This is a genomic window from Ruegeria sp. C2 (assembly GCF_056537765.1).
Genome location: NZ_JBQFRZ010000002.1, coordinates 56,050 through 169,502, shown reverse-complemented (window position 1 = coordinate 169,502; position 113,453 = coordinate 56,050). Strand labels below are relative to the sequence as shown.

114 protein-coding genes (2 of these 114 only partly in view) are annotated in these 113,453 nt (G+C 56.9%); 49 read left to right on the top strand and 65 right to left on the bottom strand.

The window, feature by feature from the left end; translation table 11 throughout:
* The 4 genes from ACR0IV_RS10540 to ACR0IV_RS10525 all read right to left on the bottom strand — a co-directional run.
* Positions 1–1,983: the 5' portion of an autotransporter family protein gene (locus ACR0IV_RS10540; RefSeq protein ID WP_480659014.1), read on the bottom strand. Its footprint begins 294 nt before the window's first position; only the first 1,983 of its 2,277 coding nucleotides appear in the window; it begins with the start codon at positions 1,981–1,983; the stop codon falls past the left edge of the window.
* A gap of 1,157 nt (positions 1,984–3,140) precedes the next feature.
* Entirely contained in the window at positions 3,141–3,677 is a 537-nt protein-coding gene (locus ACR0IV_RS10535) for a hypothetical protein (protein WP_480659012.1), read from the bottom strand.
* Positions 3,661–4,431, bottom strand: a complete 771-nt coding sequence (locus ACR0IV_RS10530; protein ID WP_480617518.1) for a hypothetical protein — start codon at positions 4,429–4,431, stop codon at positions 3,661–3,663. The genes ACR0IV_RS10535 and ACR0IV_RS10530 overlap by 17 nt, the downstream gene beginning before the upstream one ends.
* A gap of 73 nt (positions 4,432–4,504) precedes the next feature.
* Positions 4,505–5,020, bottom strand: a complete 516-nt coding sequence (locus ACR0IV_RS10525) for a DUF805 domain-containing protein (RefSeq protein WP_480617519.1) — start codon at positions 5,018–5,020, stop codon at positions 4,505–4,507.
* Positions 5,021–5,588: 568 nt separating this feature from the next.
* Here ACR0IV_RS10525 and ACR0IV_RS10520 point away from each other — a divergent pair.
* From ACR0IV_RS10520 to ACR0IV_RS10495, 6 genes are all read left to right on the top strand, one after another.
* The gene (locus ACR0IV_RS10520; RefSeq protein WP_170790054.1) at positions 5,589–5,888 is read left to right on the top strand and encodes a hypothetical protein; all 300 of its coding nucleotides are present in this window, start codon (positions 5,589–5,591) and stop codon (positions 5,886–5,888) included.
* Positions 5,889–6,188: 300 nt separating this feature from the next.
* On the top strand, positions 6,189–6,551 hold the full coding sequence (locus tag ACR0IV_RS10515) for a hypothetical protein (RefSeq protein WP_170790053.1): 363 nt from the start codon (positions 6,189–6,191) through the stop codon (positions 6,549–6,551).
* 55 nt (positions 6,552–6,606) lie between these two features.
* Positions 6,607–7,221, top strand: a complete 615-nt coding sequence (locus tag ACR0IV_RS10510) for a hypothetical protein (protein ID WP_171728198.1) — start codon at positions 6,607–6,609, stop codon at positions 7,219–7,221.
* A gap of 402 nt (positions 7,222–7,623) precedes the next feature.
* Positions 7,624–7,797, top strand: a complete 174-nt coding sequence (locus ACR0IV_RS10505) for a hypothetical protein (protein WP_170493938.1) — start codon at positions 7,624–7,626, stop codon at positions 7,795–7,797.
* Positions 7,798–8,581: 784 nt separating this feature from the next.
* Complete coding sequence (locus tag ACR0IV_RS10500) at positions 8,582–10,015, top strand: hypothetical protein (protein ID WP_171728199.1); 1,434 nt, start codon at positions 8,582–8,584, stop codon at positions 10,013–10,015.
* A gap of 61 nt (positions 10,016–10,076) precedes the next feature.
* Complete coding sequence (locus ACR0IV_RS10495) at positions 10,077–10,946, top strand: metallophosphoesterase family protein (RefSeq protein ID WP_170790474.1); 870 nt, start codon at positions 10,077–10,079, stop codon at positions 10,944–10,946.
* Here ACR0IV_RS10495 and ACR0IV_RS10490 read toward each other — a convergent pair whose 3' ends face one another.
* Positions 10,947–11,705 carry a DUF4956 domain-containing protein gene (locus ACR0IV_RS10490; protein ID WP_170493949.1) on the bottom strand — a complete coding sequence of 253 codons (759 nt, stop codon included), beginning with the start codon at positions 11,703–11,705 and terminating at the stop codon, positions 10,947–10,949.
* Between the two features lie 182 nt (positions 11,706–11,887).
* On the opposite strand from ACR0IV_RS10490, the gene ACR0IV_RS10485 reads away from it, so the two are divergent.
* A complete protein-coding gene (locus ACR0IV_RS10485) occupies positions 11,888–12,820 on the top strand; it encodes an SdiA-regulated domain-containing protein (RefSeq protein ID WP_170790473.1) in 933 nt (310 codons plus the stop codon).
* Positions 12,821–13,039: 219 nt separating this feature from the next.
* The gene (locus ACR0IV_RS10480) at positions 13,040–14,584 is read left to right on the top strand and encodes a ShlB/FhaC/HecB family hemolysin secretion/activation protein (RefSeq protein WP_480659010.1); all 1,545 of its coding nucleotides are present in this window, start codon (positions 13,040–13,042) and stop codon (positions 14,582–14,584) included.
* Between the two features lie 1,625 nt (positions 14,585–16,209).
* On the opposite strand, the gene ACR0IV_RS10475 is transcribed toward ACR0IV_RS10480, so the two are convergent.
* Complete coding sequence (locus tag ACR0IV_RS10475; RefSeq protein ID WP_480661152.1) at positions 16,210–17,268, bottom strand: IS110 family RNA-guided transposase; 1,059 nt, start codon at positions 17,266–17,268, stop codon at positions 16,210–16,212.
* A gap of 166 nt (positions 17,269–17,434) precedes the next feature.
* Between ACR0IV_RS10475 and ACR0IV_RS10470 the strand changes: the two genes are divergently transcribed.
* The 4 genes from ACR0IV_RS10470 to ACR0IV_RS10455 all read left to right on the top strand — a co-directional run bounded on the left by ACR0IV_RS10470 (position 17,435) and on the right by ACR0IV_RS10455 (position 26,692).
* Complete coding sequence (locus tag ACR0IV_RS10470) at positions 17,435–18,067, top strand: tyrosine-type recombinase/integrase (RefSeq protein ID WP_480660098.1); 633 nt, start codon at positions 17,435–17,437, stop codon at positions 18,065–18,067.
* A 386-nt stretch (positions 18,068–18,453) separates the two neighbouring features.
* Positions 18,454–25,329, top strand: coding sequence for a GAF domain-containing protein (locus tag ACR0IV_RS10465; protein ID WP_480660097.1), 6,876 nt, complete (start codon positions 18,454–18,456; stop codon positions 25,327–25,329).
* Between the two features lie 3 nt (positions 25,330–25,332).
* A complete protein-coding gene (locus ACR0IV_RS10460; protein ID WP_480660096.1) occupies positions 25,333–25,674 on the top strand; it encodes an Hpt domain-containing protein in 342 nt (113 codons plus the stop codon).
* On the top strand, positions 25,667–26,692 hold the full coding sequence (locus ACR0IV_RS10455) for an adenylate/guanylate cyclase domain-containing protein (protein ID WP_480660095.1): 1,026 nt from the start codon (positions 25,667–25,669) through the stop codon (positions 26,690–26,692). Before ACR0IV_RS10460 ends, ACR0IV_RS10455 begins: the two co-directional genes overlap by 8 nt.
* A gap of 342 nt (positions 26,693–27,034) precedes the next feature.
* On the opposite strand, the gene gyrB is transcribed toward ACR0IV_RS10455, so the two are convergent.
* Together gyrB and ACR0IV_RS10445 are read right to left on the bottom strand one after the other, a co-directional pair.
* On the bottom strand, positions 27,035–29,452 hold the full coding sequence (gyrB, locus tag ACR0IV_RS10450) for a DNA topoisomerase (ATP-hydrolyzing) subunit B (RefSeq protein WP_480660094.1): 2,418 nt from the start codon (positions 29,450–29,452) through the stop codon (positions 27,035–27,037).
* Between the two features lie 102 nt (positions 29,453–29,554).
* Positions 29,555–30,127, bottom strand: a complete 573-nt coding sequence (locus ACR0IV_RS10445) for a TetR/AcrR family transcriptional regulator (RefSeq protein WP_480660093.1) — start codon at positions 30,125–30,127, stop codon at positions 29,555–29,557.
* A 100-nt stretch (positions 30,128–30,227) separates the two neighbouring features.
* On the opposite strand from ACR0IV_RS10445, the gene ACR0IV_RS10440 reads away from it, so the two are divergent.
* A complete protein-coding gene (locus ACR0IV_RS10440; RefSeq protein ID WP_480660092.1) occupies positions 30,228–30,794 on the top strand; it encodes a carboxymuconolactone decarboxylase family protein in 567 nt (188 codons plus the stop codon).
* Here ACR0IV_RS10440 and recF read toward each other — a convergent pair.
* From recF to mutM, 6 genes are all read right to left on the bottom strand, one after another.
* Positions 30,791–31,888, bottom strand: a complete 1,098-nt coding sequence (gene recF / locus ACR0IV_RS10435) for a DNA replication/repair protein RecF (RefSeq protein WP_480660091.1) — start codon at positions 31,886–31,888, stop codon at positions 30,791–30,793. The genes ACR0IV_RS10440 and recF overlap by 4 nt on opposite strands.
* Before the next feature lie 39 nt (positions 31,889–31,927).
* A complete protein-coding gene (dnaN, locus tag ACR0IV_RS10430) occupies positions 31,928–33,049 on the bottom strand; it encodes a DNA polymerase III subunit beta (RefSeq protein WP_480531676.1) in 1,122 nt (373 codons plus the stop codon).
* A gap of 224 nt (positions 33,050–33,273) precedes the next feature.
* Entirely contained in the window at positions 33,274–34,650 is a 1,377-nt protein-coding gene (gene dnaA / locus ACR0IV_RS10425) for a chromosomal replication initiator protein DnaA (RefSeq protein ID WP_480660090.1), read from the bottom strand.
* A 537-nt stretch (positions 34,651–35,187) separates the two neighbouring features.
* A complete protein-coding gene (gene rpsT / locus ACR0IV_RS10420; RefSeq protein ID WP_142638226.1) occupies positions 35,188–35,451 on the bottom strand; it encodes a 30S ribosomal protein S20 in 264 nt (87 codons plus the stop codon).
* A 231-nt stretch (positions 35,452–35,682) separates the two neighbouring features.
* Positions 35,683–36,459 carry an enoyl-CoA hydratase gene (locus tag ACR0IV_RS10415; RefSeq protein WP_480471086.1) on the bottom strand — a complete coding sequence of 259 codons (777 nt, stop codon included), beginning with the start codon at positions 36,457–36,459 and terminating at the stop codon, positions 35,683–35,685.
* Between the two features lie 66 nt (positions 36,460–36,525).
* Positions 36,526–37,377 (bottom strand): bifunctional DNA-formamidopyrimidine glycosylase/DNA-(apurinic or apyrimidinic site) lyase, encoded by an 852-nt coding sequence (gene mutM / locus ACR0IV_RS10410; protein ID WP_480660089.1) that lies wholly within the window; start codon positions 37,375–37,377, stop codon positions 36,526–36,528.
* A gap of 85 nt (positions 37,378–37,462) precedes the next feature.
* On the opposite strand from mutM, the gene ubiE reads away from it, so the two are divergent.
* Entirely contained in the window at positions 37,463–38,215 is a 753-nt protein-coding gene (gene ubiE / locus ACR0IV_RS10405; protein WP_480471088.1) for a bifunctional demethylmenaquinone methyltransferase/2-methoxy-6-polyprenyl-1,4-benzoquinol methylase UbiE, read from the top strand.
* A complete protein-coding gene (gene ubiB / locus ACR0IV_RS10400) occupies positions 38,216–39,745 on the top strand; it encodes a 2-polyprenylphenol 6-hydroxylase (protein ID WP_480660088.1) in 1,530 nt (509 codons plus the stop codon). It begins immediately after the preceding gene.
* A gap of 98 nt (positions 39,746–39,843) precedes the next feature.
* On the opposite strand, the gene ACR0IV_RS10395 is transcribed toward ubiB, so the two are convergent.
* Positions 39,844–41,019, bottom strand: coding sequence for an acetyl-CoA C-acyltransferase family protein (locus ACR0IV_RS10395; protein ID WP_480660087.1), 1,176 nt, complete (start codon positions 41,017–41,019; stop codon positions 39,844–39,846).
* Between the two features lie 112 nt (positions 41,020–41,131).
* On the opposite strand from ACR0IV_RS10395, the gene ACR0IV_RS10390 reads away from it, so the two are divergent.
* The 6 genes from ACR0IV_RS10390 (at position 41,132) to ACR0IV_RS10365 (ending at position 46,760) form a co-directional block, all read left to right on the top strand.
* Complete coding sequence (locus ACR0IV_RS10390) at positions 41,132–41,695, top strand: helix-turn-helix domain-containing protein (protein ID WP_480660086.1); 564 nt, start codon at positions 41,132–41,134, stop codon at positions 41,693–41,695.
* Between the two features lie 109 nt (positions 41,696–41,804).
* Positions 41,805–42,992 (top strand): glycine C-acetyltransferase, encoded by a 1,188-nt coding sequence (locus ACR0IV_RS10385; RefSeq protein WP_480660085.1) that lies wholly within the window; start codon positions 41,805–41,807, stop codon positions 42,990–42,992.
* Complete coding sequence (locus tag ACR0IV_RS10380; RefSeq protein WP_480660084.1) at positions 42,989–43,939, top strand: PLP-dependent cysteine synthase family protein; 951 nt, start codon at positions 42,989–42,991, stop codon at positions 43,937–43,939. Before ACR0IV_RS10385 ends, ACR0IV_RS10380 begins: the two co-directional genes overlap by 4 nt.
* A gap of 19 nt (positions 43,940–43,958) precedes the next feature.
* On the top strand, positions 43,959–44,987 hold the full coding sequence (gene tdh / locus ACR0IV_RS10375; RefSeq protein WP_480660102.1) for an L-threonine 3-dehydrogenase: 1,029 nt from the start codon (positions 43,959–43,961) through the stop codon (positions 44,985–44,987).
* 63 nt (positions 44,988–45,050) lie between these two features.
* Positions 45,051–45,926 (top strand): tryptophan 2,3-dioxygenase, encoded by an 876-nt coding sequence (locus ACR0IV_RS10370; RefSeq protein ID WP_480471094.1) that lies wholly within the window; start codon positions 45,051–45,053, stop codon positions 45,924–45,926.
* A 3-nt stretch (positions 45,927–45,929) separates the two neighbouring features.
* Complete coding sequence (locus tag ACR0IV_RS10365) at positions 45,930–46,760, top strand: alpha/beta hydrolase (protein ID WP_480660083.1); 831 nt, start codon at positions 45,930–45,932, stop codon at positions 46,758–46,760.
* A gap of 61 nt (positions 46,761–46,821) precedes the next feature.
* Here ACR0IV_RS10365 and infB read toward each other — a convergent pair whose 3' ends face one another.
* The 6 genes from infB to pip all read right to left on the bottom strand — a co-directional run bounded on the left by infB (position 46,822) and on the right by pip (position 54,110).
* Positions 46,822–49,296 (bottom strand): translation initiation factor IF-2, encoded by a 2,475-nt coding sequence (infB, locus tag ACR0IV_RS10360; protein WP_480660082.1) that lies wholly within the window; start codon positions 49,294–49,296, stop codon positions 46,822–46,824.
* Between the two features lie 8 nt (positions 49,297–49,304).
* The gene (locus ACR0IV_RS10355; protein ID WP_480660101.1) at positions 49,305–49,928 is read right to left on the bottom strand and encodes an RNA-binding protein; all 624 of its coding nucleotides are present in this window, start codon (positions 49,926–49,928) and stop codon (positions 49,305–49,307) included.
* A gap of 22 nt (positions 49,929–49,950) precedes the next feature.
* Positions 49,951–51,564 carry a transcription termination factor NusA gene (gene nusA / locus ACR0IV_RS10350; RefSeq protein ID WP_480660081.1) on the bottom strand — a complete coding sequence of 538 codons (1,614 nt, stop codon included), beginning with the start codon at positions 51,562–51,564 and terminating at the stop codon, positions 49,951–49,953.
* A complete protein-coding gene (gene rimP, locus ACR0IV_RS10345) occupies positions 51,564–52,154 on the bottom strand; it encodes a ribosome maturation factor RimP (protein ID WP_010442531.1) in 591 nt (196 codons plus the stop codon). Before rimP ends, nusA begins: the two co-directional genes overlap by 1 nt.
* 160 nt (positions 52,155–52,314) lie before the next feature.
* The gene (locus ACR0IV_RS10340; protein WP_480660080.1) at positions 52,315–53,136 is read right to left on the bottom strand and encodes an ABC transporter substrate-binding protein; all 822 of its coding nucleotides are present in this window, start codon (positions 53,134–53,136) and stop codon (positions 52,315–52,317) included.
* Positions 53,133–54,110 (bottom strand): prolyl aminopeptidase, encoded by a 978-nt coding sequence (gene pip, locus ACR0IV_RS10335; protein WP_480660079.1) that lies wholly within the window; start codon positions 54,108–54,110, stop codon positions 53,133–53,135. Before pip ends, ACR0IV_RS10340 begins: the two co-directional genes overlap by 4 nt.
* A gap of 48 nt (positions 54,111–54,158) precedes the next feature.
* Here pip and ubiG point away from each other — a divergent pair, with 48 nt between their 5' ends.
* Complete coding sequence (ubiG, locus tag ACR0IV_RS10330) at positions 54,159–54,908, top strand: bifunctional 2-polyprenyl-6-hydroxyphenol methylase/3-demethylubiquinol 3-O-methyltransferase UbiG (protein WP_480660078.1); 750 nt, start codon at positions 54,159–54,161, stop codon at positions 54,906–54,908.
* A 44-nt stretch (positions 54,909–54,952) separates the two neighbouring features.
* Here ubiG and ACR0IV_RS10325 read toward each other — a convergent pair whose 3' ends face one another.
* The 5 genes from ACR0IV_RS10325 to ACR0IV_RS10305 form a co-directional block, all read right to left on the bottom strand.
* On the bottom strand, positions 54,953–55,549 hold the full coding sequence (locus ACR0IV_RS10325; RefSeq protein WP_480660077.1) for an imm11 family protein: 597 nt from the start codon (positions 55,547–55,549) through the stop codon (positions 54,953–54,955).
* Positions 55,550–55,658: 109 nt separating this feature from the next.
* Positions 55,659–56,099 carry a MarR family winged helix-turn-helix transcriptional regulator gene (locus tag ACR0IV_RS10320; RefSeq protein ID WP_170327795.1) on the bottom strand — a complete coding sequence of 147 codons (441 nt, stop codon included), beginning with the start codon at positions 56,097–56,099 and terminating at the stop codon, positions 55,659–55,661.
* A gap of 14 nt (positions 56,100–56,113) precedes the next feature.
* Complete coding sequence (locus ACR0IV_RS10315; protein WP_480660076.1) at positions 56,114–56,944, bottom strand: carbon-nitrogen hydrolase family protein; 831 nt, start codon at positions 56,942–56,944, stop codon at positions 56,114–56,116.
* Positions 56,944–57,201, bottom strand: coding sequence for a glutaredoxin 3 (gene grxC, locus ACR0IV_RS10310; protein ID WP_480471104.1), 258 nt, complete (start codon positions 57,199–57,201; stop codon positions 56,944–56,946). The genes ACR0IV_RS10315 and grxC overlap by 1 nt, the downstream gene beginning before the upstream one ends.
* A gap of 37 nt (positions 57,202–57,238) precedes the next feature.
* Positions 57,239–58,003, bottom strand: coding sequence for a double zinc ribbon domain-containing protein (locus tag ACR0IV_RS10305; protein WP_480660075.1), 765 nt, complete (start codon positions 58,001–58,003; stop codon positions 57,239–57,241).
* On the opposite strand from ACR0IV_RS10305, the gene ACR0IV_RS10300 reads away from it, so the two are divergent.
* The gene (locus tag ACR0IV_RS10300) at positions 57,984–58,814 is read left to right on the top strand and encodes a methyltransferase domain-containing protein (protein ID WP_480660074.1); all 831 of its coding nucleotides are present in this window, start codon (positions 57,984–57,986) and stop codon (positions 58,812–58,814) included. The genes ACR0IV_RS10305 and ACR0IV_RS10300 overlap by 20 nt on opposite strands.
* 56 nt (positions 58,815–58,870) lie before the next feature.
* Complete coding sequence (gene hemH, locus ACR0IV_RS10295) at positions 58,871–59,920, top strand: ferrochelatase (RefSeq protein ID WP_480471107.1); 1,050 nt, start codon at positions 58,871–58,873, stop codon at positions 59,918–59,920.
* An 82-nt stretch (positions 59,921–60,002) separates the two neighbouring features.
* Here hemH and ACR0IV_RS10290 read toward each other — a convergent pair whose 3' ends face one another.
* Positions 60,003–60,185, bottom strand: a complete 183-nt coding sequence (locus ACR0IV_RS10290) for a hypothetical protein (protein ID WP_005979327.1) — start codon at positions 60,183–60,185, stop codon at positions 60,003–60,005.
* A gap of 139 nt (positions 60,186–60,324) precedes the next feature.
* A complete protein-coding gene (locus tag ACR0IV_RS10285) occupies positions 60,325–60,924 on the bottom strand; it encodes a L,D-transpeptidase (protein WP_480471108.1) in 600 nt (199 codons plus the stop codon).
* Between the two features lie 168 nt (positions 60,925–61,092).
* Here ACR0IV_RS10285 and dalA point away from each other — a divergent pair, with 168 nt between their 5' ends.
* Positions 61,093–61,608 (top strand): divisome-associated lipoprotein DalA, encoded by a 516-nt coding sequence (gene dalA / locus ACR0IV_RS10280; RefSeq protein ID WP_480471109.1) that lies wholly within the window; start codon positions 61,093–61,095, stop codon positions 61,606–61,608.
* 66 nt (positions 61,609–61,674) lie between these two features.
* Here dalA and ACR0IV_RS10275 read toward each other — a convergent pair whose 3' ends face one another.
* The 7 genes from ACR0IV_RS10275 to ACR0IV_RS10245 all read right to left on the bottom strand — a co-directional run bounded on the left by ACR0IV_RS10275 (position 61,675) and on the right by ACR0IV_RS10245 (position 66,453).
* Positions 61,675–62,139: a PTS sugar transporter subunit IIA gene (locus ACR0IV_RS10275; RefSeq protein ID WP_480471110.1), complete on the bottom strand. Its 465-nt coding sequence runs from the start codon at positions 62,137–62,139 to the stop codon at positions 61,675–61,677.
* Between the two features lie 58 nt (positions 62,140–62,197).
* Positions 62,198–62,761 (bottom strand): ribosome hibernation-promoting factor, HPF/YfiA family, encoded by a 564-nt coding sequence (hpf, locus tag ACR0IV_RS10270; RefSeq protein WP_170428456.1) that lies wholly within the window; start codon positions 62,759–62,761, stop codon positions 62,198–62,200.
* Between the two features lie 252 nt (positions 62,762–63,013).
* Positions 63,014–63,772, bottom strand: a complete 759-nt coding sequence (lptB, locus tag ACR0IV_RS10265) for an LPS export ABC transporter ATP-binding protein (protein ID WP_480471111.1) — start codon at positions 63,770–63,772, stop codon at positions 63,014–63,016.
* The gene (locus tag ACR0IV_RS10260) at positions 63,772–64,263 is read right to left on the bottom strand and encodes an LptA/OstA family protein (protein ID WP_480471112.1); all 492 of its coding nucleotides are present in this window, start codon (positions 64,261–64,263) and stop codon (positions 63,772–63,774) included. The genes lptB and ACR0IV_RS10260 overlap by 1 nt, the downstream gene beginning before the upstream one ends.
* Positions 64,264–64,266: 3 nt before the next feature.
* Positions 64,267–64,866: an LPS export ABC transporter periplasmic protein LptC gene (lptC, locus tag ACR0IV_RS10255; RefSeq protein WP_480471113.1), complete on the bottom strand. Its 600-nt coding sequence runs from the start codon at positions 64,864–64,866 to the stop codon at positions 64,267–64,269.
* Positions 64,867–64,879: 13 nt separating this feature from the next.
* On the bottom strand, positions 64,880–65,842 hold the full coding sequence (locus tag ACR0IV_RS10250) for a KpsF/GutQ family sugar-phosphate isomerase (RefSeq protein ID WP_480660073.1): 963 nt from the start codon (positions 65,840–65,842) through the stop codon (positions 64,880–64,882).
* A complete protein-coding gene (locus ACR0IV_RS10245) occupies positions 65,839–66,453 on the bottom strand; it encodes a ribonuclease D (protein ID WP_480660072.1) in 615 nt (204 codons plus the stop codon). The genes ACR0IV_RS10250 and ACR0IV_RS10245 overlap by 4 nt, the downstream gene beginning before the upstream one ends.
* A 132-nt stretch (positions 66,454–66,585) precedes the next feature.
* Here ACR0IV_RS10245 and ACR0IV_RS10240 point away from each other — a divergent pair, with 132 nt between their 5' ends.
* From ACR0IV_RS10240 to ACR0IV_RS10205, 8 genes are all read left to right on the top strand, one after another.
* Positions 66,586–66,843, top strand: coding sequence for a metal-sensing transcriptional repressor (locus ACR0IV_RS10240; protein WP_480471116.1), 258 nt, complete (start codon positions 66,586–66,588; stop codon positions 66,841–66,843).
* A 3-nt stretch (positions 66,844–66,846) separates the two neighbouring features.
* Positions 66,847–68,160 carry an MFS transporter gene (locus ACR0IV_RS10235; protein ID WP_480660071.1) on the top strand — a complete coding sequence of 438 codons (1,314 nt, stop codon included), beginning with the start codon at positions 66,847–66,849 and terminating at the stop codon, positions 68,158–68,160.
* A 63-nt stretch (positions 68,161–68,223) separates the two neighbouring features.
* A complete protein-coding gene (locus tag ACR0IV_RS10230; protein ID WP_480471118.1) occupies positions 68,224–68,652 on the top strand; it encodes an Lrp/AsnC family transcriptional regulator in 429 nt (142 codons plus the stop codon).
* A gap of 72 nt (positions 68,653–68,724) precedes the next feature.
* Positions 68,725–69,405, top strand: coding sequence for a transglycosylase SLT domain-containing protein (locus tag ACR0IV_RS10225; RefSeq protein WP_480660070.1), 681 nt, complete (start codon positions 68,725–68,727; stop codon positions 69,403–69,405).
* Positions 69,406–69,474: 69 nt separating this feature from the next.
* Positions 69,475–71,502: a flagellar biosynthesis protein FlhA gene (flhA, locus tag ACR0IV_RS10220; protein ID WP_480660100.1), complete on the top strand. Its 2,028-nt coding sequence runs from the start codon at positions 69,475–69,477 to the stop codon at positions 71,500–71,502.
* On the top strand, positions 71,499–72,272 hold the full coding sequence (locus ACR0IV_RS10215; RefSeq protein WP_480660069.1) for a flagellar biosynthetic protein FliR: 774 nt from the start codon (positions 71,499–71,501) through the stop codon (positions 72,270–72,272). Before flhA ends, ACR0IV_RS10215 begins: the two co-directional genes overlap by 4 nt.
* Positions 72,269–73,357: a flagellar type III secretion system protein FlhB gene (gene flhB, locus ACR0IV_RS10210; protein ID WP_480660068.1), complete on the top strand. Its 1,089-nt coding sequence runs from the start codon at positions 72,269–72,271 to the stop codon at positions 73,355–73,357. The genes ACR0IV_RS10215 and flhB overlap by 4 nt, the downstream gene beginning before the upstream one ends.
* Positions 73,354–73,716 (top strand): hypothetical protein, encoded by a 363-nt coding sequence (locus ACR0IV_RS10205; RefSeq protein ID WP_480660067.1) that lies wholly within the window; start codon positions 73,354–73,356, stop codon positions 73,714–73,716. Before flhB ends, ACR0IV_RS10205 begins: the two co-directional genes overlap by 4 nt.
* Before the next feature lie 16 nt (positions 73,717–73,732).
* Here the strand turns inward: ACR0IV_RS10205 and ACR0IV_RS10200 are convergent, their stop codons facing one another.
* Genes ACR0IV_RS10200 through ACR0IV_RS10160 form a run of 9 tightly spaced genes read right to left on the bottom strand, consistent with a single transcriptional unit; the run spans position 73,733 to position 78,269 of the window.
* A complete protein-coding gene (locus tag ACR0IV_RS10200; RefSeq protein WP_480660066.1) occupies positions 73,733–74,230 on the bottom strand; it encodes a flagellar basal body-associated FliL family protein in 498 nt (165 codons plus the stop codon).
* Positions 74,231–74,242: 12 nt separating this feature from the next.
* On the bottom strand, positions 74,243–74,974 hold the full coding sequence (flgH, locus tag ACR0IV_RS10195; protein WP_480660065.1) for a flagellar basal body L-ring protein FlgH: 732 nt from the start codon (positions 74,972–74,974) through the stop codon (positions 74,243–74,245).
* Positions 74,974–75,387: a flagellar basal body P-ring formation chaperone FlgA gene (flgA, locus tag ACR0IV_RS10190; protein ID WP_480660064.1), complete on the bottom strand. Its 414-nt coding sequence runs from the start codon at positions 75,385–75,387 to the stop codon at positions 74,974–74,976. Before flgA ends, flgH begins: the two co-directional genes overlap by 1 nt.
* Complete coding sequence (gene flgG, locus ACR0IV_RS10185; protein WP_480471126.1) at positions 75,387–76,172, bottom strand: flagellar basal-body rod protein FlgG; 786 nt, start codon at positions 76,170–76,172, stop codon at positions 75,387–75,389. Before flgG ends, flgA begins: the two co-directional genes overlap by 1 nt.
* 21 nt (positions 76,173–76,193) lie before the next feature.
* Positions 76,194–76,904 (bottom strand): flagellar hook-basal body complex protein, encoded by a 711-nt coding sequence (locus ACR0IV_RS10180; RefSeq protein ID WP_480660063.1) that lies wholly within the window; start codon positions 76,902–76,904, stop codon positions 76,194–76,196.
* Positions 76,904–77,176: a flagellar biosynthetic protein FliQ gene (locus ACR0IV_RS10175; protein WP_170675403.1), complete on the bottom strand. Its 273-nt coding sequence runs from the start codon at positions 77,174–77,176 to the stop codon at positions 76,904–76,906. Before ACR0IV_RS10175 ends, ACR0IV_RS10180 begins: the two co-directional genes overlap by 1 nt.
* Before the next feature lie 4 nt (positions 77,177–77,180).
* A complete protein-coding gene (gene fliE, locus ACR0IV_RS10170) occupies positions 77,181–77,471 on the bottom strand; it encodes a flagellar hook-basal body complex protein FliE (protein WP_480471129.1) in 291 nt (96 codons plus the stop codon).
* Positions 77,472–77,483: 12 nt separating this feature from the next.
* Positions 77,484–77,870, bottom strand: coding sequence for a flagellar basal body rod protein FlgC (gene flgC / locus ACR0IV_RS10165; protein ID WP_480660062.1), 387 nt, complete (start codon positions 77,868–77,870; stop codon positions 77,484–77,486).
* Between the two features lie 12 nt (positions 77,871–77,882).
* Positions 77,883–78,269, bottom strand: a complete 387-nt coding sequence (locus ACR0IV_RS10160) for a FlgB family protein (RefSeq protein ID WP_480471131.1) — start codon at positions 78,267–78,269, stop codon at positions 77,883–77,885.
* A gap of 89 nt (positions 78,270–78,358) precedes the next feature.
* Here ACR0IV_RS10160 and ACR0IV_RS10155 point away from each other — a divergent pair, with 89 nt between their 5' ends.
* The 6 genes from ACR0IV_RS10155 (at position 78,359) to ACR0IV_RS10130 (ending at position 85,598) form a co-directional block, all read left to right on the top strand.
* Positions 78,359–79,696 carry a FliI/YscN family ATPase gene (locus ACR0IV_RS10155; RefSeq protein WP_480660061.1) on the top strand — a complete coding sequence of 446 codons (1,338 nt, stop codon included), beginning with the start codon at positions 78,359–78,361 and terminating at the stop codon, positions 79,694–79,696.
* Between the two features lie 85 nt (positions 79,697–79,781).
* A complete protein-coding gene (locus ACR0IV_RS10150) occupies positions 79,782–80,627 on the top strand; it encodes a flagellar motor protein MotB (RefSeq protein WP_480660060.1) in 846 nt (281 codons plus the stop codon).
* A gap of 92 nt (positions 80,628–80,719) precedes the next feature.
* Positions 80,720–82,015 (top strand): flagellar hook protein FlgE, encoded by a 1,296-nt coding sequence (locus tag ACR0IV_RS10145; protein ID WP_480660059.1) that lies wholly within the window; start codon positions 80,720–80,722, stop codon positions 82,013–82,015.
* Between the two features lie 33 nt (positions 82,016–82,048).
* Positions 82,049–83,497, top strand: coding sequence for a flagellar hook-associated protein FlgK (gene flgK, locus ACR0IV_RS10140; RefSeq protein WP_480660058.1), 1,449 nt, complete (start codon positions 82,049–82,051; stop codon positions 83,495–83,497).
* Between the two features lie 2 nt (positions 83,498–83,499).
* On the top strand, positions 83,500–84,507 hold the full coding sequence (locus tag ACR0IV_RS10135) for a flagellin (RefSeq protein ID WP_480660057.1): 1,008 nt from the start codon (positions 83,500–83,502) through the stop codon (positions 84,505–84,507).
* On the top strand, positions 84,504–85,598 hold the full coding sequence (locus ACR0IV_RS10130; RefSeq protein ID WP_480660056.1) for a flagellar basal body P-ring protein FlgI: 1,095 nt from the start codon (positions 84,504–84,506) through the stop codon (positions 85,596–85,598). The genes ACR0IV_RS10135 and ACR0IV_RS10130 overlap by 4 nt, the downstream gene beginning before the upstream one ends.
* A gap of 31 nt (positions 85,599–85,629) precedes the next feature.
* On the opposite strand, the gene ACR0IV_RS10125 is transcribed toward ACR0IV_RS10130, so the two are convergent.
* From ACR0IV_RS10125 to ACR0IV_RS10060, 14 genes are all read right to left on the bottom strand, one after another.
* The gene (locus ACR0IV_RS10125; RefSeq protein WP_480660055.1) at positions 85,630–86,274 is read right to left on the bottom strand and encodes a DUF1523 family protein; all 645 of its coding nucleotides are present in this window, start codon (positions 86,272–86,274) and stop codon (positions 85,630–85,632) included.
* A gap of 10 nt (positions 86,275–86,284) precedes the next feature.
* Positions 86,285–86,551: a hypothetical protein gene (locus ACR0IV_RS10120; RefSeq protein ID WP_480660054.1), complete on the bottom strand. Its 267-nt coding sequence runs from the start codon at positions 86,549–86,551 to the stop codon at positions 86,285–86,287.
* Position 86,552: 1 nt separating this feature from the next.
* Entirely contained in the window at positions 86,553–87,890 is a 1,338-nt protein-coding gene (locus ACR0IV_RS10115) for a DUF6638 family protein (RefSeq protein ID WP_480660053.1), read from the bottom strand.
* A complete protein-coding gene (locus tag ACR0IV_RS10110; RefSeq protein ID WP_480660052.1) occupies positions 87,887–88,684 on the bottom strand; it encodes a hypothetical protein in 798 nt (265 codons plus the stop codon). Before ACR0IV_RS10110 ends, ACR0IV_RS10115 begins: the two co-directional genes overlap by 4 nt.
* Positions 88,677–90,614, bottom strand: coding sequence for an AAA family ATPase (locus ACR0IV_RS10105; RefSeq protein ID WP_480660051.1), 1,938 nt, complete (start codon positions 90,612–90,614; stop codon positions 88,677–88,679). Before ACR0IV_RS10105 ends, ACR0IV_RS10110 begins: the two co-directional genes overlap by 8 nt.
* A 22-nt stretch (positions 90,615–90,636) precedes the next feature.
* Positions 90,637–91,755, bottom strand: coding sequence for a hypothetical protein (locus tag ACR0IV_RS10100; RefSeq protein WP_480471143.1), 1,119 nt, complete (start codon positions 91,753–91,755; stop codon positions 90,637–90,639).
* A gap of 277 nt (positions 91,756–92,032) precedes the next feature.
* Positions 92,033–93,112 carry a coiled-coil domain-containing protein gene (locus ACR0IV_RS10095; RefSeq protein WP_170423295.1) on the bottom strand — a complete coding sequence of 360 codons (1,080 nt, stop codon included), beginning with the start codon at positions 93,110–93,112 and terminating at the stop codon, positions 92,033–92,035.
* 209 nt (positions 93,113–93,321) lie between these two features.
* Positions 93,322–93,753, bottom strand: coding sequence for a hypothetical protein (locus ACR0IV_RS10090; protein ID WP_480692810.1), 432 nt, complete (start codon positions 93,751–93,753; stop codon positions 93,322–93,324).
* 225 nt (positions 93,754–93,978) lie between these two features.
* A complete protein-coding gene (locus ACR0IV_RS10085; RefSeq protein WP_480660049.1) occupies positions 93,979–94,446 on the bottom strand; it encodes an Hsp20 family protein in 468 nt (155 codons plus the stop codon).
* Between the two features lie 122 nt (positions 94,447–94,568).
* Positions 94,569–95,387 carry a trypsin-like serine peptidase gene (locus tag ACR0IV_RS10080; protein ID WP_480660048.1) on the bottom strand — a complete coding sequence of 273 codons (819 nt, stop codon included), beginning with the start codon at positions 95,385–95,387 and terminating at the stop codon, positions 94,569–94,571.
* Entirely contained in the window at positions 95,384–96,169 is a 786-nt protein-coding gene (locus tag ACR0IV_RS10075) for a trypsin-like serine peptidase (RefSeq protein ID WP_480471148.1), read from the bottom strand. Before ACR0IV_RS10075 ends, ACR0IV_RS10080 begins: the two co-directional genes overlap by 4 nt.
* A 115-nt stretch (positions 96,170–96,284) precedes the next feature.
* The gene (glcF, locus tag ACR0IV_RS10070; protein ID WP_480660047.1) at positions 96,285–97,598 is read right to left on the bottom strand and encodes a glycolate oxidase subunit GlcF; all 1,314 of its coding nucleotides are present in this window, start codon (positions 97,596–97,598) and stop codon (positions 96,285–96,287) included.
* Positions 97,599–97,601: 3 nt separating this feature from the next.
* Positions 97,602–98,702, bottom strand: coding sequence for an FAD-binding protein (locus ACR0IV_RS10065; protein ID WP_480660046.1), 1,101 nt, complete (start codon positions 98,700–98,702; stop codon positions 97,602–97,604).
* A gap of 65 nt (positions 98,703–98,767) precedes the next feature.
* Positions 98,768–100,207, bottom strand: coding sequence for an FAD-linked oxidase C-terminal domain-containing protein (locus ACR0IV_RS10060; protein WP_480660045.1), 1,440 nt, complete (start codon positions 100,205–100,207; stop codon positions 98,768–98,770).
* 79 nt (positions 100,208–100,286) lie between these two features.
* Here ACR0IV_RS10060 and ACR0IV_RS10055 point away from each other — a divergent pair, with 79 nt between their 5' ends.
* The gene (locus ACR0IV_RS10055; RefSeq protein WP_480471152.1) at positions 100,287–100,997 is read left to right on the top strand and encodes a DUF599 domain-containing protein; all 711 of its coding nucleotides are present in this window, start codon (positions 100,287–100,289) and stop codon (positions 100,995–100,997) included.
* 35 nt (positions 100,998–101,032) lie between these two features.
* Entirely contained in the window at positions 101,033–101,380 is a 348-nt protein-coding gene (locus ACR0IV_RS10050; RefSeq protein WP_480660044.1) for a hypothetical protein, read from the top strand.
* On the opposite strand, the gene ACR0IV_RS10045 is transcribed toward ACR0IV_RS10050, so the two are convergent.
* The 4 genes from ACR0IV_RS10045 to ACR0IV_RS10030 form a co-directional block, all read right to left on the bottom strand.
* A complete protein-coding gene (locus ACR0IV_RS10045) occupies positions 101,377–101,862 on the bottom strand; it encodes a flavodoxin family protein (RefSeq protein ID WP_480660043.1) in 486 nt (161 codons plus the stop codon). The two genes, ACR0IV_RS10050 and ACR0IV_RS10045, sit on opposite strands and share 4 nt — an antisense overlap.
* A gap of 1 nt (position 101,863) precedes the next feature.
* On the bottom strand, positions 101,864–102,334 hold the full coding sequence (gene rlmH / locus ACR0IV_RS10040) for a 23S rRNA (pseudouridine(1915)-N(3))-methyltransferase RlmH (protein WP_480660042.1): 471 nt from the start codon (positions 102,332–102,334) through the stop codon (positions 101,864–101,866).
* Positions 102,335–102,378: 44 nt separating this feature from the next.
* Positions 102,379–102,738 (bottom strand): ribosome silencing factor, encoded by a 360-nt coding sequence (rsfS, locus tag ACR0IV_RS10035; RefSeq protein ID WP_058276550.1) that lies wholly within the window; start codon positions 102,736–102,738, stop codon positions 102,379–102,381.
* Between the two features lie 165 nt (positions 102,739–102,903).
* Positions 102,904–104,256: a mechanosensitive ion channel family protein gene (locus tag ACR0IV_RS10030; protein WP_480692806.1), complete on the bottom strand. Its 1,353-nt coding sequence runs from the start codon at positions 104,254–104,256 to the stop codon at positions 102,904–102,906.
* A 91-nt stretch (positions 104,257–104,347) separates the two neighbouring features.
* Between ACR0IV_RS10030 and ACR0IV_RS10025 the strand changes: the two genes are divergently transcribed.
* The 6 genes from ACR0IV_RS10025 (at position 104,348) to ACR0IV_RS10000 (ending at position 109,326) form a co-directional block, all read left to right on the top strand.
* Entirely contained in the window at positions 104,348–104,455 is a 108-nt protein-coding gene (locus ACR0IV_RS10025) for an isopropylmalate isomerase (protein ID WP_480656603.1), read from the top strand.
* 43 nt (positions 104,456–104,498) lie between these two features.
* On the top strand, positions 104,499–105,902 hold the full coding sequence (leuC, locus tag ACR0IV_RS10020) for a 3-isopropylmalate dehydratase large subunit (protein WP_480660040.1): 1,404 nt from the start codon (positions 104,499–104,501) through the stop codon (positions 105,900–105,902).
* Positions 105,903–105,939: 37 nt separating this feature from the next.
* Complete coding sequence (locus ACR0IV_RS10015; protein ID WP_480660039.1) at positions 105,940–106,494, top strand: HdeD family acid-resistance protein; 555 nt, start codon at positions 105,940–105,942, stop codon at positions 106,492–106,494.
* A 43-nt stretch (positions 106,495–106,537) separates the two neighbouring features.
* On the top strand, positions 106,538–107,143 hold the full coding sequence (gene leuD, locus ACR0IV_RS10010) for a 3-isopropylmalate dehydratase small subunit (RefSeq protein ID WP_480485038.1): 606 nt from the start codon (positions 106,538–106,540) through the stop codon (positions 107,141–107,143).
* A 333-nt stretch (positions 107,144–107,476) separates the two neighbouring features.
* Complete coding sequence (locus ACR0IV_RS10005) at positions 107,477–108,307, top strand: hypothetical protein (RefSeq protein ID WP_480471162.1); 831 nt, start codon at positions 107,477–107,479, stop codon at positions 108,305–108,307.
* Positions 108,304–109,326, top strand: coding sequence for an endonuclease/exonuclease/phosphatase family protein (locus tag ACR0IV_RS10000; protein ID WP_480660038.1), 1,023 nt, complete (start codon positions 108,304–108,306; stop codon positions 109,324–109,326). Before ACR0IV_RS10005 ends, ACR0IV_RS10000 begins: the two co-directional genes overlap by 4 nt.
* A 71-nt stretch (positions 109,327–109,397) precedes the next feature.
* On the opposite strand, the gene ACR0IV_RS09995 is transcribed toward ACR0IV_RS10000, so the two are convergent.
* The gene (locus ACR0IV_RS09995) at positions 109,398–110,303 is read right to left on the bottom strand and encodes a Rossmann-fold NAD(P)-binding domain-containing protein (protein ID WP_480660037.1); all 906 of its coding nucleotides are present in this window, start codon (positions 110,301–110,303) and stop codon (positions 109,398–109,400) included.
* An 83-nt stretch (positions 110,304–110,386) separates the two neighbouring features.
* Between ACR0IV_RS09995 and ACR0IV_RS09990 the strand changes: the two genes are divergently transcribed.
* Complete coding sequence (locus tag ACR0IV_RS09990) at positions 110,387–111,280, top strand: LysR family transcriptional regulator (RefSeq protein ID WP_480660036.1); 894 nt, start codon at positions 110,387–110,389, stop codon at positions 111,278–111,280.
* 6 nt (positions 111,281–111,286) lie between these two features.
* Here the strand turns inward: ACR0IV_RS09990 and ACR0IV_RS09985 are convergent, their stop codons facing one another.
* A complete protein-coding gene (locus tag ACR0IV_RS09985) occupies positions 111,287–111,814 on the bottom strand; it encodes a redoxin domain-containing protein (RefSeq protein ID WP_480471166.1) in 528 nt (175 codons plus the stop codon).
* A gap of 91 nt (positions 111,815–111,905) precedes the next feature.
* On the opposite strand from ACR0IV_RS09985, the gene leuB reads away from it, so the two are divergent.
* Entirely contained in the window at positions 111,906–113,009 is a 1,104-nt protein-coding gene (gene leuB / locus ACR0IV_RS09980) for a 3-isopropylmalate dehydrogenase (protein ID WP_480471167.1), read from the top strand.
* Between the two features lie 46 nt (positions 113,010–113,055).
* Here the strand turns inward: leuB and ACR0IV_RS09975 are convergent, their stop codons facing one another.
* On the bottom strand, positions 113,056–113,453 hold the final stretch of the coding sequence (locus tag ACR0IV_RS09975) for a transglycosylase domain-containing protein (protein WP_480660035.1). 1,786 nt of this gene lie beyond the right edge of the window; the window shows 398 of its 2,184 coding nt (coding positions 1,787–2,184); its start codon lies beyond the right edge, outside the window — the gene reads right to left on this strand; it ends in the stop codon at positions 113,056–113,058.

Here is a 113,453-nt window from a genome sequence, read left to right as displayed (position 1 = left end):
TAGCTGCGCACGCGTGTTGAACAATGAGACGTTGCGATCCTCGACGGTCAGAGGAAGGTCAACGCCGGTTTCGGTGTATTCATCCAATTGCAGCAATACATAGTTCGCCCGCGCGCTGAAATAAGCCGGCTTATCCCAGTTATTGATTGGCACGGCAACTGCGATCGAGGGAGCATAAAACGTGCCATCGAAATCACCTTCGGCATTCTGGTCGCCGACATTTCGCGTCGCCTCATTATCGGTTGCGCCAACAACAAATGCCGCGTTCAGGCTGAACCCGCTGAAATCGCGTTTCCAGTAAGCTCCTCCGAAGTAGGAAGTGATGTCAGTTTCGCCCGCGTTTTCGTCCAACGAAACGCGGCTGTCGCTATAGCCCGCAAGAAAACCCACACTGCCATTGTCGATGATCTCACTGCTCTCAACGCCAGAAATCAGGCCATAAAAGCGGTGATCGTAGCCGACATTCGACCCGTCGGCGACAACTTCCCGATACCCACCAAGGGCCGATATCCAGGCCTGAGAGCCGTTTTCCACGCCAAAGCGGTCGAGTGCTCCGTAGCCCTGGCTGACCTGATTTTGTGGCGCGACCGGAACGGGATCAGCAGTGTCGATCGTGTTGAAGATTGCGTCTGTCAGATCGCTGATAAAAGTCCCTTGCGCCGCAAAACCTGTGGTATCCACCGCAACGGCCGTCAACCCGTTATTGATCACAACGCCGGCCCCGCCAAAGTTGATGATCTCGGGGGCCGAGGCCAAATCGTTGTCGCCCCCAGTGGCATCCGCAAAGTTCACCGCTCCGTTCAGACCACGCTCAAAGTTAAGCGTATCGATATCGTTTGGGTCATCGCTGCCGAAATCCACTGAGCCATTCACAGCTGAACCCGGCAACAAGTTTACAACATCATTGCCAACACCCTGGAGGTCGATGGCGAAACCGTTTCCACCAGTGAGTGTGCCGCTATTGGTAATCGTTGCAGGCGCGACGCCGGCACGATCGATTACCGCGATTGCAGCACGATCGCCGGAAGTGACATCTGCACTATTGACGACGTAAATTGAGCCATCGCCATTCACTTCGGCCACAATGCCGAAGTCATCACCAAAAATCGTTCCATCGGTCGTGATCGAGATTGTCCCGTTGCCCTCAATGTCCGCCTGAATGCCATCGTTGTCACGACCGGTTACATCCCCGCTGGATCGAATTGTAATGTTGCCGTCACCTTCCACCTGGGATTCGATACCGCTGTTGTCGGCATTGATGTTTCCGACAGAAATGATCGTGATGTCACCGTCGCCATTGACGTCCCCCTCGAGGCCATCATCGGTTTCTGCGAAAACGTTACCTCGGGATTCAATTCTGATGTCGCCATCGCCATCAATCTCAAGCTCAATGCCGTCGTTGTCAGAATTGATGTTCCCCGTCGACCTAACGGTGATGTTACCATCGCCGTTGACATCGGCTTCAATCCCTTCACTGCCGTCAGGTAATGTTGTGATGTCACCAACTGAGACGATGTTGATATCGCCATCGTTCACGACATTAACATCGATCGCATGCCCTTCGAGCGACGTGATATTGCCGGTTGATGTCAGGTTAATGTCGCCGTTGGTCGTTTCGAGATCAATCGCGTCCGTTTGTTGAGAGGTTACGTTTCCGGAACTGTTGACGACTACATCTCCATCACCATTCAGATCGGCGAAGATTGCAAACTGATCGGCTGAGATGTCGCTGGTCGAGTTGATGGTCAGACTTTCGGTCGTGGTCGTGAAATTAATTCCGTCGACGCCAGGCCCTGTATCTATTCCAGGGGTGTCAACACTGTTGATGATAAGTGTGTCGATCGTGGCCCCAGTAACCTCGACACCTGATGATACATCACCGGTACACGTTACGGTGGTGCCCTCGACAATACATGGTCCATTCGATGGTGGTACAACGGTTTGAGCAATTGCGCCCTGTGGCAGGCTTAGTAAGGCTGTCACCCCGAATGCGCTGGCTGACAAAAGGCTGTGGTCAGATGTTCGTAGTGCACTGTGTGTCTTGGTTTTACCTTTCCGCGTCAGAGAAGTTGAATTCCGTCGCGCTTTGCGATTCATCGAGTTGAATTTCGACATATGTGTCTACTCGTTACCCTTGGCTTGTTATTCTGTATAGGTAAGGCTTGGCGCCTACCGGCAAGTAAGACATGACAGTTTCCAAGGAAGATCAAATTAACCTTCTGTTAACGTTTGAAGCTGTTCACTTCTGATGCAAAAATATCATATATTTCATATCATTATGACACTGGTCGATTGCCGGATAACGTCGCTAATCATTCAGTTTGAGAGTTTTTGTGTCTCGGAAATCAGGCAAGTGCTTGACCGGACCGGAATGCGTAAACGGACAAAGGGTTTCGATGGAACTCCATCCGGGTTTTATCGAAACTGACCAGAATGTTCTTCGTATTAGATAATGGTCTTACATCATCTTGTGGTTGTCCCGTCCAATCCCGAATTGGGCTTAACCTCCGGATGCTGCATGCGCCCCCGGCACTAAGATTCTAAGTGAAGGTCCAGAAAGGGCTCCAGAGCTGCCAAATGCACATGCAGCATCCGATTCTCGTGGCAACGGCGGCTATGGGCTTGCTGCCGCCATTCTCTGTGGAGTGCTCCAAATGGAATCAAGAGCCCTAACCAGCCTTTCCCGATCCATGAGACCGCTGCATTCGCATTCGTCAGGTTAGGTTGCATTGCGGACTTTCATGGCATGCTTGGCGAACTCGCAGGACGCGGGACAATACTGTCACTCGCCTGTTGAGGGTGGATGACCACAGGCAGCCCAAAACGGACCTTCTAAAACAGGCTTTGCAGCTCCGGTTTGCGGGACTTTGCAGCCATCCGCATTTTTACTCCAAAGGACCGTAGTCAGCCCAAACCGGACATTCGTAACAAGACTTTGCAATTTCCGAGATCAGCCCAAAGCGGACCTTCGTAACAAGACGTTGCAATTTCCGAGACCGGATGTGGGTACGCTCATAACGCTGCGTTTCTGACATTGATTTCATAAAAGAAAAGCTTGGAAGTTTGCCAACAGGTTTGCATGCCACTGAGGAACCCGAACATACAGGCTCTCAGGCTTATCTGCGGTGCCCAATTACAGTTTACTCCCAATCACCAGCAGACGAGCGCCACGTCTTTGCTTCCGCATCCCAAACACTGGCTGTTGCGCAAGGCGTCGGGTTTATTCCGTCACAATTAGTTCCGTGGACATCTGCAAGGACAATGCGTTGACGCCCGAATTCGACGACCGTCCAGCCTCGATTGAGCAAGGAGTGAACTTCCTCTTCAATCAAGAAGTGCGACATGCATCCACCAGTTCCGCAATAAAGAGATGCAGCACTCGAACACGCGAATCCAGATTCATTCAGAACCCAGTCGGGTTGTAGATCTCCGTCGAGATCGACCCTCTCAACTGCACCCCAATCTAAGTCAAACTGACCGTCGTTGAACTCTGCGCAGGCTTGTTCTGCCAGATCAACCTTAGCCCGCAAACCAGTTGGAAGTTGCGAAACATCAGCCGCGACAGTTGGTGAGGTCCATACTGGGCTCGAAACCAGCACAATCCCGGAAACCAACCCTTTCAACAGGCCCACTAATTGGGAAGCCGGTTGGAGGGTGGCATCAATTGCACTGATCATACCTGTAGTCCCCGTATTCCAGCCAGTTTGCCGAACCTTCGCTAAAAATTAGAAACTCGGACCTGTCTTCCCCAAGCAGGGCGACAACAAATCCGGTCGGCGGCTCAGAGTTTCCGAAAAAGCTGTAGGCTGTCATGGCTCTGATCGACTCGCCGTTGACCGTTACTCGCGCGTCCCACTCTCCTTCCGGATTGTCCAAAATTACAGGTTCGATGACTCGCTCCACCGCTCCGCCACCACAATAGACGATGCCTTCGGGGGGTTCGTAGGAGGCCCCCTGGCTAGCACCTGAATCGCAGGCGGAACGAAGGGACTGAATTGCCGCGCTGGAACCTTTCAAGTCAAAGATTCCGTAGCTAACATCTTGATCAATCATGGACAGATTAACGGATGCATTGGCTGCAAGCTGGTCCTGTACAAAACCATAGTCCTCTTGACTATTGAAACTGACCTCGACGGGATAGTTGTCGACGATCTGCACGGCAGCGTTTTCTGCGCCAACCTGAAATGCCCCAACTTCGGTGGTGCCGTTCTTCAAAAAACGAATGGAAAGCCCTTGTTTGTCCACAATGTCCTGGCTGTCCTCGTATCCAGCCGGAGCAAAGCGGATACGGTCACACTGAAGTTCCAATGTCATGTTTCCAGTCTGAATAAATGCATTGGGATTAGGCCCGGAACTGAACGACCATTCTGCTGATGCTGTGGTCGCCATAGCCATCAGTAGCGTTCCAATGGGAATCAGCTTGAAACTCATTTTCTCTCTCCCTGGTATTAAGAATCGAACTGTCATTCAGCAGAGATTCTGACCCGCTGCCTGCGCAACCAGGTCAGGAAACAGGTGCGCCGTATTCGTTTGCGCCTTCTTGAGAAGGTCGCGTCAGCCACCAGATCATCAGGATGGACAGAACCAATTGAAGAATTGAGACAACAACAATACCGGTCACGCCCAAAACTGCCGCGGGTCCTCGCAATGCATCGGGGTTTTCGGCCCCTTGCTCCAATGCCGAGAAGAACGCCACGCCACCCAGCATAACAAAAAGCGTTGTAATGCTGAGCGCCATCGGCAGCAGCAAGTACCAGCCAGGTCGCCCTGTATCATGCAACCTCCGCCAACCGGCGGCCAGCATAGGGATGATAACGGCCAGTTGGAAAACAGAGGACAGAACTCGAGATCCTTGCCCTGTTTCTGGGTTGGTCCCGAATATGATCGCATCCACCACAGCTAAAGCAGAACTCACGAGAACCACAAACAAGAAGAACCACCAGTATTCTGAGCGCATAGCCCGACCGGAGAACTGGAAGTATTTCGAGAAACACGTTTTGACGGCTTCAACAAAACCCATTTTCAATCCTTTCTTGGTTTCTGCGCGACCTCAGAACGCCTCGCCGACCCAAAAGAACACATTCGCCCTCATGGGTGCTCCCACCTACCTTTTTGTTTGTGGGCAGACGCCTATCGTACGAGAGCGTAATGAAGTTTACGCGCGGAAAAAATGTTGATTTATTAAAAATTAGATTCAAACATGTGAATTTGACACAACTTTCATTTTACCTCCGTTGTGATCGCTGTCGCCCGACTTGTCGGGCCCTACCGGCCGCTGGAGTGAGTGCTGGCGGTCGGAAGGCACTTCACAATGATTGAGCGTTGGGAGGACGCGATGCTTATACTTAGTGTACTCGGCCTACCTCCAGAATTCGCTCGAGCTTCTGCCATTGTCGTCATTCAGCCTTCACACGTTGTCGGCGGTCTCGGTTGTCAAAGTAATATAGCTCCGCCCGCCACCCCCCGCGACAAGTTGTTGGGAAGGGAAGTTACAGGGCCGAAGTATGTTTCATAGCCTGCTCCGACGCGAGAACTTCAAACAAGCCATCCAATTTCACCAATTTCAACGGAACCAGAGGGAGAAGAAAATGTCTAAAAAGATGGTGATGATTGCGGGCGCAACTTGTTTCGCACTGCTTGCGGCCTGCGACGATACGAGTACATCCAGTGCGTCCGCCGAACTCACACCCGCTCAGCAGGCGTGTTTGCGAGATGTAGCCAGCACAACGAACAATTCGCAAGTCGTGGTGCTCTCATCCGCGTTTAGCGAGGCGGGGACACAGGTCACTGTAGGCGTTGGCGAGGATCGTGCTCCTTGGAATTGCATTGCTTACAGTGATGGCACGACAGCTGGTATCGAGTTCCTGGGCGACGAAGGCGCATTGTGACCAGTCTGCTGCGTAGCCGAAAACGGCTGCGTAGCACTGGCTTGATTTGCTGAGGCTCGACTTGGTTTGTAGAACCACTATCATTGTATTCGCGATCCTTTACCTGTTGGCGTTGATTGCATTCTTGACGGGCACATTTGGCTGGTTGGGACAGGAAAGAGACCCTTTGTCCGGGGTGTTCCTTCTGCCGTTGGGACTACCTTGGATACTTGTAGCGGACTCGATCTCAGAGTCGGCCAAACCGTGGTTCGCGGCGCTCGCACCGGTGCTCAACCTGTTAGCGCTGGTCTTGATTTGCAGATGGGCACATGGTTTGCGCCGGTAGTGAAAGCCGCGCTTATTCTCACCAAAAGGGAGGAAAACATGGGAAAAGTGATCTTGGGTATTGTGATCGGGCTCGTCCTCGGCGTGGTTGGGGCGATGACCTTAGGTGGCGGGGCCGCAGTGGGTGTCGGCGTTGCGACAGGCTTGTCCGCCGGTGTCTGCACCACATTGAAAGGAGCACAAGCAGAGAACCTGATCACCCCCGAGCAAGCGGATCAGATCCTCAATCGCGTAAATTCCGAGATGGCATCACTGCAAGGAATTGAAACGACAGACGAGGTCGTCGGCAGCGCACAGGCATGCGATGAGTTTCTATCAAAGTTGAGGGATGCAAAGTGAGGTTCCGCTTAGTACGGAACAAAACTGTAAGGACAAGCCAACAGGGAACCATCTGATGAAACTCGTTTTACTCAAACTCCTCACTCCCATGTTCGCAATCGCGGGCACTGCTGCTTTTGCAATGTCAGAAGCCGATGACGCGTGTATCGACCAATTACGGCAGGTTGGAGGACCAGACGGTCAATCAGGTACGATAGAAAGCTCAGAGTTCTCGGAAGCAGGTACGCTCGTCATGCTACGAGATGCAGGTGGAACACTTTGGCGCTGCATCGCGTACAAGGATGGAAGCATTGGAGAGATGTCGGTTGTCGAGGCGATGGATGATGGCGGTGGAGCCATTGCAGGCGTCGCCGGTTCTACCGGTAGCCAGCGTGTCAAATTCGATGTCGGTTCCACTGGCGCCGAACTTGTCGGCCAACTCGCGCCCGGAGCGTCGCAGCAATACCTTCTCGGTGCAAAGAACGAACAGTTCCTTTACGTCCGCGTTGCTCCGCGAAATGGCTCCTTGGACTACGTCATTCGTAACCCCGATGGTTCTGAACTGTTGGGATTGATGTCGGCGGACAAGGAGTATCGAGGACAGCTTTGGCAATCCGGTGATCATGTTGTGGAAGTTATCAATCGCAGCAACTCTTCCGTCGACTACAACGTAATTTTCGGAATTGAATAGGTGATCAATCAGAAACCCTGGAACGCAAGTCCAAAAAAGCGAGGGAAACACAGATGAATCCCAAGGTCCTATTGGTGATCGGCACGACGTGTATTACTGCGCTTGCAGCATGCGACGAGAGTGGCGGATCAGTGGATGCAAGTGCACCAACTGTGGGCAGCTCTAGCGATCTTTCGTCATTTGAAGGGGCAAGAGCGGGACAGGCTGAAATGGGCATCCAGAGTCTCGGATTTGAACTCATCCGAAGCGAAGGGCTCACCTCGTACTGGTTTAACACGGATACTGGTGCATGTGCTCGGATCACGACATCTGAGGGAAGGTACTCAGATGTAGCTATGCTGCCATCAGGTGACTGCTGACACATTTTTCATAAATCAAACATCTGCAAAAGGGAGCTTAAGTTTGCATTTTGATCTGGCACATGCGGCGGTCATCGTTGTCGCTCTGATTGTCACAAACCTGGCATTGAAGTCGTCCGGCGTGATCAACGAAGAAAGCAAACACCAATGGAACTGGAAAGTTTTTCTGGCCTACTTCGTGGTCGTCTTTATCATCAATCTGGTGTGGCCGATTTAAAGCTTCAGGTCGGAAAGTCTATCCCGCACTTGATACGGCTGTTGAGAATGAGCCGCTCCAATAGATTACCAAGTAGGAAGAGTTTGAGCATAACAGGCTGAAAAATAGAAAGGAGCTGGCATGCGGTTTTTGACGTCCCTCATATTCATTGGTGCTCTGGCAACCGCGGCGAATTCTGACGTAACCAGTCGAAACGGTGGCCCAAGCAACAGTCAAATGCTTTCAAAGGGTGGCGACGGAGGTGTTGATGGCGTCGCTTTCTTTCGCCCAGTCTTAAGCGGAGTATTGTATCGCTCTGGTTTCAAAGGCGGCGACAAGGATCGAACGGGTCTGAGTAAAGTTCAACGCGAGACCCTTTGCGATGAAGGGTTTTCAACCGGGTTTTACGCAGACTTCGGCAAGAACACCGAATACGGCCGCACAAGTTGCGGAAACGGATCTTTCGACTATCAAAGCGCCAGATCCTCCCGACCCAGTGCTGTCATGGCGCCCATACACGAAGTGATTCAAAACCCTGGAAAGGGCCCTGTTCTGGTGCACTGCATGTGGGGCGTTCATTCCTCAGGTGCATTGTCGGCGATGGCGCTCGTTCAGTTTTGCGGTTGGACAGAAGAAAGGGCCAAGGAATATTGGAATGAGGCCCGAAACGGGGCCCCATGTTCAGGCGGGTGTGACCAGTGGATTGACTCAAAGTTCTCCAACTTCAGTGTCGACCCCAATTTGAAGATCTCTACCGAACAACAGGCAGCGATTTGCCCCAAATGATATTGGGAGAACTATCCAAATGAAGTTCATTCTTCTGGGGTCACTTGCTTTCATTGCACCCACCGTCTTGTGGGCGAACGACGATGTCCTCGGTGAAGCCACGACATTTGATAGTCCCAACGGCGTTACTGAACGCTGTATTCGGATCGAAAAAGTTTCAACGGGCGAGTATAAGAAAAGCGATCTTGAGGAAGAAACGGCCTATTGCGAGATCGATTTCTATGCCTCCGAAATTGCTATTTGCCCAAAAACCTGGAGTACCAGCCCAGGAATGGCCGTGTACGATATTTCGGAAGGACCCTACACAGGGAACCGTACTGAGTTCGAGAGAAACGCTTGCAAAGAGGGGAAGGCGGCGAAAGATCTGGCCAAGGACAGGGTGGCCAAATTCAAATCCACCATGAACCAAAAGGGCACCAGTGGAACCTTTTCCACCTCGTCGCTGCTTTACTATCATTTCTCCAGATATTTCGACACGACTGTAAAAGTTCCAGTCGCCGTTTGGCGTAGCATGGACGCCCAGGCGCACTTTTCCGAGGTCGCAGAGCCCGGCCTTGCGATTTCTGGCGGCTCTCATGGTGGGCGCATGAACCACGAAGGCTGGCGGGTCTTCGCGGCTGCGGATGCCGACCCGAACTCGTACCAGCCAACCGACGATCTGTTCACCGCAGATCGAACGCAAATATACGGTGCGCTGCTTGATAGCCCTGGGCATCGATACGGCTCGGAAATCAACGGCACCCGTAAATCTGGTTGGGGGAAAGGTCAGAACCGCGATTTTCAGGAAACTCCTGCTTTCTTGGCTTTGCGTTCTTCAAAACCCTTGCCAGAGGCCATTGTAGAGGGCGTTGGAGAAGGTCGAAGAGACCGGATGATCAACAAGGATCTCGGTCCCGATGTCAGCGACCAACAGATGGCATTTTGGATGCAAGAACTTACCGAGATTGTACTCCTCGATTTCATCTTTAGCCAGCAGGACCGCGTAGGAAACATAGACTTCACACCCTATTGGTATTGGGTCGAAGACGGAAAGCTGAAGCATAAGAAAGCCAAGCACCATGAGCCAAACGATGGAGACGTTCCCGACGACGCATTATTGATCCGTCGCAGCAATCTAAACGACAACGATGCTGGTGGGCGTGTCGAATACGCCAACTTCGCGAAATCTACTCAAATGCTGGAGAAAATTCGCCACTTCTCTCCAAGCACGTATCGGCGCTTGGTTGCATTGAATAGTGACCTTCAATCCCAAGGCCCAGTCTATGACTGGCTATCGCAAAGCTTTGGTTTGTCAGACAGTCAGATTGCACAAGTTGTCAAAAATACTGCGCTGGCAACGTCCATTCTCCAGAGCAATTGCTCAAATGGCGATTTGATGTTCGACTTGGATCCTGTCGCATTCTTTTTGAGAAACGGCACCGAGGTAGAGGCTGTGGACTGTTATGTACCGTAGGTGTTCTGCTCTTATTGCGGTGTGTATTTGGACCGCTCTGCTCGCCTGCAAAGCGGCGGCATTGGATGTCATCGTCATATCGGATCTGAATGGAAGCTATGGTTCGGTAAGATACGATGCCCGCGTCGACAAGGCGATTGAGCGCATAATCGAGTTTGATCCAGATCTGGTTATTTCGACCGGAGATATGGTTGCGGGACAGCGCATTCCCAACTTGTCCGACAAACAGGTCAGGGATATGTGGAATGCGTTTCACGAGGTCGTATCAGATCCATTAGAGGCTGCCGGCATTCCATTTGCGGTCACACCTGGAAACCATGATGCCTCCGCCTACCGAGGGTTCGAGCGTGAAAGGAAAATATACGCAGAGGAATGGACGCCGAGAAAACCAGGCGTCGACTTCTTGGTTTCAGATGACTACCCGTTCTTCTACGCATTTGAGATGCAGGGCATTACGTTTGCGTCTTTGGATGCAACGACCCTAGGACCCCTATCCGGTGACCAGCAGGACCGGTTACAGGAATTGGGTGCAGACGGAGACCCGATTGTCACTTTCAGTCACCTCCCACTTTGGCCGTTCGCGATCCAGCGCGAACGCGAAATCATCGGTGACCCAACACTTGAAAAAATCTATCTGGAAAGCGGTGTTGTTCTGCATCTTTCAGGCCACCATCATGCCTTCTACCCCGGTTGGAAAGACGGTGTGGCTTATGTCTCTCAAGCTTGTTTGGGAGGTGGTCCGCGGCGGCTTATTGGCGATAGCGCCAGATCACCTCACAGCTTCACTCATGTTACGTTCCAGCCGAACGGAGAGTTTGAGATAGCCGTATATCGAGGCCCTGACTTCGAAAGGTCGGTAAACTTCAAGTCGCTCCCGAAAGAGATCAGATCCCCGAATGCGGTGTTGAAACGCTTAGACCTTGTGAAATGACTAGAGGTTGAGTTTCAGTTCGACTTTTTCAGGGACCAGATCATTTATCATCTCTTCGATCCGGGCTTCCGTCAGTCCACCCGAGGTGATGAAAAGCAATGAAACCCGAGATTTTCCGGGGACGTGGTGTTTTCTGACCAGCTTCCAGCCAGCCTCTGTGGCCATGGCTTCAATGGCTCCGGTGACTTTCAATGAGTGCTCTTCGTCCGAAGCTTTGAGCGAAATTTCCACACCCTTGTTTCGCCCTCCGAGCCAAATGAAACACCAACAAACAACCGCCACTAGTGTGGCCATCAGCGGCAAGCCCAAACCGACCGCAAGACCAAGAACAGTCACGATTATCATTTCGACAGTGTCCACCGGATCATCGAGATTGGAGCGGAACCTGAGCAACGCTCCGATACCAAAGATAACGAAACCGATCATTGACCCGTGCTGAACCACCAGGAAACCAACCGCCATGCCGATAAGCGCATACAGGAAGAAAAGCCTTGGCATAACTATGTCGCGGACGCTTCTACGGGCTTTACGTCTCACCGGATGATATACGATCAAGCCAGCCAGAATGATCGTGACGATCACATCGAGAGTAAAGAAATACAGTTCCTGTTTGCCACGAAACTGCGTCCACCGGCGTTCGATAACGATTTCCGACCCCGAAGCCCCGGCCAGCATCGTCGCAGGGTCGACTTGTGACACCGCAGCACCTGGCAACAGCAGCATCAACAACACGGTCACAAATGTGAGGGTCGTATTCAACTTGTCTTCCTCCCTGCTCACGCCAAAGGCTTACGCTTAACCAAAGGCACATCGTGCCCTATTCAATTCAATCGCAACAGGCGGGATCAGGTAAAGAGATTACAGTGCATTCTTCGGACATCGTATCCGGACTGTGATACGAACGCTGATACAGGGATGTGGTCCAAGCGCGAGAGAATCCAATGACAGAAAACAGAGTGTTTTCGTCAAAAGCTGAAATTTCACGGTGTTTCTGCAAACTTAGACGACTCGCTTTTACGGCCAGCTCGGTTGCGGCAGCCTTCTTGCCTTGGACCAATTTTGCCTACGCCGAAAGTGCTGGTTTGGTTCTGGTCGATAAATTCAAGGTGGCAGACAAATCAGAGGGATTTTCAGAGCCTTCCGGTTTGGCAATGTCTAACGCTGAAGGCTTCTTGTGGTCTGTAAGTGATGCCGAACCTAAACTGCACCTACTCAGAGTCGACGGGGTATTAGGAAACTCTTTCAAGTTGCCAGCATTGGCAGGATCAGATTTGGAGGGTGTTGCACCTCGAAAGGATGGGTCTGTTTTGGTGCTTCAGGAAACTGACCGATCAATTCTAGTCGTTCACCCAACCGAACCCATTCAATTGACAACAATACCTCTCACATCTCTTAAAGGTTACTCGGCCGCCGCTGAATTACTCGTTGGCAACCCATTAAACAAGGGACCCGAAGGTATCGCTGTTGACCCGGAATCGGGGCGGGTCTTCATTGGCATTGAAGGACAACCAAGGTTGTTAATGGTCGTATCACCAGCGCTAGACGAAATTGTTGAGATCATTCCTTTAGCCCGCGATGCAGGTTTTATCTCCGAGCGTGTAGATGATGATGAACTGGATTTGAGCGGCCTAGCATGGTCCCCGTCCTCACGTTCTCTTTGGATTGTAAGTGACAAAGGCCGTCAAATCTTCGTCTACAATCCAGAGTCCAAGTCCGTAAAGTCTATCAGTTTGACGTTCACAGAAGATGGCAAACAAAAGGAAGTTAAACATCCCGAAGGAATCGCTCTCGATGAGACCAAAGGGCTTCTCTATGTCCTAACAGACGATGCCAAGAAATCGCGGCTTTATGTTTTTGAGCAACCGGAATTGTGAGGACTGTCCTACTAGTTCTCTACTCTAACTTGTTGAAAAGCCGGTTTGTGTAATTCAGCGCCGTCGTATGTGCGGCGTAATAAGTAAATCTGCGTTCTGTTCACTGTGTTTCTTAATAACATCACCCATCAATACATTCGAGTAGCGTCAGGTTCACACATGCGAACCACATAATAACATTGGACTTCAACATGCTCAGTCACTTTAAGGTTGTCAAAAATGCGCGTATTCAGATCAGTTGTTTTTGCGATCATTTGCACTCTTGTGGCCACTGCATCAGTTCCAAGAAGTAGCATTGCCCAAACCTGGGACATCGCATCCCAGCACTCGGTCAGCGGCGTAACGGTGTATGATGCGGATGAGCTGTTAACTTTTGCCGGTCAGTTGGCCTTTGATCGATCAGGGCGCATTACAGCGGTGGAGGTCGCATCAACGATCACTCAGATCTACCGAGAAGACGGCTACTTCTTGGCTGAGGCCTGGCCTGGTCCCGATGGGCAGAGCATAGTTGTTGATGAAGGGCGCATTCAAACCATCGAAATTGAAGGCGTAGATACTCGCACGTTCAAAACACTAGAGAAGATTTTTCAGCCCCTCACCACCGCATATCCAATAACTCTCAAACGATTTGAGCGGGCGGTTATGCTAGCCGAGGACATACCCGATTTGGACGTGTCGACCGAACTTGATTACCCGGATCAGGCTGGTGCTCGGCTGAGGGTATTGGGAGAACCTCTGCGCAAACAAGCCGGTAGTGCGACACTCGACAACCCTCCGCGTGAGCTTGGAGAAGCGCTCAGCTTCTATGTCGTACAAGAGTTTTATTCAACGCTGACCGTCGGGGATTTGCTGCGATTTGAGGGATCAGGCAATTACAATTGGGACAAAGACGATGAACACTCTTTATGGGGCGCTCTTACCTATCGCACGCCGCTGAACAGCAATGGTCTGTACGGTGAGATCTTCTACGGGAACATAAACGCAAAACGTGACCTCTCGGGGGACTTTGCGAGAACAGATATTGACGGCGAAAACTTCACCGTCGCGATGGGTTACCCCGTAATCCGAGATGTAGCCCGATATGGATACTTTCTGCTGGATTATCGCCTTTCAAAAGCGGACTCAGTCAGTGGCGGCGTTCCATTATCCAGTGACGCGAGTGTCGTTGGCCTTACTTATCTTTACGGGCAAAACTATCCAAAGGGACAAGCTCTGGAAGCGGGGCTAACCTTATCTTTTGGCGATAATGACAATGAAACGACAGACGCGAATTTTGACGACGGGGACTCTTCGTTCTGGCATCTACGAGGCGGCATCGGATACGAAAGCCCACTAACGGGCTTGTCGCCCAACACAGCTTGGCGCACCGAGATCTGGGGGCAGTACACAACAGACCGGCTGCCCTCTGTCGAAGAGTACTTCCTTGGTGATCGCTACGCTTTGCGCGGATATCGTTTTGACGAAGTGGATGGTGATTCCGGGATTTCCGCGATTTTCGAAGTGTCTCATTCCTACTTCCCCAGTTCCCAGAGCATCCATCGCTTGACACCCTTTGCCTTTTTCGACGTGGGTTACATCTCGAACAATGACCCTGCGAGTTTTGAAGTTGACAATGCTACACTGGCCTCGACTGGTCTGGGTTTGGACATTGAGTTTAAGCGAAACTTATTCCTGTCCGGATATGTCGGTGTCCCTTTGAGAGACGGTCCGTTGACTGACTCTGGCGATCCTGGCGCGTATCTTGCTCTGACAACAAGTTGGTGAGGATGTTATGAAACTGAACCGCATTGCTGTACTTACCGCAACTTGTCTGATTGCAGAACTGGCCGCTACGCAAGTCGTTGCCGGCGGAAATCATTTCGGGTGGTGCCGTGGCGTGGGGAATCCGCACCAGTCGAGCCAAGGATGCGGGCAGGCCGGTGGGCAAGGGGTAGGCAATCAAACTACCGGCCCAACGCAGCCGGTGGCAAATCAGTTGCCGCCTAAAGGAACGCCGCAAACACCCACGTCCGTTGCTGTGCCCGTCCTTGCGCCGGGCGCGGTCCCGAACGCAATCCCCGGTCGCGTTCCTATCGCAACGCCCGTTCAGGTTCCAATTGCCACACCACCGCAAATTGCTGTGCCAAATCCGGTGCAACAGCAGGTACCGCAACCCATAGCGGGTCAGACCCCAGTCGTCACTCCTCAGCAAACTCCTGTGCCTTCGACGCTACCGCAACAGGTGCCTACGCCTTCCACGGGACAAACGCCTGTTGCCACTACTCCGCAAATTGCTGTGCCAAATCCAGTTCAACAGCAGGTACCGCAACCTAATGCGGGCCAGACCCCGGTGGTCACTCCTCCCCAAACTCCTACGCCATACCAAGTTCCCACAGCTGTTCCCATTGCGGTTCCTGGCCAGGTTCCACAGTTGACACCAAAACCGACGGCAACTCATGTGGCCGTCCCAGGACATCCGAAACCTCAAGGCGTCGTGACAATCATGCGCCCCAAGCCGAGGCCGACAACCGGTACTGTCCAGCAACCTGGCACAACACAAGTGACCCACCATCTAAATCACCAAAGCAATTCAAAGAAACACGATCACGTCGCAGCAATACCTGGACGGCATGACCCGCACGACCTACCGAGATTCCGCAACGCGGCGGCCAAGGAAAACTGGGAATGTGTTGCCAGCGGTTTCGGACAGCGCCGGTATGATGCTGGGCGAGGCGTTTTGCTGAACAACGGAGCGTTGCGGCACCTCGGAAACGTGGACGCTATGGCACGAGATGTACCGGCACGACATCCAAAACACTCTGGCTGCATTATTTCGGTCAAACGGAAGCAGCGCTGAAGCTCGCATGGTAGGTTTTGCTCGGACAATGAGATTAGTCGACCAATAGTTCGTCAATTGTCATCTGGATAATTGGATTTCGTATTGCCCATATTCCCTGGCGTTTACGTTGGCTGACGTAGCCCAAAAATGCTCTGTACCTAAATTTGCCTCAATTAGGACAACAATCTAAAGTGCCGCACTTCCAAGAAGAGCCTCCGACCATCTGGGACGGTCAGGTCGGGCAAGCGAAACGTTGAACGGCAACTTTGCAAAGTCAGCTTTCTGCGCATAGCCGCCGTCGGTTGATCGCGCAGCATCGGTCACTATGGGCTCATATGTATGTACCGGCTGCTGTTCGCAAATGATTTCTTCGCATGTTCCTCGGAAGTCGCTCATATGTATCCGGCCTGTTGATCGACACGCGGGTCGTGGCCTTGTTGGGGTTACGCACGCGCCGTGATCTCATTAGCGGACAGGTCGGTCATGACCTAGTGAGCCCTCAGATTCTGGGTGCGTAGTTTTTCCGTTCCATGCTTTCTATCTGTCGCGAACTCCTTTGGGTTGCTTCGGCTCAGACGCCGATGGCAACCTCGTCTCTTGGCGCATCGAACGCCGTTTTATGTCTCAGAATGCTCCACGCCATGCGGGCGAGCTTATTGGCAAGGGCGACAGCAGCTTTGTTGCGATGCATGCGCTCAGAAGCACGCGCCAGCCAATCGCCAAAGCTGAAATCGGGCCAACGATGCGGTCGCATCATGATAATCTTTGCCGCCTGAACGAACAGCATCCTCAGGTACCTGCTTCCCCGTTTGGAGATGCGTCCCAACACGGTTCGACCGCCGGTGCTGTATTGTCGAGGCACCAAACCGACCCAGGCCGCAAAGTCACGACCGCGATCGAACGCCTCACCTTCACCGATCGCCGCAACCATCGCGGTCGAGATCATCGGGCCGATACCAGGAACAGTCATCACGTTGACGCAGTTCTCTTCGGTTCGGCTGATCTCCTCGATCTCGGCAGACACCTTGTCGATCCTGTCGTCCATCCACATCCAGTCACCGTAAAGGCCGATCAGAATTGACCGCATCCGCGGCGATATCTCGTCTTTGCGTTCTTCAAGGATCACTTCGAACGAGTTCTTCAGGGCACGCAGGCCTTTCCGGACCGTGATGCCTTGCTCAATCAGGAATGCGCGGATCTGATTGATGGTCGCCGTCCGGCGAGACACCAAACGCGATCTGACCCGGTGCAGCGCTTGAAGATCGAGCTGATCCTGGCTCTTCTCGGAGACAGTTTGCAGGTTCGGCCGAAGCGCGGCCTCTGCAATTGCTTCAGCATCGTTGTAGTCGTTCTTCTGGCCTTTATTGAATGGCTTCACGTAGATTGCCGGGATGATCCGGGGCTCAAAGCCCATCTCGCGCAGTGTCCGGCTGACAAAGTGCGCGCTCAAGCACGCTTCCATGCCTACAATACAGCGCGGCAACTTCTCGAATGTTGCGACTAATGCGAGGCGCTTGATCTGCTTACGCAGAACCCGCTGTCCCGTCGGATCGAAACCCACAATGTGGAAAGTGTCTTTGCCAATATCGATGCCTATCGACATTAACTCATCAAAGTCTTTCTTCGCCATGCTACTTCTCCAGTTCGCAGAAATAGGCAAAGCCTAACCTGCTGGGTGAAGCAGCCGGTACATCCCATTAGCGGACCTCGGAGGCAGCGCAGCAAGCTATGATAAAATGTTCCGGTCAACGTCGGGTTGTCGCTTTGGGAGGGCATGGCGGATCGGAGGATCAGTCATGGAAACACCAAATCTACCTGCCATTCGTGCTCTTCGCCCCGCTTGGAACAAGGGGCGGATCGTCGGCCAGAAGCGACCATTAAAACCAAAGCGCGTCTGGGCAATCCGAGTGCGACTTGAATTGGCTCAGAACCATCGAGACCTAGCGCTGTTCAACATGGCGATCGACAGTAAGTTGCGCGGCTGCGACCTGGTGAAGATGAAGGTCGTTGATGTCATGGCATCCGGTCAAATCAAGGAACGGGCTTCGGTCCTTCAGAGCAAGACTCAAAAACCTGTGCGCTTTGAGATATCCGAAGGCACACGAGCCTTTGTTGAGAAGTGGATGGAAGACGAACTGATGGTCGGTTCCGAGTACCTGTGGCCGGGCCGATTTCATGAACGCTTACACATCTCGACACGCCAATACGCACGGATTGTCCGCGATTGGGTCACGTCGATCGGTCTAGAGGCAAGCGCCTACGGCACCCATTCAATGAGGAGAACCAAGGTTACTCAGATCTACAAGAAGACCGGAAACCTTCGAGCTGTTCAGCTTCTCCTTGGCCACACCAAGATGGACAGCACCGTCCGATATCTAGGTGTGGAACTTGAGGATGCCCTAGCGATCGCCGAAGCTATTGAAATCTAGGTTGGTGGGCCGTCCGAGAGGGGCGGCCCAGAGCTGCCGTCCATCAACGCCGTAAGTTGCTGCGTTTGCATCGCGCAAAGCAGACATCCGCCCCGATTTGGCGAACGAACTCTAAGCAGGCCAAGCAGCCATTGGAAGTCTTAGATACCCTACCGGCATCGCCCGAACCGCATAGAACACGACCCACAAAGAAACTCTGTGACTTCTATCGTATGCCCACTAAACTCCGGTCTTGTGTGTTTCATTAGTTTGCGTGGGGGGCACGAACGCAGGTGGGTGGAAAAAAGGCATCAAGAGAGACTGCTGATTCAGCGTCGTCATCCTCGCGAAGCAGGGGGCTCAGCGCGGATGATCAGCAGGCTCGGTTTGAAGCCACCGCGCGGGTTATGCAGGCGATCTCCGAGACCAAGGAAGACATCCAGCCAGTATGCGACCTGATTGTAACGCTGGCAAAAGATCTCTGTGATGCCTTTTTTGCCGGTCTGGTACTCGGGCAAGAAGGTGATGCTCGTCAGCAACTGGTTGCCAGCGTTAATCTACACCCGGATATTCAACAACTCTGGCTCGACGGCAAATACACGATGGAGCCAGGCAACTCCATTGTGACCGACACAATTCTAAGTGGCGAGACAAAACGTGTTGTCGATATGGGGGACACCGATTTTCATAAATCGGGAGATGAGCGCTTTAAGCTCATCGTCGACACTCATGGGTGCAGGAGCAATCTCTTTGTTCCATTGAAAGTGGGTGGTAGCGCAATCGGATGCCTGATGTTGGCACGGGATGAGGTACGACCTTATTCCGACGATCAGGTGCAGCTGGTTGAAACATTCGCCGCGCAAGCGGTCATTGCAATTGAAAATGTTCGACAGTTTAGCGAGTTGCAGGTGCGTCTGGCTCGTGAAGGTGCCACGCGTGATGTTCTGGAGACGATCAGTCGGTCTCGGGAAGATGAAGCACCGGTATTTCAGACGATCTTGGAAAACACCGCACGGCTTTGCGGAACAGATGTAGCCACGTTGAGCCTGCTAAATGAGGCAGGAACTCATCTTGAGTATGCGGCCCATTTTGGCGAGCGATTGGCGACTTACGAGGTCGGCGTGGATCGCTGGTCTCTGGACTCAAATTTACAGATCGCCGAATCCGTGCGGGAAGCACGGGTCATTCACAATGTCGATTTGCGCCAGACGGATCACTATATCAACGGGGATCCTTGGCGTCGGCAATTGGTTGACGAGGAAGGCGTCCGTTCGTTTCTGACGGTTCCTTTGATGTCGTCGAATGGTGATCCGGTAGGCGTCATTGGGATTTACCGGCGTGAGGTGCGACCCTTTACCGACGACGAGATTTCCTTGGTCGAGGGCTTTGCGGCGCAGGCTGTGATCGCAATCGACAATACCCGTCAAATGAAAGAGCTGCACACCCAGTTGGAACGCCAAGCGGCGACGCAGGAGGTTCTGAGTGTCATCAGCAAAAGCCGGGACAACGATGCACGCGTCATTGAAGCGGTGCTACAGCAGGCCACGGAAATCTGTGACGCGGATCAGTCTGCACTTCTTTTGGTCAACATTGCTGGAACCCATATTCGACTGGCAGGAGCATGGGGTCACAATAGAACCGACGTCCAAATAGGAGAGGAGTGGCCGCTTGATGGTTCCATCACGGCTGCCGCAGCGATACGAAATTGTAAGGTCGTACGCGTTGCTGATATTGTTGACACCGATTTCTACCGTTCGGGTGATCCTACCGCCGTTAAAATGGTCGAGGTCGAGGGCATCAGGTCACGGGTTGTAGTCCCGTTGATGCAGGGGGAACAGGCGATTGGTGCGATTGCAGTCAGCCGCCGCGAAGTCCGCCCGTTTTCTGATCCCGACGTACAATTCATTGAAGAGTTCGCCAAACACGCCGTCATTGCCATCGAGAACACACGCCAGTTTCGCGAGGTTCAGGAACGACTTGAGCGGGAAAAAGCCTCCCGAGAAATCCTCGAAGTCATCAGCCGCAGCCGCGACGACGAAGGGCCGGTCTTCCAAAGCATTCTCGAAAACTCCAGCCGTTTGTGCAAAGCGCCGCTTGCCTTCTTATGTGTGGCTGATCACGAACGCGGAATCGCAACGATCCCGGCCAATATTGGTGCGAGAACCGATTTTGACGAAGCGCTCAAAAATTTTGAGGAGCCGCTTACTCGCACTGAATTAATTGCGATCAAACCAATGATCGATGGCGAGGTCATTCGCCAGGACGATATCGCGAACGATCCCCTTTACCTCAGGGATCGCGACCCAAAAAGGGTTCAGATGGTTGAGATTGAAGGGGCCCGCTCGGTTCTGGCGGTTCCGTTGATGAAGGATGACCTGGGTCTCGGTGTAATTGTCCTCTATCGCCGTGAAGTTGCGCCATTCTCAGACGACGACGTGGCACTGGTCCAAACCTTCGCGGCTCAAGCCGTTATCGCAATGGAAAACGTCCGACAGTTTCGCGAAGTTCAGGATCGCACAGCGGAAGTTACGCAGGCTTTGGAATACCAGACCTCTACATCCGAAGTGCTGCGGGTTATTTCGGCGTCACCAAATGAACTGGCGCCTGTTCTTGATGCTATCCTCAGAGAAGCGTCGCGCATCTGCGAATTGCAGGATGCCTATGTTGCAATGTTGAACCCCGACGATCAGCTTTTTTATGTTCTTGCGATACTTACGCAGGACACGACCTTTGCGGAATATGTCAAAGCGCATCCTATTTCGCCTGATGAAAGCGGTGTAAGCGGGCGTGCCATACTGTCGAAACGCACCATCTATATCGAAGATGTCGAAACCGAGACGTCTTATACTTGGATGGAGGACAGCGGCGTCGGGGAATATCGGTCCCTGCTCGGGGTCCCGTTGGTCAAAAATGGCGAGGTTGTGGGTGTAATTTCGGTCGGATCAACCGAGGTTTCGGGATTTTCCACCAAGCAGATTCAGTTGTTAGAAACCTTCGCCGACCAAGCGATAATCGCCATTACAAATGCCAACCTGTTCCGGGAAGTGGAGGAACGCACTGCCGAGGTCGTGCAGTCACTAGAATACCAGACTGCCACGTCAGAGGTTTTAGACGTCATCTCTCGTTCGCCTAACGATCTTCCACGGGTGCTAGATGCAATCCTGGAAGTTTCCTCACGCATTTGCGATCCAGAATATGCATTCTTCGCAATGCGGGATGCTGACGATGGGTTGTACCGTGTGGCCATGTCCCACAACGTGAGTGATGCGTTTCTCAACTATTTGTCAGACAACCCTATTGCCCCAGAGGAAGGCTCGTGCATCGGCCGCACGGCCCTTCATGGCAAGACTGTTTACATAAAAGATACGAGTAAAGATCCAACTTACACATGGAAGGTGGCGGCGGAGATCGGTGATTACCTTACCACCCTCGGCGTCCCCTTAGTCAGCGAAGGCGTGACCGTTGGTGTTATCGTCATGGCGCACCGGAAGCCCGGGGCGTTTAGCGAAAAACAGGTCAACCTGTTAGAGACATTCGCATCCCAGGCTGTGATCGCGATCAACAACACCCGTTTGTTTAAAGAAGTGCAGGCACGCACCGCAGAAGTTGAAGAAGCGCTCGACTATCAAACAGCCACATCTGAAGTGCTGGGAGTGATCTCGCGCTCGCCAAATGAACTCGATCCAGTTCTCAAAGCTATTTTGCAGGTGGCGGTTCGCATCTGCAAACCCGAAGCGTCTTACGTCGCACTTCTGAATGAAGACACTGGAATTTATGACATTGCTGCGACCCACAATTCCGCCGCAGCTCATTTCGACGTCATAACCCGTCAGGTGCTTGTTCCAGACAAGGGTACGACCACGGGACGCGCCGCGCTGACAGGCAAAACGGTGTACATTGAAGATTTTGAGCACGACCCGGATTATGCTTGGAAAGAAGAAGCACTGGGTGCCGGATTTCGTTCAGCTTTAGGGGTCCCACTGGTAAAGGATGGGGTCACGCTCGGCGTGATTTCACTTGCTCATTCGAATATTGGGGCGTTCTCGGACAAGCAGATAGCTTTGGTTGAAACGTTCGCCTCGCAAGCGGTAATTGCGCTTGGAAATGCGCACCTTTTTGACGAGGTGACAGCCCGAACCAAGGAAGTTGAGGAATCGTTAGCGTACCAGAAAGCCACAAGCGAGGTGCTCGAAGTTATTTCCCGATCTCCTGATGCATTGGAGCCTGTGCTGGAGGCGTTGCTGGCCGTTTCGTCTCGCATTTGTCGCCTGCAGGATGCCTTCGTGGCGCTTAAGGCACCCGAAGATGGGAAGTACCATTATTTTGCCGGGCACAATTTGTCGGGCAAATTCGCGGATTTTTTAAAGGCGCATCCTTTTGAGCCCGGGGAAACATCGGCCACGGCACGTGCGCTTCTGCATGGACGGGCCGACTATGTTGAAGATACGCAAGCTGACCCCAATTACGATCCGCTGCTCAAATCCAATCTCGAGGGCTATCGATCCGTCCTTTCCGTGCCACTGATCCGCGATGGTGACACAATCGGCGTTATCAGCATGGGGAGCCGAACCACCGCAGCTTTTGACGAAAAGCAAATCAAGCAGATGGAGACTTTTGCGTCACAGGCGATCATCGCCATTCAGAACTCGCAGCTTTTCAATGACACGCAGACCGCCCTCGCGCGCCAAACCGCAAGCGCGGATGTTCTAAGAGTTATTTCTGAATCCCCAACGGATACCAAGCCGGTTTTCGAGAAGATTGTCGCGCTGGCGACGACCCTCATAGATTGCGACCTGTCGATTGCTATTCAGGCGAACAAGACTGAACTTTGGCAAATCGCCGCTGCGACACCCGGTGGCGTCGAAGAAATCACATGGACCGAGCGCCTGCCAATTGATCCCAAAGACAATTTGCCGTCCAAGGCAATCAAGAACGGCAAGACCTTGCATTTGCCCGAATGGCGGTACGATGAGCTACCCCCACGCGATCAAGAGATCATCCGCAGGAAAGGGTTCAAGTCTTCGCTGACAGTGCCTCTGATGCGCGGGACGGAATGTTTCGGTGCCTTGGTGTTCATCCGAAAAACTGCCAAAGTTTTCAGCGAAGATGAAGTCGCCATTGCCGAGTCCTTCGCCGATCAGGCCATCATCGCACTGGAAAATGTTCGCCTGTTCAATGAAACTCAGGCTTCCCTGGCACGTCAGACTGCGAGCGCTGATGTATTGCGGGTGATCAGCCAATCGCCCACGGATACAACGCCTGTTTTTGAGGTGATCGTAGATTCCGCGACACGGCTTGTTTCGTGCGACATGGCTGGTGCGGCGTTGTCGGATGAGAGTTTTTGGTGGCAAGTGGCTTTGGCCTCGCCCAAAGGACTGATACGTGATTTCGGAAGAACCCGGCACCCGCTGGATCCGCACGACAATTTTCTGTCGTCTGTATTACTTTCTGGAAAAACCATGCATGTGCATGATTTGTCGTCGGGTGACCTGCCGCGGTTGGCAAAGAAACTTCACGAAGAAAGCGGGTTTGAAGCTTTCCTTGGCGTGCCATTGATGCGCGGAGGCAAATGTCTGGGCGGCCTCTATTTCATCAGGAAATCCAAAACACCATTTTCGGATGACGATATTGCAATGGCCGAGTCCTTTGCCGATCAATCTGTTATTGCCATCGAGAACGTGCGCCTTTTCCGCGAAGCTGAAGAAGCGCGCGAGGCTGCTGAAACTGCCAACGAAGCAAAAAGCGCATTCCTGGCCACGATGTCCCACGAAATTCGAACCCCCATGAATGCCGTAATCGGGATGAGCGGCCTGTTGATGGACACAGAGTTGGATGCAGAGCAAAGCGACTATGCAAACACCATCCGCGATAGTGGTGACGCGTTGTTGGGTATCATCAACGAGATCCTCGACTTCTCGAAAATTGAAGCCGGGCAGATGGATATCGAAAACCATCCGTTCGACCTGCGCGAATGCATAGAAAGCGCTCTCGACTTAGTCAGCGGCAGAGCCGCCGAGAAACAGCTGGATTTAGCCTATGAGTTCGATGACGCGCTACCGCTGGCGATTAGCGCAGATCTGACCAGATTGCGGCAAATTCTGCTGAACCTGCTTTCTAACGCAGTGAAGTTCACCGAAAGCGGCGAAGTGGTTCTGTCTGTTGAACAATCCGCCAAGGTACAGGGATCGCTCGAACTAACGTTCAAAGTCCGAGACACTGGAATCGGCCTATCCCAAAAGGGCATGAGCCGATTATTTCAGTCTTTCAGTCAGGCGGATAGTTCAACGACCAGAAAATATGGCGGCACTGGTCTGGGTCTTGCGATCTCGAAACGCCTAGCAGAACTTATGGGCGGGACTATGTGGGCTGAAAGTGATGGCGAGGGGAGCGGGTCCACCTTTGTTTTCAAGATCCAGGTCAAACCTGCAAAGCCAGCTAAGTCGACTTCTCGCAATCTTGTTGGTGTACAGCCTGAACTTGAGGGCAAGCGAATTTTGATGGTGGACGACAATGCCACCAATCGTAAGATCCTTTCGCTTCAAACCGAAAAATGGGGCACACAGACCACGACGTGTGAATCTCCTTCAGAGGCGCTGAGCATACTTGAAGAAGGCACCGAGTTCGATTTGGCCATTCTCGACATGCATATGCCCGACATGGATGGAGAAGAGCTTGCCAAAAGGGTTCGCGCCAAGAAACCGGGCTTGCCACTTATCCTTTTCAGTTCACTAGGCCCGCGCGACATAGACCTTGAGGATGGGCTCTTCGCCGCCAACCTTGCCAAACCTTTGCGCCAATCACACCTGTTCGATACCCTGGTCACATTGTTCGCGACTGAAAAACTGCGCGTAGAGCCGTCCAAACCTCAGAGCAAACCGCAAACAGATCCGAATATGGCAACGCGACATCCGCTGCGGATTTTGCTGGCCGAGGATAATTTGGTGAACCAGAAACTTGCACTTCGTCTGCTGGAACAGATGGGCTACCGCGCTGATTTGGCCAGCAATGGTGTTGAAGCGGTCGAAAGCGTCAACCGGCAAACATACGATGTCGTTTTCATGGATGTGCAAATGCCCGAGATGGACGGGCTTGAAGCATCTCGTCGTATCAACAAAGCGCATCCGGATGGTAGCCGCCCTCGCATAGTTGCGATGACCGCGAACGCAATGCAGGGTGACCGTGAGATGTGCCTGAAAGCGGGGATGGACGACTACATCACCAAACCGATCCGCGTACCGGTCCTAATTGAATCCCTGTTAAATTCCCCCAGAATAAGAAGGTGATCCATGACAGACAGCCCAATTGATCATGAAATCTTAGCAGAGCTTAAAGACACCACAGGCGAAGAATTTGCAGCCGAGCTTGTGAACACCTTTCTCGACGAAGCGCCTGGCATGATTGACGAATTGAAAGCGGCTGCGGGCGCGGCTGATGCCGACCGATACCGCCGTGCTGCGCACTCCATCAAGTCGAATGCCAATACCTTTGGGGCGATCTCTCTCGCTGAACGGGCCAGGATAATCGAGCTCGGAGAACTGCCTGAAGCCGGAGACCTTACAGATGCAACAGCGCTGGAAACCGATCTCACCATTGCTGCAGCTGCTTTAAGGAGCCTGATTGATGTCTGACGCCCCCGGCCATTTGCTCATCGTCGATGACAACAAGGTGAACCGCTTACTTTTGTCGCGCAGCGTAGAGCTTTTGGGTCACCAAGCATCGGTTGCGGAAAACGGCCGGGTGGCAATGGAGATGTTGTCTAGCCAGCCATTTGACTTGCTTCTGCTGGATATCGAAATGCCCGAAATGGACGGCTTTCAGGTTCTAGAGGCTGTCAAATCAGACACCGACCTGCGTGATCTGCCGGTAATCGTGACGTCATCTGTTGAGGGGCTCGACAATGTCGTACGCTGTATCGAATTGGGTGCCGAAGACTACCTGCCAAAACCGGTCAATAAGACACTTCTCGGTGCGCGCGTCTCCAGCGGCCTAGAAAAGAAAAGACTCAGGGACGAACAGAAGCGTCTGCTAGAGCGCTTTGCAACAACGGAGGTTGCACAAGACCTGCAAGAGTCAGGCTTTGCGATAGGCGGCAAGCGTGCCAATGCTTCGGTCCTCTTCTGTGACATTCGCGGCTTCACGACCTTATCGGAGAATCTCGCCCCTGAAGAAACAATTGACCTGCTCAACACGTTCTACACGTTGATGTTCGAGGCAGTTACCAGCAATGGCGGAATTGTCAGCCTGATGCTGGGTGACGGTTTGATGGCTCTTTTTGGAGTTCCGCAACCACTGCCCAATTCTGCGCAAAGTGCAGTGGCGGCCGGGCATGAAATGCACAACATGATCGGGATGTTAAATCTCGAACGGCGCACCGAAGGGAAAAGCGACCTTAAAATCGGCATCGGAATAGCGACGGGTGAAGTCGTCGCTGGCTATGCCGGTACGGACAATCGAGCGACGTATACTTGCATAGGATCGACCGTAAACCTTGCTGCTCGACTTGAGGCAGAAACACAGAAAACCGGAAGCCGGATATTGATCGATCAAGAAACTTTCGACCTGCTGGAAGAGGCCAACGTGTTGGAAACATTTGATGGAACCATGATCAAAGGTTTCTCCGATCCGTTCGACATCCATGCGCTATGACCATTCATGCAACCTGGCAAGCGAAACTACATCGGGTGTAGTTGCGCTTGTGGCTTTGCTTCTGGCCCGATGATTTTCATATGTGGCTCAGTGATTGGAGACTAGATGTTGTCGGACTTTGCAAAGTCCGCTTTCTGCGCATCGCAGACCTTCGCGAGAATCCAAGGTTCCTTAGGGAGGCCCTTTGCGGGATTGAGCAATGCAAAGGGCCATAACCGCGACGACTAAGCCATAAACTGATTGAATTCGTCGCTAATGCAGACAAACGCGCAGCGCAAAACTATGGGCGAACTACGTAAACTTATGGGGTGCGCGAAGTGTTATGCGCAAACCTACACAGCCTCAGAAATCGAGGTTCTCAACGCTCAGTGCGTTTTGCTGAATGAATTCGCGCCGTGGTTCGACCACATCTCCCATCAACTTGGTAAACAGATCGTCTGCCTCAACCATATCGTCTACCCGCACCTGCAACAAAGTTCGGGCGTCCGGGTCCAGTGTGGTTTCCCACAGCTGATCCGGGTTCATCTCGCCCAAACCTTTGTAGCGCTGCAGAGACAGGCCCTTTTCACCCTCTTCCAGAATGGCGCGCAACAGATCCAGCGGGCCGTGAATCATCTGTGAACGGTCACGGCGGATCAGGGTGGCTGGCGTGCTGTAGACCTCTTGCAGGCTTTGCGTGAAGCTGCCGGTCTTGCGGGCCTCACCAGAACGCAGCATGGGGCCATCCAGCGTGCGGATCTCTTCGACACCGCGCAAGATACGGGCCAAACGGATACCGTGATCCTGCGTGATCCGACCCTGCCATCCGCGTTCATATTCCAGCGCGATCAGGTCGAGACGGGCCGCCACCTTGTCGGCCACGCCTTGCAGGTCGGCGTCGACCGCCCCTGGCACAAAGGCCCCTGCCACGGCAGCTTGTTCCAGAATGTGGCGCGGATAGTGGGTTGGGAAGGCATCTAACACGCGTTTCAACTGACGGGCTTCGTCGACCACGCGCGTCAGATCCTGACCTATGATCTCCTCGCCTGAGCCGAGTTTCAGCACCGCCCCTTCGACGCCCTGATTGATCAGGTAATCGTCCAGCGCGGCCTGATCTTTCAGGTAAACCTCTGATTTACCCCGAGAAACCTTGTATAGCGGCGGTTGCGCGATGTAGAGATAACCGCCCTCGATCAACTCTGGCATTTGCCGGTAGAAGAAGGTCAGCAGCAGCGTTCGGATATGCGCGCCGTCCACGTCGGCATCGGTCATGATGACGATCTTGTGGTAACGCAGTTTTTCGATGTTGAACTCATCGCGGCCAATGCCAGTGCCCAGCGCCATCACGAGGTTGCCGATTTCCTGAGACGACAACATCCGATCAAACCGCGCGCGTTCCACGTTCAGGATTTTCCCGCGTAGCGGCAGAACGGCTTGCGTCAGCCGGTCCCGGCCCGTTTGCGCCGAACCACCAGCCGAGTCACCCTCGACCAGGAAGACTTCGGTCTTGGATGGATCTTTCTCGGAGCAATCCTTCAGCTTACCGGCCAGATAGTTCACGTCCATCGCCGTCTTGCGGCGGGTTAGCTCTCGGGCTTTACGAGCGGCTTCGCGGGCCAAGGCGGCCTCGATGATCTTACCGACAATCCCCTTGGCCTCGTTCGGGTTTTCCTCGAACCATTCGGCCAGTTTCTCGTTCATCAGGCCTTCGACCGCTGGGCGTACCTCGGACGAAACTAGCTTGTCTTTGGTCTGCGACGAGAATTTCGGATCAGGCACTTTCACAGACAACACGCAGGTCAAACCTTCGCGCGCATCGTCACCGGTGAAGCCGACCTTTTCCTTTTTCGCAATGCCGCTGGACTGTGCATAGTTGTTGATCGTCCGGGTCAGCGCGCCCCGGAATCCAGCCACATGAGTGCCGCCATCGCGCTGCGGGATGTTGTTGGTGAAGGGCAGCACGGTCTCGTGGTAGCTGTCATTCCACCACATGGCGATCTCAACACCGATATCGTCGCGCTCACCCTTGATATAGATCGGCTCTGACATGGCCGGGGTCTTGGAGCGGTCAAGGTATTTTACGAATTCCTTGACGCCGCCTTCATAGAACAACTCGGTTTCCAGCCGTTCCGCCGGGCGTTCATCGATCAAAATGATCCGCACACCCGAATTCAGGAAGGCCAGTTCGCGCAGACGCTTTTCCAGCGTCTCAAACGAATATTCGAGGTTCGAGAATGTGTTAGTCGATGCCAGAAACCGAACTTCAGTTCCCGTGCGATCGCCGCACTCTTCCACGACTTTCAAATGTTCCGCTGTCTCACCACCCTCAAAGCGTGCGACATGCTCTTTTCCGGCACGCCAGATGCGCAGTTCCAGCCAATCGGACAGAGCGTTTACCACCGAAACGCCCACACCATGCAGGCCACCCGACACCTTGTAGGAATTGCTGTCGAACTTACCGCCAGCATGCAATTGGGTCATGATGACCTCAGCTGCCGACACACCCTCCTCCGGGTGAATATCCACCGGAATCCCGCGCCCGTTATCGCTGACCGAAACGCTGGAATCGGCGTGAATTTTGACGGTTACATGGTCGGCGTGACCTGCAAGAGCTTCGTCAATTCCGTTGTCGACAACCTCATACACCATGTGGTGCAGACCCGAACCATCATCCGTGTCGCCGATATACATGCCCGGGCGCTTGCGAACAGCCTCTAAGCCTTTGAGAACTTTAATGGAATCTGCGCCGTATTCCTGGGGTGCCTGTGCGTCTTCGGACATGCCGTTAGTACCTATATTATTTTGGTATGTTATACGTTTTCTGGTGGGGAATGTCACGCCATCCCCCAACATTTTGTGCCGCCGGGCGCTGTTTTTAGCTGATCACAGTCGATCCAGATCCGACGCGATATCGTCAGCGATTTCCGTTGCATTCACATCGCTACGCTCTGCCGATAAACGCAGGCCCAGAATGTCGGATTGATAGCGCGCGGCAAGGCGGTCAGGATCGTGCTCAGCACCGATTTCCCTCGCTGCCTGTGCTCTTCGAAAGAGGGTGGCGAAGCAGTCTTTCATCTCGGTCATATGGTAACTGGCCTTGTCCGCCAGCTCATGCCCCTTGGCCTGCAGTTCCGCATAGGTCTTCGCCAACATACAGGCCCGAGAAGGCATCTCGCTTTCGTCAACCACCACATGCGGCTGCGCTTTCAACGCGCCTAGCGGCCCCATCTCTTGCGCCATCGCCATCAAACGTGCCACGCCATCTTGCGCGTAACGCTCCAGCGTCAATGCGTACAGCGCATCCTTGGAGCCAAAGGCAGCGTAGAAACTGCCCGGCTTCAGATTCAACTCGCGCTCCAGATCCTTCAGTGATGTTCCGGCCCAGCCCTGGCGCCAGAACAAATCTCTGGCCTGCGCAATCAGCGCATCGCGGTCATACGAAGGTTTGCGGGGCATTGTCGTCACCAATTCTTGAACGTTCGCTCAAATATATACTTGAGTGATCACTCAATAAAGTCTAAATGTGAGTCGTCCCGCCAGAAACAGGAGTTTTGACATGGCAAACTTCCCTTCCCACGACCTTGAATCCGCCCCTGAAGCCTCCAAACCGCTGCTGGAGAAGTCTCAGGCCGCCTTCGGGCGTCTGCCCGGTCTGCATAAGGTGATGGCGGAAAGCCCCCAGCATCTTGAGGGCTATCAGGTTCTGCACGGTCTGTTCCTGCAAACCGATTTCGATAATGACGAGAAAACCGTTGTCTGGCAGACCATCAACGTGGAAAACGAATGCCACTACTGCGTGCCCGCCCATACTGGCATCGCCAAGATGATGAAGGTCTCGGACGAGATCACCGAAGCGCTGCGCAACGAAACGCCGCTGCCATCGGCCAAGCTTGAAGCGCTACGCACTTTCACCCTGCAAGTGATGGAGACCCGCGGCAACCCGACCGAGGAACAGCTGCAGGCGTTCTTCGACGCTGGTTACTCACATCGTGCAGTTCTGGACGTAGTTCTGGGTCTGGCGCAGAAAACCATGTCAAACTACGTCAACCACATGGCCAAAACTCCGGTCGATCAGGTCATGCGCGGCTTCCTGTGGGAACGCAAAGTCAGCGAGCCCGCCTAAGAGCCCACGACCGAGCCCTCATCGCCTTCGGTAACAACCAGCGTTTGGGCCCGATCCCCCAGTTCCGCAAATAGCTCAGGCCCGGTGCCCGTCATCCAGGCCTGAGCGCCCAACGCGCAGATCTCATCATAGAGCGCCGCGCGTCGCCCAGCATCCAGATGTGCAGCCACCTCGTCCAGCAAAACGATCGGAGGTGCACCCACCATCCCGGCCAACGCCCGTGCGTTCGATAAGATCAATGACACCAGCAGCGCCTTTTGCTCGCCGGTAGAACAGTCTTTGGCCGGAACGCCTTTGGCGGCGAACATCCCATAAAGATCTGATCGATGCGGGCCTACCAATGTCCGGCCAGCAGCTAAATCGCGGAACCGGCTTTCGTTCAGCGCCTCGCGCAAGTCTGTCGCCGTCTCAGGCATCGCCCCTTCGGTTTGCACCAGTTCCAGATCGGCAGAAGGAAAGGCCGTTTCCGCCTGATCTTGTGCCTCGCGCAAATGCTCCAGCGCCGTCAACCGCGTGGTGTGAATCCGATGCCCCGTCTCGGCCATCTGACTTTCCAAAGCCGTGTACCAATGGGCATCGCGCACCTGTTCTTTCAACAGCCGGTTTCGCTCTCGCATCGCCTTTTCATAGGTCAGGGAAGCTTCGGCGTGTGAGGGATCGAAACTCAGCGCAATTCTGTCGAGAAACCGGCGCCGACCTTCAGCCCCCTCGATCCACAGCCGGTCCATCGAAGGGATCAGCCAGACTACTCGCGCCAGCTTGCCCAGATCAATCTGGCTGGCGGCCTTGCCATCAATTCGAACCTGCCGCGCTGCGCCGCCTTCGGACCAGGTCTCGATCTCGTATTGCTGCCCTTGCGCCCGCAATAACCCGGATAATTTCCATCCCAGCGCCTCGGGCCGCCGCGTCATCTCAGCCGCACTCGCCCGCCGCATCCCGCGCCCGGGTGAAAATATAGACACCGCTTCCAGAATGTTGGTCTTCCCGGCCCCGTTCGGACCGTGGATCGCCACCGGCCGTCCATCCAGAGACAACCGCACCAGCTTGTGCGACCGAAAATGCGAGACCGTAAGCTCGGTCAGGGCCAATCCCATGACCCCTCCCTATCGTTCGAGATCACCCGGAAGAGGCAATCAGACACGCATCGGCATGACAACGTAAACCGCGCTTTGGTCATTGCCCTCACGCATCAGGGTCGGATCGCCGGCCGAGTTGAACATAAACACCGCATTCTCACGATCGACCTGAGACGCGATCTCCAGCAGGTACTTGGCGTTGAACCCGATCTCCAATCGTTCATCGCCATAGGCCACGGCCAGTTCTTCCTCAGCCGCGCCGCTGTCCGGCGCGTTCACCGACAGGACCAGCTTGTCACCGTCCAATTGCAGTTTTACCGCACGCGAGCGTTCCGAGGAAACCGTCGCCACCCGATCCACGGCCTGCGCAAATTCGGCGGCGTCCACTTCTAGCTTACGGGTGTTGCCCTGCGGAATAACGCGTGTGTAGTCGGGGAAAGTGCCGTCAATCACTTTCGAGGTCAGGGTGATATCCGGCGTCGCAAACCGTACCTTGGTTTCGCTGACCGAGACGGCGATGTCCATCTCGTCATCTTCCAGCAACTTGCGAAGCTCACCAACTGTTTTGCGCGGCACGATCACGCCGGGCATATCCGCCGCGCCATCCGGTAAATCCGCGTCGATCCGCGCCAGACGGTGGCCATCGGTGGCCACACAGCGCAACACCTTGCCACCCTCGGAACCATCGGCGACATGCATATAAACGCCATTCAGATAGTAACGCGTCTCTTCCGTCGAGATGGCGAATTTCGACTTGTCGAACAACCGCCGAAGCAGCGCCGCCGAAGCGGTAAAGTTCGACGCATATTCCGAGGATGCCATGACCGGAAAATCTTCTTTCGGCAGGGTCGCCAGAGAGAAATTCGACCGGCCAGCCTCAACCGTCAGGCGCCCTGCCGCGCTGTCGGCGGTCAGGGTGACCAACGCACCATCAGGCAGCTTGCGGACAATTTCGTGCAGCGTTGTCGCGGCCACGGTCGTCGCGCCCGCTTTCTCGACCTGCGCCGGGGCCTTATCGACCACTTCGATATCCAGATCAGTAGCGCGGAACTGAACCTGATCACCTTCCGCCTCAATCAGCACATTGGCCAGGATCGGGATCGTATTGCGACGTTCCACTACGGATTGGGCCTGTGAAACGGCCTTGAGAAGGGTGCCGCGTTCGATGCTGATCTTCATACCCTCAGTTCCTCTGACTTGCGTGCCACCATGGGCGGGACTGGCACGTTAGCGTCTCAGCCCTGAGGCACAAGGATTTTTTATGGATTTCTGGGTCGTAATGCCCAAAGCGTCAAGGGGCGCGTGCCCGCAAGGCGTCAGTTCAGGGCCGACCGTGGATTATGGCGCACAAGAAAACGCCCCGGGCGGAGGATCCGGGGCGTTTTGTTGACTAATGGGTGGGCTTAGGCCTCAAGCGCCCGGCGCAGCATTTCGACATCTTCGGCAATCTGCCCATCGGTTATCTTAAGCTCTTCGATGCGCTTGACGCCATGCATGACCGTGGTGTGATCGCGCCCGCCAAAACGGCGGCCAATCTCAGGCAAGGACCGGCTGGTCAGCTGCTTACACAGATACATCGCGACCTGACGCGGGCGGGCGTAGGACCGCAGGCGCTTGGGGCCGATAATATCGCTGAGGCGGATGTTGTAGTATTCCGAAACCTTACGCTGGATCTCTTCAACGGTGATCTTACGCTCGGAGGCACGCAGTACATCGGCCAGACAGTCCTGCGTCAGCTCCATATCGATCTCGCGACCGACCAGCGAAGCAAAGGCAAACAGACGAGTCAGCGCGCCTTCCAGCACGCGAACATTGGTCGAGATACGATGCGCGAGGAATTCCAGCACGCCATCGGCAATCGTCAGATCAGGATAGGTGCTGCTGTATTGCTGAACCTTGTTCTGCAGGATGCCCAGGCGCAGTTCGTAATCTGTGGGATGCAGATCGACGACCAAACCGCATTGCAGGCGCGATTTCACGCGCTCCTCAAGGTCCTTAATCTCACCCGGTGCGCGATCCGCCGAAATGATGATCTGCTTGTTCTGATCCACCAGCGCGTTGAACGTGTGAAAGAACTCTTCCTGCGTGGAATCTTTGCCCGCGATGAACTGCACATCGTCGACCATCAGAACATCGACCGAGCGGAAAAGGTGTTTGAAATCCATCATCCGGCGTTCGCGCAAGGCCTGCACAAAGCGGTACATGAACTGTTCCGCCGACAGGTAAAGCACGTTCAGTTCGGGATGTTTGGTCTTCAGCTCCCACGCAATCGCATGCATCAGGTGTGTCTTACCCAGACCGACACCACCATAGAGCACCAGAGGATTGAAGGTGACCGGACCGCCTTCGGACACGCGGCGTGCGGCGGCATGGGCCAGTTCGTTGGGCTTGCCCACTACGAAGCTGTCAAAAGTGAAACGCGCATCCAGCGGGGCCGCCTGCAGCGCTTCAAGCGCATCGTTGGTCGTGTCAACCATCACCGGTTGTGGTGCGCTCACGGGTTGAGCGGTCTCGGTCTGTGCCGGGCGCGCCGAAGAATTTGCGGCAGTGCGAAAGGCCAAACGCTGCACGGTCTCGCCCGCGATGTTCAGTTCGTACAAAATGAGGTCGGCGAAATTCTGGCTGACATAGTTACCCATGAAATTGGTCGGCGCTGAAAAAACCGCTACACCGTCCTGCAGCTCTTCAAATTTCAGAGGTTCGATCCAGGTGGTGAAGTTGTTCTTACCAACAGCCTTCATCAACTTGTTTCGCAGTTGTCCCCATTTCTCTTGTGTCATTCGGCGCCTCACGCATCCCATATTTATTGACCTTCCGGCCTTATTAATGTGTCCCGCTTCCCGGGCCTTATGGCGCTCACACACAAGGATACCTGCACCAAACCGGATGGTTTGGCGGGTAAAGTCGAATATCAGCACACCCCAATGCGAACTGCCCCAGAAACGGGGGCACACCCGGTACCCGGGATGCGCATGACATTCCAATTTTCGACAGGGCTAGGATAATCGGAAACCCGACACCCAGAGCAGATCGTCCACCCGGCCGAAGCCGGTTTTCGAACATTCGTTCCGAAATCCTTCCGATGCCCGTCGGTCAGATCATTGGAACAGCCTGTCCCCCCAAGCGAGTGAATCGCTGATACAGTGGTAGCAAGAGGCCACGGGCGCGAGCAATGAAACTCTGATATTGACTCGGGTCTGAGACAGAAAGAATCTCTCGACTTCGTGAAGGCGCGGCTTTCCGGCAACAATGAAAAAGGCGCCGCGATATGCGGCGCCTTTTTTACAGATCAACGCTTGACGCGTTTTCTCAAAGAATCAGCCCAGCGCTTTGACGCGCGCCGACAGGCGCGACATTTTGCGGGACGCGGTGTTCTTGTGGAAGACGCCTTTGGTGACGCCACGCATCAGCTCGGGCTGAGCGGCACGCAGGGCTGCGGTGGCCGCGTCTTTGTCGCCCGATGCGATGGCTTCTTCAACTTTGCGCAGATAGGTGCGGATGCGCGAACGACGTGCTTTGTTAACAGCGAAACGCTTTTCGTTCTGACGTGCGCGCTTCTTAGCCTGGGGCGAGTTTGCCATGTGTCTCTGACCTTTTGTTCGGTACGGTTATCTAGGGTTGCGCGCCACGGAATTATCCGCACCGGATCAGAAATCACGAGTGTGAGTCGGGCCAAGCGGGCCGCACGCGCATGTATGACGGCGGTCTCTATCCAAGTTTGCAGGGTTTGCCAAGCCAATTCTCGCGCCGAGCATATCGGGTATGAAAAAAGGCGGGCCATGCCCGCCTGGCTCGTCGTGTCTTGCTGCTTGCTATTTATCGCGGAACTGCGCCGCGCGTTTTTCCAGAAATGCAGCCATGCCCTCTTTTTGATCTTCCGTCGCAAACATCGAGTGAAACACCCGGCGCTCAAACAACAGCCCTTCGCTGAGCGGTAGTTCATAACTGCGGTTCACAGCCTCTTTGGCTGCCGCTGCCGTCAGCAAGGATTTCTCGGCAATCTTCTGCGCGGCACCCATAGCCTCTTCAATAAGCTTCTTCGCGGGGACGACGCGGCTGACAAGACCTGCGCGTTCTGCCTCTTCGGCGTCCATGAAGCGGCCGGTCAGGTTCATGTCCATCGCTTTCGATTTGCCAACAAAGCGCGTCAGTCGCTGCGTGCCACCAATACCGGCGATCACACCCAGATTGATCTCTGGCTGGCCGAACTTGGCCGTATCCGCTGCGATGATGAAATCGCACATCATGGCCACTTCACAGCCACCGCCCAGCGCATATCCCGCCACAGCCGCAATGATCGGCTTACGGATTGCCGAGATACGGTCATTGGCAGATGCAAAGAGATCTGCGTTGAACACGTCGACAAAGCTCATCTCGGACATTTCCTTGATGTCCGCGCCTGCGGCAAAGGCCTTTTCCGATCCAGTGAGTACGATGCACCGCACCTTGTCATTGCGATCGGCATCTTCAAGAGCCTCGCAAAGTTCACCCACCAGTTGGGTGTTCAACGCATTCATCGCGTCGGGTCGGTCGAGTTTGATAAGGGCGACGTGGTCTTCGATTTCGACGATGATCGTCTCAAAAGCCATGAGGTTAAAGCTTCCGGTTGTTCCGTTCAGGTACGATTCCTTACCACGCGATTTCGCTGGATCAAGTTATCTTTGGCATTGCGCACAATAGAAGGATGAGCGACCGGACTGAGTGATTCTCTTGATCGACGCGCCACATCCTTCGGTGCGGCAGGGCTCACCTTCGCGACCGTAGACGTCAAAGCTGTGCTGAAAATATCCAAGCTCTCCATCGGCTTGCCGGAAATCGCGCAAGGACGAGCCGCCCGCTTCGATGGCCTCCTGCAGCACCTGCCGAATGATCGGAACCAGCGCGGCAACGCGCGGCACAGAAATCTGACCTGCTTTGCAACGTGGCGACACACCGCCGCGATAAAGCGCCTCGCAGACGTAGATATTGCCCAGTCCGGCAACGATTCCCTGATCCAGAAGCGCCGATTTGGTCGGCGTGTTCTTGCCTCGAAAGGCGTCGATCAGGTGTTGTTCGTGAAAATCATTGCCCAAAGGTTCGGGCCCCAGAACCGACAGCAGCTTGTGCTGTTCTGCCGTTGCCGTAGGCAGCAGATCCATCGCCCCGAACCGGCGCGGATCGTTGAAGGTTATGCGCGCACCATTGGCCATGTGAATCACCACATGATCATGTTTCTGCGTCATCGGATGTTCATGTGCATACTGTCCCAGCGGGTCACCCGACACCGTCATCCGCCCAGACATGCCCAGATGGATCAGCAACGTCTCACCGCTGCTGAGATCGGCAAGAATGTATTTCGACCGCCGCCACAGCCGCTCCACCCGCTGGCCCGTCAGACGCTCGGCCATCCGATCCGGGAAGGGCCAGCGCAGATCGGGGCGATTCACATCCGCCCTATCGATCACCACGCCCTCCATCGCGGGGCTCAGGCCGCGTCTTACTGTCTCGACCTCGGGCAATTCGGGCATTTGGTGCTCCTAAATCAAAGGGCCGCATTGTGCCCCGGTTCCAGAGCCCTATAACAGAGGCGAAATTCGACAAACGGCAAGGCAAATGTCCGACAACAGCGACAAGACCACTCATTTCGGGTTTGAAACCGTCCGCGAGGCTGAAAAGGCCGGGCGTGTGCAGGGCGTGTTCAACTCGGTCGCCTCGAAATACGACGTGATGAACGATGTCATGTCGATGGGCATCCACCGGGTTTGGAAAGACGCGATGATGGACTGGCTAGCCCCCCGCCCCGGACAGCGCCTGCTGGACGTCGCGGGCGGCACCGGCGACATATCCTTCCGCTTCCTCAAACGCGCGGGTCACGGCCACGCCACCGTTCTGGATCTGACTGAGCCGATGCTGGTCGAAGGCCGTCAGCGCGCCGAAGCCGATCAGATGGCCGACAGCCTGAACTGGGTGGTGGGCGACGCGATGGCGCTGCCCTTCGAGGATAACACATTCGACGTCTACACAATCTCCTTCGGCATCCGGAACGTTACCCGCCCGCAAGAGGCGCTGAACGAAGCCTATCGCGTGTTGAAACCCGGTGGTCGCCTGATGGTGCTGGAATTCAGTCAGTTGCCCAATGACGGGCTGCAAAAGCTCTATGACCTCTACAGCTTCAACGTCATCCCACGTATGGGCAAGCTGATCGCCAATGACTACGACAGCTATCAGTACCTTGTGGAATCAATCCGCAAGTTCCCCGATCAGGAGACATTTCTGAACATGGTCCGCACTGCCGGGTTCGAAAACGCCAAGTACCGCAACCTGAGCATGGGCATCGCCGCGCTGCATTCCGGCTGGAAGATCTAGATGCGCGGGCCCCATAACATCATCCGCCTGATCCGCACAGGCGCCACGCTGGAACGCACGGGCGCCATGAACGTGGTGCTGGACGCGTTCGAAGCGCCCCGAGCTCTGCGCATCCTCGCGCACACGCTGGGCAAACCCTTCCAGTGGCTGGGCTACAAAGGCGATCCCGACATGCCGCCCGCCACCCGCGCCCTTACTGCGCTGGGGCCGGCCTATATCAAGTTCGGCCAGGTCCTTTCGACCCGCCCCGACGTAGTTGGTGACGAGTTGGCCGAGCAACTGCGCGTACTGCAGGACAAACTGCCCCCTTTCTCGAAGGCAGAAGCAATGGCCGAGGTCGAGAAGGAACTGGGGCAGCCTGTGGCTGAAATCTTCGATGAGTTCAGCGAACCCATCGCCGCCGCATCGATCGCACAAGTGCACAAAGCAAAACTGGCCAGCACCGGAGAAGACGTCGCCGTCAAGGTTCTGCGTCCCGGCATCGAACGCGCCTTCCGCAAAGATGTCGACGCGTTCTATTTCGCTGCACGTATTGTCCAACTCTTTGCCCCCGGCGCACGCCGCCTGCGCCCGATGGAAGTGATCGAACATTTCGACGGTGTCGTCCGTGGCGAGCTGGACCTGCGCTTGGAAAGCGCCGCAGCCTCGGAATATGCCGCCAACACCAAGGATGATGCAGGTTTCTGGCTGCCTCCTGTCGTTTGGCCGCTCTCCGCACGCCGAGTGATGACACTCAGCTGGGCGGACGGCATCCCGTTGGGCGACAACGACGGGCTCGATGCAGCAGGTCACGATCGCCGTGATCTGGCCGAACGTGTCCTGCGCATGTTCCTGCTGCATGCCCTGCGCGACGGCTACTTCCACGCCGACATGCACCAAGGCAACCTGAAGGTCGCCGCAAACGGAGACATCATTGCCTATGACTACGGCATCATGGGTCATATCGATGAATACACCCGCCGGGTCTATGCCGAGATCCTCTTCGGTTTCATCCGCCGCGACTATAAACGCGTGGCCGAAGTGCATTTTGAGGCCGGTTACGTCCCCGCCAACCAGGATGTCGACGAATTCGCCCGCGCCCTGCGTGCCGTCGGAGAACCCATTTTCGGCATGGACGCCACCCATATCTCGATGGGTCGCCTGTTGAACTACCTGTTTGAGGTTACCGAGCGTTTTGGCATGGAAACCCGAACCGAGCTCATCCTGTTGCAACGTACGATGGTGGTGGTCGAAGGCGTCGCGCGCTCGCTGGATCCGCACATCAACATCTGGGAAGTCGCCCGCCCCGTAGTCGAGGATTACATCAAGAAGTCCATCGGCCCCCGCGCCGCCCTTAGGGATTTCGGCAAAACGGCGCTGGTACTGGCCCGCTTTGGCCCCCGCCTACCCACGCTGGTCGAAAACGCCTTGATCGCCCAGACTCAGAAAGACGATTCAAAGGCGAACGGTTTCACCGCAAGCCTCTTGCCAGCGGCAATTGGCGCAGCCGCAGGAATCGCCGTAACGCTGTTGATCTCGGCTCTCGGCTGACACCGATCCGCCTGCTTCATCTGGCTATAAATATCTTCCGGGGGGAATCGCGCCCAAGCGCGATGGGGGGCAGACTGCCCCCCCTTCCCGACCCAACGTCAGAGCCGCTCTATGGCAATAGCAATCCCCTGACCGCCACCGATACACATGGTGATCAGGCCTTTTGAACCACCCGTACGCTCCAACTCATACAGAGCTTTCAGCGTAATGATCGCACCGGTTGCGCCCACCGGATGGCCCAATGCAATCGCACCGCCATTAGGATTGACCTTCGCGGCATCCAGCCCCAGCTCTTTGTTCACCGCCAGCGCTTGGGCTGCAAAGGCCTCGTTGCTTTCGATCACGTCAAAGTCGCTCACCGACAAACCGGTTTTGGCCATCAGGTTCTGCACCGCCGGGACCGGACCGATCCCCATAACCTCCGGTCGAACACCCGCATGGGCATAACCCAGAATCCGCGCCTTCGGTTTCAGACCGGCTTTCTCAGCCGCATCTGCTGTGGCCAGAACCATCGCCGCTGCACCGTCATTGATGCCCGAAGCGTTCCCCGCCGTCACGCGGCCCTCTTTCTTAAAGACCGGGCGCAGGCCAGCCAGTACTTCGGCCGTGGTCGCCTTGGGATGCTCGTCCGCCTTGAAGTCGATCATATCGCGCCTGACCTTGACCTGAACCGGGGCGATTTGGGTTTCGAAATACCCGGCCTCTATCGCCGCCGCAGCGCGACTCTGGCTGACAACCGCAAACTCATCCATCTGTTCGCGCGTGATCTGATGTTCATCCGCGACGTTTTCCGCCGTCACGCCCATATGCCCGGTGCCGAAGGGACAGTTCAACGCGCCCAGCATCATGTCCAGCGAGGTGATGTCGCCCATCTTCGCACCCCAACGCGCCTGAGGTACGATATAAGGGCTCCGCGACATGCTCTCGGCCCCGCCTGCTACAGCGAAATCTGCATCACCCAGCATCAGCGATTGCACAGCCGAGACTATCGCCTGTGCTCCGGAACCACACAGACGGTTCACATTCATCGCTGGCGTGCCATTTGGAATTCCGGCCTGCATGGCAGCAACCCGAGACAGATACATGTCACGCGGTTCGGTATTGATCACGTGACCAAAAACAACATGACCAACCTGCGCGCCTTCGACACCCGAACGCTCCAGTGCCGCTTCTGTTGCGACAGTTGCCAGATCGATCGGCGCTGTTGATGCCAAAGCGCCACCAAATGTGCCTATGGCCGTACGCGCACCATCCAGAATCACTACGTCAGTCATGTTCTCTCCTCCAAAACCCTGCACATTATGCACTTGCAGCATGATCTTCATATTAGACTCTCTGTCACGCCCGGAATTGACATTACGTTGCGCAACACGCATGGATTCCGTCATGACGGAAAATACAGACGATATCCTGAACCGCCTGCCCGCCCGCCTGAAAGAGGCGCGCCGGGCCAAGGGTTTGTCTTTGGAGGCAGTTGCCAATCTAAGCGGCGTCTCCCGCTCCATGGTCAGCCAGATCGAGCGTGGCGAAAGCAGCCCAACCATCTCGACCCTTTGGAATCTGACCCGCGCACTGCAGGTTGATTTCGCGGGATTGCTTGAAGAAACCAAGACAACCGATCAGATCGAGACCCTCAGGAAATCGGAAGTGCCCAGCATCGACAACATGGGCGAGAAATGCCGGATTCGCATCCTCTCTCCGCCGGAAGAGGCAGGCGGGCACGAGGTCTACGATATACAACTTCAGGCAGGTGGAAGCCTGAACAGCCAACCCCATGCACGGGGCGCGCGCGAACAGCTTACCGTGTTGGAAGGCGCGGTCCGCGTCACCTCGGGCACCGCTGTCAGCGATCTGCAACAAGGGGACACCGCTCGGTATGCTGCCGATATCGCGCATTCCATCGCCGCCGATGGTCCGGCCCGGGTTTTCCTGATTGTAAAGAACGCCTGATTTGGCGCAATTCCGCCTTCACGGAAATTTTTCCTTGATACTGTAATTCCCCTATTTGGGAAATTCGTCCGCTATGTTAGACGTGCGACTCAGTTAAACGGAGGTCGCCATGGCTGATGCATTCCTGTCCCATATCTCGGATACACTCGCACAGATTGAGGCTGAGGGTCTCTACAAGCGCGAACGAATGATCACCTCGCCTCAGGGCGGTGAGATTACGGTAGGCGACAAACGGGTCATCAACCTGTGCGCCAACAACTATCTGGGTCTCGCCGATCATCCCGCGCTGATCGACGCCGCCAAAGCGACGATGGAGCCGAAAGGGTTCGGCATGGCCTCGGTCCGGTTCATCTGCGGCACACAGGATATTCACCGTGAGTTGGAACAGAAGCTGGCCAGGTTCCTGAACAAGGACGACGCGATCCTGTTCGCCGCCTGTTTCGATGCCAACGGAGGATTGTTTGAGCCCTTGTTAGGGCCTGAAGACGCCATCATCTCGGACAGCCTGAACCATGCCTCGATCATTGACGGGGTGCGTCTGTGCAAGGCGAAACGCTATCGCTACCTGAACAACGACATGAACGACCTCGAAGCCTGGCTGAAACAGGCGCGCGAAGACGGGGCGCGGCATATCATGATCGCCACTGACGGTGTGTTCTCAATGGACGGTTATCTGGCAAATCTGCCGAAGATCCGCGAGCTGGCCGACAAATACGACGCCATCGTCATGGTCGATGATTGCCACGCCACGGGCTTTATGGGGCCAAACGGGGCCGGCACACCGGATCACTTTGGCGTAGAGGTGGATATTCTGACGGGAACTTTGGGCAAGGCACTTGGGGGGGCAATCGGCGGTTATATCGCCGGGCCGCAGCCAGTGATCGACCTGCTGCGGCAGCGGGCGCGGCCCTATCTGTTCTCAAACTCGCTGCCGCCGTCCATCGTTGCTGCCGGGCTCGAAGCGATCCGTCTGGTTGAAGAGGGAGACATGCTGCGCGCCCAACTGTTCGGCAATGCCAAATACTGGCGTGCCGGTTTGGAGAAACTGGGCTTCGACTTGTTGCCCGGCGAACACCCGATCATCCCGGTGATGCTGGGCGAAGCAACTCTGGCGCAAGAAATGGCGTCGCGGTTGTTTGATGAAGGGGTCTATGTCTCGGGCTTCTTCTTCCCGGTCGTCCCACGCGGTCAGGCCCGGATCAGAACGCAGATGAACGCCGCCCTGACCCGGGATGAGTTGGATCGCGCGCTTGCCGCCTTTGGCAAAGTTGGTAAAGAGTTAGGAGTGATTTCGTGATCCTGCCCTCTGTCATCGACGCAATCGGGAACACGCCTCTGGTCGACCTGGAACGCGTGTGCCAGAAACTGGATCTGGACGGGCGCATTCTGGCCAAGCTGGACTATCTGCTGCCTGGATTCTCCAAGAAGGATCGCGCCGCAAAGTCGATCATTGAATTGGCCCGCACAGACGGAACTCTGACACCTGGGCAAACGGTTGTCGAGCTGACTTCGGGCAATATGGGCACCGGTCTGGCCATTGTCTGCAGCATTCTTGGCCATCCGTTCATCGCTGTGATGAGTGCTGGAAACTCGGTCGAACGCGCCCGCATGATGCGGGCACTGGGGGCCGAAGTTGTTATCGTTCCGCAAGCCGAAGGCAGCAGGCCCGGCGAAGTCTCGGGTGCCGATCTGGCACTGGTAGACGAGGCGGCACAGCGTATCACGATCGAACGCCGGGCATTCCGCGCCGATCAGTTCGGGCATTCCGGCAACCCCACGGCCCATGCCACCGGAACTGGACCCGAAATATGGGAACAGTCAGACGGGGCTGTAACAGCATTCTGTGACTTCGCAGGGTCCGGCGGAACTTTGGCCGGAGCCGCGGAGTACCTAACGCCGCGCGGTGTCCGATGCTATGCAGTTGAACCTGCCGGAGCGCGCGCGTTGGCGGGGGAAACGGTCGATAATCCAGATCACCCCATCCAGGGTGGAGGTTATGCGATGGCCGACTTGGCACACTTACGCGCAACAATGCTTGCTGGTCACCTGACGGTTTCCGGAGACACCGCGCGGGACTGTGCCCGACTTCTGGCCAGGACCGAGGGCATTTTTGCGGGTTACTCAGCTGGTGCAAACCTTGCTGCGGCCGTCGAACTGCTACGTGGACCGGAAAAGGGCGGCTGCGTCGCCATCGTCATGTGTGACAGCGGCTTGAAATACCTGTCCACCGATTTGTGGGAGTGAGCCTATGAGATCCAACACTATGAAAGCGCTGGAGAAATCCAAGCCTGAAGAAGGCTTGTGGATGGTGCAGGCTCCGGTCCCGGAAATCGGCCCGGACGAGGTTCTGATCCGCATCAATAAAACCGGCATCTGCGGCACCGACATACATATCTGGAACTGGGATGAGTGGGCCTCGCACACGGTGCCCGTCCCGATGATCACCGGTCACGAATTCGCCGGAGAGATTGTCGAGATTGGGCGCAATGTGACTGGTCTGGAAATCGGTCAGCGCTGCTCGGGCGAGGGGCATCTGATCACCACCGACAGCCGCCAGAGCCGCGCAGGCAAGTTTCATCTCGACCCTGGTACGCGGGGGATTGGGGTCAATGAACAGGGTGCCTTCGCGCAATACCTGAAACTGCCTGCTTTCAATGTCGTCCCCCTGCCCGACGATGTGCCCGATGAAATCGGGGCGATCCTCGATCCGCTGGGCAATGCCGTGCACACCGCGCTCAGCTTCGATCTTCTGGGCGAAGACGTGCTGATCACCGGTGCGGGTCCTATTGGCATCATGGCCGCGGCAGTCGCACGGCATGCAGGGGCAAGGCATGTCGTGATCACCGACATCAACCCCGACCGCCTGACCTTGGCCCAGCATGTTGTGCCAACCCTGCGCACCGTCAATGTCTCGAAAGAGGATTTGCAGGACGTGATTGCCGAACTGGGCATGTCACAAGGCTTTGACGTGGGGCTGGAGATGTCCGGCTCGCAAGCGGCGCTGGACCAGATGGTCGAGGCTTTGGTGATGGGCGGCAAGATCGCATTACTGGGGATTCCACCCGGGAAATCTCCGGTCGATTGGTCGCGGATCGTGTTCAAGGCCATCACGATCAAGGGTGTCTATGGCCGCGAGATGTTCGAAACCTGGTACAAGATGATCGCCATGCTGCAAAACGGGTTGGACGTGAGCCGGGTGATCACTCACCGGTTCTCGGTCGATGATTTTGCCCAAGGCTTTACAGCGATGAAATCCGGTCAATCGGGCAAGGTGGTTCTGGACTGGACCTAACGCTCTGGAACCGCGCGGGTTTTGTCCCTAAACAAGGATGAACCCGCGCGTTTGGAGGAGCACATGGGCGATAAGGACAGGTATCTGGAACGAGGGATCGAAGAGTCTCTGGTCACCGACTTCACAGAAACTCACCGCAAAAGTTACGGCGATTTTCTGCAGCTCAAGACACTGCTGAATCTGCAAAAAACCTTTCAGGATCCCGCCCAACCCGACGAGATGCTGTTTATCATCATCCATCAGGTCAGCGAGCTGTGGCTGAAACTGATGCACCACCAACTCGTCGAAGTACGCCGGTTCCTGCAGCAGGATGCGTTCGGTCCGGCGATGAAAAACCTCGACCGGGTGAAAGCGATCCAGCGGCAATTAATCGCGTCGTGGGAAACGCTGCTGACCATGACGCCCGCCGATTACATGACGTTTCGACAGGCTTTGGGCAGTTCTTCGGGTTTCCAAAGCTATGGGTATCGCCAGATTGAGTTCATTCTGGGCAACAAGGATGCCTCGACCCTGAAAGTGCACGCACATGACCCCGAAGTCATGGAGATGCTGAACGCAGCGCTCACCAAGCCGTCGCTCTATGACGAAGTATTACACATGCTGGCCCGGCAGGGATTTGACGTGCCTCGGGACCTGATCGAGCGGGATTATGGACAGCCATATTCCGGCGATCCACGCGTCGTGAAAATCTGGGTCGAGGTGTTCCGCAACACCGACAAACACTGGGATCTCTACGCTCTGGCCGAAAAGCTGATGGATGTGGAATCCCTGTTCCAGCGTTGGCGGTTCGACCATGCAACGGCAGTTGAGCGCGTGATCGGCATGCAGCCCGGAACGGGTGGTTCCAGCGGTGTGGCCTTTCTGCGCAAGGCGCTGGAACTACGGTTCTTCCATGATCTCTACGATGTACGGACCGAACTGATGTATGCGGGGGATTAAGCCATGCTGTATCGCGGTTTCACTCAGACCGAACTTGAGCAGGAATATTCCCCCAGCTCTATGGTCGGCGGCGATCTGACGCCGTACCTAACCAGCTATTGGGCACTCAGCGCGCAGGCGCGGGCCGAGATGACGGTTCGGGAAAACATCTCCTATAGTGATGGCCCAGAGCAGGTTCTGGACTTCTTCCCGGCCCCCGGCGCAGATGCGCCTTTGCATGTCTTCATCCATGGTGGCTACTGGCAAGCGCTCAGCCAACGCGAGTCGGCTCTGATGGCTCCGGTATTGCATGAGAACGGGCAAGCATTTGCCACTTTGAATTACACGCTCGCTCCTGAAGCCCGTTTGGGGCAGATGGTCAACGAATGCCGCGACGCATTGCTATGGCTTGGATCGCAGGCTGAGTCTCTTGGCTTTGATCCATCAAACATCATTCTATCGGGCCACAGTGCTGGCGCACATCTGGCAGCAATGGTTATGGCGACCTCTTCCAGCGCGTTTGCCCAAGCGGGTCTGCGGGTGCGCAATGTTATTCTGATCAGCGGAGTTTACGACCTCGAACCGATCAGTCTGACTTCTGTGAATGATCCCCTGCAACTGACCAAGGTCGAGATCCACGACCTCTCCCCTTGCCTGAACCTGCCCGCACCGGGGCCGCGCTACAGAGTGACGGTAGCGGAACGGGACACGCCCGAATTCATCCGCCAAAGCCGAGAATACGCAGAGCTACTGCGCAAGGCAGGGCATTCGATCAGTTTCGATCTGCAGCGGGGCAAGCATCATTTCGACATCATCATGCCCTCGGGCACGTTTCTGTCGTCGCGCAACGAATGACACTCAAACGAAAACAGCGGCCCGAATGGGCCGCTGCTTCGTGTTTCAATACTGAACCGGATCAATCCAGCGTGCGAGTAACCTCTTCGCGCTCGAAAATCTCGATCACGTCACCCTGACGGATATCGTCGTAATTCTCGAATGCCATACCGCATTCCTGACCCGACTGAACCTCGGCCACTTCGTCTTTGAAGCGCTTCAACGTCTTCAGCGTGCCTTCGTGGATAACCACGTTGTCGCGCAGCAGGCGGACCCCTGCGGAACGGCGCGCCACGCCTTCGGTGACCAGACAGCCAGCAACCTTGCCAACACCGGTGACCTTGAAGACTTCGCGGATCTCGGCGTAACCGATGAACTTCTCGCGGATCTCGGCGCTCAGCAGGCCGGATGCGGCGGCTTTCACGTCATCCACGAGGTCATAGATCACCGAATAGTAGCGGATTTCCACACCCTTCTGGTTCGCCGTGTTCCGGGCAGATGCGTTGGCACGGACGTTAAAGCCCATGACCGGCGCGCCGGAGGCTTCGGCAAGGCCAACATCCGTCTCGGTGATCGCACCAACGCCCGAGTGCAGAACGCGCACGCGCACTTCGTCGTTGCCGATTTTTTCCATCGCCTGAACGATGGCTTCGGCTGAACCCTGCACGTCGGCTTTGACGAGGATCGGCAGCTCGGCCACGTTCTCGTCTTCCTTGGCCTTCTGCATCAGCTGCTCAAGTGTGGTCGCGGCACCGGCGGCGGCGCGTTTGTCCTTGGCGGCCTGTTCGCGATAGGCGGCGATTTCACGCGCCTGCGCTTCGGTCTCGGTCACGTTCAGAACGTCGCCCGCTTCGGGCGTACCATTCAGCCCCAGAACCTCGACCGGAACCGATGGCCCGGCTTCCTTCACACGGTCGCCCTTGTCGTTGATCAGCGCACGGACCTTACCGTATTGCTCACCCACAACGAAGATATCGCCCTGACGCAGCGTGCCGTTCTGAACCAGAACGGTGGCCACGGGGCCGCGGCCCACATCCAGCTGTGCCTCGATCACGGCACCCTGGGCGGCGCGGTCGGGGTTGGCTTTCAGTTCCAGAATCTCGGCCTGCAGCGCGATGGCCTCCAGCAGTTCATCCAGACCCTGACCGGTCATGGCCGAGACCTCAACGTCCTGAACCTCACCCGACATCTTCTCGACGATGACTTCGTGCTGCAGCAGATCGGTGCGCACTTTGTCCGGGTTGGCTTCGGGCTTGTCGATCTTGTTGATCGCGACGATCATCGGCACTTCGGCCGCTTTCGCGTGGTTGATCGCCTCGATGGTCTGCGGCATCACGGCGTCGTCAGCCGCTACAACCAGAACCACGATATCCGTGACCTGAGCCCCGCGCGAACGCATCGAGGTAAAGGCCGCGTGGCCCGGCGTATCCAAGAAGGTCAGCGTGGTGCCGCCATCGGTTTTTACCTGATAGGCGCCGATATGCTGGGTGATGCCACCGGCCTCACCGGCCACAACGCGCGCGTCGCGGATTGCATCCAGCAGCGACGTTTTACCGTGGTCAACGTGACCCATGATGGTGATGACCGGCGGACGTGGCTTCAGATCTTCGTCGCTGTCTTCGACCTCTTTGATGACGTCTTCAACATCCGAATCGGAGACACGCGTGACCTTGTGGCCAAATTCTTCGATGATCAGTTCCGCAGTGTCAGCATCGATGGTCTGGTTCTGCGTGACCATCATACCCATCTGCATCAGCGATTTGACCACGTCAGCCACACGCTCGGCCATACGGTTGGCCAGTTCCGAGACCATGATCGCCTCGGGCAACTGCACGTCGCGGATCACCTTTTCCCGCTCGACCGGGCCGCCCATGGCTTTCTGACGCGCACGTTCCTGCTTACGCTTCATCGCTGCCATTGAGCGTTGGCGGTTGCCTTCGCCACCTGTGGCCTGACCCAGCGTCAGCTTGCCCGAGCGGCGGTTGTCATCACGACCCTTGCCACGACCACGCTGTTCGCGTTCACGATCCTGCTTACGCGGCGCGGCAGAAGGCGCAGGCTTGTTCGCCGGACCACGGGCCGGCTTTGCCTCTTCCGGCGGCGGCGCTGCGGCAGCGCGCTTGGCGGCTTCTTCCGCCTCCTTGCGCTTGCGCTCTTCCTCTTCGGCCTTGGCACGTGCTTTTTCTTCAGCCTCGCGCTGCTCGCGCTCTTTGGCTTCCTGTTCAGCCCGGCGGCGTGCGCGTTCTTCCTCGCGTGCCTTTTCCTCGGCCTCGCGGGCTGCGGCCTCTTCGGCCTCACGCGCCTTGGCGGCTTGCAACGCCTTCATACGGCGCGCCATTTCCGCATCGGAAATACCCGCCGGACGACGCGAAGGATCACCCGAGGGTGCCGCACCACCACTTGGTTTGGTCGCGCCCGGCTTGGGAACGACCACGCGTTTGCGTTTGGTCTCCACCACGACATTCTTGGTGCGTCCGTGGCTGAAACTCTGTTTCACATTTCCGGGGCGCGCCCCGCCACGAAGACCCAATGTCTTTTTGCCGTCACTATCGCTCATAAAGCTTCTTACCCTTCCGAGCGGCCCTTGCCGCCGTCATCCTTTTCGCGCAAGCCACGCAGGCGCTGCGCTTCCTCTACAACACGTTTGGCGAGTCCGCCAGAGGCCAAGGCCGCATGAATCACGGTTTGGCGCCCAAATGCCGCCCCAAGCTCATCCGCAGTCAGCCAGCCGATGTATTTCCCGAAATGCGGCGTACTGAGTTTCGACTTGCCGCGTCCCGATCCATCAGACGCCTGAATCAGCACCTGGGCCTCTTCCCGGTCCAGCCACGCCTTGACCTTTTCATACCCAGCAACTGCGTCGCCGGATTTGCGCGCCAGACTGATCAGCTCGATCACCCGCCGCGCCATCTGTTTTTCGACTTCGTCGGTCAGGTCCTTGGCCGCACTTACCTGCGCCTTGAACCCGCGCGAGAACAGTTTCTTGGCCACCGCCTTGTCCAGCGCGGCACGATCGGCCGCGACATAGACCCCACGCCCCGGCAGTTTCGCCGCAACATCGGGAAAGACCTGACCATCCGGCCCCGTCACAAAGCGGATCAAGCCATATTTAGGCTGAACCTCGCCCGTGGCGATACACTTGCGCTCAGGGCCTTCCGACCGATCCTTATGGACGCCACCGCGACCCATGTCAGCCACCCGAGGCCTGAGATCAGGCCTCGACCTCCTCGTCGGTTGCTTCGCCGTCTTCTTCGGCCTGCTCCAACTCGGCCGGATCAACCCAGCCCAGCATGATGCGTGCAGTCATGACTAGATCCTGAGCTTCTTCCAGCGTCACGCCGAAAGGTTCCAGAACACCGTCATCCTTGATGCGTTCGCCATCAACTGTGGTCCAGCCACCGGCCAGTTCCCAGTCAGCACAGGTTGCGAAGTCTTCCAGGGTCTTCACGTCATCCTTGGCCAGCGCCTCTACCATCTGGGGTGTCAGGCCTTCGAATTCAATAAGGCTGTCCTCGGCACCCAATGCACGGGCTGCATCCAGAGCCGCCTTGGCCTGAGCTTCCAGGAATTCGCGCGCGCGGGTCTGCAGTTCCTGCGCGGTGCCTTCGTCGACACCGTCGATCACCAGCAGTTCGTCGATTTCAACGTATGCCACTTCTTCAAGGTTGGTGAAGCCTTCGGAAACCAGCAGCTGGGCAAAGAATTCGTCCAGATCGAGCGTTTCCATGAACAGCTGAGTACGGGCTTCGAATTCCTTCTGACGACGCGCCGATTCTTCAGCCTCGGTCATGATGTCGATGTCCAGACCGGTCAGCTGGCTGGCCAGACGCACGTTCTGACCACGACGACCGATTGCCAGCGACAGCTGTTCTTCAGGAACAACAACTTCGATCTTGCCGGCTTCTTCGTCCAGAACCACCTTAGAAACTTCGGCGGGCTGCAGCGCGTTCACCAGGAAGGTCGGTTGATCTTCGTTCCACGGGATGATGTCGATCTTTTCGCCCTGCAGTTCGTTCACAACGGCCTGTACCCGGCTGCCGCGCATACCAACGCAGGCACCAACAGGATCGATCGAGCCATCATACGAGATCACTGCGATCTTGGCGCGCGAACCGGGGTCACGAGCCACGGCTTTGACCTCGATGATGCCATCATAGATTTCCGGCACTTCCATCTTGAACAGTTCAGCCATGAATTCCGGCGCGGTGCGCGACAGGAATATCTGGTGACCACGAACCTCGCGACGCACTTCTTTGATGTAGGCGCGCACACGATCATTCGGGCGATAGCTTTCGCGGCCGATCTTGTCATTGCGGCGCAGAACGGCCTCGGCACCACCCAGATCGACGATGACATTGCCAAACTCTTCGCGTTTGACCGCACCGTTGATGATGGTGCCTGCGCGATCCTTGAATTCTTCGTATTGGCGATCACGCTCAGCTTCGCGGACCTTCTGCAGGATGACCTGCTTGGCGGACTGAGCAGCAATCCGGCCCATTTCAACCGGCGGGACTTCTTCGACGAAGACGTCACCAACCTCGGGCGCTTCCATGTACTGTTTCGCCTGTTCGACGGTCATCTCGGCCTGATAGTTCTCAAGCTCTTCATCCTCAACCACGGTGCGGACGCGGGTAAAGGTCGCCTTGCCAGTCTTGCGGTCGATGCTGACACGGATATCCATTTCCGCGCCGTAACGGCTCTTGGCGGCGCGGGCGAGCGATTCCTCCATCGCTTCGACAACCAGGCCGGGGTCGATCATCTTTTCGCGGGCCACGGCCTCGGCGGTCTGCAGCAGCTCCAGCTGGTTGGCTGAGGTGATTGCCATCAGTTCGTCTCCTCTTCGGACCCTTCGGTCTCAATCTCGTCGAAAGCGTTTTCGTTCAGGGCACCGGCGTCTTTGCGCTGGCGCAGCATTTCCTTGATGAGGTCATCGGTCAGGACCAGCTTGGCATCGCTCAGCCAGTCGAATTGCAGACCGATGGTGATCGTCTCATCCCCCTCGGGGATGTTGATCAGAACCTCATCCCCTTCGATCCCGGCCAACTCGCCCTTGAAGCGGCGGCGACCATCTATCAGCTCGGCGGTCTCAATCTTGGCCTCATACCCTTCAAAGGTCTCAAAATCCTTGAGACGGGTCAGAGGGCGGTCGATGCCGGGGCTGGACACTTCCAGCGTATAGGCATCAAGGATCGGGTCCTCGACGTCCAGAGTGGCACTGACGGCGTTGGAAATCTCGGCGCAGTCATCCACTTCGATGCCGCCATCAGGCTTGTCAGCCATGATCTGCATAGTGGTGGTCTTACCGCTCATCAGGCGGATGCGCACCAGCTCATACCCCAGATCCTCGATCACGGGGGTGATGATCTCGGCCAGTCGCCGGTCAATGGCAGCTTTGGCTATTAGGTCGTTTGTCATTCAGGTTCTCTACCCTGTCATCGGGCACAAAAAAACGGGCGCGCGGCCCGTCGAATTTTCCGGTGGAGCCCCGGACCAGAAGTCCAACGCGCCGCTGTTGCAACTGCATATACGCAGGAGTTTCCGAGTCTGCAACCCCCGGCGCACATCGTGATCGGATTTACGCCAGCCACCACCTTTCGGCAATGCGCCCATCGTCCAGCGCTGTTGCCCGTCCGATCTGACGCGGCATGCCAACATGCGCAGTTACGGCCAGCGCCATCTCGGCCTCGGAGGGATGATAGCGCAGTCCGCGCTGCGCTATCAGATCTTCGCCAGCAGGCAGCGCCGCAATATCTACAAAACCATCGCGCAACGCCTCGGCCCGCACTCTGGCATCCGGGATCACGATTATCTCAATCTCGTCGGCCCAGCCTGCCGTCCCGCTTTTGTAGTGGCCAACGACCCTGCGCGCCAAGAAATGGCGTTCATCTTCTGCCCGCTCAACCCGATAGCAAGCGGTGCCATTGGCCTGCGCCAGCGGCGTAACGCCCTCTCCCTCGCGCGTGATGACAAAACGGGGATTCGCCAACAGAAATGGCAGACCCGGATTGCCCTCGGTCAGTTGCAGCCGCACACGATGATGGGCGAGAGCCTCGGCCTGACCAACCTCGCTCAGAACGGCCAGAACATCGTTTACATCCAGCTTAGAGCCGTCGTGGAACACCACATCGTCGCGCAGATCAAAACTCCAGACTCGAGCGTCGGCGTCGGTCTGCCAACTGGTCGCAAGCTCTCCGCGCAGCGTGCCATCGGGCGCAATCTCGGTCAGAGTGTCAAAGACTGCGCCCCGCGCCACCTGTTCAAGGCTGTTGTCACGCGGCACTGCCAGCCGCAGCGTACCGCCCTGTTTCGGCGTATCTGCCAATGATGTCCCCGTCGCCGCCAACAACGCGGCAGCGGCACCCGAGGCAAATAACGCGCGACGATCGATACGGGTCATACCATCCCCTCCGCCACGCGATCCATGATCCGGACCAATTCAGCACTGATCCCCGGTTCCGACAACGCATGCCCGGCCTGCCGCACCATCTTGAGTTCGGCACTTGGCCAGCGTTCCGACAGGTTCCATGCGGACTGCGGTGGGCAGATCATGTCATAGCGTCCCTGAACGATGTGACCAGGAATATGGGCAATCCGGTCCATCTGATCCAGTATTTGCCCATCATACTCAAGAAACGCCTTGTTAACGAAATAATGGTTCTCAAGCCGCGCAAAGGTCCGCGCGTACTCACCTGGGCTTTCCCCGACCGACCCGTTGGTGTGGATCGAGGCAAGCGCGTTTTCCCAATGCGACCAGGCGCGGGCATAGAGGATCTCTGTCGCGCGATCGCCCGAAAAGAGACGCTTGTTATATGCCGCGATGGCGTCTTTCACCTCCTGCTCAGGCAAGAGCGAGGTGAACTTGGCCCATTGCTCGGGCCAGAACTTGCCCGCGCCGCCGCCATAAAACCAATCCAGTTCAGCCTGTGTGGCCAGAAATACACCGCGCAGCACCAAGCGATTTACGCGGTCGGGATGGGTTTGCGCATAGACCAGCGCCAGCGTCGCGCCCCAGCTGCCGCCAAAGACGATCCAGTCATTGATGTCGAACAATTTGCGCAGACGCTCGATATCCGCCACCAGATGCCAGGTCGTATTGTTCTCGACCGATGCGGTAGGGCGCGATCGGCCACATCCACGCTGGTCAAACAGAATCACCCTATACGCCTGCGGGTCGAAATACCGCCGCATCGCCGGGCTGCAGCCGCCGCCCGGCCCGCCATGCAGAATCACAACCGGTATCCCATCAGGATTACCGCATTGTTCCACATAGATACGGTGCCCATCGCCCATATCCACCACGCGCTGATCAAAAGGATCGATCGGCGGGTACAGATATTGAACTGCGCGCTTTTGGTCCGGGTACTTATCCATTACGGCCCTATATAGTCCTTAAGCGTAAAAGAGCACACGGAGACAGGAATGCAAGCGCATCCGAACACGGTTGACCCGTCCGAGATCGCAAAATTCGAGGCGATGGCTGCGGAATGGTGGGACCCGCATGGGAAATTCAAACCTCTGCACATGCTGAATCCGTGTCGTCTGGATTATATCACACAGCAGATCGCAGGCGAGTTTGACCGTGATCTTAAGGTCGCGAATCCCTTCGAAGGGCTGCGCCTGCTGGATATCGGTTGTGGCGGAGGGCTGCTGAGCGAACCCATGGCTCGCCTCGGAGCTGAAGTCGTCGGAGCAGACGCCGCCGAAGGCAACCTGCCCGTCGCGCGTATCCACGCCGAACAATCGCGGCTGGATATCGACTATCGCCACACTACCGCAGAAGACATGGCCGCTGCAGGTGAACAGTTCGACGTGGTGCTGAACATGGAGGTGGTCGAGCATGTCGCCGACCCTGCCGGTTTCCTGACCGCGTCACAGCACTTGCTGAAACCGGGCGGGTTGCTGATCTGCTCGACCATCAACCGCAACCCAAAATCCTATGCGATGGCCATTTTCGGGGCCGAGGTCGTCATGCGCTGGCTGCCCCGCGGCACGCATGAGTGGAACAAGTTTATCACCCCCGACGAGCTGTTCGACCTGCTGCGCCAAGCCGGGCTGGAGCCGGTGGACCGCAAGGGATTCGTCTTCAACCCGATCCTGTGGAGCTGGTCGATCTCGGACCGGGATTTGAGCGTGAATTATGTGACGGCGAGTGTGAAACCGGGGTCGTAGATTGGGTGTTCGCACCTGTCATGCAATCGCTGGTCCATGCGCCACTAAGACAGATACCGGACGAAGGACTCGATTTTCTTAAAACCCTTGAAACCTCTATTCTCAGCAGCTTCTAAAAACGCATCGGAAACACAAAAGCGGTCTCGCAAATAACTGTCGGCAAATACGTGGCGGTTCTTGATTTTGTCGTTGCGCCAAACCAGCTTGGGCCAAGCCGAACTGCTGTAGAATCTAATCCTTCCTTTACGCGCGACTGGCTGGACATCAGACTCGTCGTCGATGACTCCGTCGTCGATGAAGTCCGAGAACTTATGAAGAAAATACTCGTCCTCGATAATGCGCCCATCATCGCAATGCAGGACGACTGGATAGTAAAGGCTGTGCCCCGGGTCCATTTCTTCGATCAAATCGCGGAACGCTTGGCTGACAAGCACAACACCCAAACTTCCGCCTCTCATTAAGTCCGTTAACTCTGTGTGCGATGAGGTTTGCTGAAAATCCAAAGGGTATTCGCTTTTGGAAATTTCTACCGTCGGCATATAAATCTTGGGTGTCGTCCTGTCGGCACCAGTCGTCAGATCTCGCAACGCCCACGTCACATCTTCGTAGTCTGAAATACTCTCATGAAGAATCCACGGCATTCTTGTTCATCCCTAAATTCTCACCAAGCAGAATGATCTAACCCGTTCTTTCATCGAACATTGCCAATTGGTTGAATTCTATTGTCTGACGGGGCACCGCTTTCAAGCCTTACTCCCCCTCCAACTGCAACCGCAAATCCCGCAGCACGGGCAATGTACTCCGCACCCGCTCCAGCCCCAGCTCTCCGACCACGCGGTTGATTAGCGGTGCAATCGAGGAAATCGCCTGATCCCGAGCCCTGCGACCGGCGGGGCTGATGGCGACCATCTTGCGGCGGGCGTCGTCCCAGTCGGGGCGGATGTGGATGTATCCGGCCCATTCCAGCTTGGCCAAAGTGTTGGTCATCGCCCCGCGCGTGACGTGGAAGGTGCTGGCCAGTTGAGCAGGCGTGCGCTCGTCTCCGACAAAGACCAGATGGTTCAGCACCGAAAAATGCGAGATTTCCATACCCTTGGGCAGCACCCGGCTCAGCCGGTTGCGCAACAGTTGGTCTGCAGTCAGAATCTCGCTGAACAGCGTGACCGCAAGGGCATTGTGTTCGTCAGTCATGGTCCGGTTCTGAATCAGGGCCCGTCGAAAGGCCGCACGTGAGTCAATGAGGGCACGCGACGGCGCGCCTCTGTCACAGAACTATCATCCAAATCGAAAATGTGAATGCCCGGATCGGTACCTGCGTCGATCAGCACCTCCCCCCATGGGGCAACAACCATGCTGTGACCGTGGGTATAGCGCGTCTTGCCGCGCGTTTTCGGATGCTCACCCGTCTGGGCCGGGGCGAGCACCCAACACCCGGTCTCAATCGCGCGTGCGCGCAGCAATGGTTCCCAATGCGCCGCGCCGGTCACCGGAGAGAATGCAGCCGGGACGGTGAGAATCCGCGCGCCTGCCTGCGCCAGAGCGGCATGCAGATAGGGAAAGCGGATGTCGTAGCAGATCGTCAGGCCGACCTTGCCGAAATCGGTGTCAACAATCACCGCTTTCTGGCCGGGGCGGTAGTTTTTCGATTCGCAGAAGGTCTCGGATTCGGTGACCTGCACGTCGAACATGTGAATCTTGTCATAACGCGCTACGATCCGCCCCTGCGGATCAATCATAAAGGAGCGGTTCGCAAAGCGTTTATTAGCATCGTGAGTCTTAATGCCCAACGAACCGATCAGAAGCCAGACACCTAATTCAGCAGCCTGCGCACGCAGACCCGCCAGGGTAATGTCTTCTTCTTCATGCTGCAGAACCTCGCGCTGCCGCGTGGTGCTGGTGGACACGCAATTCGTCACCTCTGGCGTCAGAATGAAACGCGCGCCCTGATTGACCGCCTCGGCCATCATGGCGCGCACCATATCCAGATTTCCGGCCGGGTCGTCCGACGAAGTGATCTGCAGCAGAGCGGTTTTCATCAGGCCGCGAGCAGACGGTCCAGCTTGCCCTGACGCTCCAGCTCATAGAGGTCATCGCAACCGCCTACATGGGTCGTACCGATGAAGATCTGCGGCACAGTGCGTTTTCCACCCGCACGTTTGATCATCTCGGGCTTGCGTTTGGGGTGCATCAAGACATCGACCTCCTTGAACTCGACACCCTTCTGTTTCAGCAGACGCTTGGCCGCGTGGCAAAAGCCGCATAGCGGCGAAGTATAGATTTCTACCGGTTTCATATTCCGTCCCTTCGGGTTTCGCGCAATCTTGGGCGAATTAGGCATCCTTGGCAACGCGCGCCAGAGCCAACACGAAAATATGATTTGCCCCTGCGACCTGACACACACGGGTGCAGGCCGCCAGCGTCGCGCCAGAGGTCATGACATCATCAACCAGCAGGACGTCTCGCCTCTGCATATGCTGCAAACGCCGAGGATGGACCGAAATCGCGTCCTGCAGGATCTCTGCCCGCTCGTGCGCCGTTTTACCATCCAGTACCGGGGTGCGCCTGGTACGCCTAAGCAGGTCAGGCACGCAGTCCAGACCGACCTCACGCGCCAAATGCTGCGCCAACAGGGCAGATTGGTTGTAGCGTCGCTTCAGCAAGCGCGACCAATGCAGCGGCACGGGTGCGATCAGCATGTCAGACCGCAACAGCTCACGCCCCGCCTGAGCCATCCAGCGCGCCGCAGGGCGCGCCAGTTCCGGTCGATCGCCGTGTTTCAGCGCCAAAATTAGTGATCGCGCTTTTCCCTGATAGAGTAGCGCCGCTCGCCCGGCTTGCCACGGCGGAGGCCGTTTCAGGCAATCGTCACATTCGATCCGGAACCCGTCACGATCGCCGACGACCGGTACGCCGCAGCTCTCGCAGACCGTGCCTCCGATGAAGGGCGTGTCCCGCCAGCAGGGGCCGCACAGGCCGAAATCGGTGTCCGTCAATGCGCCGCAGCCCATACAACGCGGTGGATAGATAAGTTGGATAGCGGTTTGAATCCGCTGCGCTATGCGATACTTGCGAGCTATGAAACTGCCCGAGTCCACTGCACCCTCTTTGTTTGACCGCGCCGCCATCCTGCAGCACCGCGCGCGCGCGCAGGATAACGCGCTGTTCCTGCACCGCGCTGCTGTTGACGAAGTGCAGGATCGGCTCTCCATGGTTAACAAAGCCTTTACGGCGCCCGCTATCGTGAGCCCATTTCCGCATCTCTGGTCTGATATTCTGCCTAGCGCGGTGGTTGTGGCAGATGAAGACACCCTGCCGCTGCAACCCGGCGCACATGATCTGGTGATCCACGCGATGGCGCTGCATTGCGCCAATGATCCGGTTGGGCAATTGATCCAATGCCATCGTGCGCTGAAGCCCGATGGACTGCTGCTGGTCGTATGCCTGGGCGGAGAAACCCTGCATGAATTGCGCGCAGCCCTTGGGCAAGCCGAGATTGAGATAACCGGCGGCCTCAGCCCGCGAATCGCGCCCATGGGCGAGCTACGCGATCTGGGAGGGCTGCTGCAGCGAGCCGGGCTGGCCTTACCCGTGGCGGATGCCGTCCCGCTGACGGCCGAATACCGGGATATCTGGCACCTGATGCGCGATCTCAGGGATATGGGTGAAACCAATGCGCTCAGCGGGCGGTTGAAACGCCCGACATCAAGTGCGGTGTTCGAGGCTGCGCAACGTATCTATGCGGATCACTTCGCCACCGCTTCGGGGCGGCTGGCCGCTACGTTTGAACTGGTGTGCCTGACCGGATGGTCGCCGGACGAAAGTCAGCCCAAACCCCTGCGCCCGGGATCGGCGCAAATGCGTCTGGCAGATGCGTTGAAGACGGAAGAGGGCAAACTGCCCGATTGACGGCTGGGCATTTCCCTTTATCTCAGGCCAGAACACGAAAACTCAGGAAGCTTCATATGTTTGACGCCACTCGCCCAACGCATGCACCGACCGATCATCCCAAGGTCAAAATGGGGCGTGTCGGCATTCTGCTGGCCAATCTGGGCACGCCAGACGATTACAGCTATTGGCCCATGCGTCGCTATCTGAACGAGTTTCTGTCGGACAAGCGGGTGATCGACTACCCAGCATGGAAATGGCAGCCGATCCTGCAGGGGATCATCCTGACCAAACGACCTTTCAGCTCGGGCGAAGCCTACAAGTCTATCTGGAACCACGACAAGGGCGAGAGCCCGTTGATGACGATCACCAAGGATCAAACCGCCAAGCTGCGCGCCGCGCTGCAAGAACGCTACGGCGATCAGGTGATGGTCGATTTTTGCATGCGTTACGGCAACCCTTCAACCCCCTCGAAGGTGCGCGAGATGGTGGCAGAGGGCTGCGACCGCATCCTCTTCTTTCCACTCTACCCTCAATATGCGGGCGCCACGACGGCGACCGCGAATGACCAGTTCTTCCGCGCTCTGATGGCCGAGGCCTGGCAACCGGCCAGCCGCACGGTGCCCGCATATTTCGACCAACCGGCCTATATCGACGCGCTGGCAGGCTCGGTCGAGCGCGCATATGCCGCCATGGAGACCAAGCCGGATATCCTTGTATGTTCCTACCACGGGATGCCGGAACGCTATCTGCAGCAGGGCGATCCCTATCACTGCCAATGCGTCAAAACTTCTAGACTGCTGAAAGAACGGCTCGGTTGGTCGGATGATCAGCTGGTCTCGACCTTCCAGTCGCGTTTTGGACCCGAGGAATGGCTGAAACCTTATACCGTAGATCACGTGGCTGATCTGGCGCGTCAGGGGAAGAAGAACATCGCTGTCATCGCACCCGCCTTCTCGGCCGATTGCATCGAGACGTTGGAAGAGATCAATGAAGAGATCAAGGAAAGCTTTGAGGAAGCCGGAGGCCAATCGTTCACCTATATCCCCTGCCTTAACGACGAGGATGCGCATATCGCGGCACTGGGCAAAGTGATCGAAGACAATCTGCGCGGCTGGCTGGACTAACCGGCACTAAGCCGCATCTTGCAGGCATGAAAAAAGGCGGAGGGACAACCCACCGCCTTTTCCCTGAGTTAATGCTCGTCGATTAGCCTGCGGCAACAGCTGCAGCAACAACAACCAGCAGGATCAGCGGCAGGATGATGCCCTGCGACGAACCCTGAGTTTCTTCGACAACAACAGGTGCTTCAACAACCGGCTCTTCCAGGTTGCCAGCATAAGCGGTCGAAGCAGCAGCAGTCAGAGCAGCGGCGAGAACGAGTTTCTTCATATTAACCTCCAGAATTTGCGCGATTCCCAATAGCGAAACCGCACATCTAAGACTTACCTCGTGAGTTTTTCTAATCAGCAATACCGCCGGATTGCAATTGCAACTTGCGCCACAAGCGGGTTCGTGCGCGAAAATGTCGTCAAATTAGCAACACTTGCGTGCCAACATTGGCCATTGCAAACAGCTCAGCGATGTCTTCGTTGAACAGTCCGATGCAGCCATTTGACGACCGGCGCCCGATTTTGCGCGTATCGTGGGTGCCGTGGATGCGGTAATATTTCCAACTCAGATACAAAGCGTGTGTTCCCAATGGGTTATCCGGACCCGGCGGAATATAATCCGGCCATTCCGGATTACGCTTTTTCATCGACGGCGTTGGTGACCAGCTTGGACCTTCGACTTTGCGGATAACGCTGGTGCGTCCGCGGCGGGTCAACTCTTCGGTCAATGGCACCGAAGATGGGTAAAGTTTGTACACGGATTGATCTTCTGACCAATAATGCAGCGCCCGCGAGACGGTATCGACCAGAATGGCCCCGTTATTGGTGTTTGAGAAGTACGGCTGCCAATCGAGTGCACGGAACCCGGACACATTGCGGCGCACAGGTGCTTCGGGTTCCGGGGCAGGGCGCAGCGGATCACCTGGGATGTACTGAGCCAGCGCCGGTGACGCGAGGCTAGCCGAGGCAGCTGCCAGAAATGCGCGGCGCGTTTGGGTAACAATCGGTTTCTTGACCATGACGAGCGGTCCTTTGCTAAGGTCGAATGCAAATTCTGGAACATTTTATGGCCAGAATGCTTCAGTCGCAAATCAAACCGGCAGAATCATGCAAGCTTGGGCCATTGTGCATTTGCCCCGAGCCTTCAAGCGAGCTATTTCCCTTGAAACACAGAATTCAGGCCAATCATGACACGTATTCTTTCTCTTCTGACGATTTGTACCCTCGCTCTGGCGGCATGCACCGATTCGGGCACCACGACGATTGGGGCTGACGGCAGACCTCTGCCTTCGGTCTACAAGATTCGCGGCAATCCAGAAAAACTGCAGTTCCGCATGCTGGATTCAGTGAATGCCCTGCGGCAGGCATCCGGCCTGCAACAGGTCCAATTGAACTCACAACTGAACGCGGCTGCCGCCACTCATGCGAAAGACATGGCCCGGCAGAACCGTCCCTGGCACTTCGGCTCAGACGGTTCGTCACCGCTCGATCGAGCGGCGCGGGTCGGATATTTCGGTACGTTTCTGGGCGAGGCGATCTCGGAAACCTATGAAACCGAAACCGAAACGCTGGCGGCCTGGATGCAGGAGCCCGGGCCGCGCTCGGTCATCATGGATCCGAAAGCAACCCAAATGGGATTTGCCTGGCACCAGGAAGGTGGCGGCAAGATCTGGTGGACGCTGGAAATGGGAACCGGCGGCTGAGCACCCATCGCTTGAAACAAGAAAGCCCCCGAATTTCGGGGGCTTTCTTGTTTGTGTTGCGCCCAATTAGGCAGCCTGTACCGATTGGGCCTCAGTTAAAATCGCATACAACTTAACTGGATCGGGGTTGGCCCGCAGCTTGGCGCAAACGGTCTGTTCGCGCAGTGTGCGAGAAACCAAGGCCAGTGCTTTCAGGTGTTCGACGCCTGCCTCTTCCGGCGCAAAAAGCGAAAAGGCCAGATCAACGGGCTGACGGTCGACCGAGCCGAAATCGATGGGCTTTTCCAACATCACGAAAACCCCCGAAACCTCCTCCAGCTCGGGCAATCGCGCGTGCGGCAAGGCAACACCATGGCCCACGCCCGTCGGCCCCAGGCTCTCGCGCTCAAGCAGGCTGTCAACGACGGCCTGTGCTTCCAGACCCAGCGTAGCGGCGGCGACATCGCCGATTTCCTGAAACAGACGCTTCTTGCTGGACGCGGCTGACAGCACACGCACCGCCTCGGGCTTCAGAATGCTCGAAAGCTCCATGATCTTGCTCCTCGACCTTGCCCCCAGTTTTTGGGGGCAGGCCAGTTATCCTTGCCTGTTACGGATCGATCCATCCGATATTGCCGTCATCACGACGATAAACGACATTCAATCCGTCCTTGTTCTCATTCCGGAACACCAGCACCGGGGCGCCGGCGAGTTCCATCTGCATAACGGCTTCACCAACACTCAGCGATGGGATCTTGGTTTCCATCTCAGCCACAATCATCGGCTGCAACGATTCGGGCTCATCTGCCGTCTCCGATTCGTCAGAAGCGAGGATATAAGAGGACGCGCCGAAGAGTTCAACTGGCTCGGACCGATCCTTGTGGTGGTCTTTCAGGCGGCGCTTATAGCGACGCAGTTGTGTCTCCATCTTGTCACAGCAGCCCTCAAATGCTGCATAGATCTCGGTCGCGTGCGCCTTGGCCTGAGCGGTCAGACCGGTCGACAGATGCACGGTGGTCTCGCATACATATTCATGCGCCGAACGGGAAAAGACGACGTTGGCGTCCGTCGGTCGCTGAGCATATTTGCCCACGACCTCGCCCAGTTCGGTCTGCACATGAGTTTGCAGGGCCGCACCGATGTCGATCTGTTTTCCGCTGATTTGGTAACGCATGTGATCTCCTTCACAATTCACACCCATTCTGACGCCACATAGCGTGGCGGACTTGTTTTTATCGGGTGGGGGGTCGCAGCAGAGTCTGCGGTTGCCGTTGATCCAGCCCTTCAAAGAAGGGGCATCGCGATCCAGTCTGGAACCGAAGACTTGCCATACCCCAATTGAGCCAAGAGGCGGGGGAAGAGTCAATCAAAACAGGTGTGTATATACCAAATTTCCGCCATGCGTCCGGCACAATCCCGTGCAAGCTCATGAAATACGGAAGTTTTCGCCCAAATAAACCCGACGCACGTTTTCGTTTTCCACCACCTCGTCCGGGGTGCCGGACATCAGAACCTGTCCATCGTGCAGAATATAGGCGCGGTCCACAATTTCGAGTGTTTCACGCACGTTATGGTCGGTGATTAGAACACCGATACCGCGTTTCTTCAGGTCGGCCACCAAAAGGCGGATATCCCCGACACTGATCGGGTCAACCCCGGCAAAGGGTTCATCCAGCAGCAGATATTTCGGATCCGCAGCCAGACAACGCGCAATCTCAACCCGGCGACGTTCACCCCCTGAAAGCGCGAGCGCGGGTGCGCGGCGCAGATGTTCAATCGAGAAGTCCGACAGCAGCTCTTCCAGCCGCTCTTTGCGGCGATGAGCATGTTTGACGGTGATGTCCAGCACGGCAGCGATGTTGTCTTCAACGCTCATGCCGCGGAAAATCGACATCTCTTGTGGCAGATAGCCGATCCCCAGACGCGCGCGGCGGTACATCGGCAGGGTCGTGACGTTCTGGCCGTCAATCGTCACGCTGCCCGCTTCGGGGAAGACAAGCCCGGCAACCGAATAGAATGTCGTGGTCTTACCCGAACCGTTTGGTCCGAGCAGCGCAACCACCTCGGACCGGCCCAGTGTCATCGAGACATCCCGGATTACGGTCTTTTTGCGGTAGGATTTCCGCAACTTCTCGATCTTCAGACCGGAAGTGCCCTCAGCGACAGACAGGTTCGGGCGGTTCATCAATTCTGGCCCTGCTGCAATATGGTCTTCACCCGCCCTGACATCGTTGCCGTGCCCGAGGTCAGGTTCGCGATCATCTGATCTCCGCTGATCACGCTGGGCCCCTGCGTCAGCAGCACATTCCCTTTCATCTCGATCACACCAGTATCGATGGTGTATTCGGCCCAATCGCCCTCGGCCGCGTCCGGTGGGCTGACCAGAACCACATTTTCGGTGGCCTCCATCCGTTCAATGGCCGAACGTTCTTCATTATAGATCACCAGCACCCGCTCAGCGGTCAGGCGCATTTCACCCTGGATGACGATCACATTGCCCAGAAACTCGGCCGAGCCGTCTTCCTGGTTCACATTCAAAGTCTCGGACGTCACCTCGACGGGCAAGGTCGGGTCGGCTTTGACCGCCCCAAAGGCAACTTGTGCTTCTTGCGCTGACAGGGGCGCTGCTCCGGCGATCAGAGCGAAACAAACAGAGGCAACACGAAAATCAAACACGGGTTATCTTTCAGCTTTTTGCGGCTCGTATATCAGCTTCACGCCATCTGTAAAAAGAATATGGACCGGGCCATCCGTTTTTTCCGTACCAAAGGTCATCCGCCCGGCGGTAAAGTCACCAATCGGGCCGGTGCCGTCAATCTTGCCCGGACTATCACCACGTATTTCTTCCAGAGATGTGTTCAAGAGCTCAGTGGTAACCTGAATGCCATCAGCGGTGGTGATGACCACATTGCCTGAGAAGGTGGCGGTGCCCTTATCGGGCCGGATCATGCCGGTGTTGGATTCCAGCGTGATCTCACCCCCATTGCTCAGACCGAACCTGCCCTGCACTTCAGCTGCGGTAGGGTTGTCGCCTGTACTACCCTGGCTGGCACGGCGCGCTTCGACGCGAATTTCTTCGCCCTTGCGGGTTACCCCCTTGTAGTCGGGTCTGGTTATGACCTGATCGGTCAACCGTTCGTCAATCTCCTGTCCGCTGAACGGGACCGAAACATTGGTGTCGATGCTGCGCGACAAAAGGAACACGGTGGACAGCAGCAAAATGGCGGCCAGAGGCAGCACCACTTTCAGAAACTGTACCCAACGGGAATGACGGTCCAACGCAGACCCTCCCTCAGCCCAGACCAACGCGCAGGCAATCATGGATGTGCAACAGACCCAAAGCCGGGCCCCTGGTTTCAGGGTCCACTACAAAGAGCGACGTAATCTTGCGGTCATTCATGATCGCAACCGCTTCCTCTGCCATCGCATTTGGCGCGATAGTCAGCGGGTCTTCGGTCATCACTTCTTCGGTGCTTTTGTCCAGCAGCCCGTCCATGTTCCGGCGCAGGTCGCCATCCGTGACAATACCCTTCAGACGGCCCGTTTCATCCGTGACGCCGACAACGCCAAAGCTCTTCTGGCTCATGACCAGAAGCGCCTCGCTCATCGGTGTGCCAATGGTCACTAACGGTAAATCCTCATGCATTAGGTCGCGCACGGTGGACAATTGTGCCCCAAGTTTGCCACCGGGATGATAAGCGCGGAAATCCTCGGGCTTGAAGTCCCGATACTTCATCAACGCAATCGCCAGCGCATCCCCCATCGCCAGCGTCAGCGTGGTCGAGATCGAAGGCACCATGCCAAAACCGCAGGCCTCTCCCAGTGACGGAATCAGCAGATGCACGTCGGCCTGTTTCATCAGCGTGCTTTCGGGTTTGCTGGACAGGCCGATCAGAGGGATGCCAAAGCGGCGGGTAAAAGCCAGCAGGTTGGCCAGTTCCGGCGCTTCGCCGGAGTTCGAGATCGCCAGAACCACGTCGCCTTTGGACACCATGCCCAGATCGCCATGACTCGCCTCTGCAGGATGGACGAAATAGGCAGGTGTACCGGTGCTGGCCAGAGTTGCCGCTATCTTGTGGCCGATATGACCCGACTTGCCAATGCCGCTGATGATGATGCGGCCAGTCGCCTGCAGGATCAGTTGCACAGCCTCGGCAAAATGCTCATCCAGCCCCTCGGCCAGAACATCCAGCGCGCGGGCTTCGTCGGTGACAACCTGTCGGGCGGTTTTCAGGAAAGCTTCGGTATCAGTCATGAGTGCGCAAAGATATCCGTTTCGGGCCAACCAGCGAGATCGAGTTTCGCACGCATCGGCAGGAAGTCAAAACAGGCCTGTGCCATCTCGGTCCGGCCTTCACGCGCCAGTCGCACGTCCAGCGCCTCGCGCAGGCGATGCAGGTACAGCACATCCGAGGCCGCATAATCCAGCTGGGCGTCGGTCAGGGTTTCCGCACCCCAGTCGCTCATCTGCTGTTGTTTCGAGATATCGACGCCGATCAGCTCCTGGCACAGGTTCTTGAGCCCGTGCCGGTCGGTATAAGTGCGTACCAGGCGACTGACGATCTTGGTGCAATAGACCGGTGCAGCCAGCGCGCCGAATGCATGATACATCGCAGCAATATCGAAGCGGCCAAAGTGGAACAGCTTCAAAACATCGGGGTTTTCCAGCATCGCACACAGGTTCGGAGCACGCGTCTGCCCTTTCTCGACCTGCACGATATGGCTGTTGCCATCCCCGCCGGACATCTGGATCACACAGAGGCGGTCCCGATGCGGGTTCAACCCCATGGTTTCACAGTCTATGGCCACAACAGGGCCCAGATCCAACCCGTCCGGCAGGTCATTCTTATAAAGGTGGTTAGCCACGGAATTGTCCTTTGTGCGCTTTCGTCCCCGAAATAGGAGGTTTCACGAACAAACTCAACGTCATCAGCTCAAAGGTTGTTTCCGGAGTTTCCCAGCATTGACATATCCCCTAGGGGAGGATAGGGATACGCCATGACGACTCATACCCACCCTTCGCATCCTCAGATCACTGCGCGGCTGAAGCGCGCGCATGGCCATCTGGCCAAGGTTATCACAATGCTGGAAAGCCAGGCCCCTTGTGGTGACATCGCCCAACAGCTCTTTGCGGTTGAAAAAGCGATCACCAACGCCAAACGCGCCCTGATCCATGACCATGTCGACCACTGCCTGTCCGCCGGGGCAGACGGCCAGAGCGTCGAAGACTTCAAAACCATCACGAAATACCTTTGAGCCATGCTTAGCGTCCTGGAGAACCGCACCTATCGTCATCTGCTGGCCGCACAGGTCGTTGCATTGTCCGGAACCGGGCTGGCCACCGTTGCCTTGGGTCTTCTGGCCTTCGATCTGGCCGGAGAGGCCGCCGGGATGGTGCTGGGCACCGCGCTTACCATCAAGATGGTGGCCTACGTTACTATCGCGCCGCTGGCGGCCGCCTTTGCTGAGCGGCTGGATCGTCGCCGCATGCTTGTGGCACTGGATCTGGTGCGCGCGCTGGTGGCGCTCTGCTTGCCTTTCGTAACCGAAATCTGGCAGGTTTATGTGCTGATCTTCCTACTGCAATCCGCCTCTGCCGGATTTACCCCGACTTTTCAGGCCACCATCCCCGACGTACTGACCGACGAACAGGACTATACCAAAGCCCTGTCTCTGTCGCGTTTGGCCTATGACCTTGAAAGCCTGCTGAGTCCGATGCTGGCTGCCGCGCTGCTGCTTCTGGTCAGTTTCGACAGTCTGTTCTTGGGCACGGGTGTTGGGTTTGTCGCCTCAGCGCTGTTGGTGGTATCCGTTGCACTTCCCTCGCCCAAGCCATCGGTACGGCGCGGCATCTATGACAGAACCACGCGCGGCATCCGCATTTATCTGAAAACTCCACGTTTGCACGGGTTGCTGGCGCTCAGCTGGAGCGCAGCGGCACTGAGCGCGATGGTGATCGTCAACACCGTGGTGATCGTGCGCGCTGATCTGGGCCTGTCGGAAAGCGCCGTCGCGATTGCCCTGGCTGGCTTCGGCGGCGGATCAATGCTGGCGGCGTTCACCCTGCCCCGACTGCTGGAGCGCATTTCAGACCGTCAGGTGATGCTGAGCGGTGCCGCTCTGGCGACCGGCGCCATGGCTGTCGCCGCGGTTCTGTCCACGGCCCTACCGATGACGCTGGGGCTGTTGACGTTGATCTGGGCTGCGGTGGGCTTTGGCTATTCCACCACACTCACACCATCCGGCCGCCTGTTGACCCGCTCTGCCCATCCCGAAGATCGTCCGGCACTGTTCGCGGCACAATTTACCCTGTCTCATGCGTGTTGGCTGTTTCTCTATCCGCTGGCCGGGTGGTTGATGACTCAATTCGGCGCAACAGTGGTTATGGCTGTAATGGCAACTGCCGCAGTCTTTGGTCTGTCGCTGGCCGTGCGGCTATGGCCGCGCAACAGCCGTGCTGCAGTGGCGCACAGTCACCCGGATTTACCGCCGGATCACCCGCACCTCACAGGTTCAGGACCGCACGTGCATCCTGTGGTGATCGACGAGTTGCATCCGCAGATCCCGCGTTAGGCTTGAGCCCGCCCCGCAAACTGCCGTAAACCGAGACATGCCCCTGAAATGTCCGGAGTTTGCATGGACCAGCTTGACCGTCGCATCATCGCCGCCCTGCAACATAATGCGCGCGACTCAACGACCCGCATCGCGGCAACGCTGGGTGTGGCCCGGACCACCGTGCACGAACGTATCAATCGCATGGAAGAGCGCGGGATCATCGCAGGCTATTCGGTCGTTCTGCGCGAAACCGAGGACACACCCCGGGTTCAGGTCGTTGTCCTGCTGGAAGTGCAGCAAAAGGAAACCACACGGATCATCAAGCGGCTTGAGGCCTACCCAGAGGTCAAGCTTTGCCTGTCGATCAATGGCGAGTTTGACCTGCTGCTGTCTGCCGAGGCCCCCCGGATCGAAGACCTCGATATCCTCGTCGACGAGCTGGCCCGCATCCCCGGTGTGCTGCGTACCAACACCAGCGTTGTTTTTGGCCGCAGAATAGATCGGAGCTGAGGTGCGCTAACCCTCTGTAAACCGAAGACGGACTAGCTTGTCCGGGATTGATCAGAATCCCGGACCGGCAGAATGCCCCATCGTGAAACCCTGTTTGCGCTAAGTCTGGCGCTTATTGCACTGGCAAAGCCCGGCCATTCGGCACCGGGTGTTGAGACGGCAGCATTGTGCGATCAGGCCGCGCAACGGGCCGCACGGGCGGAGGGTGTGCCGCTGAAGGTGCTTAGGGCAATTGCGCGGGTTGAAACGGGCCGCACGGTCGACGGTGCATTGCACCCCTGGCCCTGGACCGTCAATCGTGAAGGACAGGGATATTGGTTCGCCTCCGCAAGCGAAGCCAAATCCTATGTCTTCAACATCTTCAAATCGGGAGTCCGCAGCTTTGACGTCGGCTGTTTCCAGATCAACTATCGCTGGCATGGCAGCGCCTTCCGCTCGATCGAGGCGATGTTCGACCCGGACGAGAACGCCACCTATGCCGCACGCTTCCTGAACGAGTTATATGCTGAGCTCGGCTCATGGCCCGCTGCCGCCGGGGCCTATCATTCACGCACTGAACATCTCGCTGCATCCTATTCCAACCGCTTTCAGACGGTTCTCGCACAGCTGGAGGGTGCCCGCGTGGACAGCGACCCGTTCACCGCATCAGCATCTCCGTTGATCTCACGCCCATCCTCACCTGTCGCCCGCACTACATTGGGGTCCCTCGTACCCCAATCCACCGGCGCGACGGCGTTCATCCCTTTCAACTAAGAGGTCCCTGTGCCCCGGATCGATATCCGCACCCTGTTCTCTCCGACCGTCCTGCTGGCGCTGGCACTGATGACCGTCATCGTGATGATGATCCTGCCGATGCCCGCTTGGGTGCTGGACGTTGGCCTTGCAGCTTCATTCGCGCTGGCGATCCTGATCTTTACCCTGACCCTGTTCATTGAACGGCCACTGGATTTCTCTTCCTTCCCGACCATCCTACTGGCCTCGCTGATGCTGCGGCTGTCGCTGAACGTGTCATCGACCAAACTGATCATCGGACAAGGGCATACCGGCACAAACGCTGCCGGAGACGTCATCGAGGGGTTCGCGCAATTCGTCATGAGCGGCAGCATCTTTCTGGGCCTCGTTGTGTTCGGTGTCCTGCTGATCGTGAACTTCATGGTCATCACCAAAGGCGCTGCCCGCATGGCCGAGGTCGGAGCGCGCTTTGCATTGGACGGCATGCCCGGCAAGCAGCTGGCCATCGACAGCGATATGTCCGCCGGTGCCATTGACCACCAACAGGCTAAAGAACGGCGTGAACGCGAGCAACAGGAGACCACTTTTTTCGGCTCGCTCGACGGTGCATCGAAGTTCGTCAAAGGTGATGCCATCGCTGGGCTGCTGATCACTTTGCTGAACCTCGTGATGGGTCTGGTCATGGGCGTGATCGTACATGGGATGCCAGTTTCCTCGGCGTTTGAGACATACGCGATCCTGACTGTTGGCGATGGACTGGTGTCGCAGATTCCAGCGGTGATCATCTCGATTGCTTCGGCCTTGCTGCTGGCACGCGGCGGTACGCAGGGCGCCACTGACAGCGCGATTTTCTCGCAACTCGGGCGACACCCCGCAGCCCTGGCAACCGTTGCGGTTCTGATGGTTCTTTTTGCGCTGGTGCCCGGTCTGCCGTTCCTTCCCTTCATTCTTGGCGCGGCGGCGCTGGGTTATGCCGCCTATTCCGGCCTGAAGAAACGAAAAGCTGAAGAGACCCGAGCCGAGGTTGCAACAACCGAGACCGACACCCCTGTCTCACAAGCCATCGGCGATGTGCTGGACCTGGATGACGTACATCTGGAATTCGCCCCCGATCTGGTCAGCATGGTGCTGAATCCCGGTACCGGGCTGGATGCGAGGATTGCCAATATGCGCACGTATGTGGCGTCAAGCTTCGGCCTGATCTTGCCCGAAATTCGCCTGACCGACCGCGCCGACCTACCTACCGGAACTTATGTCATCAAGGTACAAGGCGTCGAACAGGCGCGCGGTGTCCTGAACTCGGAACTGGTGCTGGCGCTGGTGCAGGAAGGCCAGGATCTGCTGCCCGACGGCACCGATGTGACCGAACCGGTTTATGGCGCACCCGCGCGCTGGATCCTGCCCAAAGATCAAGAAGCCGCAGCCATGAACGGGGCCACCATCGTGACCCCGCCCGAGATTTTGGCCACCCACCTGCTTGAGATCATCAAACAGAATTTCTCGCGCCTGCTGACGCTGAAATCCCTGCGCCGCCTGCTGTCCGAGATGACCCGCCTCAGCGATCCCACGCGCGCCGAAGCCAATCGCAAGCTTCTAGACGAATTGATCCCCGACAAGGTGCCGATCGATACCCTGCACGCCGTGTTGCGTCTATTGCTCGACGAGAGGGTCTCGATCCGCAACATGGCGCTCATTCTGGAAAGCGTAGCCGAGGCGCGGATGACCACAACTCAACCCGAGGGGATTTGCGAACTGGTTCGCCAGCGGCTGGGCTTTCAATTGGTGGCCGACATGAAACGCGAAGATGGCTCAATCCCGCTGATCCAACTGGCACCGGAATGGGAAGACACTTTCGCCAGCTATCAGATCGACGCCCCAAATACCGGCCTGGATGTCGCACTGCCGCCAAACCTGTTCAACAAGCTCGCTGATGGAGTGCATGACAGTGTTGCCAAATCCGCCGATCACGGGCTGTTTCCGGCCGTCGTCACCTCGACCCGGCGTCGGCGATTGCTGCGTACGATCATGCATGCCCGCGGCATTGCCAATCCGGTTCTGTCCTTCGAGGAAATCGGGCTGGAAGCGCGCCCGGCGCTGGTCGGTACGGTGCCTGCGTGATCGCTCTGCCACCCGAGCTTTTGCCGTATCTGGGGCAGACCCTTTGGCACCTCTTTGCCATCTTGCTGCGCATCTCGACCATGGTGTCCCTGCTGCCCGCTTTTGGTGAACGCAGTATTCCCGTGCGCGTCAAGCTGGGACTCTCCGTCGCGTTTTCCCTGATTGTTGCACCTGCAGTACCAAGCGCTGACACACCGCCCGGCTTCGGTAACATGATCGGCCTGATCGGGGTAGAAATCGCGACTGGTCTGGCACTTGGAATTGGCCTTCGCCTGTTTGTGTTGGCATTGCAAACAGCCGGATCCATCGCAGCACAAGCCACATCGCTGTCTCAGATTCTGGGCGGAGCGGCAGCCGAACCCGTACCTGCGATGGGATATTTGCTGACGCTGGCGGGACTGGCGCTTGCAGCCTTGCTGGGTCTTCATATCCGGGCCGCGCAATTCATGATCCACAGCTATATGCTGTTCCCTATGGGCACCCTGCCGCTTGCCTCGGATCTGGCGCAATGGGGCGTGACGCAGATATCACGCAGTTTCGGGTTGGCTCTTGCGCTGGCGATGCCCTTCGTTATCGCTTCGCTGATCTACAACCTGGCCCTCGGCGTCATCAATCGCGCCATGCCCCAGCTGATGGTTGCTTTCGTCGGTGCCCCCGCGATCACGTTTGCAGGTCTCTTTCTGCTGTTTGCCGGTACACCGTTGATCCTTTCTGTCTGGTCAGACGCTCTGTTCGCCTTCCTCGAAAACCCGCTCGGAGGGCCAAGATGAGCGCACATGACGATGACAGCGACAAATCATTTGAGGCGACCCCTCAAAAGCTGGAAAAGGCGCGCAAGAAGGGTGAGGTCGCCAAGTCCAATGATCTGTCTGCTGTGGCTGCGTATGCCGGATTGCTCACCGCGGTTGCGTTGGCGGGGCAATACACGGCGCAACATCTCGGAACCCTGTTTATTGTTCTTATTGATCAGTCTGATCGCCTCGGCGAATTGCTGACAACCGGTCCCGCCACCGCGCCGGTAACCGGTATCCTGCAGTCCATACTCGTGCCGGTGGCTGCCTTGTTCACAGTGCCCGCTGCCGCAGTGGTCCTCGGCCTGATTGCCCAGCGTGGTTTGGTCTTTGCACCTGAGAAACTGAAACCCAAGCCCTCGCGCGTCTCGCTCGTCTCAAATGCGAAAAACAAATTCGGTCGTGGTGGTTTTTTTGAATTCGCAAAAAGCTTTGTGAAGCTACTGATCTATGGCACTTGTTTGACCCTATTTCTTCACGCAAATCTGCCTGAGATCCTGTCATCCAGCGCGGCACCCGCACGATCTTCCGTGGTGTTGATGATGAACCTGCTATTCCGCTTCATGTTCATCGTCATCACCATTGCTCTGTCAATCGGTATAATCGACTATCTCTGGCAGCACGCCGAACATCTGCGCAAGAACCGGATGTCGCGCAAGGAGATCCAGGATGAGACAAAGGACGCTGAAGGAGATCCGCATGTCAAACAACAGCGCCGCCAGCGCGCGCAAGACATCGCCACCAATCAGATGATGGCGGACGTGCCCAAGGCCGATGTGGTGATCGTCAACCCGACGCATTACGCCGTCGCCCTTAAATGGTCGCGCGCCAGCGGAACCGCCCCGGTCTGTGTTGCCAAAGGGGTAGACGAAATCGCTGCCACGATCCGGGCCACGGCAAATCAGGCCAAAGTGCCCATCCATTCAGATCCGCCCACCGCGCGCGCACTGCACGCTACGGTCGAAATCGGCCATGAGATCAGCGAAGATTATTACCGTCCAGTCGCGGCCGCCATTCGCTTCGCCGAAGCCATGCGCAAACGCGCAAGAGAGCAAGTAACGTGACGCGCAAACGGATAACAGAGCTGATTACAGTCACCGAAGCTGGCTACCAGCGCGAACACCAAAAGCTGCAACCGTTGTTGCAGCGGGAAGCCAAAATTCTTGGCCAACTGGCGCAGTTGGATAAACAGTTGGCTGAGGTGAATATGCAGGGCGCGCAAACCGAAGGATATCGTATCACGGGCACCGATCTGCTGTGGCACAGCTGGGAATCTGCCGCACGGCGGGAGCTGAATACAGAGCTGGCACGCCTTAGGTCGCAGAAGCTTTCGGCCATGGATGATCTGCGTCACGCATTCGGCCGCAAACAGGCCGTGGCAGAACTGGCGCAACGCCTACAACAGGGCAAGCGCCGCGCATAAGAACACTAAAACCAGCTCAGGTATCCTGTCGGCTGACGCTCATGATCAGAACCTGAGACACGTCCTGCCCCAAATCCTTCTGCGCAACCTCAAGCAGTGCTTTCCGCAGGGCAGTCAGGTTATCCGACCGCGTAAACGCCCCATTAAACCCACCGCTATTGGCATGATCGAATAGCACCTGCAAAAATCTGTCTCTGAGCTTGGGCTCGATCTCGTAAAAGACATCCTCGATACCCGGGCTTACCTCAAGGCTGAGCGACATTGTGACCAGCGCAGAAATTTCATCCTCTGCAACGACCGGAACCACAAATTGCTTGGTAAGCTTCAGGTATTCCTGTGTCTTCTCGTTGTCGTCTTTACCAGATTTGGAGTTCTTCTGTTTCCCTTGGTCAGCTTTGGCATCGGCCTTATCCTCGGCTTTTTCCACCTCTCCAGCGGGAGCTAGAATAACGCCAGCCCCGACACCCGCTGCGAGGCCCGCCATCAGGCAGATGATTGGCAACAGTTTTCCCATCACATCACCACCTCAGAACGGCAAAACCGTATCAAGAACCTGCTGCCCATATCGCGGCTGTTGCACATCCGTGATCTGGCCGCGGCCTCCATAGGACACGCGCGCCGAGGCAATCTTGTCGTAGGTGATCTCGTTCTGGCGTGAGATGTCTTCGGGGCGAACATATCCCGCAACCAGTAACTCACGCAGTTCGAAATTCACGCGCAACTCCTGCGAACCAGTGATCGACAACACGCCATTGGGGAGCACGTCGACAACCGTCGCAGCCACGCGTAGGGTCAGTTTCTCTTTGCGCTTGACCGATCCTTTGCCCTTGCTGACAGAGGCCGAGTCGATCGATACAGCCTCATCCAGAGAGGCTCCTTCAGGTAAACGTTCCGCCGCGCGTTGCGGCAACCCAAAGAGGCCGGGTACAGACAGGCTTTCCGAACCCGCGCGCGAGCGGTTTGTGTCGTTCGAAATTTCAGCTTTTTCATCCAGCTCAATCACGACTGTCAGAATATCGCCCTTCTTCATCGCCCGTTGATCCCCGAGCAACGAATGCTGACCACCGCTCCATAGCGAGGCGCGATCAACTGTGCGCTGTGGTTGACTGTGCAATGGCAGGCCGGGCCACAGCATTGCGACATGTTCGGGCGATTCAGTATTGGGTGTCAGGCTTGGAGGTCTACCCAGATGATCCAGCCGTCCACAGGCCGTAATGCCCAGCACTGTGCAGAGCATGAGTTTCGATAGATTAGACATCACTTGACCTCAATTTGACCATCGGCGCGGATTACGCCCGTTACCGTTGTGCGCGACGACAAGTTCATCACCCGGATACGCTCACCCACTGCGCCACGCCCCAAGGCACGACCCTCGGCGGTAATCGAAAGCGCGACACGATCGAACACCAACGTCACCAGATCGTTCCGACCCACGATCGCGGGCGGGCCGATATCCGACAAACTGATCGGCCTGCCGGGGTAGAGCGCCACGCGCGCCTCCTGCCCGACAAGCCTGGAAACCTGCTCGACCGCGCCGGCGATTTCGATGGTTTTGATCTCCAGATCCGAGGCGACGATAATCTCTTTCGCGCGGATCGTTCGTGTCGGCACGACAATTTCTGCGAAAACCGCGAAAGGGCTCAGCGCTAGGATACAAACCAGAATTCGCATCAGCGGACCTGCGTTGTGGCACCCATCATCTGGTCCACTGCCGAGATGACCTTGGCATTCATCTCATACCCGCGCTGTGCCTCGATCAGCTCGGTCACCTCGCGCACCGCGTCGACCGAGCTGTCCTCAAGATACCCCTGCCGCAACGTGCCCAGACCATCCTCGCCCGGAGTACCGACGACAGGTGCACCCGAGGCTTCAGTCTCTTTGAACAGGTTGCTGCCCACAGCCTCAAGCCCTTTGGCATTGGAGAAACTGGCCAGCGTGAACTCCCCTAATAATTGCCCTTCGGCGGTATCGTCAAAATAGGCATAAACTTCGCCCGCGGCGTTGATCGAGATGGATCTGGCGTCGTCCGGGATGGTGATTTCCGGTGCGACGGCAAAGCCGTCCGAAGTGACGATAAGACCTTCTGCGGACCGCTTCAGGCTGCCGTCTCGCGTGAAGGCAGATTGTCCGTTAGGCAGGGTCACCTCAAGATAACCGTGGCCTTCAATCGCGACGTCCAGGTCACTTCCGGTTGCCGACAATCCGCCCTGTTCCAACTGCACAGTCACGGCGGCCGGACGCACACCCAGACCCAATTGGATGCCCGTTGGCAGCACCGTTCCGTCCGAGGCATTCACCGCCCCTGCCCGCGCCATTTGCTGATAGTGAAGATCGGCAAACTCAGCCCGGCGTGCGTTATAGCCTGTGGTATTCATATTCGCGAGGTTGTTCGAGATGGTCTCGACCCGCATCTGCTGCGCGGTCATACCGGTCGCGGCGATTTTCAAAGCCCGCATGTAAGTATCTCCTCTCTCAGATCAGCGCATCAGCGCCTTGAGGGCGCCGCGCACCCGTTCATCCTCGGCATCCATAAAACTCTGGCCCAACTCATAAGCACGCTGGATCTCGATCATCCGCGTGACCTGTCCAATGGCATTCACGTTCGAACTTTCGAGGAACCTGTGCAGCACAACCGGTTCGTCCACCGGATTGATCTGCCCACCGGGACGGAAATAGGTGCTGCCTTCGCGCACAAGGTTTTCCGGCTCGGCGACGGAATAGACACCAATCTGCCCCAGAAGCTGGCCATTGACACTCAACGTACCATCGCTGCCAACATCAATCGTTGCAGCATCAGGTGGGATAAAAACCGGCGCGCCATTGCCGTCCAGAACGCGATGACCTTCCATGGTGACCAGATCGCCCTCGGCACTGGGTGAGAAGCTGCCCGCGCGAGTCAGACGATTGCCTGCCGACGTTTCGATCAGGAAAAAACCGTCGCCTTCAATGGCAAAATCAAACGTCCCACCGGTTTCGGTCAACACGCCTTGCTGCAACGAGGTATTACGCACCTGTGCCCGACTGAGCGACAACGACGGATTGCCTGGCATGTCCCGAACGAACTCTGAAAACACCAATCCCTGCTGGCGGTATCCGGTGGTGTTGGCGTTGGCGATGTTATTGGCGACCAGCCGCATCTCGTTCATCAAACCGGACTGGCGAGACAGGGTGACATAAGCAGTGTCCATCAGCGACCTCCTGCGATAAGCGGGATCAGCGTCCCGGTGAAAAAGGTGACAAGGGTCTGGGTCATGAAGCCCATCGAGATCCAGAACACGATGACGATGGCGATCAGCTTGGGAACGAAGGTCAGCGTCATCTCTTGTACCGAGGTCAGCGCCTGGAACAGGCCGACGGCAAGCCCCGAGATGAGCGCCACCGCCAGGATCGGGACCGATGTGATGACCGCAACCCACAAAGCCTGACGTACGATGTCATAGAAGAGGCCCTCGCTGAGCATCGCGTCAGACCGGCATCCGCAGGATTTCCTGATAGGCTTCAACCACCTTATTGCGAACGATCACGGCTGTTTCCACCGCCAATTCGGTCTGCGCCAGCGCCTGAACCAACGCATGCGGGTCGGCCTGACCGATCATTGAAGACTGCGCTACCTGCTCGCTGTTCTTCAGTGTTGCCGCAAAATCCCGGAACGTGGATTGCAGCCCCTGGCCAATGCCCTGGTGATCGGGATCAGCCTGTGTAGCCGGGCGCGCGCCTGCATAGTTCTGCGCGGCGGTAAGAGATCGGATATCCATTCTGGCTTTCCTTTATTTTCGAAGTAAATCCATCAGACTCGATGACATCTGCCGAGTCTGATCGAACATTTTGAGATTGGCCTCGTAACTGCGCTGTGCCTCGCGGGCGTCCGCAATCTCGATCATCAGATCGACATTCGAGCCCTGATAATGCCCCGAGTCATCCGCCATCGGATGACCCGGATCATAGATGCGGGTCAGATCACGGCGGTCGAGTTTGACGCGCCCAGCCTGCACCGTCTGCTGACTACCCTTTTCGACGGTTTCAAACGGCACGGTCTTACGCCGATAACCCGGCGTATCCGCGTTCGAAATATTCTCGGACACATGACGTAGCCGCGCTGCCTGCGCACGCAGGGCGCTGGCCGAGGCTGTCAGAGAATGGGAAAAATCGCTCATGCTGCTTCTCCCTTACGATCGGCCAAGAGAGGTACGCAGAATGCCGATCGACGAACGATAAATCGCCAACGCCCGGTCATGCTGCCGTTTGACGTCGACCGCTTTCAACATCTCTTCTTCCAGCGAGACACCGTTGCCGTTGGGGTCACCTGACGGATCGGCCACATATTCCGCCCAGTTCCAAGCACCCGAATCGCCATTCTGATGACCGGCGCGGGTGGTGGTCATCGCAACCTCGCCTCCGGTCTTATCAAACGCTGTCCCGAAGGCCTCGATATCGCGGGGCTGATAGCCGGGCGTATCCGCATTTGCCATATTGCGTGAGATGACAGTCTGCCGTTGCCCGGCATGGGTTGCCATTGCGTACGCTGTTTTAAAGACGTTCAGGTCATAGAACATCGGGGCTTCTCCCTCGATCAATTTCAATCAAGGCTTAACCCCGATTCCTTTAGAAACCGTTTTCGAGAAAGCAATTTGGAGGGCCTGCGATGGCTGATCTCGATCCGGCACGTCTGAAAGCTGTCTTCGACAGAATGTCAGCGACTCGACATATGGGTCGCGTCACCAGCGTTGCGCGCGGAGTAATCGAAATTGACGGTTTGGCCAGACATGCCCGAATCGGAGATCATCTGACGCTGCGCCGGCGCAGCGGACCGAACCTGCGCGGAGAAGTCCTGCATGTGGAATCTGATTTGATCCACATGCTGCCCGGCGCTGCCCCTGATGGTGTTTGCCTGGGGGATCTGGTGGTTCTGGAGAAAACGCCAATTTTTGCGCCCGGGCGGCATTGGTTGGGCCGGGTCGTCGATCCGTTTGGAGCGCCGTTGGACGGCAAACCGCTCTTGCCCGGCGTGCAGGGGCGGGATCTGATGCACGCCCCGCCCGACGCCGTTGCCCGCAAACCGCTGGGAGAACGGATGGAGACCGGGTTAGCCATGCTCAACACCCTTCTGCCCATCGTGCAAGGCCAGCGCGTCGGGCTGTTTGCAGGCTCGGGCGTCGGCAAATCGACACTGCTGGCCACGCTCGCCCGCTCAATGCAGGCTGATGCGGTGGTGGTCGCACTGATCGGTGAACGCGGGCGCGAAGTGAGTGAATTTGTAGAAACCGCGCTGGGCGTGGAAGGAATGAAACGATCGGTCGTGGTGGCGGCAACCTCGGACCAGTCCGCGTTGGCCCGCAGACGCTGCGCCTGGTCGGCAATGGCGGTGGCCGAATCTCTACGCGACGAGGGGCTGAATGTCCTGTTCCTAGCCGATTCGGTGACACGTTTCGCCGAAGCCCACCGCGAGATTGCCGTCGCCATGGGCGAAGCAGCATCACTGCGAGGGTTCCCGCCTTCGGTCACTCCGATGATCGCCAATCTATGCGAACGCGCTGGCCCCGGCACCGCAGACCAGGGCGACATCACCGCCGTATTCAGCGTGTTGGTCGCAGGTTCTGACATGGATGAGCCGGTTGCAGATATCCTGCGCGGCGTGCTTGACGGCCATATCGTGCTAAGCCGCGAAATCGCCGAGCGCGGGCGCTTTCCCGCCATCGACCTCAGCCGCTCAGTTTCACGCAGCCTGCCCCGCGCGGCAAGCGAAAGGGAAAATCAGTTGATCGCCGAAACCCGCAAACTCGTCGGCAGTTATGAACAATCCGAAGTCATGATCAAAGCAGGGCTCTATGCTGAAGGCTCTGATCCGTTGCTGGATCAGGCCGTTCGCGTGCATGAAGAGCTTGATGTGTTTTTCGGCAAATCTGAGGCTGACAGCATTTCCAACAGCTTCGACCGCCTGCAGTTAATCCTGCGTCGCGCTGGGACCAACCTGCCGCGCTAGGGATTTCGAGACAGTTTTAAGTGTTAAGCCCGCCTTAAGACCTGCCCTGCTACGCCGATAGACGGGTGATACAAAGGTGGTGGAGATGGGTGCGCAAACCAATGCGGCGCCAATCATCATCAAGAAGAAACGTGTGTCGGGTGGCGATGGTCACCACGGCGGCGCGTGGAAGGTCGCGTATGCGGACTTCGTGACGGCCATGATGGCCTTCTTCATGTTGATGTGGCTGCTGAACGCAACGACCGAGAAACAACGCAAGGGTCTGGCGGATTACTTTTCGCCGACGATCCCCGTCAATCCAGTCTCTGGCGGCGGCGACGGAGCCTTTGGCGGCGATAACATGTTCTCGGAAAAAACACTGGTCATGGACGGTTCGGGTGCCAGCAATCGCAACCCGACCCAGTCGAAACAGGCGCGCGGATCGACCGGGGTTGATGCGAAAGGTGGCGGTAAGGGTGCGTTCGACGATTTCTCGTCACTTGAGGCGCAGCTTCTGGGTCGGAGCGGAGAAAGCCTGATTTCGGACGAGATACTCAAACACATTGTGACCCGCGTCACGGATGAAGGGCTGGTGGTGGAATTGTTCGCGACTGATGAACAGCCTCTGTTCGAACCAGGCACCGACAAGCCATCACAAATGATGCGGGCTCTGGCGCTGTTGGTGGCACGCTCATCGGATCTGGTCACGAACCCCATCGCCGTCGAGGGGCATGTCCGATCCTCACCCATCGTTCTGGCCGAGAACCCTGTCTGGGATCTGTCGACTGCGAGGGCACAGGTCGCCCGCCAGTTGCTGCAGGACAAGGGCGTCAGACCATTGCGCCTGGATAGGGTGACAGGTCATGCAGATCGGCATCTGGCGGTCGAAAACCCGATGTCGGTGCGCAACAATAGGATCGAGATCATCTTTCTGCGCTCTCCCCGATCTTGAAAGGATAGTACGCATTTTAGCTGTTAGCGCGCTGTTAAGGGCCGGTACGGTACGTGTTGCATTACGGACCGATGCAATAAAAGGGCGTGCCGATGACCATTTCCTCTTCGCTGAATGCCGGTGTGGCGGCGTTAAAGGCCAATGCCAACAGGCTGGCCACCATCTCGGACAACATCGCCAACTCTTCGACATTTGGTTACAAGCGGGTCGAGACTGATTTTCATTCCATGGTCACGTCGGGTCAGGGCGGCAGCTATTCGGCGGGTGGCGTCCGGACCACCAGCCAGCGGATGATCGATCAGCGTGGTTCGCTGGTGACAACCAACAACTCGACCGATCTGGCCGTGCGTGGGCGTGGCATGTTGCCGGTGCGACCCAGCTCTCAGATCGCGTCGGGTTCGAACGAGATGTTGTTAACCACGACCGGTTCGTTCCGCACCAATGACGAAGGATATCTGGTCACCGAATCCGGCCTTGTGCTGCTGGGCTGGCGTGCCGCGGCGGATGGCTCGATTCCCAGCGTTCCACGGGACACACCCGCCGCATTGGAACCCATCCAATTGAGCGTCAATCAGCTGTCAGGTGCGCCGACCACATCGATGAATCTGCGCATGAATTTGCCCGCTACCGCGACCGATGCTGGCGCTCCGGGTGATACGCAACCCCTTTCGGTCGAGTATTTCGATAATCTGGGCAAATCCGAAAGCGTCGATATCGAACTGATACCCACCGTCCCAGCAACAGGGTCCAGCAATGAATGGACTCTAACGCTGCGTGATTCTGCATCTGGCGGCGCTGTGATCGGGGAATACACACTGACTTTCACCGACAGCCGCACAGCCGGAGGAACCCTGGCCAGTGTCACAGCAGTGTCTGGCGGGGCTTATGACCCGGCAACCGGCAGCTTCGTTGTCAACGTGGCAGGCGGCCCGATGGAGATCAATATCGGCGAGATCGGTGATGCAGACGGGATTACCCAGTTGTCGGATACGTTTGCCCCGGTGTCCATCACACGCGATGGTTCGGCCGTAGGTACAATGACCAGTGTTCAGGTCGATGAGAACGGATATGTCTACGCGTTCTACGACACCGGCGTCAGCCGCCGCATGTTCCAGATCCCACTGGCTGATGTGCCAAATCCGAATGGTCTTACAGCGTTGGATAGCCAAACCTACGCGCCTTCGCGCGACAGTGGAACGTTCTTCTTGTGGAACGCCGGAGAAGGCCCAACTGGCGATCTTGTGTCTTTCGCGCGCGAGGAATCGACCACCGACGTCGCAACCGAGCTGACCTCGATGATCCAGACCCAACGGGCCTATTCCTCAAGCGCGAAGGTCATTCAGACCGTGGATGAGATGCTGCAGGAAACCACCAACATCAAACGCTGAACCAACATCTAGCCGACCAAAGGGAGTCGTCCGATGAACATGTCGACAGCACTGAACAACGCCCTTGGTGGGCTGAGCGCGGCGAGCCGCGGAGCGGCGGTAATCTCGGGAAACATCGCAAATGCGCTGACACCGGGCTATTCCCGAAGGTCGCTGGAACTGACAACCAGCGCAATCTCAGGCAACGGTGTACGCGTTGCGGGGATTACACGGCATCAGGATCCGGTTCTGCTGGCCAACCGCCGCACGACCGATGCGGAACTTGCCTCTACCAGACCGCTGTCGGCGTTCCATTCAGGCTTCGAAAATCTGGTAGGCACTGCCGACGATGCCATATCGATCGCGGCCAGATTGACGGATTTCGAAAACAGCTTGACCACGGCTGCCAGCCTCCCCGGTTCGACCCAGCGCCTGGATCAGGTGGCCCGCGCCGGGCGCGGGTTGAGCACCGCGCTCAATCAGGCATCTGATGGGGTTCGGAAGATGCGATCCGATGCAGATCGGACAATTGGCGAACAGGTCGGCACTCTCAACCAGACATTGCAGGACATCGAACAACTGAACGCGCGCATACCCGCCATCCGGAATTCTGGCGGAGATATTGGCGCGCTGTTGGATCAACGTCAGGTGCTGGTTGACCAGATCAATGAACTGGTGCCCGTGCATGTGGTCGCCCGCGACAACGAACAGGTCTCTCTCTATGCCGACGGTGGTTTGATTCTGTTGGAAGGGACCGCCGCCACATTCTCGTTTTCGACAACTGGCGATACCATGCCTCATATGACAGTCGGCAACGGGTTGTTGTCTGGGCTTGAAGTCAACGGTCAGCCCGTTCGCATCACCGGAGATTTCGCGCAGATAAGGGGCGGGGCGCTGATGGCGCAGTTCGAGATCCGCGATAGCCTGGCAATCGAGGCGCAGACCGACCTGGATACTGTTGCCCGAGATCTGATCGAACGGTTCGAGACTGCGGGCCTTGATCCAACCACGACGGCGACCGATCCCGGCCTTTTTACCGATGCAGGCAACCGGTTTGATCCTGCCACGCAGACAGGTCTTGCCTCGCGTATTGCGCTGAACACGATCGTTGATCCCGACTCGGGAGGCGACAGCTGGAGGCTGCGCGCTGGTCTGGGTGCCGTTACACCGGGCGCACCGGGTGAAGCCCGTCAGCTGCAAGCGTTCAGTACAATTCTGACCGAAGCGCGACCAATAGCGACAGGTCTTGGCACAGGCAACATGCGCGCCACCGATTTAGCTGCAGCCCTCATTTCGCAGGCCGGGGCCAGCGCACATGCTGCTGATACACGCAACACCTTTGCCACAAACGCTCAGCAAAGAATGGAGCAACTAGTAGCCGAACAAGGCGTCGACAGCGACACCGAGTTACAAAACCTGATGCAGATCGAACAGGCCTACGCCGCGAATGCCCGCATCGTGTCGGTGGTCGATGAACTGATGGACATCTTGCTGAGGCTCTGAACATGACATTGAATTCTATTGGCGATCTGGCACGCGGCCTGACCCTGCGAACCCGCAGCACTGAGATCAAATCGCAGATCGAAACCCTTTCTTATGAAATGTCATCGGGCAAAGTGCAGGATATCTCGGGCCGACTGGCGGGCGACTATTCGCATCTGCTGGCTCTGGAACGCAACCTCGAACGGTTGCAGGCCTTTTCGGTCGCCACTGCCGAAGCTGGATTGTTCACCGATGCGATGCAACTGAGCCTGAAAACCTTCGGTGAGTCCATGTCTGAAGTCTCTGCGTCGCTGCTGTCGTTCGGGACCGCCAATCAGACGGTGACTCATGAACAGGCCTCCGTTCAGGCACGAAACGAGTTGGACACGATGATGTCGGCCCTAAACAGCCGTGCAGGAGGGCGAAGCCTGTTTTCTGGTACCTCAACCGATATTTCGCCCCTGCCATCAGCCGATGTGCTGCTGAACGCGTTGCAGACAGAGCTGAGCGGGCTGACCACGGCAAGCGATATCCGGCAAGCTGCCGAGGATTGGTTCAATAATCCCGCCGGGTTTGATGCAGTGATCTACCGGGGCAGCGCGACACCGCTTTCGTCAATGCAAATCTCCGAAAACGAACGGATTGATCTGCCGATCACGGCAACTGATCCCGCTTTGAAAGCCGCAGTTCGCGATGTCGCGGTCGCCGCGCTCGCGTCTGAGGATGCGTTGAACTGGTCCCCCACGTTACGTACAGCATTGTTTACCCAAATGGGCGTTGATCTTGCCAACGCACAAGACGCCACGATCAAGATACGCGCCGGAGTTGGTGCGGCCGAGGCGCGCATTGAGCAGGCCGCGATTCGCAACGCTGCGGCAAAAACCAGCGCCGAAGGTGCAAGAAACAACCTGATTTCTGCTGACCCCTACGAGACTGCAGCCCGACTGCAAACCGTACAGTTTCAACTGGAAAGCCTCTATTCCGTCACCGTCCGCAACGCAAACCTGTCACTGGTGAATTTCCTGAGATGAAAGTTCTTGCCCTGATACTATGTTTGCTGCCCGGCATCGTCACCGCCGGGGCGATCCGCCTCAAGGACTTGGTGGATTTTGACGGCGTGCGTGGCAACGATCTGGTGGGTTACGGTCTGGTTGTCGGATTGAACGGAACAGGCGATGGGTTGCGCAATTCGCCCTTCACTGAAGAAATCATGTCCAACATCCTCGAACGGCTGGGCGTCAACGTGAATGGTGAGGATTTTCGTCCAAAAAACGTTGCCGCCGTACTGGTCACTGCCAGCCTGCCTCCTTTCGCGCGCGTCGGAGGGCAGATTGATATCACGGTCTCCGCCATCGGAGATTCCAAGAGCTTGTTGGGCGGAACGCTGGTGATGACGCCCCTCAACGCAGCGGATGGTCAGATTTACGCCGTGGCGCAGGGCACAGTGCTGGCGGGCGGCGCGGTTGCCGAAGGTGAAGCGGCCACCGTTACGCGCGGCGTGCCAACCTCGGGAGTCATTCCCTCTGGCGCTCGGGTCGAGCGCGAGATTGATTTTGAGCTGTCCGAATTAACGCAGCTCAGACTGGCCTTGCGGGAACCGGATTTCACAACAGCGGGTCGCATCGAAGCCGCCATCAATACCGAATTCAATCGCGCAGTGGCGCTGATGCGGGATTCCGGAACGGTCGAGCTGAGCATCACCGCAACGCAGGCGGTCTCAACCGCGCACGCGATTAGCCGGATCGAAAACATCCTTGTCGAACCCGAGAGCAAAGCGCGTGTGGTCGTGGATCAGAGGTCAGGGACCATCGTAATGGGTCAGGACGTCAGGATTTCGCGTGTTGCCGTGTCGCAAGGGAACCTGACACTGACAGTCGAAGAAGCCCCCATTGTTGTGCAACCCAATCCGTTTGCCCGAGGTGAAACGGTTGTCGTCCCCCGTACTTTCGCCGGAATTGAAGAAGAAGAAGGCACCGGCCTAGCCGAAATCCCCGAGGCAACCACACTCTCCGAGGTCGTCGCAGGCCTGAACGCATTAGGGGTTTCGCCACGTGACATGATCGACATCCTGAAAACGATCAAAGCCGCAGGTGCCCTGCACGCCGAGTTCATCGTCAGATGAGCGGGCGGCCTCGGGCCGCGTCACACACGCGCTACTTTGATTTCCAACTGTCAATCCAACGACGGAAACCTCTGCGCTTTTCGCCGATCGCATCGCCTGCGGCATAGAGACCGTCTTCCATGTTCTCCAATACAGGATCAATCCGTCTCTGCCGAAACCGGCGCCACCGGACCCAGATCGCCCAGAGAACGGCTGCGAGCACGGTCAGGAAGATGATGTTGAACCAAGGGATGATCCGCACATCCGGCCCATCAACATGCCGGATGAATACAGCATTGGGAAAGATCGACATGAATTCATTGCGCCAGCCATAGTGGGTTACAACCACCCAATCCGGATTGTCTTTGGTAGATTTGGCATCGTTCGCCTCAGTATACAGGTTCGCGGTATCGAACTTGAAGTAAGGCGGCCAACCCCAGCCGGTATCCTCGTTGCGATAGACGATTGGTTTGCCGTTGGCGCGGACCGCCTGAATGAACTGCACATCGCGATTGGACAGACTGGTCGATTGATCCTCGGGCTCTGACCAGAAAATCCGGGTCCAGTCATTCAGATCCTGTCGTTCTTCATAGGTATTCACGATCCGCACGATGTCGTGCTGCGGCAGCGAGTATTGCAGGATCGCGCCAACGGTGACCCAAAAGATGATAATGAATGCCCATTTCACATAGGCCATGCCGTACCTCTCACATGTAATTCACTATATAGATCAGCGCACCGATCGCCACCCAAGGCACGATGTAAACGCCCAGGATCAGCTTGCGCCGGAATGAGTTGTCATAAACGTGCAAGCCCCGCGCGACAAAGGCATCCTTGTCGCCGGTCTTACCCTTTGCATCCCACCAGTCCTCAAGCTTGCGGCGACGCACACCGCGCGAATACAAGGACAAAGCGACATAAGCTATCGTCTGGAGGATCAGCAGGATCACTATCAGGCGCATCGCTCCGAACATCTCAACCCTTCCTTATCGCGCCCCAGGGACCAACCCGAGCAATGACCGCATCACTAGTACGGTCATTGCCGCTCATGTCGGGTTCATGCCCGAACAGTGCGGCGCGGGCGCCTGATTTGTCCACCTGATACTCGCGCGCGAGGAAGTCGGCAACATAGGCTTTCTTGCTCTCGGGCCAGGATTTGTAGGTGTTGTAGAACAGCTCTTTGTGGCAAATGAACAGCTGCCGTGGATCCAGCGGGGCCAGTTCGGAAAGGAGCATGTTGACCAGATCGCGATGCTGCGTATCGGTCGCTCGCAATGTGTAGAAATAGGCCGGATGATCCGAGGCGATGCGCGGCCATGGCCCCCCATCGGTTGCCCAGCGCAGAAGTTGAGCAAGCCCGTGATACGCCTCAGGCAGGCGATCCGCGTGGTTTCGCGCCAGACGGCGCATATCGCTGCGATCCAGCCCGGTTAAATCGACATCCGCATCCGCAGCGGTGGAAATGGTCAGAAAATCCATCTTTTGCTGAAGGATCGCGGCTGAGTTCACGCCCCGCGCCTCGATGATCGTTTCCACCAGATTATTCAATCCAAGGAACTTGGCGATCTGATTGTGCTGCGTCTTTTGAAACACGTGCTTCAAAGGCAGATCGTCGGGCGTTTCGCCCATGCAAATCGCCGCTGGGTGATCGAGATCAGGGAACAGATAGAGCCCGCCGAAATGCGCAGTCCAGAAATTCCGCTGCTCGAACGCGGTGTGGCGCAGGCGCACCGGGTTGCGGGTGACGTCGCCGGTTTCCTTGGCCGTTTCGATCATCTTGGCGATCAGAACATCATCGAACCAGGCGTCCTCTTCGGTTTTGAACCGTTCGACCATGCCTGCCAGTTGCTCAGCCTTGCGCAGGGTGCCGCCTGCGGTATCGGCCTCGATTTCGATCTTTTTGATATTGAGCAAATCGCCCGGCGTGGTGAGTTTGATGACCGAGTTCACCAGCTCTCCGGCCACCGCATCGGTGGCGGTGAGGGCGAACAACTGCGCCTCGTTCATCTCGATGAATTCGCGCAGGATATCGCGCGAGGTCGAGAATTTGACGTTCAGTAGAGGCGCGCGTTTCTGCTCGGTCGTCAGCAGGATGAACTGCCGGTTGACGCCGTTGGGGTTGAGGTAGAGCTCATCCTCCAGCTCAATCCCCACCTCCGGTGAATAGCCCGAGATATCGACATGAAAATCCATCAGCGCCGTGGTCTTGCCCGCCAGATGCTGCAGCGCGCGGTTATACCGCTCGACCAGAGCCGGGCTGGAGATGTGGACGAGATTGCCGAACAACAGGCCTTTTTCGATGAGGCGGATCATTCCTTTGCGCCCCAATAGTGCTCATATAATATCGAGTTCAGCGCTTCAAATACGTCCTCTACCGACAACGCATCAAACCTGACCTGTTGAGCTTCCGAAAGACGCTCCCTAACATTTAACATCCTACCGAGAATTCGAAGCAGACCAGCAACGTACCCTCTGTGACACGGAAAAACTTCGATTCTCTGCTTGTTATAGTCAGAGATAATGCCTTCCACAGTTTCGATGCAGTGAGCGGTCCATAACTCGAATTTTCTTTCGGGCTTCAATCCTTTGCCGAAGAAAAAATTGAACGACTGCCGACCTGCCGTTCTAGTGCCGTCCTGTCTTTCGCGAAGATACTTCCACTCCGGGCTATCATTTTCCGATAGATACTTACAAACTTCTTTGATCAACTCCTCAAATAGCTCCCTTGCCCGAGTCTCATCTCGCTGTCGAGCTTCATCCTCAAAGATTTTTGCCTGCGCCGACATAGAGCGTGCCATATCTTGCGTTGCTTCGCGTTGCTCTTTCATCTCAAGTCGCGTCAAACGTAACTCTTCGCGCTGCTCAGCTAACTCTTGGCTCTGGAGCCAGACGGTCACGATGATCCAAATAAAAGCAAGAGCACCTGCGAAGCCCGCTAACGTATCTCCAATTTCATTGGGGCTGCCAGTCAGAAAAGCGTCAAACTTCGTTTTACAACCTCCCATAACACCACAGCTTTCAAGAGACCCCACCCAAAGGCCGAAGGAAACGATTCCCAAAGTAGCAACGACACCCCAAGTTACAGGATGAGCTATGCGGTTAGTCATCCGCTCTTACCTCCAGATAACGCCGCTTGGCTTCTTCCATCCTGCCCATCTCACGGACGGCGTTCTCGATGGCGACCTCGTCGCTCTTGTCGGCATAGCGGAATTCGCTGTCGGCGTAGCGGTTGATCTCTTGCATCACCATCTCGACCGTGATCGGCTGGCGCAGGTCCTCGATCATGGCCTTCTTGGTGTCATAGTCGCGGGACAGGAACAGGTCGGGGTTTTCCATCCATTCGTCGGGCAGTTCGAAATCCATCGCGCGAACCTTGACCGCATCGGTGATGTTCTTGATCGCGCGGCCGGTGAAACGTTCATCCGCGGCTTGGATCGCCTTGAGATAGGTGCCCAGCTTGGCGATCGTGTCCAACTGGCCGATCTCGCCGGACACCCGGTCATAGACTTGCAGTAAAGCGTCCTCATGCGGGTGGGAATGGCTTTCGAAACTGGCGGCGACGGCCTTTTTGATTTCCTGCGCGGCATAAGCCTCGTGTTCGCCCAGCGGGATGTCGTGGTTGCGGCCCATCAGCAGGTGCAGGATGTCGATGTAGTCCTCACGCGTCTGCGGCCCGTCTACGAGGAACCGCGCGCCCGCCCGCTGACGCAGGGCGTCGTCCACATTCTCAGGGTAGTTCGAGAACATGCCAAAGGTGCAGTTGCCGCGCACCACGGTATTGGCGCCCGCAAAGCTCTCCATCAGCACGGCGGTGATTTCCAGCTGACCGGCTGAAGATTGCCGGTCGCCGCGTTTGCCGGCCAGTTGGTCGATATCGTCGATGGTGCCAAAGCCGATCACCGAGGGGTCGATGATTGTGTTGATAAACGCCTTGGCGTTCTGGCCGGATTTACCCTGATAGCTGTCGATATTGTCGGTGCTCAGGTTCTGATAACGGAACGGATAGCCCGCGTTCTGGCAATAGTCGTTGATCAAACCGGCCATCATCTGGATCAGAGTGGTCTTGCCGGTGCCCGGTTTGCCATCGCCCATGAATGTAAAGATGAACCCGCCAAGCTCGGCGAACGGGTTCAGGCGGCGGTCGAAGTCATAGGCCATGACCATCTTGGCCAGCTTCATGGCCTGATACTTGGCGATATGGTTGCCGACCACCTCGTTCGGTTTCTTGAACGTCATGGTCAAGGTGGTGGATTTCGCCTTGGAAGCGGGTTCAAAGCCCCGGATCGTCAGCTCATCCGCCTCGATATGCCAGGCGGCATTCTGAAACGGGGCTAGGTGACCCGCCGACTGGGCGCGCAGGGCGGCCTTATCCATCAACTGTTCGGCATAGGCGCTGGTGGCGGCGATCAGGTGAGCGTCGTCGGGGGCATGTTTAGCGAGCGTTTGGTCCAGTTCCCACAACGCGCCGTGCAGGGCGAGTTGACCGTTGTCAGTCAAGACCTCTTCGATTTCGCCAAGATCAACAGTGGTTTCGCCAAGATGTGAGGACAGCAGATAGGCCAACGCGTTGCCGAAGGTGTGTAGCGTGATAAGCGCCTCGGCAGTCAGCAGCTCTGAAAACTCGGTCTTGCGGGCGGCAGGCAGATCTCCGGCCAAATTCGCGCGCTTCAAATCGGCCAGCGGAGTCTGTTCCGCATAAGCCTCGGCCACGGCCAGAGCGATGGCACTAGCACGACGGATGGCCTGTTGCGTGGTCGCCTGCGGCGGAGACACCAGTGTATCGCCATCATCCGAGGCTTCGATCCGTTCGACCAAATGCACTCCGTCCTTCCGCACGGTGCGCCGTGTTACCAGCCCCGGCGTTGTCGACCGAAACCTTCGACCCGTGGTCACGCCCGGAGACCGTTCAACGGCGACCTCAACTGCCTTTGCAATTCGCGGGGCATGCTCGAAACCGTTCAGCAAAGCGGTCGCTGCGGGATAATGCTTGCGAATATCGTCTTCGCGCAATTCCATCTGATCTGACGTCAAACTCATTTCAAAATCGCTTTCACTGTCTTCAATATCTCAAGACCTGCCCGGCCTTGCTGACGACGAACTTGCGTACGTCGACAAAACCCGGCGGGTTGCGTTCGGCCAGCACCTGAAACGGTCGCTGGGGCAGGATGATCGAGCGTTGGGTGCGCGTGGCCCCGGTCTCGGCCCCCTGCCCGCCGAACGGGTCCAGCGCAAAGACTTCGCGCTCGACGGTCGAGAACCACCCGGCGCGTTCTTCAATCACCTCTTCGCTTTCCAGTTCTTCAGTGGTCCAGGCCAGTGCCCAGTCCTGACCTTGCGGAGACTGCGCGTCCTCCAGCACTTGCCGCAGAGGGCCGGATTGCTCGGTATAGGCCGAGGAATACATCGGCCCCACATGGATGCGGCGCATGTGTTTGGGGTGCAGGTCGTCGAAATCCTGATCGAACCCTTTGGCTATGGTCACCAGTTTCAACCCGCCCAGAGACTGCGCCATCAGATGCGCCTGCACTTCGGGCCAGCGGCGTTGGTCTTTGGGAAGGGCGGTTTTGCCGCTATCCTCCAGCTGCATCAGATAGATGACCGGCAGGTTGATCTGACTGTCATAGACCGCCCAATGGATCATGAACTTGCGCCGTTCGCCCTCATTCCCGATCCAGTGGCATTCGGGATCGTTGCGGGCCCAGAACAGCTGACCTTTCAGCAATTCCTCGTAATAGAGCCTTTGGGACAGCGCGAATTGCAGTTTGGTCGGGATTTCCTGATCGCCAATGATCGTCCGCACCATGTCGGTTTTCAGGTCGTCTTCCGAGGGCATATTCGCCAGATGCACCTGCGCCTGTTGCGCATCATTGGCCATCGTCAGCAGCTCGGCCGCCACCGGAAACCCGCTGTCGCGCTTGTCCATGGCGAGGCTGCCAAAGAACCGCCCGGTATCGCGCCCGACCAGCAGGTACTTCATGCTGAGCGCTCGGAAGGTGTAGAGCAGCCCTGAGAGGTAGCGCGATACGATTCGCACCTCTTGTTTCGAGATCGCGCCTTCGGCCTCCATCGTCGCGGCCACGCGCAGGAGGTGGACGGTGATCACCTCGAATTTGCGGAAATAGCGGCGCGAGGCAAAGGTGTCGGTCAGACCGACATGGTCTTGGGTGGGGTCAGTCATTATCCACGCGCTCTTTTCTTTGTCGGCGACCGAACAACTTCTCATCAAGCTGTTCAAGCTTGATGAGACCGTTGGCGAACAGAACGCAGAGGCAGAATGTCACCAAAAGAACACCCGCTATCAGCACAAGTTTAGTCACCAAATGGTCTGGCATTAAATTAGCTGTCAGAAGAAGCAAAGTTAGGAACCCGCCAAAGACAACAAAGAGAATCCCTATTCTGAACCTGTCGCGTATACCCTTTGGCTTGCCTTTGGAACGGAACGTCACTGAAGCGCCTCACCCGCCATACAAATTCTTATCATGCTTCTCGACAATCGAGGCGAACCGGCGGGCAAAGCGTTCATCCGCCTTGGCCTTTTTCTCCAGCACGTCGCGGGCAAAGACCATGTGGTCCTCATGCGCCTCGAGCATGTCGGCCATTTTCTGGTTGGTCGCGGTGCCGATAGCGGCCATGGCGGTTTGCGCCTCTTGGTCGGTTTGCACACCGATCTCGTTGATGCGGTGGGCCACGTCCTGCTGCTGTGCAGTTTTCAGCGATTTGGTCAGGGCGTCATACAGCACCACGCGTTGTTGCGTGTCTGTCTGCAGCTTGTTGATCAGCACCATCTGCGTCGCCGCCTGATTTTGGAGTGAATCGACCCAGGTTTTGCCCTTTTCGATATAGCGCTCCAGCGTCTGAGACTTGGCCAGCTTGACCTGCTCTTCCTGAACCTTGGCGTTGTACTGCTTGTTCAACTCGGCCAGTTCAGTTTCCAGCTGGGTCCGCGCAGCGGCGTCCTGTTCGACGCTGATTTTGTTTTCCAGCGTGATGATTGTCGGGTCCATACCCTGAATCTCGGCGCGCAGTGCTTCCAACTCGGCCACCGTCGCCTCACGGTCATCCAGCGTGACAGTTAGGTTGTCTTCGACCTTGACGCGCTGTTCCTCCAGTACCGACAACTGCCCTTCCAGCAACTTTACGATCACATCGGACTTGGCGATCAGGTCCTGCAGCTTGTCATCAATATTGGCGGTGCGCATGCGTTCCTGCCGCATGGACTCGGATTTGGCCTTGGCGAAGATGCCGACGAACGACTCCCACCCGGTTTTCGAACGCATTTCGTCGAAATCCTTGGAAAACGCGTTGGTCACGTCGTCGAGCCCCATGATCAGCTCGGCGATGTTGGCGTTCATCACCTCGGTATGGGCGTGCACATCTTCCAAAGTGGCATTTTCAATGTCGATATCCGCCTCGGCGGTTCCGATCTTGGCACGAGCTGCTTCGATCCGTGAGGTCAAGCCTTCAATCTGCGATTGGCTTTCGCGGACTTTCTGTTGCGTCTCTTGAATCAATGCTTCGAATTGCTGGTTCGACATCTGCTATCCCTATTCTTCTTATCATCCAATGACATAGAGAATGTTATGGCAATTTACATCCCCTTGGGTCTCCAAATCACCAAGACTGTGGCAAACTCGACGCCAAAAAGATAGACGCAGAGGCAAGGCCGAGACACATTGCCCCCTGGTTTTAGAAGGGAGCAGAGAAGCGCTTGGATTTCTTAAGTTGAAGCTGCCGAAGGACAAGCTCAGTAGTTTGAGTACCGGAAATTAACCACAGCATCATCTTGAATAGCGCAATGGGCTTTTATGTAGCTCCGCGCATCATTGCTGTCCTTCGAGCGCGCGACTTCCAGATCAATCAGATCGATGCCATCAGAATTCGTTGTATAGGAAAGCGTCCGCTCAAAATCGACGGCATAGTAGCCTTGATTGCTCATGGCGATGTGGGTCCGATGCATACAAAGCCCGATCGCATTTTCTTCGGGAGAAACATGCGGGTGCTTCTGGTATTTTGATCCGTGTTTATGATGGTGTTTGGCGATCGACGCTCCCAGCACACCCAACGCGACCCCAGCGATAAGCGCTCCTGTATCGTTGGCACGGGTTGATGTCGCGGTCAGTGTGGTCGATGCAATAACGGCACAGGCAATAGCGGTAAAAACGGATTTCATTCGCATCTATTTCGTCTCCCTCTGAAGGCAGTGAACAAAATTCAGTTCATTGAATTGTTCCAGAAGAGACTAGCCTGACGACCTAAACTATTGCCAGATTTTAGTGAGAACGTGCTGCCCGCCATGTCCGGGGTCACGTTGGATACAACTTCGCCCCGCGCCTGGAGGAACGCGGGGCGTGTGTTGCGATAATCCAGAGAGGAAGAGATTACCGCAAGGTGATCAAATGCCTCAGTTCACGGCTTTGGCGTCAACCACGTCCTTTTCGATGGCCTTGGCCGAAGAGATCTCGATCTTGCGCGGTTTCAGGGCCTCAGGCACCTCGCGCTTGAGGTCGATGTTAAGCATGCCGTTTTCGTGGCTCGCGCCGGTGACGCGCACGTGGTCGGCCAAAGCGAAACGGCGCTCGAATGCACGGGTGGCGATGCCACGGTGCAGATAGCTGCGCTCTTTGTCTTCAGCGGCTTTCTTGCCAGAGACGACCAGCGAGTTCTCTTTCACTTCGACCGACAGGTCATTTTCCGAGAAGCCGGCGACAGCAACAGAAATCCGGTAGGTGTCGATGTCGGTTTTCTCGATATTGTACGGTGGATAGCTGGGCTGAGCCACGTCGTTGGTCAAAACCCGATCCATCATGTCTGCGACGCGGTCAAAACCGATGGTTGCGCGGTGCAGCGGTGCAAAATCAAATGTACGCATGTGTCATATCCTCTTCATTGAGCGATTTGCGAATGTGCCCTCCGTTTTGGACGGGCGGTGTTTGCACGAGCCCCTGTTCAGGCGACCCGATACAGCTCAGATGGGAAGAGAATTGGCGCGGTTCAAGACCCGCCTGCGCTGATAAACTTGGCGCCAGAACTTGATTTGTCAGACCCCGGCTGCAGCCTCCTGATTGTCGCAGTCGGACGCGGCGCATCGCGGCGCATCATGGCCTTTAGCTCCGACACGATGCCTGAAAGCTCCATGCCGTAGCCGATCTTGCGACGGCCGTCAGACGCACCCGCAGATACAACCGAGAGAATCTGCCAGCGCGGCCCGTTCTTGGCCAGGATCGCGGAACCGGACGATCCGAAAGTGATGTCGCAATCAAAACTGATCAGCCCCTGCCCGCGCTGCAAAATCTGGCACGATCGCTGACGCGTGATCGCTTCGGCCCGGCCGCGCCCGTATGAGGCGACGCTGATCTCGCTGTCGGTGACCCGCCCGCTGAACAAGGCGAACGGATCGGCGATGGCATAAGGAATGGGCTCTTCCAAGCGCATTAGAGCCACATCAACGCGGATTCTAGGCACGGAAACCGGGGCGTTGGCGATGAAATCTGGATGCGCGGCGATCTGGATAACCTTGCGCTCGGCAAGAGCTTCACCATCACTTAACCCCGCGCGAAAGGTCACCTCTCCGGGGGCATAAGGTTTGCCGGTTGCTCTATTCAATGCGCAATGCGCAGCCGTCAACACCATGTCCTTCGCAATCAGGGTGCCGGTGCAGAAGCCACTGCTGCCGATATCGAGCCGACCGACGGCTTCCCAACCGTACAGGTCATCGCGATCAGTCAGGCGTCGCTTGCCACTGTTCTGAGCGTGCGCGGAAGTGAAAAGAACGGAAAAGATCAATGAAAAAATAAGAAAGGATCGGGTCATGGTTTCAGAAATTTCGCTCCTAGATTCTTGGAACCGTTGACCGGTGATGCGTTCAGGCCGCGTCCTTGCGACAACTCGGCTTGCAGCAGCTCAAGTGACTGATCCAATGCGGTGCCCAGCGCCACGCTCTTGCCGTGCATCTCGGCCTTGGCAGCCACGACAGAAACAATGCGCGGACGCTCACCATCGAATGAGAAGATTGGCGCCCCAGAAGACCCAAAATCGACATCGCAGGACATCACCAGAATACCGGCCTGACGCGCCATGACCGAGCAGACCTCTTGCAGTGACGGCGCCTCGGCCCGGTCATGGGCATAAGATACTACACCTACGTCCTCGCCGTTTGACGGGCGATCTCCCGTTTCAAACGGCATGACAGCGGTATTCCGGATCGGCTGCCGCAGCTCGATCAATGCAATATCGTGACGCACCCGCGTAGCCGAGGACCCGCCATCATATTCGTACTGGGGATGTACGACAGTGCGCTGTGCTGCCCGATAGGCCAACGCGTGACCCAACCGCCAGCCAGCCAGAAACTCGATCCGTGCCGGATCAATCGGTTGCTTTGTAACCTTGTCGAACAGACAATGCGCTGCCGTCAGCACCAACGTGGGCGAGATCAACGCCCCGGTGCAAAATCCGGTTCCGTCGATATCCAGACGCCCCACAGCCATCCACGCGCGTCCAGCATGCGAGGTCTCAAGGCGTTCCAGCCCGGTATCCTGTGCCTGCGTGGCCATAGGGAGCAGGCTGAGTGCAAAGGCCGTGATCCAGTTGCGCACGTGGGTCTCCGGTCATTGGGTCCGGCCCCGAGTCGTACGCGCGAGGTGCGGCAAAATTAGGGCAGCACCGCCACAGGGCTTTGACTCCCAACAATGCCGTGTTGCTCCAATGGGATCAGCGCAGGATTGGAATCTCTGACGATTCTGCGCACATGGCGCGCGGACGTGGGCCTCCGGTTGCCCAATCCAATAGCTCCACCGTATGCACCACGGGCGTCTTGGTGCCAGAACCGATCTGCATCATGCAGCCGATATTCCCTGCCGCGATCACATCCGGTTTCTTTGCCTCAAGCGTGCGCACTTTGCGCTGCTTCAGCTTGGCTGAAATCTCGGGCTGCATCAGGTTATACGTCCCGGCACTGCCACAACACAGATGACTGTCAACAGGCTCTAACACGGTAAATCCGGCCCGCTTTAACAGATCTTTCGGATGCGATTTGATCTGCTGGCCATGTTGGAGCGAGCATGCCGCGTGATAAGCAACAACCAAATCCTGACCCATCATTTCCGGCAGATCGAGTTGCACAAGCAGCTCGCTGATATCCATGGCAATCTCTGAGACTCGCGCGGCATCCTGCGCCAACGGATCGTTGCGGAACATATGACCATAGTCTTTCACCGTCGTACCACAACCGGATGTGTTTATGACGATGGCGTCCAGCCCATCCGTATCCATCTCACGCGCCCAGGCACGAATATTGGCCGCGGCGGCACGGTGACTTTCGGCAGTCTTTCCCATGTGATGGGTCAACGCACCGCAGCAACCTGCACCTTCGGCCACGACCACCTCACACCCCAAACGCGTCAACAGGCGGATCGTGGCGTCATTGATGTCCGTATTGAGTGCCTTCTGTGCGCAGCCCGTCATCAATGCAACCCGCTTTATCGGCGTGCCTTTGGGTGTGAAACTCTGCGGATCGTCATTGCGGCTGACCGGGGGAATATGTTTCGGCGCCATGTCGAGCATCGCCTGTAATCTGGCATCTGGCATCAGGAACCTGAACGGCCTACCCAGCTTGGCCCCGATCAGCGCCCAGCGAAATCGCATCGGATAGGGCAATATCCGCGACAGAACCCAGCGCAGCATACGATCTGTCAGAGGTCGCTTGTAATTTGCCTCGATATATTCCCGTGCGTGATCAACCAGATGCATATAGTGCACGCCCGAAGGACAGGTCGTCATGCACGCCAGGCATGAGAGGCACCGGTCAATATGTTTGACCGTTTTCTCATCCGGAACACGCTCATTCTCCAGCATGTCCTTGATCAGATAGATACGGCCGCGCGGGCTGTCCAACTCATCGCCCAGTACCTGATAGGTGGGGCAAGTCGCTGTGCAAAACCCGCAATGCACACAGCTCCGCAGTATCTCGTTCGAGCGCTGGATCGCCGGGTCCTGCAGTTGCTTTTCACTAAAGGTCGTCTGCATCGCCTACCTCATCAGCCCCGGATTGAACAAACCATGCGGGTCGAATTTAGCCTGAATTCCTCGTGTTAGAGCCGAAATAGCCGCATCCTCTGGCTGAAATCTCCCTAGTTTTGCGAAGGTCTCATGATCCGCACGCACCAGCGTCGCATAGCCAGCAAATGCACCCAACCGGGTTCTGAGATCCGTTCCAGCCGGGACGCGTACCCAGATTAACCCGCCGCCCCAGTCAAGCAGCAACTGGTCGGCCTTGGCGCGAGCGACGATCTCTGATGCATCGCCAGGTTTGACAGACAAACGCCAGACGTCCGCTTGCTTGCCATGAAACGCATGAACATCGCGAATGGCCGTCCAGATCGACACGGGATCAGCCTCTTCTGACACAGAACCGAACTGCCCTAACACCGATGCCAATCTATCAACCCGATACGCAACTGAATCTGCAAAACCTTCGATCCTAACAAAGGCCGTTTGAGCATCTGGATCATAGGCCGCACCGGTGACCTCGAACGGAGATTTCAACGTCGCCGACAACGCCTGCACCGCCGTTTCGACATTTGGTACCGCAATTGATAAGGTCGCGACCTGATCCGGTTTGGGTAGCACTTTCAGCGAGACTTCTGTCAACACTCCCAAAGTGCCCCATGATCCGCCCATCAGTTTGACCAGATCATAGCCGGTGACGTTTTTCATTACCCGACCACCATTCTTAACCACTTGGCCAAGACCATCGACGTAGCGGACACCCAACAGAAAATCCCGACAAGCCCCCGCCTGAATGCGCCGAGGGCCCGATATATTGGCCGCGACAACCCCACCAATGGTCGGTGTGCCCTCGATCCCCAGCAACCCGCGATGGTCCATCGGCTCAAAAGCCAGTTGCTGCCCTTCCGCATTCAGCGTCGCTTCAATCTCAGCCAAAGACGTCCCTGCCTGTGCCACAAGGGTCAACGCTCCGGGTTCATAAAGTGCAATACCGCTCAACCCTGCTGTGCTCAGCACAGGTTCCGCCCCGGTCACCCCACGCGTTCCGCCGCCGGCAATCCGCACGGGACCATTCAGCCCCGCCACCATCTCGGCCAGTTCCGCTTCTGTCTCTGGTCCCATATCACTTCTTCTGTTCAAAGATAATCAGTAGCCGCCGCACCACGTTCTGGCGCAGGTCCAGCCCGCTATTCTGCTGCCATCCGGCGCCCCTCGGACGCGTCCAAAGGGAACACCTTTGCCGGGTTCAGCAACCACGCTGGATCGAACACATCCTTGACTGCCATCTGCGCCTCAAGATCTGCGCGAGCATATTGGTGATGCATCAGATCGCGCTTTTCGATCCCCACGCCATGCTCGCCGGTCAGGCAGCCGCCCTCATCAACGCAGAGCTTCAGGATCTCAGCCCCGAAAGCCTCACATTTCTCAAGATCGCCAGGCTTGTTGGCATCAAACAGGATCAGAGGGTGCATATTGCCATCCCCCGCATGAAAGACATTGCCGACGGGCAGGCCGTATTCGACGCTCAACTCGCCGATCCGGCGCAACACGGCAGGCAGTGCAGAAACAGGTATGGTTCCATCAAGGCACATATAATCGTTCATCTGCCCCATCGCCCCAAAGGCCGATTTCCGACCCAACCAGATCTTGGCGCTTTCCTCCGCCGACTGACTCTCACGTAGCTCGACCGGGTTGTGCCGTTTAGCGATCTCAACAATCTTCGACAATTGATAGTCGATCTCGGCCTCCGAGCCTTCGACCTCGACAATCAGCAATGCTTCGCAATCAGGATATCCGGCCTTGGCGAAGTTCTCACAGGCCTGAATACACAAACGGTCCATGAACTCGATCGCGACCGGCAGAATGCCGGATTTGATAATGTCAGAGACACATTGACCAGCGATCTCGTTGTCATCAAACCCCATCAACACAGGCCGGGCACCCTCTGGCTTGCGCAGAATGCGCAACGTGGCCTCAGTCACCACGCCCAGCTGCCCTTCGGAGCCGCAGATAACGCCCAGCAAGTCCAGCCCACCCGCGTCCAGATACGCGCCTCCGATTTCGACCACGGTGCCGTCCATCATCACCATGGTCACGCCCATCAGGTTATTCGTGGTCACACCGTATTTCAGACAATGCGCACCACCGGAGTTCATCGCGATATTGCCCGCAATCGCGCAGGCCAATTGAGATGACGGATCGGGCGCGTAAAAGAAATCTTCTTCCTCGACCGCGCCGGTGACGCTCAAATTGGTGCGGCCCGACTGAACTCTGATGAAACGGTTGTCATAGTCGACCTCCAGCACATTATTCATCCGCGCCACACCCAGAATGACGCAATCCGCTGTGGGCAAAGCACCTCCGGCCAGCGAGGTACCCGACCCGCGCGGCACCACCGGCACGCCCTCGTCATGGCAAATGCGCAGAATGTCCGAAACCTCCTGCGTGTTCGACGGCAGAACGGCCAGCATCGGTGGGCATCGGTAAGCCGTCAGCGCATCACATTCATAGGCGCGGGTCTCAGCAGGATCGTGAATGATCGCATCTTCAGGCAGAACCTGCGACAATCGCGCGACGACCCGGGATTTGCGGCTGAGGACCGCGGGGCTTGGCGTGGGCATTTCCATGGTTGACCTCCATTTGGTAAAATAATATTACCAATTTATCCATCTGGCAAGTTCGCACCTGCGGTCCTACTGTCGCAGCATGACCTGGATTGATCGCGCCGCTCTGTTTTCGTCGTTGGACTACATCGCCATCACGCTGCTGCTTGGCGCATGGCTGGGCATCGGCTGGCGCATCGAAAACCCCTCACCCAAAAAACAATCCGTGGCAATGATGATGGACGACTTTCGTCGCGGTTGGATGCGGGAAATGGTCACCCGGCAACCTCGCATGTTCGACGCACAGGTCGTGGCAGCGATGCGGCAAGGCAGTACGTTTTTTGCATCGACCACGATGATCGCAATTGGTGGCGGCCTGGCACTGCTGGGCAATACCGAGCGTCTGGCCGGTGTCGCCAATGATTTGGCCATTGGCAGCGCGCCCGCCGTTGTGTGGGAGATCAAGATACTGATCGTGATTCTTTTTCTCGCCAACGCCTTCCTGAAATATGTCTGGGCCCATCGCCTGTTCGGCTATTGCGCGATCCTGATGGCCGCGGTGCCCAACGAGCCCGAAGACCCCGCCGCTTATCCACGCGCAGCGCAAGCAGCCGAGATTTGCGTCACCGCTGCCCGCAGCTTTAACCGAGCTTTGCGGGCGACTTATTTTGCACTGGCGTCATTGGCGTGGATCCTCGGTCCCGTGGCCCTGATGGTCGGCGCGGTAATCACCTTTGGCGTGCTCTACCGGCGGGAGTTTGCGTCGCAATCCCGGTCCATCCTGATGAAACAGACGGCTAACACAAAGACGTGATCCCATTTGCGGCACCAACTCCGTACATTCACACCATGCGATATGTGATTCTTGCGGCCCTTCTGGCCAGCCCCGCCCTTGCCGATGATCCTGTCATCGAAAACGTCACCGCCAAGCAAAGCGGCGATACGTGGCGATTCGATGTAACCGTCTCACATCCTGAAACCGGCTGGGATGATTATGCCGACGGTTGGCGCGTGCTGGATATGGACGGGACAGAGCTTGGGATGCGCGTACTGCATCACCCGCATGAGAACGAACAGCCCTTTACCCGGTCATTGAGTGGCGTCGCTATCCCGGTCGGTACTGCTCAGGTACAAGTTCAGGCCCGCACCAATGTGGATGGTTGGGCAAAAGATACCTTTGTGGTTCCCCTTAACTAAAACACGCCCAACGTCAGACCCGCGCCCAGCGCCGCGCCGATTTCGCGGCATTGCTCCAGTTGATCCTGTGGAATGGTCTTTTCGGCCAGAATGGCCTCAGACGTTTGCGCGTGGGTGCAGAGGATCAGCGGTGGCTGCACCTCTTTCAGCCGCCAGCCGGTGGCAATACGGGCGATCTGGCGGGCGGCGTTTTCCCCGTCGGACCCGGCGCAGATCATCTGGGCATAGGGGCGGCCTTCGATCTTGCCCAGCACAGGATAGTAGCTACGGTCGAAGAACTCTTTCATGAGGCCCGAAATCGCCGCCAGATTCTCGGGTGCGCAAAAGATGTAACCATCAGCGGCCAGCAGGTCGTTGGGCCCGGCTTGATCGGCGAATTTCAGCACGATCTCCGCCTCGTCCCGTGCCGCTTCGGCTGCGGCTTCGGCCATTTGCCGGGCACCGCCGGTGCGCGAATGGTAAACGATCAGAAGCTGCGCCATGTCAGACCCGGTGATAGGGACCGCCCGACAAGATGGTTGCGGCCCGATAGAGTTGCTCGGCCAGCATCACACGGACCAGCATATGAGGCCAGACCATCGATCCGAATGAGATGGAAAAATCTGCTTCAGCCCGCAGGTTAGGATCTATTCCGTCCGCTCCACCGATGATCAGCGCCAGATCCTGCCGCCCGGCATCGCGCCAGCCGCTCAGCTTCTGCGCAAAATCCGGCGACGACATCACCCGCCCGCGTTCGTCCAGCGTGCAGATCACAGCGCCTTTGGGTAGTGCCTTGCGCAGCAGGGCGGCCTCGGCCCCCATGCCCGCGTTTTTCTTGTCTTCAACCTCGATCACCCGTGCGGGACCAAGGCCCAGCGCACGGCCGGTCCGGTCAAAACGGGTCAGGTAGTCGTCAAGCAGGGATTTCTCCGGTCCGGCGCGCAATCGCCCAACCGCAACTATGCTGATACGCATATCTCTCTCGCCTCCGGCCCTTCAATACAGGCCGGGATGGCGCCTCAGTTCGCCGAGGCGCTGCCGCCCTGAGGCAGCCACATCTTTTCCAGCTGATAGAATTCACGCACTTCGGGGCGGAAGATATGGACGATCACGTCGCCCGTATCGATCAGCACCCAGTCGCCGGCATCCTTGCCTTCGACCTTCGAGGTGAAACCGAATTCCTGCTTGATGCGATCCGTCAGCTTTTCCGCCATGGCCGAGACCTGACGGGTCGACCGACCCGAGGCAATCACCATGTGATCCGCAACAGAAGACTTACCTTGCAGGTTGATCTGCACGACGTCTTCGGCCTTGTCATCGGAAAGTGAGGAAAGGATACGTTCAAGCAGCTTGTCGCTGATTGACTGAGAGTGGGCCATTACACCGGCCCCATCATCGGCGGGCAAACCCGCCTGGGTATGTAGAGACAGGACATAGTCCTCCTTTGCTGCGCGCCGCCAAATCCCCGGCGCTGGGGTACTATTAAGGTAACAAGGGGAATGCAACATTTCAATGAACGGGCTGTTTCAGGCAGTGACACAGGCTCACTCTTTGGCGAGTTGTTGCGCGTCTGCGTCGTCGGGCAGCAGGCGAACTTCGCGCTGCGGAAAGGGCAGCGAGATATCCTCAGTCTGAAACGCATCCCAAAGCGCCAGATAGACATTGCCCCGAATATTGGTCAGCCCCTTGGTTGGATCACTGATCCAAAACCTGAGAACATAGTCCACGCTGCTGTCGCCGAATCCGGTGATGTGGCAAACGGGTTCATGTGACCCTCCACTCAGAACCCGACCCACTGTCTTCACAGCCCGGATAGCTGTGGCACGGACTTTATGCGGATCGTCGCCATAGCTGGTGCCGAATTCCAGATCTAACCGAACGAACTTGTCCGAATGCGACCAGTTCACCACTTGGTTGGTGATCAAATCCTCGTTCGGGATCAGATATTCCCGCCCGTCCCGCGTAACGACCGAGACATAGCGGGCACCCAGAGAGTTGATCCACCCGAACGTGTCACCCAGCGATATCACATCGCCCGGCTTGATCGACCGGTCCATCAGGATGATGATGCCCGAAATCAGGTTCGAGACTACTTTCTGTAATCCGAAACCGATGCCCACACCGATCGCACCGGACAACAAAGCAATCCCTGTCAGATCGAAGCCGAGCGTCCGGATCGCAGCCATGAAAACCGCACCATAGAGCAGCACCTGAATGCCCTTGGCCAGCAGCACCTGCATCGAAGGCGTTATGTCGTCGTTGTTTTTCAACCCCCGCTCTGCGGCGCGGGTTCCGACGCGGGCCAAAGTCAGCAAGACACCGATCAACAAGACCGCTTTGATAATACCCAAGGCTGAGATGTGCAGATCGCCAATCGAGATCGCAACCCCGTCCAGAAACCCGGCGACGTCATCCGTGAGGCTCAGCGCCACCAGCGTTGCGTAGACCCACATGGACCATTTGAAAATCTGCCGCAGCGTCCGGTTGCGCACCAGCCGCGAGACCAGCGCGATCGCCAACCAGGCCAGCGCAAGGGTTGCAAATACACCAATGATGTAGCTGCGCGAAGGCCATGTGGTGTGTTGCATGACCCAATAAAGTCCCCAGGACAGCAGCACAAAATAGACCAGTGTCAGGCGCCGCATCAGCTGGATCAGAATGCGCAACCGCCATTTCGGCCACCCGCTGCGCGAGCGGGCCCATGCATCCCATCGGTTTTGCGTCAGCAGTTTCAAGAAAAACGCCAACGCCCACAGAAACAGGATGATAACCAGCTGGTACTGCCTCCAGCCCGGCGTGACGATCAGCTCGATCAGGTTATCAAACTGTGCTGAGAACGCCGCCGTCATGTTGGCATAAAGCTCGGACAGCGTTTCCGGTAGCAGATCCTGGTTCATACCCGCCAGCTTGGCCATCCGCGTGGTTGGATGCAAGCCCGCGCCCCGATTGAACCTTGATTGACGCGATGGCCCGATATATCTGGACCGCATGAGACTCACAGTAGCCCAACTTCAGAACCTGGAAGATCGCGCGCGCCTGCGCGAGCGGTTCTTTGGGGCTGCCCGCACGGTTCTGGCCCGCCTATCCGCGGCCTAAGCCACCTCGCCAGCTATTTCTCATTACATACGGGAGAGGACCGATGTCCCCCAAAACACTCTATGACAAGATCTGGGACGCCCATGTCGCGCACGAAGCCGATGATGGCACCTGCCTGCTCTATATCGACCGCCATCTGGTGCACGAAGTGACCAGCCCGCAGGCGTTCGAGGGCCTGCGTATGGCAGGCCGCAAGGTACGCGCACCGGAGAAGACCATCGCCGTGCCAGACCACAACGTTCCGACCACAGCGGATCGTGTGCACGGGATCGAAAACCCCGAATCGCGCATTCAGGTCGAAGCGCTGGACAAGAACGCCAAGGATTTCGGCATTCACTATTATCCGGTGCATGACGTCCGTCAGGGTATCGTGCACATCGTCGGCCCCGAGCAAGGTTGGACCCTGCCCGGCATGACCGTTGTTTGCGGTGACAGCCACACCGCCACCCACGGCGCGTTTGGTGCACTGGCGCACGGCATCGGTACGTCTGAGGTCGAGCACGTTCTGGCCACGCAGACCCTGATCCAGAAGAAGTCCAAGAACATGAAGGTCGAGATCACCGGCAAATTGCAGCCGGGCGTGACCGCCAAGGACATCACTCTGGCCGTGATCGGTGAGACCGGCACCGCTGGTGGCACCGGCTATGTCATCGAATATTGCGGCGAAGCGATCCGCGATTTGTCGATGGAAGGCCGCATGACTGTTTGCAACATGGCCATCGAAGGCGGTGCGCGTGCGGGACTGATCGCGCCGGACGAAACCACCTTTGAGTACGTCAAAGGCCGGCCCCACGCCCCGAAAGGCGCGCAGTGGGAAGCCGCGATGGATTGGTGGAAAACGCTTTATACCGACGAAGGCGCGCATTTCGACAAAGTCATCACCCTGCGCGGCGAAGATATCGCGCCAGTCGTCACTTGGGGCACCAGCCCCGAGGATGTGCTGCCGATCACCGCATCCGTACCGCACCCCGAAGATTTCGAAGGCGGTAAAGTCGACGCGGCCCGCCGTTCGATCGAGTACATGGGTCTGGAAGCCGGTCAGAAGCTGAGCGATGTGGAAATCGATACAGTTTTCATCGGCTCATGCACCAACGGCCGTATCGAAGACTTGCGCGCTGCTGCCGAGATCCTGAAAGGCAAGAAGATCAAGGACGGCATGCGCGCCATGGTCGTACCGGGTTCGGGTCTGGTGCGTGCTCAGGCCGAAGAAGAAGGTCTGGCGGATATCTTCAAAGAGGCCGGGTTTGAATGGCGTCTGGCGGGATGCTCGATGTGTCTGGCGATGAACCCCGACCAGCTGCAACCGGGCGAGCGCTGCGCCGCAACTTCGAACCGCAACTTCGAAGGCCGTCAGGGTCGAGGTGGACGTACCCATCTGCTGAGCCCGGCGATGGCTGCCGCAGCGGCAATCACAGGACGGCTGACAGACGTCCGCGAACTGATGTAAGGTGCCCTCATATCTAGATATTTGAGGGATTGAAGACATGAGTGACTGGATCAAATGGCTTTTGCTTGGACTGCTGTCCATCGCGTTTGGCGTCTTTGTACTGGGCGCGCCGGTGGTGGCATCCGTGGCCGTAACGGTCGTAACCGGCGTGTTGCTGCTGATCGCGGGCGCATTGCAGATTGTCGGCGGCTTCACCGTTGAAGGCGCTGGCAACAAGATCCTGTCGCTCATCATGGGTGCGGTCATGCTGTTTCTGGGCTGGTCCTTCCTGGATCACCCGCTGCAGGGCACGCTGACGCTAGCGACCGTGATGCTGATCCTGTTCATGGCAGGTGGCATCGCGCGGGTCATCCTGTCGTTCCAGATGAAGGGAACGCAGTTTTTCTGGCCCACGCTGATCTCGGGCATCTTGTCGATCGTTCTGGCCGGTATCATCTGGTCTTATGCGGCGGCGGAACCCGCGGCCCTGCTGAGCTTGCTGGGTATCCTGCTGGGCATCGAGATGCTGTTCAACGGGTTTGGATTGGTCTTCATGGCGTTCTTCGTCAAGAACGCACCCAAGGACGAAACAACAAAAGCCAAAGAGGCTTAAACGCAGGGTACAGGGCGCGGCCCTCTCCTGCAGGAGTGTAGAGATGGAAAAGTTCGAAAAAGTCCACGGGGTGGCCGCCCCAATGCCACTGATCAACATCGACACCGATATGATCATCCCCAAAGTGCATCTGAAAACCATCAAGCGGTCCGGTCTGGGCGTCGTTCTGTTTGACGAGATGCGCTATCACGATGACGGGCAGGAGAATGAAGAGTTCGTTCTGAACAAACCCGCCTATCGTCAGACCGAGATTCTGGTTGCTGGCGACAATTTCGGCTGCGGCTCATCGCGCGAACATGCGCCTTGGGCGATCAAGGATTTCGGCATCAAGGTCGTGATCTCGACCAGCTTCGCCGACATCTTTTTTAACAACTGCTTCAAGAACGGCATCCTGCCGATCGTGGTCGAAGAAGAGCACCACGCGATTTTGATGGACGACGCGCACAAGGGTGAAAACGCCCGCATGACTGTGCATCTGGAAGATCAGAAGATCACCACATCGGATGGTGTTGAGATTGAGTTCGACATCGACCCACACCGCAAGCACTGCCTGCTGAACGGTCTGGATGACATTGGTCTGACCATGGAAAAAGACCATCACATCGACAAATTCGAGGATCACGCAAGCCAGTCCCGCCCTTGGGTATGATTCTGGGGACGAATCTGTTGATACTCAACCTAACGGGGTCGCAAGCGCGGCCCCGTTCGCATTCTTGGGGCTAAAAGTCCGCAAACCACTACATCTAGGTATCATATTGAGATACACGTCGGATTTGCGTCGAAAATGATGCAATCCCGCACCAGTTGCGCCATCATTTTGCCCGAAAGTGCGTGTTTTCTGCACTCCGGCTTGAGCGAAATACCGCTTATCGTCAATCTTAGCGATACTGAGGTAACCGTCACTAAACGAACGGTCCGCACAAGTTGGAAGTGAAGTCGACATAGAATCGGCCACTCCGGTTTGGAAAAAAGGGTTCGGATTTTGATTGCACGCACAACAGGAGCGGCGATACGTGGAATATTGGTGGCGCTTATGGTGCTCACTCCCGCGTTGTACCTGCCAGCTTCGACGTCGAATGGGACAGAGATCGTTGTTTTTCTCGCCATCCTGGCGTTCCTGTTGACGTTCTCCGAATATAACTCCGCCTTTCCCAGCTTTATCGAATTTCGTGATGCCGCACCGGTGAACCGTCTGCGTTTTGTCGGGCTTGTATCGATGGTCATCTTCCTGACGATGATCTGCAAAAACGTTTATGCGCCGACGCATATGACCAGCCTGTTCTATGCGACCGGGCTGGCGGTTTCGAATGTGGCAGATTTCCCTTATTCGCCCGTGCGTCTGGTTGTACTGATGCTGCCTGACAACGCCAGCCAACCTTTGATTGAACTGGTACGCATCTCAGCAAGCATCGCTTATGTCGCCGCGTTGGCCACGATTGGCAGCTTTGCCTACGCGGTCAAGCTGCGGGGCTGGCCCATGGGCAACGGGGCTTTCAATGTCTGGACCAATCTGCCCTTGTTCGACCCTACTAAGGGTGGCGATGTGGTGACCCGGCTGCAACGGGATGGCCGTTTGAACATCGCCATTGGGGTGCTGCTGCCATTCCTGATTCCAGCCGTGGTGAAACTGATGGCTGCCTTTGCGGCTCCAATTGCCCTCAGCAATCCTCAAACCCTGATCTGGACATTGTGCGCCTGGGCTTTCCTGCCTGCCAGCATGATCATGCGGGGCATGGCGACCTTGCGCATCGCTGGACTGATTGTCGAAAAACGCCGCGCCTACTCAACCTCCGAGGCCACTCAGATCGCATGATCCGAGCCCTTATCGTACTGCTGCTGCCTCTTTCGGCGCAGGCAGACATATTGCGAGTCGCTACTTATAACACCGAACTCAGCCGCGAGGGGCCGGGGCTCTTGCTGCGGGATATCAGACGGGGCGACCCACAAGTGAGTGCGGTGATCGAAGTGCTGACGGAGACACGTCCCGACATCGTGGCACTGCAGGGGATCGACTGGGATCTGGACGGGTTGACCCTGACCGCCCTTCAGACGAAGCTGGACGAAGCGGGTCTGACTTATCCTCACAGCTTTTCGGCACAACCCAATTCAGGGCTCGAAACCCCGATGGATCTGGACGGAGACGGCAAAACCAGCGGGCCGGGCGATGCTCAGGGCTGGGGCCGGTTCACAGGGCAAGGCGGTTTGGCCGTACTATCGCGATATCCCATCGCGGAAGATGAGGTGCAGGTCTACTCCACGATGCTATGGCGGGATCTTCCGGGTGCTACGCTGCCCGTCGCTAAGGATGCCCCGTTTCCATCGCCCCAAGCGCAGGCCATTCATCGGCTCTCTTCAACCGCCCATTGGGTCGTTCCGATCGATGCGCCCGGGGGTCGTCTTGAGCTGATGACGTTCCACGCCAGCCCACCGGTGTTTGACGGGCCAGAGGACCGCAACGGTCTGCGAAACAGAGATGAGATAAGGTTCTGGTCAGTGCTCCTGGAAAAAGAGGTTGGCCCTGCTCCATCAAGCCGGTTCATAATAGCGGGGGATGCAAATCTCGACCCGGATCGCGGTGAAGGTCGCAAGGACGCCATCCGGGACCTGCTTGCCCACCCATTGCTGCAGGACCCTAAGCCCACGAATGCGGAAGGTTCCACCGCGACGGTTCTCTGGAAGGGCGTGGGCGAGATGCGGGTCGATTATGTCCTGCCCTCGGCCGATTGGCAGGTACAGGATGCAGGTGTGTATTGGCCACCTCAACCGGATCGTGACAACGCCGAGACTGCCAGCCGTCATCGACTGGTCTGGGTCGATCTGCACGATCAGTGATCAGTACTGCTAAGGCGCTGGGGGGTGCCTCCCTTGAAGCGGCGTTCCGCATAAGAGAACGGCAATGCGCGTTACGACCAAAGAGGGGCGCTACCCGATTGTCCGCGCGGTTGTACGGCAGAACCCGGAACTGCAGCTGTCAACGCTGCAGAAAGATCCGTCTGCACAAAGTCAGGCAATAGCGCTTCAAACCGCGCACCATCCAAACGATGCGGCGTGTCCCACAGGTACCGCATTTCAAGCAGATGAGGCGCCATACGCCAGAACGGACGTGCCAATTGCAACGGCCACCAAGCCATCTTCCGCAGTTCAACCTCGCGCTCAATCACCCGCGGCAACGCCCGCGCAAGGTCATTGCCGGATAGCGTATATCCCGCAAACGGAATATCGTTGTATCGCGGCAGGTCGGCGCGCATCTCGGCCAAGCGGACAGCAGCGCGGGTCAGATCAGGCAGATACGCCCAGGCATGCTGGATGTCGGGATCACCGGGATAGACGAAGCGACCACGACGCAGATGCTTGATCAGCACCTGATCAAACCAGTTCCCCGATACAGCGGTATCGATGAAATCTCCGGCCCGCAGCAAAATGGTCTGCACGGATGAATCGCGATAGGAAGCCTCCATCTCAATCCGAATACGACCGAGCGGATTGGTGGCCAAATGTGGCGTCTCAGACGACCAAGGGGCACGAGCGTCTGCGCCAAAGACATAGACATTGCCGGGCAAGATAACGGTGGCCCCGCTGCTTTCAGCAGCCGTGATCACTCTGCGATGCAACGTCGGCACATCACGCGCCCAGTCCGGATAGGGCGGGTTCCACGCATTCACGATGACATCCACATCGCAGGCCGCAGCTTTCAGATCATCCGAGGCACGGTTGAAACGGCGCACGGACCAGCCCGCATGGGAAAACGCTGCAGCTGAGTTGCGGCCAAAACGCCCTGAGGCACCAAGGATTAGCGCAGTTTGTTGCATGTATTCCTCCTGATGCTCTCAATTTACTCATTCGCATGCATTGATGAATTGCCAATAACCGCAGATCATGTATTCGTTTTTGAATGGCAAATCCTCTGCAGCTTTCCGACTGGTCCCTGATCCAGAGCTTTCTGGCCGTGGCTGAAACCGGCTCGCTTTCAGCTGCGGCGCGGCAGCTGGGGCGCAGTCAGCCTACGTTGGGGCGGCAAGTGCATGCGCTTGAGCAAGAACTGGGCGTGCCCCTGTTCGACCGACATGCACGCGGCCTGACACTCAGCGAAGTTGGGCAACAGGTGTTGCCGATGGCTCAGCAGATGCACGGCGCGGTTAACGCGCTTGGGCTGACGGCGGCGGGGCAGGCTCAACAGCTTGAGGGTTCGGTCCGGATCACCGCCTCGGTCTTTGTCTCGCACCACCTGCTGCCTCCCATCCTGGCCGCGATCCGCCAGGAGGAGCCGGCCATACAGCTTGATCTGGTCGCCTCGGATGCCAGCGAGAACCTATTGTATCGAGAGGCCGACATCGCCGTGCGCATGTATCGCCCCGAGCAGGTCGACATCGTGGCCAAACATATCGGAGAGCTTCCGCTCTGCTTTTGTGCTGCGCGATCCTATCTGGAACGCGCCGGGCGTCCAACGACCCCCGAGGAATTGATGCAGCATGATCTGGTAGGGTTCGACGCTAATCAGGACATCATCACCGCCATGCGCAACAAAGGCTGGCCTGCCAGCCGTGACAGCTTTGCCACCCGCTGCGACAACCAGACCGCCTATTGGGAGCTGATCCGCGCAGGCTGCGGTGTCGGCTTCAGCCAACTCAGCATCGCACAGGCGGATCCGGCGGTTGAGGTGCTGGATATCGAAGCCGAGATACCCGTTCTGCCGGTCTGGCTGGCCGCCCCGCAAGCCATGCGTCAGACCCCACGCATCCGCAGGGTCTGGAATCTGCTGGCTGAGGGGTTGAAGGCCAGATTGTGATGCCTCCTACAGCGCGCCAGTATAGGTGCCGCGCGCTGGATAGTCATTGGCGAGGGTGAATTTCAACCCTCCGACAATATCCGACATCGGAGGCCGGGCGAATGGCGTCGTCTGCTGCCAGACGTAGTACAGGGTTTGATCCGGTTTGATATAGAAATGCCCCGGCTCAGCAAACAGCGCAGGCTCAGCGCTGCCTTCGCGTGCGACCGAGATATTCAGCCCCCAGGTGTCACGCGCATCGACCATCGACAAACCATACCCCACGCGCAGTTTTGAGACCCCGGCTTTCTCGACCGTTTCAGCCGCGCGTTCGCCTGTATCCGTGGTGATCATGATCACCTCGATACCCAGTTCGGCGAAGTCATCCAGCGCTGCTTCGACCTCGCCCATCTGGCGAATACAGATCGGGCAATGCAGACCGCGATACTGAATCACCAGCGTCCCGTTTTCACCTGTGTCACGCTCAAGATCAAAGGTGCCGTGGCTCACGGTTTCGATTTTCAGCGATGGGGCGGGTTTTCCGGGTGTCAGCATGTCTGTTCCTCGTGTTTTGGCGGGTTCGTCTCATTGACCCGATGCGCCGCAAACGCTAGGGCCTGTGCAACGAAACGCAAGGAGATCCTTCATGTCCAACCCCTCGCTCCTCATCCTGCCCGGAGACGGAATTGGCCCCGAAGTCATGGCCGAAGTGCGCAAAGTCATCGATTGGTTCGGCACCAATCGCGGCCTTCACTTTGACGTGAGCGAGGACCTTGTGGGCGGCGCGGCCTATGACGCGCACGGCAAGCCTTTGTCGGATGAGACCATGGCAAAAGCGCAAGAGGTTGACGCGGTGCTGCTGGGTGCCGTGGGTGGCCCGAAATACGACGACCTGGACTTCTCGGTTAAGCCCGAGCGCGGCCTGCTGCGCCTGCGCAAGGAAATGGATCTATTCTCGAACCTGCGCCCGGCACAGTGTTTTGACGCGCTGGCCGATTTCTCGTCGCTGAAGAAGGACATCGTGGCCGGTCTGGATATCATGATCGTGCGCGAGCTGACCTCGGGTGTGTATTTCGGCGAACCGCGCGGCATTTTTGAGGAAGGCAATGAGCGTGTGGGCATCAACACCCAACGCTACACCGAATCCGAAATCGAACGCGCCGCGCGCTCGGCCTTTGAACTGGCAATGCGTCGGAACAAAAAGCTGTGCTCGATGGAAAAGGCCAACGTCATGGAATCGGGCATCCTGTGGCGCGAAGTCGTGAATCGCGTGGCCGAAGAATATCCCGAAGTCGAAGTGACCCACATGTACGCGGATAACGGTGCCATGCAGCTGGTGCGGGCACCGAAGCAATTCGATGTCATCGTCACCGACAACCTGTTTGGCGATCTGCTGTCCGACTGCGCCGCGATGCTAACCGGCTCACTGGGTATGCTGCCATCTGCATCGCTCGGTGCTCCGATGGCGAATGGTCGCCCCAAGGCGATGTACGAGCCGGTCCACGGTTCAGCCCCGGATATCGCGGGTGAAGGCAAAGCCAACCCGATCGCCTGTATCTTGAGCTTTGCCATGGCGCTGCGGTACAGCTTTGACCAAGGTGCCGAGGCGGATCGTCTGGAAGCCGCCATCGAGAAGGTTCTGGCCGATGGCGTCCGCACTGCCGATCTGCTGGCCGAGGAAGGTGTTCAGCCAGTTTCGACCTCGGAAATGGGCGACGCGATTGTCGCCGCGCTGGACGCGAGCGCCTGAAACGTCAAAGGCGGTGCCTGAAGCACCGCCTTTTTTCTTTGCTTTGTTAGTTTCCGAAAATGTTGTTCAGCAGGTTGTTGATCGCATTTTCAAAACCATTGTTCTTGCGGCGCTGCTGTCTGGGTTGTGCCGTACGCACGGGCGGATCGGGCGCCAGCATCGGCAATGGTGTGGGCGTCATGCCTTCGGTGACGCGGACCATGGTCTCTTTCCAGATCTCTGCAGGCAACCCACCGCCTGTGACACCCGCCAAGGGCGTGTTGTCATCATATCCCATCCAAACACCCGCCACATAGTCGGCGGTGAAACCGATAAACCACGCATCCCTGGCGGCCTGCGTTGTGCCGGTCTTGCCCGCCACCTGCCAGCCGGGCAGTTTCGCACGCCCCCCGGTGCCTTCCGAAACGACGCGCTCCATCATCCAGGTCAGCTGTTTCGCAGCCT

Coding starts and splice junctions, on each gene's coding strand:
- ACR0IV_RS10535 (WP_480659012.1), bottom strand. CDS start 3,677: ATGATCAGTGCAATTGATGCCACCCTCCAACCGGCTTCCCAATTAGTG.
- ACR0IV_RS10530 (WP_480617518.1), bottom strand. CDS start 4,431: ATGAGTTTCAAGCTGATTCCCATTGGAACGCTACTGATGGCTATGGCG.
- ACR0IV_RS10525 (WP_480617519.1), bottom strand. CDS start 5,020: ATGGGTTTTGTTGAAGCCGTCAAAACGTGTTTCTCGAAATACTTCCAG.
- ACR0IV_RS10520 (WP_170790054.1), top strand. CDS start 5,589: ATGTCTAAAAAGATGGTGATGATTGCGGGCGCAACTTGTTTCGCACTG.
- ACR0IV_RS10515 (WP_170790053.1), top strand. CDS start 6,189: ATGGGCACATGGTTTGCGCCGGTAGTGAAAGCCGCGCTTATTCTCACC.
- ACR0IV_RS10510 (WP_171728198.1), top strand. CDS start 6,607: ATGAAACTCGTTTTACTCAAACTCCTCACTCCCATGTTCGCAATCGCG.
- ACR0IV_RS10500 (WP_171728199.1), top strand. CDS start 8,582: ATGAAGTTCATTCTTCTGGGGTCACTTGCTTTCATTGCACCCACCGTC.
- ACR0IV_RS10485 (WP_170790473.1), top strand. CDS start 11,888: ATGACAGAAAACAGAGTGTTTTCGTCAAAAGCTGAAATTTCACGGTGT.
- ACR0IV_RS10480 (WP_480659010.1), top strand. CDS start 13,040: ATGCGCGTATTCAGATCAGTTGTTTTTGCGATCATTTGCACTCTTGTG.
- ACR0IV_RS10475 (WP_480661152.1), bottom strand. CDS start 17,268: ATGGCGAAGAAAGACTTTGATGAGTTAATGTCGATAGGCATCGATATT.
- ACR0IV_RS10470 (WP_480660098.1), top strand. CDS start 17,435: ATGGAAACACCAAATCTACCTGCCATTCGTGCTCTTCGCCCCGCTTGG.
- ACR0IV_RS10465 (WP_480660097.1), top strand. CDS start 18,454: ATGCAGGCGATCTCCGAGACCAAGGAAGACATCCAGCCAGTATGCGAC.
- ACR0IV_RS10460 (WP_480660096.1), top strand. CDS start 25,333: ATGACAGACAGCCCAATTGATCATGAAATCTTAGCAGAGCTTAAAGAC.
- ACR0IV_RS10455 (WP_480660095.1), top strand. CDS start 25,667: ATGTCTGACGCCCCCGGCCATTTGCTCATCGTCGATGACAACAAGGTG.
- gyrB (WP_480660094.1), bottom strand. CDS start 29,452: ATGTCCGAAGACGCACAGGCACCCCAGGAATACGGCGCAGATTCCATT.
- ACR0IV_RS10445 (WP_480660093.1), bottom strand. CDS start 30,127: ATGCCCCGCAAACCTTCGTATGACCGCGATGCGCTGATTGCGCAGGCC.
- ACR0IV_RS10440 (WP_480660092.1), top strand. CDS start 30,228: ATGGCAAACTTCCCTTCCCACGACCTTGAATCCGCCCCTGAAGCCTCC.
- recF (WP_480660091.1), bottom strand. CDS start 31,888: ATGGGATTGGCCCTGACCGAGCTTACGGTCTCGCATTTTCGGTCGCAC.
- dnaN (WP_480531676.1), bottom strand. CDS start 33,049: ATGAAGATCAGCATCGAACGCGGCACCCTTCTCAAGGCCGTTTCACAG.
- dnaA (WP_480660090.1), bottom strand. CDS start 34,650: ATGACACAAGAGAAATGGGGACAACTGCGAAACAAGTTGATGAAGGCT.
- rpsT (WP_142638226.1), bottom strand. CDS start 35,451: ATGGCAAACTCGCCCCAGGCTAAGAAGCGCGCACGTCAGAACGAAAAG.
- ACR0IV_RS10415 (WP_480471086.1), bottom strand. CDS start 36,459: ATGGCTTTTGAGACGATCATCGTCGAAATCGAAGACCACGTCGCCCTT.
- mutM (WP_480660089.1), bottom strand. CDS start 37,377: ATGCCCGAATTGCCCGAGGTCGAGACAGTAAGACGCGGCCTGAGCCCC.
- ubiE (WP_480471088.1), top strand. CDS start 37,463: ATGTCCGACAACAGCGACAAGACCACTCATTTCGGGTTTGAAACCGTC.
- ubiB (WP_480660088.1), top strand. CDS start 38,216: ATGCGCGGGCCCCATAACATCATCCGCCTGATCCGCACAGGCGCCACG.
- ACR0IV_RS10395 (WP_480660087.1), bottom strand. CDS start 41,019: ATGACTGACGTAGTGATTCTGGATGGTGCGCGTACGGCCATAGGCACA.
- ACR0IV_RS10390 (WP_480660086.1), top strand. CDS start 41,132: ATGACGGAAAATACAGACGATATCCTGAACCGCCTGCCCGCCCGCCTG.
- ACR0IV_RS10385 (WP_480660085.1), top strand. CDS start 41,805: ATGGCTGATGCATTCCTGTCCCATATCTCGGATACACTCGCACAGATT.
- tdh (WP_480660102.1), top strand. CDS start 43,959: ATGAAAGCGCTGGAGAAATCCAAGCCTGAAGAAGGCTTGTGGATGGTG.
- ACR0IV_RS10370 (WP_480471094.1), top strand. CDS start 45,051: ATGGGCGATAAGGACAGGTATCTGGAACGAGGGATCGAAGAGTCTCTG.
- ACR0IV_RS10365 (WP_480660083.1), top strand. CDS start 45,930: ATGCTGTATCGCGGTTTCACTCAGACCGAACTTGAGCAGGAATATTCC.
- infB (WP_480660082.1), bottom strand. CDS start 49,296: ATGAGCGATAGTGACGGCAAAAAGACATTGGGTCTTCGTGGCGGGGCG.
- ACR0IV_RS10355 (WP_480660101.1), bottom strand. CDS start 49,928: ATGGGTCGCGGTGGCGTCCATAAGGATCGGTCGGAAGGCCCTGAGCGC.
- nusA (WP_480660081.1), bottom strand. CDS start 51,564: ATGGCAATCACCTCAGCCAACCAGCTGGAGCTGCTGCAGACCGCCGAG.
- rimP (WP_010442531.1), bottom strand. CDS start 52,154: ATGACAAACGACCTAATAGCCAAAGCTGCCATTGACCGGCGACTGGCC.
- ACR0IV_RS10340 (WP_480660080.1), bottom strand. CDS start 53,136: ATGACCCGTATCGATCGTCGCGCGTTATTTGCCTCGGGTGCCGCTGCC.
- pip (WP_480660079.1), bottom strand. CDS start 54,110: ATGGATAAGTACCCGGACCAAAAGCGCGCAGTTCAATATCTGTACCCG.
- ubiG (WP_480660078.1), top strand. CDS start 54,159: ATGCAAGCGCATCCGAACACGGTTGACCCGTCCGAGATCGCAAAATTC.
- ACR0IV_RS10325 (WP_480660077.1), bottom strand. CDS start 55,549: ATGCCGTGGATTCTTCATGAGAGTATTTCAGACTACGAAGATGTGACG.
- ACR0IV_RS10320 (WP_170327795.1), bottom strand. CDS start 56,099: ATGACTGACGAACACAATGCCCTTGCGGTCACGCTGTTCAGCGAGATT.
- ACR0IV_RS10315 (WP_480660076.1), bottom strand. CDS start 56,944: ATGAAAACCGCTCTGCTGCAGATCACTTCGTCGGACGACCCGGCCGGA.
- grxC (WP_480471104.1), bottom strand. CDS start 57,201: ATGAAACCGGTAGAAATCTATACTTCGCCGCTATGCGGCTTTTGCCAC.
- ACR0IV_RS10300 (WP_480660074.1), top strand. CDS start 57,984: ATGAAACTGCCCGAGTCCACTGCACCCTCTTTGTTTGACCGCGCCGCC.
- hemH (WP_480471107.1), top strand. CDS start 58,871: ATGTTTGACGCCACTCGCCCAACGCATGCACCGACCGATCATCCCAAG.
- ACR0IV_RS10290 (WP_005979327.1), bottom strand. CDS start 60,185: ATGAAGAAACTCGTTCTCGCCGCTGCTCTGACTGCTGCTGCTTCGACC.
- ACR0IV_RS10285 (WP_480471108.1), bottom strand. CDS start 60,924: ATGGTCAAGAAACCGATTGTTACCCAAACGCGCCGCGCATTTCTGGCA.
- dalA (WP_480471109.1), top strand. CDS start 61,093: ATGACACGTATTCTTTCTCTTCTGACGATTTGTACCCTCGCTCTGGCG.
- ACR0IV_RS10275 (WP_480471110.1), bottom strand. CDS start 62,139: ATGGAGCTTTCGAGCATTCTGAAGCCCGAGGCGGTGCGTGTGCTGTCA.
- hpf (WP_170428456.1), bottom strand. CDS start 62,761: ATGCGTTACCAAATCAGCGGAAAACAGATCGACATCGGTGCGGCCCTG.
- lptB (WP_480471111.1), bottom strand. CDS start 63,772: ATGAACCGCCCGAACCTGTCTGTCGCTGAGGGCACTTCCGGTCTGAAG.
- ACR0IV_RS10250 (WP_480660073.1), bottom strand. CDS start 65,842: ATGACTGATACCGAAGCTTTCCTGAAAACCGCCCGACAGGTTGTCACC.
- ACR0IV_RS10240 (WP_480471116.1), top strand. CDS start 66,586: ATGACGACTCATACCCACCCTTCGCATCCTCAGATCACTGCGCGGCTG.
- ACR0IV_RS10235 (WP_480660071.1), top strand. CDS start 66,847: ATGCTTAGCGTCCTGGAGAACCGCACCTATCGTCATCTGCTGGCCGCA.
- ACR0IV_RS10230 (WP_480471118.1), top strand. CDS start 68,224: ATGGACCAGCTTGACCGTCGCATCATCGCCGCCCTGCAACATAATGCG.
- ACR0IV_RS10225 (WP_480660070.1), top strand. CDS start 68,725: ATGCCCCATCGTGAAACCCTGTTTGCGCTAAGTCTGGCGCTTATTGCA.
- flhA (WP_480660100.1), top strand. CDS start 69,475: ATGACCGTCATCGTGATGATGATCCTGCCGATGCCCGCTTGGGTGCTG.
- flhB (WP_480660068.1), top strand. CDS start 72,269: ATGAGCGCACATGACGATGACAGCGACAAATCATTTGAGGCGACCCCT.
- ACR0IV_RS10200 (WP_480660066.1), bottom strand. CDS start 74,230: ATGGGAAAACTGTTGCCAATCATCTGCCTGATGGCGGGCCTCGCAGCG.
- flgH (WP_480660065.1), bottom strand. CDS start 74,974: ATGTCTAATCTATCGAAACTCATGCTCTGCACAGTGCTGGGCATTACG.
- flgA (WP_480660064.1), bottom strand. CDS start 75,387: ATGCGAATTCTGGTTTGTATCCTAGCGCTGAGCCCTTTCGCGGTTTTC.
- flgG (WP_480471126.1), bottom strand. CDS start 76,172: ATGCGGGCTTTGAAAATCGCCGCGACCGGTATGACCGCGCAGCAGATG.
- ACR0IV_RS10180 (WP_480660063.1), bottom strand. CDS start 76,904: ATGGACACTGCTTATGTCACCCTGTCTCGCCAGTCCGGTTTGATGAAC.
- ACR0IV_RS10175 (WP_170675403.1), bottom strand. CDS start 77,176: ATGCTCAGCGAGGGCCTCTTCTATGACATCGTACGTCAGGCTTTGTGG.
- fliE (WP_480471129.1), bottom strand. CDS start 77,471: ATGGATATCCGATCTCTTACCGCCGCGCAGAACTATGCAGGCGCGCGC.
- flgC (WP_480660062.1), bottom strand. CDS start 77,870: ATGAGCGATTTTTCCCATTCTCTGACAGCCTCGGCCAGCGCCCTGCGT.
- ACR0IV_RS10160 (WP_480471131.1), bottom strand. CDS start 78,269: ATGTTCTATGACCTGAACGTCTTTAAAACAGCGTACGCAATGGCAACC.
- ACR0IV_RS10155 (WP_480660061.1), top strand. CDS start 78,359: ATGGCTGATCTCGATCCGGCACGTCTGAAAGCTGTCTTCGACAGAATG.
- ACR0IV_RS10150 (WP_480660060.1), top strand. CDS start 79,782: ATGGGTGCGCAAACCAATGCGGCGCCAATCATCATCAAGAAGAAACGT.
- ACR0IV_RS10145 (WP_480660059.1), top strand. CDS start 80,720: ATGACCATTTCCTCTTCGCTGAATGCCGGTGTGGCGGCGTTAAAGGCC.
- flgK (WP_480660058.1), top strand. CDS start 82,049: ATGAACATGTCGACAGCACTGAACAACGCCCTTGGTGGGCTGAGCGCG.
- ACR0IV_RS10135 (WP_480660057.1), top strand. CDS start 83,500: ATGACATTGAATTCTATTGGCGATCTGGCACGCGGCCTGACCCTGCGA.
- ACR0IV_RS10130 (WP_480660056.1), top strand. CDS start 84,504: ATGAAAGTTCTTGCCCTGATACTATGTTTGCTGCCCGGCATCGTCACC.
- ACR0IV_RS10125 (WP_480660055.1), bottom strand. CDS start 86,274: ATGGCCTATGTGAAATGGGCATTCATTATCATCTTTTGGGTCACCGTT.
- ACR0IV_RS10120 (WP_480660054.1), bottom strand. CDS start 86,551: ATGTTCGGAGCGATGCGCCTGATAGTGATCCTGCTGATCCTCCAGACG.
- ACR0IV_RS10115 (WP_480660053.1), bottom strand. CDS start 87,890: ATGATCCGCCTCATCGAAAAAGGCCTGTTGTTCGGCAATCTCGTCCAC.
- ACR0IV_RS10110 (WP_480660052.1), bottom strand. CDS start 88,684: ATGACTAACCGCATAGCTCATCCTGTAACTTGGGGTGTCGTTGCTACT.
- ACR0IV_RS10105 (WP_480660051.1), bottom strand. CDS start 90,614: ATGAGTTTGACGTCAGATCAGATGGAATTGCGCGAAGACGATATTCGC.
- ACR0IV_RS10100 (WP_480471143.1), bottom strand. CDS start 91,755: ATGACTGACCCCACCCAAGACCATGTCGGTCTGACCGACACCTTTGCC.
- ACR0IV_RS10095 (WP_170423295.1), bottom strand. CDS start 93,112: ATGTCGAACCAGCAATTCGAAGCATTGATTCAAGAGACGCAACAGAAA.
- ACR0IV_RS10090 (WP_480692810.1), bottom strand. CDS start 93,753: ATGCGAATGAAATCCGTTTTTACCGCTATTGCCTGTGCCGTTATTGCA.
- ACR0IV_RS10085 (WP_480660049.1), bottom strand. CDS start 94,446: ATGCGTACATTTGATTTTGCACCGCTGCACCGCGCAACCATCGGTTTT.
- ACR0IV_RS10080 (WP_480660048.1), bottom strand. CDS start 95,387: ATGACCCGATCCTTTCTTATTTTTTCATTGATCTTTTCCGTTCTTTTC.
- glcF (WP_480660047.1), bottom strand. CDS start 97,598: ATGCAGACGACCTTTAGTGAAAAGCAACTGCAGGACCCGGCGATCCAG.
- ACR0IV_RS10065 (WP_480660046.1), bottom strand. CDS start 98,702: ATGGGACCAGAGACAGAAGCGGAACTGGCCGAGATGGTGGCGGGGCTG.
- ACR0IV_RS10060 (WP_480660045.1), bottom strand. CDS start 100,207: ATGGAAATGCCCACGCCAAGCCCCGCGGTCCTCAGCCGCAAATCCCGG.
- ACR0IV_RS10055 (WP_480471152.1), top strand. CDS start 100,287: ATGACCTGGATTGATCGCGCCGCTCTGTTTTCGTCGTTGGACTACATC.
- ACR0IV_RS10050 (WP_480660044.1), top strand. CDS start 101,033: ATGCGATATGTGATTCTTGCGGCCCTTCTGGCCAGCCCCGCCCTTGCC.
- ACR0IV_RS10045 (WP_480660043.1), bottom strand. CDS start 101,862: ATGGCGCAGCTTCTGATCGTTTACCATTCGCGCACCGGCGGTGCCCGG.
- rlmH (WP_480660042.1), bottom strand. CDS start 102,334: ATGCGTATCAGCATAGTTGCGGTTGGGCGATTGCGCGCCGGACCGGAG.
- rsfS (WP_058276550.1), bottom strand. CDS start 102,738: ATGGCCCACTCTCAGTCAATCAGCGACAAGCTGCTTGAACGTATCCTT.
- ACR0IV_RS10030 (WP_480692806.1), bottom strand. CDS start 104,256: ATGAACCAGGATCTGCTACCGGAAACGCTGTCCGAGCTTTATGCCAAC.
- ACR0IV_RS10025 (WP_480656603.1), top strand. CDS start 104,348: ATGAGACTCACAGTAGCCCAACTTCAGAACCTGGAAGATCGCGCGCGC.
- leuC (WP_480660040.1), top strand. CDS start 104,499: ATGTCCCCCAAAACACTCTATGACAAGATCTGGGACGCCCATGTCGCG.
- ACR0IV_RS10015 (WP_480660039.1), top strand. CDS start 105,940: ATGAGTGACTGGATCAAATGGCTTTTGCTTGGACTGCTGTCCATCGCG.
- leuD (WP_480485038.1), top strand. CDS start 106,538: ATGGAAAAGTTCGAAAAAGTCCACGGGGTGGCCGCCCCAATGCCACTG.
- ACR0IV_RS10000 (WP_480660038.1), top strand. CDS start 108,304: ATGATCCGAGCCCTTATCGTACTGCTGCTGCCTCTTTCGGCGCAGGCA.
- ACR0IV_RS09995 (WP_480660037.1), bottom strand. CDS start 110,303: ATGCAACAAACTGCGCTAATCCTTGGTGCCTCAGGGCGTTTTGGCCGC.
- ACR0IV_RS09990 (WP_480660036.1), top strand. CDS start 110,387: ATGGCAAATCCTCTGCAGCTTTCCGACTGGTCCCTGATCCAGAGCTTT.
- ACR0IV_RS09985 (WP_480471166.1), bottom strand. CDS start 111,814: ATGCTGACACCCGGAAAACCCGCCCCATCGCTGAAAATCGAAACCGTG.
- leuB (WP_480471167.1), top strand. CDS start 111,906: ATGTCCAACCCCTCGCTCCTCATCCTGCCCGGAGACGGAATTGGCCCC.